The sequence below is a fragment of the Streptomyces sp. NPDC020747 genome (assembly GCF_044334695.1).
Classification (GTDB): domain Bacteria; phylum Actinomycetota; class Actinomycetes; order Streptomycetales; family Streptomycetaceae; genus Streptomyces.
Window position 1 is genome coordinate 161,024 of record NZ_JBIRTJ010000018.1, and the last position, 98,704, is coordinate 259,727.

93 protein-coding genes and 3 pseudogenes (1 of these 96 only partly in view) are annotated in these 98,704 nt (G+C 71.4%); 49 read left to right on the forward strand and 47 right to left on the reverse strand.

Going from position 1 to position 98,704, the window contains the following annotated elements; all coding sequences use genetic code 11:
- Positions 1 to 1,607 carry the 5' portion of an FUSC family protein gene (locus ACH4YP_RS38440; protein WP_398495626.1) on the reverse strand. It extends 70 nt beyond the left edge of the window, so only the first 1,607 of its 1,677 coding nucleotides appear in the window; it begins with the start codon at positions 1,605 to 1,607; the stop codon falls past the left edge of the window.
- A gap of 168 nt (positions 1,608 to 1,775) precedes the next feature.
- Between ACH4YP_RS38440 and ACH4YP_RS38445 the strand changes: the two genes are divergently transcribed.
- The 3 genes from ACH4YP_RS38445 (at position 1,776) to ACH4YP_RS38455 (ending at position 4,237) form a co-directional block, all read left to right on the forward strand.
- On the forward strand, positions 1,776 to 2,315 hold the full coding sequence (locus tag ACH4YP_RS38445) for a DUF5134 domain-containing protein (RefSeq protein WP_398495628.1): 540 nt from the start codon (positions 1,776 to 1,778) through the stop codon (positions 2,313 to 2,315).
- A gap of 236 nt (positions 2,316 to 2,551) precedes the next feature.
- Positions 2,552 to 3,484, forward strand: a complete 933-nt coding sequence (locus ACH4YP_RS38450; RefSeq protein WP_398495630.1) for a M56 family metallopeptidase — start codon at positions 2,552 to 2,554, stop codon at positions 3,482 to 3,484.
- A 66-nt stretch (positions 3,485 to 3,550) separates the two neighbouring features.
- A complete protein-coding gene (locus ACH4YP_RS38455) occupies positions 3,551 to 4,237 on the forward strand; it encodes a phosphatase PAP2 family protein (protein ID WP_361063146.1) in 687 nt (228 codons plus the stop codon).
- 179 nt (positions 4,238 to 4,416) lie between these two features.
- Here the strand turns inward: ACH4YP_RS38455 and ACH4YP_RS38460 are convergent, their stop codons facing one another.
- Together ACH4YP_RS38460 and ACH4YP_RS38465 are read right to left on the reverse strand one after the other, a co-directional pair.
- Positions 4,417 to 4,899 carry a hypothetical protein gene (locus ACH4YP_RS38460; protein ID WP_361063143.1) on the reverse strand — a complete coding sequence of 161 codons (483 nt, stop codon included), beginning with the start codon at positions 4,897 to 4,899 and terminating at the stop codon, positions 4,417 to 4,419.
- A gap of 73 nt (positions 4,900 to 4,972) precedes the next feature.
- Positions 4,973 to 5,878, reverse strand: a complete 906-nt coding sequence (locus ACH4YP_RS38465; protein ID WP_361063140.1) for a hypothetical protein — start codon at positions 5,876 to 5,878, stop codon at positions 4,973 to 4,975.
- A 368-nt stretch (positions 5,879 to 6,246) separates the two neighbouring features.
- On the opposite strand from ACH4YP_RS38465, the gene ACH4YP_RS38470 reads away from it, so the two are divergent.
- From ACH4YP_RS38470 to ACH4YP_RS38485, 4 genes are all read left to right on the forward strand, one after another.
- Positions 6,247 to 8,736 (forward strand): WD40 repeat domain-containing protein, encoded by a 2,490-nt coding sequence (locus tag ACH4YP_RS38470; protein ID WP_398495633.1) that lies wholly within the window; start codon positions 6,247 to 6,249, stop codon positions 8,734 to 8,736.
- Between the two features lie 124 nt (positions 8,737 to 8,860).
- Positions 8,861 to 9,460, forward strand: coding sequence for a YdcF family protein (locus ACH4YP_RS38475; protein ID WP_361063134.1), 600 nt, complete (start codon positions 8,861 to 8,863; stop codon positions 9,458 to 9,460).
- A 26-nt stretch (positions 9,461 to 9,486) separates the two neighbouring features.
- Complete coding sequence (locus ACH4YP_RS38480) at positions 9,487 to 9,717, forward strand: hypothetical protein (protein ID WP_361063131.1); 231 nt, start codon at positions 9,487 to 9,489, stop codon at positions 9,715 to 9,717.
- Positions 9,714 to 10,406, forward strand: coding sequence for an HAD-IA family hydrolase (locus ACH4YP_RS38485; protein ID WP_361063128.1), 693 nt, complete (start codon positions 9,714 to 9,716; stop codon positions 10,404 to 10,406). The genes ACH4YP_RS38480 and ACH4YP_RS38485 overlap by 4 nt, the downstream gene beginning before the upstream one ends.
- A gap of 33 nt (positions 10,407 to 10,439) precedes the next feature.
- On the opposite strand, the gene ACH4YP_RS38490 is transcribed toward ACH4YP_RS38485, so the two are convergent.
- Entirely contained in the window at positions 10,440 to 10,685 is a 246-nt protein-coding gene (locus tag ACH4YP_RS38490) for a DUF2630 family protein (RefSeq protein ID WP_361063125.1), read from the reverse strand.
- 243 nt (positions 10,686 to 10,928) lie between these two features.
- Here ACH4YP_RS38490 and ACH4YP_RS38495 point away from each other — a divergent pair, with 243 nt between their 5' ends.
- Positions 10,929 to 11,669 (forward strand): helix-turn-helix domain-containing protein, encoded by a 741-nt coding sequence (locus tag ACH4YP_RS38495; RefSeq protein ID WP_361063122.1) that lies wholly within the window; start codon positions 10,929 to 10,931, stop codon positions 11,667 to 11,669.
- Here the strand turns inward: ACH4YP_RS38495 and ACH4YP_RS38500 are convergent.
- Positions 11,657 to 13,159 (reverse strand): hypothetical protein, encoded by a 1,503-nt coding sequence (locus ACH4YP_RS38500; RefSeq protein WP_361063119.1) that lies wholly within the window; start codon positions 13,157 to 13,159, stop codon positions 11,657 to 11,659. The two genes, ACH4YP_RS38495 and ACH4YP_RS38500, sit on opposite strands and share 13 nt — an antisense overlap.
- A gap of 193 nt (positions 13,160 to 13,352) precedes the next feature.
- Here ACH4YP_RS38500 and ACH4YP_RS38505 point away from each other — a divergent pair, with 193 nt between their 5' ends.
- Positions 13,353 to 14,006 (forward strand): DUF305 domain-containing protein, encoded by a 654-nt coding sequence (locus tag ACH4YP_RS38505; RefSeq protein WP_361063116.1) that lies wholly within the window; start codon positions 13,353 to 13,355, stop codon positions 14,004 to 14,006.
- A 76-nt stretch (positions 14,007 to 14,082) separates the two neighbouring features.
- On the opposite strand, the gene ACH4YP_RS38510 is transcribed toward ACH4YP_RS38505, so the two are convergent.
- Positions 14,083 to 14,568: a DUF6214 family protein gene (locus ACH4YP_RS38510; protein WP_361063113.1), complete on the reverse strand. Its 486-nt coding sequence runs from the start codon at positions 14,566 to 14,568 to the stop codon at positions 14,083 to 14,085.
- A gap of 225 nt (positions 14,569 to 14,793) precedes the next feature.
- On the opposite strand from ACH4YP_RS38510, the gene ACH4YP_RS38515 reads away from it, so the two are divergent.
- The gene (locus ACH4YP_RS38515) at positions 14,794 to 16,146 is read left to right on the forward strand and encodes an FAD-dependent oxidoreductase (protein WP_398495637.1); all 1,353 of its coding nucleotides are present in this window, start codon (positions 14,794 to 14,796) and stop codon (positions 16,144 to 16,146) included.
- A 192-nt stretch (positions 16,147 to 16,338) separates the two neighbouring features.
- A complete protein-coding gene (locus tag ACH4YP_RS38520) occupies positions 16,339 to 17,742 on the forward strand; it encodes a nucleobase:cation symporter-2 family protein (protein WP_398495639.1) in 1,404 nt (467 codons plus the stop codon).
- On the opposite strand, the gene ACH4YP_RS38525 is transcribed toward ACH4YP_RS38520, so the two are convergent.
- Positions 17,662 to 18,021, reverse strand: a complete 360-nt coding sequence (locus tag ACH4YP_RS38525; protein WP_398495641.1) for an ArsR/SmtB family transcription factor — start codon at positions 18,019 to 18,021, stop codon at positions 17,662 to 17,664. The two genes, ACH4YP_RS38520 and ACH4YP_RS38525, sit on opposite strands and share 81 nt — an antisense overlap.
- A 150-nt stretch (positions 18,022 to 18,171) precedes the next feature.
- Here ACH4YP_RS38525 and ACH4YP_RS38530 point away from each other — a divergent pair, with 150 nt between their 5' ends.
- The gene (locus tag ACH4YP_RS38530; RefSeq protein WP_398495643.1) at positions 18,172 to 19,251 is read left to right on the forward strand and encodes an NADH:flavin oxidoreductase/NADH oxidase; all 1,080 of its coding nucleotides are present in this window, start codon (positions 18,172 to 18,174) and stop codon (positions 19,249 to 19,251) included.
- A gap of 52 nt (positions 19,252 to 19,303) precedes the next feature.
- Here the strand turns inward: ACH4YP_RS38530 and ACH4YP_RS38535 are convergent, their stop codons facing one another.
- The 3 genes from ACH4YP_RS38535 to ACH4YP_RS38545 all read right to left on the reverse strand — a co-directional run bounded on the left by ACH4YP_RS38535 (position 19,304) and on the right by ACH4YP_RS38545 (position 21,848).
- Positions 19,304 to 20,050: an SDR family oxidoreductase gene (locus ACH4YP_RS38535; RefSeq protein ID WP_398495645.1), complete on the reverse strand. Its 747-nt coding sequence runs from the start codon at positions 20,048 to 20,050 to the stop codon at positions 19,304 to 19,306.
- A 128-nt stretch (positions 20,051 to 20,178) separates the two neighbouring features.
- Positions 20,179 to 21,162: an RNA polymerase sigma-70 factor gene (locus tag ACH4YP_RS38540; RefSeq protein ID WP_398495647.1), complete on the reverse strand. Its 984-nt coding sequence runs from the start codon at positions 21,160 to 21,162 to the stop codon at positions 20,179 to 20,181.
- 113 nt (positions 21,163 to 21,275) lie between these two features.
- Positions 21,276 to 21,848 carry a hypothetical protein gene (locus ACH4YP_RS38545; RefSeq protein WP_398495649.1) on the reverse strand — a complete coding sequence of 191 codons (573 nt, stop codon included), beginning with the start codon at positions 21,846 to 21,848 and terminating at the stop codon, positions 21,276 to 21,278.
- Between the two features lie 201 nt (positions 21,849 to 22,049).
- On the opposite strand from ACH4YP_RS38545, the gene ACH4YP_RS38550 reads away from it, so the two are divergent.
- From ACH4YP_RS38550 to ACH4YP_RS38565, 4 genes are all read left to right on the forward strand, one after another.
- A complete protein-coding gene (locus ACH4YP_RS38550) occupies positions 22,050 to 23,135 on the forward strand; it encodes a WD40/YVTN/BNR-like repeat-containing protein (RefSeq protein WP_398495651.1) in 1,086 nt (361 codons plus the stop codon).
- Between the two features lie 132 nt (positions 23,136 to 23,267).
- Complete coding sequence (locus ACH4YP_RS38555) at positions 23,268 to 23,945, forward strand: uracil-DNA glycosylase (RefSeq protein ID WP_398495653.1); 678 nt, start codon at positions 23,268 to 23,270, stop codon at positions 23,943 to 23,945.
- 23 nt (positions 23,946 to 23,968) lie between these two features.
- Positions 23,969 to 24,985 (forward strand): N-acetylglucosamine kinase, encoded by a 1,017-nt coding sequence (locus ACH4YP_RS38560; protein ID WP_398495655.1) that lies wholly within the window; start codon positions 23,969 to 23,971, stop codon positions 24,983 to 24,985.
- 134 nt (positions 24,986 to 25,119) lie between these two features.
- Entirely contained in the window at positions 25,120 to 26,043 is a 924-nt protein-coding gene (locus ACH4YP_RS38565) for a hypothetical protein (protein WP_361063083.1), read from the forward strand.
- Positions 26,044 to 26,163: 120 nt separating this feature from the next.
- Here the strand turns inward: ACH4YP_RS38565 and ACH4YP_RS38570 are convergent, their stop codons facing one another.
- The gene (locus tag ACH4YP_RS38570) at positions 26,164 to 27,207 is read right to left on the reverse strand and encodes a lactonase family protein (RefSeq protein ID WP_361063080.1); all 1,044 of its coding nucleotides are present in this window, start codon (positions 27,205 to 27,207) and stop codon (positions 26,164 to 26,166) included.
- A 314-nt stretch (positions 27,208 to 27,521) separates the two neighbouring features.
- Positions 27,522 to 29,027, reverse strand: coding sequence for an FUSC family protein (locus tag ACH4YP_RS38575; RefSeq protein ID WP_398495780.1), 1,506 nt, complete (start codon positions 29,025 to 29,027; stop codon positions 27,522 to 27,524).
- 281 nt (positions 29,028 to 29,308) lie between these two features.
- Here ACH4YP_RS38575 and ACH4YP_RS38580 point away from each other — a divergent pair, with 281 nt between their 5' ends.
- Together ACH4YP_RS38580 and ACH4YP_RS38585 are read left to right on the forward strand one after the other, a co-directional pair.
- The gene (locus ACH4YP_RS38580; RefSeq protein WP_361064026.1) at positions 29,309 to 29,785 is read left to right on the forward strand and encodes an Lrp/AsnC family transcriptional regulator; all 477 of its coding nucleotides are present in this window, start codon (positions 29,309 to 29,311) and stop codon (positions 29,783 to 29,785) included.
- A gap of 56 nt (positions 29,786 to 29,841) precedes the next feature.
- Positions 29,842 to 30,537 carry an HAD family hydrolase gene (locus tag ACH4YP_RS38585; RefSeq protein WP_398495657.1) on the forward strand — a complete coding sequence of 232 codons (696 nt, stop codon included), beginning with the start codon at positions 29,842 to 29,844 and terminating at the stop codon, positions 30,535 to 30,537.
- Between the two features lie 185 nt (positions 30,538 to 30,722).
- Here the strand turns inward: ACH4YP_RS38585 and ACH4YP_RS38590 are convergent, their stop codons facing one another.
- From ACH4YP_RS38590 to paaA, 8 genes are all read right to left on the reverse strand, one after another.
- Positions 30,723 to 31,292 (reverse strand): TetR/AcrR family transcriptional regulator, encoded by a 570-nt coding sequence (locus ACH4YP_RS38590; RefSeq protein ID WP_398495659.1) that lies wholly within the window; start codon positions 31,290 to 31,292, stop codon positions 30,723 to 30,725.
- A 71-nt stretch (positions 31,293 to 31,363) separates the two neighbouring features.
- The gene (locus ACH4YP_RS38595; protein WP_398495663.1) at positions 31,364 to 32,065 is read right to left on the reverse strand and encodes an SDR family oxidoreductase; all 702 of its coding nucleotides are present in this window, start codon (positions 32,063 to 32,065) and stop codon (positions 31,364 to 31,366) included.
- Between the two features lie 197 nt (positions 32,066 to 32,262).
- The gene (locus ACH4YP_RS38600) at positions 32,263 to 33,627 is read right to left on the reverse strand and encodes an FAD-dependent oxidoreductase (RefSeq protein ID WP_398495665.1); all 1,365 of its coding nucleotides are present in this window, start codon (positions 33,625 to 33,627) and stop codon (positions 32,263 to 32,265) included.
- A gap of 205 nt (positions 33,628 to 33,832) precedes the next feature.
- Complete coding sequence (gene paaE, locus ACH4YP_RS38605) at positions 33,833 to 34,963, reverse strand: 1,2-phenylacetyl-CoA epoxidase subunit PaaE (protein WP_398495667.1); 1,131 nt, start codon at positions 34,961 to 34,963, stop codon at positions 33,833 to 33,835.
- Positions 34,963 to 35,478 carry a 1,2-phenylacetyl-CoA epoxidase subunit PaaD gene (gene paaD / locus ACH4YP_RS38610; protein WP_361064038.1) on the reverse strand — a complete coding sequence of 172 codons (516 nt, stop codon included), beginning with the start codon at positions 35,476 to 35,478 and terminating at the stop codon, positions 34,963 to 34,965. Before paaD ends, paaE begins: the two co-directional genes overlap by 1 nt.
- Positions 35,472 to 36,299, reverse strand: a complete 828-nt coding sequence (gene paaC / locus ACH4YP_RS38615; protein WP_398495669.1) for a 1,2-phenylacetyl-CoA epoxidase subunit PaaC — start codon at positions 36,297 to 36,299, stop codon at positions 35,472 to 35,474. The genes paaD and paaC overlap by 7 nt, the downstream gene beginning before the upstream one ends.
- A gap of 10 nt (positions 36,300 to 36,309) precedes the next feature.
- Entirely contained in the window at positions 36,310 to 36,630 is a 321-nt protein-coding gene (gene paaB, locus ACH4YP_RS38620; protein ID WP_361064044.1) for a 1,2-phenylacetyl-CoA epoxidase subunit PaaB, read from the reverse strand.
- Positions 36,627 to 37,601: a 1,2-phenylacetyl-CoA epoxidase subunit PaaA gene (paaA, locus tag ACH4YP_RS38625; protein WP_361064047.1), complete on the reverse strand. Its 975-nt coding sequence runs from the start codon at positions 37,599 to 37,601 to the stop codon at positions 36,627 to 36,629. Before paaA ends, paaB begins: the two co-directional genes overlap by 4 nt.
- Positions 37,602 to 37,805: 204 nt before the next feature.
- On the opposite strand from paaA, the gene ACH4YP_RS38630 reads away from it, so the two are divergent.
- Genes ACH4YP_RS38630 through ACH4YP_RS38640 form a run of 3 tightly spaced genes read left to right on the forward strand, consistent with a single transcriptional unit; the run spans position 37,806 to position 41,001 of the window.
- Positions 37,806 to 38,477 (forward strand): class I SAM-dependent methyltransferase, encoded by a 672-nt coding sequence (locus ACH4YP_RS38630; RefSeq protein ID WP_361064050.1) that lies wholly within the window; start codon positions 37,806 to 37,808, stop codon positions 38,475 to 38,477.
- Between the two features lie 52 nt (positions 38,478 to 38,529).
- Positions 38,530 to 40,395: a SpoIIE family protein phosphatase gene (locus ACH4YP_RS38635; protein WP_398495671.1), complete on the forward strand. Its 1,866-nt coding sequence runs from the start codon at positions 38,530 to 38,532 to the stop codon at positions 40,393 to 40,395.
- A gap of 42 nt (positions 40,396 to 40,437) precedes the next feature.
- The gene (locus ACH4YP_RS38640; RefSeq protein WP_398495673.1) at positions 40,438 to 41,001 is read left to right on the forward strand and encodes a CGNR zinc finger domain-containing protein; all 564 of its coding nucleotides are present in this window, start codon (positions 40,438 to 40,440) and stop codon (positions 40,999 to 41,001) included.
- Between the two features lie 127 nt (positions 41,002 to 41,128).
- Here ACH4YP_RS38640 and ACH4YP_RS38645 read toward each other — a convergent pair whose 3' ends face one another.
- Positions 41,129 to 41,782, reverse strand: coding sequence for a GPP34 family phosphoprotein (locus ACH4YP_RS38645; RefSeq protein WP_398495675.1), 654 nt, complete (start codon positions 41,780 to 41,782; stop codon positions 41,129 to 41,131).
- Positions 41,783 to 41,891: 109 nt separating this feature from the next.
- Entirely contained in the window at positions 41,892 to 42,068 is a 177-nt protein-coding gene (locus ACH4YP_RS38650; RefSeq protein WP_361064058.1) for a hypothetical protein, read from the reverse strand.
- 286 nt (positions 42,069 to 42,354) lie between these two features.
- On the opposite strand from ACH4YP_RS38650, the gene ACH4YP_RS38655 reads away from it, so the two are divergent.
- Entirely contained in the window at positions 42,355 to 42,792 is a 438-nt protein-coding gene (locus tag ACH4YP_RS38655) for a Fur family transcriptional regulator (protein WP_361064061.1), read from the forward strand.
- A 33-nt stretch (positions 42,793 to 42,825) separates the two neighbouring features.
- On the forward strand, positions 42,826 to 45,048 hold the full coding sequence (gene katG / locus ACH4YP_RS38660; protein ID WP_398495677.1) for a catalase/peroxidase HPI: 2,223 nt from the start codon (positions 42,826 to 42,828) through the stop codon (positions 45,046 to 45,048).
- Between the two features lie 1,017 nt (positions 45,049 to 46,065).
- Here katG and ACH4YP_RS38665 read toward each other — a convergent pair.
- The 3 genes from ACH4YP_RS38665 to ACH4YP_RS38675 all read right to left on the reverse strand — a co-directional run bounded on the left by ACH4YP_RS38665 (position 46,066) and on the right by ACH4YP_RS38675 (position 49,410).
- Positions 46,066 to 47,505 (reverse strand): tol-pal system YbgF family protein, encoded by a 1,440-nt coding sequence (locus tag ACH4YP_RS38665; protein WP_398495678.1) that lies wholly within the window; start codon positions 47,503 to 47,505, stop codon positions 46,066 to 46,068.
- A gap of 84 nt (positions 47,506 to 47,589) precedes the next feature.
- A complete protein-coding gene (locus ACH4YP_RS38670; protein WP_398495680.1) occupies positions 47,590 to 48,585 on the reverse strand; it encodes a hypothetical protein in 996 nt (331 codons plus the stop codon).
- Between the two features lie 114 nt (positions 48,586 to 48,699).
- Entirely contained in the window at positions 48,700 to 49,410 is a 711-nt protein-coding gene (locus ACH4YP_RS38675; RefSeq protein ID WP_398495682.1) for a GntR family transcriptional regulator, read from the reverse strand.
- A gap of 90 nt (positions 49,411 to 49,500) precedes the next feature.
- Between ACH4YP_RS38675 and manD the strand changes: the two genes are divergently transcribed.
- The 6 genes from manD (at position 49,501) to ACH4YP_RS38705 (ending at position 56,545) form a co-directional block, all read left to right on the forward strand.
- On the forward strand, positions 49,501 to 50,709 hold the full coding sequence (gene manD, locus ACH4YP_RS38680; protein ID WP_398495684.1) for a D-mannonate dehydratase ManD: 1,209 nt from the start codon (positions 49,501 to 49,503) through the stop codon (positions 50,707 to 50,709).
- Positions 50,706 to 52,151: a mannitol dehydrogenase family protein gene (locus tag ACH4YP_RS38685; RefSeq protein WP_398495686.1), complete on the forward strand. Its 1,446-nt coding sequence runs from the start codon at positions 50,706 to 50,708 to the stop codon at positions 52,149 to 52,151. The genes manD and ACH4YP_RS38685 overlap by 4 nt, the downstream gene beginning before the upstream one ends.
- 83 nt (positions 52,152 to 52,234) lie before the next feature.
- Positions 52,235 to 53,629 (forward strand): MFS transporter, encoded by a 1,395-nt coding sequence (locus ACH4YP_RS38690; RefSeq protein ID WP_398495688.1) that lies wholly within the window; start codon positions 52,235 to 52,237, stop codon positions 53,627 to 53,629.
- Entirely contained in the window at positions 53,626 to 54,669 is a 1,044-nt protein-coding gene (locus tag ACH4YP_RS38695) for an L-idonate 5-dehydrogenase (protein ID WP_398495690.1), read from the forward strand. The genes ACH4YP_RS38690 and ACH4YP_RS38695 overlap by 4 nt, the downstream gene beginning before the upstream one ends.
- 165 nt (positions 54,670 to 54,834) lie before the next feature.
- Positions 54,835 to 55,851 carry a sugar kinase gene (locus ACH4YP_RS38700; protein ID WP_398495692.1) on the forward strand — a complete coding sequence of 339 codons (1,017 nt, stop codon included), beginning with the start codon at positions 54,835 to 54,837 and terminating at the stop codon, positions 55,849 to 55,851.
- 70 nt (positions 55,852 to 55,921) lie between these two features.
- On the forward strand, positions 55,922 to 56,545 hold the full coding sequence (locus ACH4YP_RS38705) for a bifunctional 4-hydroxy-2-oxoglutarate aldolase/2-dehydro-3-deoxy-phosphogluconate aldolase (RefSeq protein WP_398495694.1): 624 nt from the start codon (positions 55,922 to 55,924) through the stop codon (positions 56,543 to 56,545).
- A gap of 23 nt (positions 56,546 to 56,568) precedes the next feature.
- Here the strand turns inward: ACH4YP_RS38705 and ACH4YP_RS38710 are convergent, their stop codons facing one another.
- The 3 genes and pseudogenes from ACH4YP_RS38710 to ACH4YP_RS38720 all read right to left on the reverse strand — a co-directional run bounded on the left by ACH4YP_RS38710 (position 56,569) and on the right by ACH4YP_RS38720 (position 61,542).
- Entirely contained in the window at positions 56,569 to 57,759 is a 1,191-nt protein-coding gene (locus ACH4YP_RS38710) for a cytochrome P450 (protein WP_398495696.1), read from the reverse strand.
- Positions 57,760 to 58,175: 416 nt separating this feature from the next.
- Positions 58,176 to 58,301: pseudogene (locus ACH4YP_RS38715) on the reverse strand (peptidoglycan-binding protein); the annotation flags it as partial.
- A 253-nt stretch (positions 58,302 to 58,554) separates the two neighbouring features.
- A complete protein-coding gene (locus tag ACH4YP_RS38720) occupies positions 58,555 to 61,542 on the reverse strand; it encodes an AAA family ATPase (RefSeq protein WP_398495698.1) in 2,988 nt (995 codons plus the stop codon).
- 230 nt (positions 61,543 to 61,772) lie between these two features.
- On the opposite strand from ACH4YP_RS38720, the gene ACH4YP_RS38725 reads away from it, so the two are divergent.
- Complete coding sequence (locus tag ACH4YP_RS38725; protein ID WP_361064098.1) at positions 61,773 to 64,670, forward strand: LuxR family transcriptional regulator; 2,898 nt, start codon at positions 61,773 to 61,775, stop codon at positions 64,668 to 64,670.
- A 76-nt stretch (positions 64,671 to 64,746) separates the two neighbouring features.
- Here ACH4YP_RS38725 and ACH4YP_RS38730 read toward each other — a convergent pair whose 3' ends face one another.
- Entirely contained in the window at positions 64,747 to 65,688 is a 942-nt protein-coding gene (locus ACH4YP_RS38730; protein ID WP_398495700.1) for a hypothetical protein, read from the reverse strand.
- 454 nt (positions 65,689 to 66,142) lie between these two features.
- Between ACH4YP_RS38730 and ACH4YP_RS38735 the strand changes: the two genes are divergently transcribed.
- On the forward strand, positions 66,143 to 66,757 hold the full coding sequence (locus tag ACH4YP_RS38735; protein ID WP_398495702.1) for a LuxR C-terminal-related transcriptional regulator: 615 nt from the start codon (positions 66,143 to 66,145) through the stop codon (positions 66,755 to 66,757).
- 7 nt (positions 66,758 to 66,764) lie between these two features.
- Here ACH4YP_RS38735 and ACH4YP_RS38740 read toward each other — a convergent pair whose 3' ends face one another.
- Genes ACH4YP_RS38740 through pqqA form a run of 6 tightly spaced genes read right to left on the reverse strand, consistent with a single transcriptional unit; the run spans position 66,765 to position 71,197 of the window.
- A complete protein-coding gene (locus tag ACH4YP_RS38740) occupies positions 66,765 to 67,892 on the reverse strand; it encodes a PQQ-dependent sugar dehydrogenase (protein WP_398495704.1) in 1,128 nt (375 codons plus the stop codon).
- Between the two features lie 40 nt (positions 67,893 to 67,932).
- Positions 67,933 to 69,063: a pyrroloquinoline quinone biosynthesis protein PqqE gene (gene pqqE / locus ACH4YP_RS38745; protein WP_398495706.1), complete on the reverse strand. Its 1,131-nt coding sequence runs from the start codon at positions 69,061 to 69,063 to the stop codon at positions 67,933 to 67,935.
- Positions 69,060 to 69,437 carry a pyrroloquinoline quinone biosynthesis peptide chaperone PqqD gene (gene pqqD / locus ACH4YP_RS38750; protein ID WP_398495708.1) on the reverse strand — a complete coding sequence of 126 codons (378 nt, stop codon included), beginning with the start codon at positions 69,435 to 69,437 and terminating at the stop codon, positions 69,060 to 69,062. The genes pqqE and pqqD overlap by 4 nt, the downstream gene beginning before the upstream one ends.
- Positions 69,434 to 70,168: a pyrroloquinoline-quinone synthase PqqC gene (pqqC, locus tag ACH4YP_RS38755; RefSeq protein WP_361064111.1), complete on the reverse strand. Its 735-nt coding sequence runs from the start codon at positions 70,166 to 70,168 to the stop codon at positions 69,434 to 69,436. Before pqqC ends, pqqD begins: the two co-directional genes overlap by 4 nt.
- Positions 70,165 to 71,055, reverse strand: a complete 891-nt coding sequence (pqqB, locus tag ACH4YP_RS38760) for a pyrroloquinoline quinone biosynthesis protein PqqB (RefSeq protein ID WP_361064114.1) — start codon at positions 71,053 to 71,055, stop codon at positions 70,165 to 70,167. The genes pqqC and pqqB overlap by 4 nt, the downstream gene beginning before the upstream one ends.
- A 10-nt stretch (positions 71,056 to 71,065) precedes the next feature.
- Positions 71,066 to 71,197 carry a pyrroloquinoline quinone precursor peptide PqqA gene (gene pqqA / locus ACH4YP_RS38765; RefSeq protein WP_398495782.1) on the reverse strand — a complete coding sequence of 44 codons (132 nt, stop codon included), beginning with the start codon at positions 71,195 to 71,197 and terminating at the stop codon, positions 71,066 to 71,068.
- Between the two features lie 291 nt (positions 71,198 to 71,488).
- Here pqqA and ACH4YP_RS38770 point away from each other — a divergent pair, with 291 nt between their 5' ends.
- The 3 genes from ACH4YP_RS38770 (at position 71,489) to pgm (ending at position 75,545) form a co-directional block, all read left to right on the forward strand.
- On the forward strand, positions 71,489 to 72,232 hold the full coding sequence (locus ACH4YP_RS38770; protein WP_398495711.1) for a class I SAM-dependent DNA methyltransferase: 744 nt from the start codon (positions 71,489 to 71,491) through the stop codon (positions 72,230 to 72,232).
- Positions 72,233 to 72,419: 187 nt separating this feature from the next.
- On the forward strand, positions 72,420 to 73,442 hold the full coding sequence (locus tag ACH4YP_RS38775; RefSeq protein WP_200400102.1) for a DNA-directed RNA polymerase subunit alpha: 1,023 nt from the start codon (positions 72,420 to 72,422) through the stop codon (positions 73,440 to 73,442).
- Between the two features lie 462 nt (positions 73,443 to 73,904).
- Complete coding sequence (pgm, locus tag ACH4YP_RS38780; protein ID WP_398495713.1) at positions 73,905 to 75,545, forward strand: phosphoglucomutase (alpha-D-glucose-1,6-bisphosphate-dependent); 1,641 nt, start codon at positions 73,905 to 73,907, stop codon at positions 75,543 to 75,545.
- A 160-nt stretch (positions 75,546 to 75,705) separates the two neighbouring features.
- On the opposite strand, the gene ACH4YP_RS38785 is transcribed toward pgm, so the two are convergent.
- On the reverse strand, positions 75,706 to 76,230 hold the full coding sequence (locus ACH4YP_RS38785; RefSeq protein WP_398495784.1) for a TetR/AcrR family transcriptional regulator C-terminal ligand-binding domain-containing protein: 525 nt from the start codon (positions 76,228 to 76,230) through the stop codon (positions 75,706 to 75,708).
- Here ACH4YP_RS38785 and ACH4YP_RS38790 point away from each other — a divergent pair.
- From ACH4YP_RS38790 to ACH4YP_RS38800, 3 genes are all read left to right on the forward strand, one after another.
- Positions 76,144 to 76,653: an FAD-dependent monooxygenase gene (locus tag ACH4YP_RS38790; protein WP_398495715.1), complete on the forward strand. Its 510-nt coding sequence runs from the start codon at positions 76,144 to 76,146 to the stop codon at positions 76,651 to 76,653. The two genes, ACH4YP_RS38785 and ACH4YP_RS38790, sit on opposite strands and share 87 nt — an antisense overlap.
- Positions 76,654 to 76,835: 182 nt before the next feature.
- Entirely contained in the window at positions 76,836 to 77,420 is a 585-nt protein-coding gene (gene sigK / locus ACH4YP_RS38795) for an ECF RNA polymerase sigma factor SigK (RefSeq protein WP_398495717.1), read from the forward strand.
- Positions 77,417 to 78,169, forward strand: coding sequence for an anti-sigma factor domain-containing protein (locus ACH4YP_RS38800; protein WP_398495719.1), 753 nt, complete (start codon positions 77,417 to 77,419; stop codon positions 78,167 to 78,169). Before sigK ends, ACH4YP_RS38800 begins: the two co-directional genes overlap by 4 nt.
- A gap of 152 nt (positions 78,170 to 78,321) precedes the next feature.
- On the opposite strand, the gene ACH4YP_RS38805 is transcribed toward ACH4YP_RS38800, so the two are convergent.
- Genes ACH4YP_RS38805 through ACH4YP_RS38815 form a run of 3 tightly spaced genes read right to left on the reverse strand, consistent with a single transcriptional unit; the run spans position 78,322 to position 79,909 of the window.
- Positions 78,322 to 78,675: a hypothetical protein gene (locus tag ACH4YP_RS38805; protein ID WP_398495721.1), complete on the reverse strand. Its 354-nt coding sequence runs from the start codon at positions 78,673 to 78,675 to the stop codon at positions 78,322 to 78,324.
- Complete coding sequence (locus tag ACH4YP_RS38810) at positions 78,672 to 79,319, reverse strand: Asp23/Gls24 family envelope stress response protein (protein ID WP_361070406.1); 648 nt, start codon at positions 79,317 to 79,319, stop codon at positions 78,672 to 78,674. Before ACH4YP_RS38810 ends, ACH4YP_RS38805 begins: the two co-directional genes overlap by 4 nt.
- On the reverse strand, positions 79,316 to 79,909 hold the full coding sequence (locus ACH4YP_RS38815) for an RNA polymerase sigma factor (protein ID WP_398495723.1): 594 nt from the start codon (positions 79,907 to 79,909) through the stop codon (positions 79,316 to 79,318). Before ACH4YP_RS38815 ends, ACH4YP_RS38810 begins: the two co-directional genes overlap by 4 nt.
- A gap of 330 nt (positions 79,910 to 80,239) precedes the next feature.
- On the opposite strand from ACH4YP_RS38815, the gene ACH4YP_RS38820 reads away from it, so the two are divergent.
- The 7 genes from ACH4YP_RS38820 to ACH4YP_RS38850 all read left to right on the forward strand — a co-directional run bounded on the left by ACH4YP_RS38820 (position 80,240) and on the right by ACH4YP_RS38850 (position 86,058).
- Complete coding sequence (locus ACH4YP_RS38820; protein WP_398495725.1) at positions 80,240 to 81,847, forward strand: sulfite oxidase; 1,608 nt, start codon at positions 80,240 to 80,242, stop codon at positions 81,845 to 81,847.
- A gap of 69 nt (positions 81,848 to 81,916) precedes the next feature.
- Entirely contained in the window at positions 81,917 to 82,585 is a 669-nt protein-coding gene (locus ACH4YP_RS38825; protein ID WP_398495727.1) for a fasciclin domain-containing protein, read from the forward strand.
- A 160-nt stretch (positions 82,586 to 82,745) separates the two neighbouring features.
- Positions 82,746 to 83,255, forward strand: a complete 510-nt coding sequence (locus ACH4YP_RS38830) for an Asp23/Gls24 family envelope stress response protein (RefSeq protein ID WP_398495728.1) — start codon at positions 82,746 to 82,748, stop codon at positions 83,253 to 83,255.
- 53 nt (positions 83,256 to 83,308) lie between these two features.
- Positions 83,309 to 83,494: a hypothetical protein gene (locus ACH4YP_RS38835; protein ID WP_361070421.1), complete on the forward strand. Its 186-nt coding sequence runs from the start codon at positions 83,309 to 83,311 to the stop codon at positions 83,492 to 83,494.
- Entirely contained in the window at positions 83,491 to 84,510 is a 1,020-nt protein-coding gene (locus ACH4YP_RS38840) for a DUF6286 domain-containing protein (RefSeq protein WP_398495730.1), read from the forward strand. The genes ACH4YP_RS38835 and ACH4YP_RS38840 overlap by 4 nt, the downstream gene beginning before the upstream one ends.
- Positions 84,510 to 85,094, forward strand: coding sequence for a hypothetical protein (locus ACH4YP_RS38845; RefSeq protein ID WP_361070427.1), 585 nt, complete (start codon positions 84,510 to 84,512; stop codon positions 85,092 to 85,094). Before ACH4YP_RS38840 ends, ACH4YP_RS38845 begins: the two co-directional genes overlap by 1 nt.
- Complete coding sequence (locus ACH4YP_RS38850) at positions 85,084 to 86,058, forward strand: YihY/virulence factor BrkB family protein (protein ID WP_398495732.1); 975 nt, start codon at positions 85,084 to 85,086, stop codon at positions 86,056 to 86,058. Before ACH4YP_RS38845 ends, ACH4YP_RS38850 begins: the two co-directional genes overlap by 11 nt.
- Here the strand turns inward: ACH4YP_RS38850 and ACH4YP_RS38855 are convergent.
- From ACH4YP_RS38855 to ACH4YP_RS38870, 4 genes and pseudogenes are all read right to left on the reverse strand, one after another.
- Positions 86,028 to 86,693, reverse strand: a complete 666-nt coding sequence (locus ACH4YP_RS38855) for an alpha/beta fold hydrolase (protein ID WP_398495734.1) — start codon at positions 86,691 to 86,693, stop codon at positions 86,028 to 86,030. The two genes, ACH4YP_RS38850 and ACH4YP_RS38855, sit on opposite strands and share 31 nt — an antisense overlap.
- A gap of 133 nt (positions 86,694 to 86,826) precedes the next feature.
- Positions 86,827 to 87,310: pseudogene (locus ACH4YP_RS38860) on the reverse strand (DUF1295 domain-containing protein); the annotation flags it as partial.
- Positions 87,311 to 87,383: 73 nt separating this feature from the next.
- A pseudogene (locus tag ACH4YP_RS38865) lies at positions 87,384 to 89,033 on the reverse strand (MFS transporter); the annotation flags it as partial.
- Positions 89,034 to 89,123: 90 nt separating this feature from the next.
- A complete protein-coding gene (locus tag ACH4YP_RS38870) occupies positions 89,124 to 89,372 on the reverse strand; it encodes a hypothetical protein (protein WP_361070439.1) in 249 nt (82 codons plus the stop codon).
- Positions 89,373 to 89,469: 97 nt separating this feature from the next.
- Between ACH4YP_RS38870 and ACH4YP_RS38875 the strand changes: the two genes are divergently transcribed.
- From ACH4YP_RS38875 to ACH4YP_RS38885, 3 genes are all read left to right on the forward strand, one after another.
- A complete protein-coding gene (locus ACH4YP_RS38875) occupies positions 89,470 to 90,198 on the forward strand; it encodes a TetR/AcrR family transcriptional regulator (RefSeq protein WP_398495735.1) in 729 nt (242 codons plus the stop codon).
- Between the two features lie 3 nt (positions 90,199 to 90,201).
- Positions 90,202 to 90,534, forward strand: coding sequence for a DUF6204 family protein (locus ACH4YP_RS38880; RefSeq protein WP_398495737.1), 333 nt, complete (start codon positions 90,202 to 90,204; stop codon positions 90,532 to 90,534).
- A 170-nt stretch (positions 90,535 to 90,704) separates the two neighbouring features.
- Positions 90,705 to 91,580: a PhzF family phenazine biosynthesis isomerase gene (locus ACH4YP_RS38885; protein WP_361070448.1), complete on the forward strand. Its 876-nt coding sequence runs from the start codon at positions 90,705 to 90,707 to the stop codon at positions 91,578 to 91,580.
- Positions 91,581 to 91,688: 108 nt separating this feature from the next.
- Here the strand turns inward: ACH4YP_RS38885 and ACH4YP_RS38890 are convergent, their stop codons facing one another.
- The 3 genes from ACH4YP_RS38890 to ACH4YP_RS38900 all read right to left on the reverse strand — a co-directional run bounded on the left by ACH4YP_RS38890 (position 91,689) and on the right by ACH4YP_RS38900 (position 94,345).
- Positions 91,689 to 92,219: a cupin domain-containing protein gene (locus ACH4YP_RS38890; RefSeq protein ID WP_361070451.1), complete on the reverse strand. Its 531-nt coding sequence runs from the start codon at positions 92,217 to 92,219 to the stop codon at positions 91,689 to 91,691.
- A 72-nt stretch (positions 92,220 to 92,291) separates the two neighbouring features.
- Positions 92,292 to 93,344 (reverse strand): phosphotransferase family protein, encoded by a 1,053-nt coding sequence (locus tag ACH4YP_RS38895; RefSeq protein ID WP_398495740.1) that lies wholly within the window; start codon positions 93,342 to 93,344, stop codon positions 92,292 to 92,294.
- Positions 93,341 to 94,345, reverse strand: a complete 1,005-nt coding sequence (locus ACH4YP_RS38900) for a C-terminal binding protein (RefSeq protein WP_361070457.1) — start codon at positions 94,343 to 94,345, stop codon at positions 93,341 to 93,343. Before ACH4YP_RS38900 ends, ACH4YP_RS38895 begins: the two co-directional genes overlap by 4 nt.
- A 745-nt stretch (positions 94,346 to 95,090) precedes the next feature.
- Between ACH4YP_RS38900 and ACH4YP_RS38905 the strand changes: the two genes are divergently transcribed.
- Complete coding sequence (locus ACH4YP_RS38905; protein ID WP_361070459.1) at positions 95,091 to 96,359, forward strand: MFS transporter; 1,269 nt, start codon at positions 95,091 to 95,093, stop codon at positions 96,357 to 96,359.
- A 144-nt stretch (positions 96,360 to 96,503) separates the two neighbouring features.
- Here the strand turns inward: ACH4YP_RS38905 and ACH4YP_RS38910 are convergent, their stop codons facing one another.
- Entirely contained in the window at positions 96,504 to 97,283 is a 780-nt protein-coding gene (locus ACH4YP_RS38910; RefSeq protein ID WP_398495742.1) for a fumarylacetoacetate hydrolase family protein, read from the reverse strand.
- Between the two features lie 183 nt (positions 97,284 to 97,466).
- Here ACH4YP_RS38910 and ACH4YP_RS38915 point away from each other — a divergent pair, with 183 nt between their 5' ends.
- A complete protein-coding gene (locus ACH4YP_RS38915; RefSeq protein ID WP_361073398.1) occupies positions 97,467 to 98,498 on the forward strand; it encodes a LacI family DNA-binding transcriptional regulator in 1,032 nt (343 codons plus the stop codon).
- Positions 98,499 to 98,704: the final 206 nt, after the last annotated feature.

A 98,704-nucleotide genomic window follows, 5' to 3' on the forward strand; every position in this document is an offset into this window, starting at 1 on the left:
GTCCGCTCGGCGAGCAGCACCCGCTCCTTGGGCACGGCGCGCTGCCACCACTCGCCCGCGGCGGCGTCGGCCGTGGCGCGCAGTTCGACGAGCGCCGTGGCCAGCCTGCGGCGGGCGGCCTCCAGGGCGCCTGGACCCGGCTGCTCGGCGGCGATCAGTCGCGCGGCGTGCTCGCGGGCCCGTTCCACCGTTTCGAGGGCGTTCTCGACGCGGTCTCCGGCACGTCGGTCGGTGACCGCGACCGCGGCGGCGAAGCCGACCACCGCGCCGACGACCGTGTCCACGATCCGATCCGTCATCAGTTCGCCGGGCTGCTGGAAACCCGTGAACTCGGTGATCAGCAGCGCCATCGGTGTCACGCAGATGCTGCCGAGCCAGTAGTTGCGGCTGATCAGGGCCTCCGCGCCGAAGTTGAAGGCGAGGCAGCACAGGACGAGGGCGGCGGGGCCGAGGTGGGCGAGCGGGGCGACGGCCGCGAAGAGGAGTACGCCGACGAGGTTGCCGACGACGCGCTGCACTCCGCGGCTCCAGGTCAGCGTGATGTTCGCCTGGTAGAGCGAGGCGGCGGTGACCAGGGCCCAGTACGGGCGGCCGACGCCGAGCGCCAGCGACACGTGACCGGCCAGGGCACAGCCGAGCGCGGTGCGCAGGGCGAGCGGCAGGAGCGGGCCGAGTCTGTCGGCCAACGGGCGCCTGTCTGCGGCCCGTTCGGCCTCCACGCCGAGAAGTTCGTCGGCAGCCGATGCCAGCTCCACGTACGGCACGGGGCCCGTTCCTCGCAGGTCGCGCGCCCAGGAGCGCAGCCGTCCGGGGTCCGTGTCGGCGGGTGCGGCGAGCGCGATCTCGGCCCGCACGACGAGCCGTTCGAGCGCCTGCCGGGGCTCCGAGCGTGCGCCGGTGGCGAGCAGCGACTGCCAGGCGGCGTGCACGGCGGACGCCGCGGCCGCTCCGGCGCGCTCGCGTCCGGGGGAGGCGGGGGCGGACGTCTCGGCGTACGCGGTGACGGACGTCTCGGCATACGTGGCGGCGGCATTCAGGGCTCGCGCCGTGGCCCGGCGCTCCGGCCCGTGCGGCCGTACGAGGCCGGGGGCCATGCCGACGAGCCACGCCCAGGCGCCCGCCGCGGCGACGAGGGCGAGATGGCCGGGGACCTGGCCGAGCGTCTGCGGGGTGAAAACGGAGGCCGAGCTGATGAATACGAAGATCACCGATCCGGGCGGGCCGATGCGCGTCGCGTCGCACACCGCCTTCTGGGCGGCGGCGAGCAGCGCGCCGACGGCGACGAGGACCAGGGCGGAGGCCGCGAGCGACGCCGTGACCAGGGCGACCGCGACCGAGGCGAGCATGCCGAGCACGACCCAGCAGAGGGCCCGGGCGCGGGCGGCGTACGGCAGGTTGTGGGCGTAGAGCGCGCAGAGCGACCCGGCCATCGTGTACATCGCGAGGTCCAGCCGGCCGAGCGCCAGCAGTGTCAGGTTCGGCACGCCGACCGCGACGACCACGCTCAGCGCGGGCTTGAACCAGATGTCGGAGGGCCGGCCGACGCGCAGGACGCCGGCGAGAGGCAGTCGGCGTGCGGGGGTGGGGCTGGGTGCGGCGCTGCTCATGGCGATAAGGTTAGCAGGTGTTTTACTAGTGAAAGATATTACTCGTGAAAGATAAATCGCACCCCCGCGCGCTCCCCCGTGTACACCCTTGCGCTCGCTTGCGCTCCGCCCGGTCCGGGCATCTCTTCGAGCGGACTGTTCGACACCGTCGAGCGGGGGAGGTGCGCGGTGCACGGTCCTGCGTCACCCGGCTGGCTGCTCGTCGCGCTGTGCGCGGCGACCGGGGCCTACTGCCTGCTGCGGATGCGCAGCAGGGTCGAGGAGCAGCGCCGCACCGCGGGCGGTGAGGCTCTGATGGGGTTCGGGATGGCCGCGATGGCCGTGCCCGCGGCGGCACTCGCGCCTCCGCGCTGGGCCTGGGTCGCCTACGCGGCGGTGTTCGGGGCGGCAGCGCTGCGCGCCCTGTGGGCCGCGCGGAGCAGCGCTCACCATCTGCACCATCTGGTGGGCGCGTTCGCGATGGTCTACATGGCGGCGGTGATGGCGAGCGGGGCGCACGCCGGGGTTCCCGCGCTGACGGGGGTGCTCCTCTCCTACTTCACCGCGTACGTGCTGTGGACCGGCACACGGCTGATGCCGGTCACCGTCGCAGGGGGTGGCCCCGGAGAGAGTGTCCGTGCCGCCGGGTGGGGCGACCGGCTGGAGCTGGCGCGGGCCTGCCGTCTCTCGATGGGCATCGGGATGCTGGCCATGCTTCTCACACTCTGAACCGGCGCTTCTCACGTTCCGAACCGGCACTTCCCGCGTTCCGCGCCAATGCATCTCATGTCCTGGGCCGATACTTCTCACGTTCTGGGCCAACACTTCCCACGTTCTGGGCCGACGCGTCTCACGCTCCGAAGGGCATCTCCCGGGCCCCGGGCTCGCTTTACGAAACCGTGGTGTACGTCACTTGCCTCGGCGGGCCGTATCCGCGGGCGGTGCCCCGCTCATAGGCTGCAGCCATGATGGTCCCCGCGGCACTGCTGCTGCTCGGCGCCCTGGCCGCCGTCCTCGCTCCGCGGCTGCTCGCCCGAACGGACTGGCAGGACCGTGAACCGGTGGTCGCCCTGTGGGTGTGGCAGTGCGTGGTGATGGCCGTTCTGCTGTGCTGCGCGCTGTCGATGACGCTCAGTGCGGCGGCCGCCTGGCAGGCCGTCCGCGGCCAGGTCTTCGCCCCCGCCCCGCATGCCGTCGTGGAGAGCTACGCGCTCGCCGGGGGCCCTTGGGCCGCGGCGACCGCGGTCGCACTCGCGCTCGGCGGTGTCTGGAGCGCCGCGATGCTGGCCCGCGAGATCACCCGGGCCAGGACCCGGCGCCGTCGTCGGCGGGCCGAACTCCTCGTACGCGCCCCGGTGTTGCCCGGTGAGGAGCCCGGCAGCGATCGTCTGGTCGTCCTTGAGGGCGAGCGTCCCGACGCCTGGTGGCTGCCGGGGGCGGCACCCCAACTCGTCATCACCACGGCCGCGTTGCGCCGCCTCAAGGGGCGGCAGCTGGACTCGGTGCTCGCCCACGAGCAGGGGCACGCGCAGGCCCGGCACGACTGGCTGCTGCACTCCTCGGCCGCGCTGGCCAACGGCTTTCCGCAGGTCCCGGTGTTCGCGGCGTTCCGCGACGAGATGCACCGGCTGGTCGAACTCGCCGCGGACGACATGGCCTCGCGCCGCTTCGGCCGGCTGACGACCGCGCTCGCGCTGGTCGAACTCAACGAGGACCGGGGCGTGTTCGGCCCCTGCCCCACACCGCAGGCCCATGTTCCGCAGCGCGTGCACCGGCTGCTCACTCCCCCGGACCGCCTCCCGCCCGCCCGTCGGCTGCGGCTCACGGCGGCCGCCGCGCTGGTGCCGGTGGTGCCGGTCCTGGTGACCTTCGTGCCGGGTCTGCGGGCGCTCGGTTAGCCGGCTCGCAGCACGCGGGACACCCCGGGTTCGCGTTCGACCCCACCGGTCGGCGAGGATCGGTGCATGCACTCCCCACCCGTCGACTCGCCGCCCCACGCTCCTGGTCCCGGGATCGCCGTACGTGTCGCGGCGGCTGTCGCCCTTCCGTCCATCCTGTTGCTCGTCCTGGTCGCGGTGTCCTGGGACCCGCTCATCGCCCTCGACGGCGACATCGCCCGCACCACCCACCGCTGGGCGGTCGACGATCCCGACACGACGCAGACGTTCCGCATCCTCACGGACTGGGTGTGGGACCCCTGGACGATGCGTGCCGTGTGCGCCGTCGCCGTGCTCTGGCTGGTCCTGCACCACTCGGCATGGTGGCTCGCGCTGTGGCTGACGGCCACATGTGTGCTCGGCACACTGCTCCAGCAGGGGCTCAAGGCGGCGGTCGGCCGGGAGCGTCCGGTCTGGCGCGACCCCGTGGACTCCGCCCACTTCGCGGCCTACCCCTCCGGCCACGCCATGACGGCCACGGTCGTGTGCGGCCTGATGCTGTGGCTCCTGCACCTGTACGGCGCCGGGCGCGTCGTGTGGCGTGTCGCGCTCACCCTCTCCGTCGTGTCCGTCCTCGGTGTCGGACTCACCCGCATCTGGCTGGGCGTGCACTGGTCGTCGGACGTGCTCGGCGGCTGGCTGCTCGGCGTGCTGGCGGTGGCGCTCGCGGTGGCGTCGTACACGAGGTTCCAGGGCACCGCCGAGCTGCGCTGACGGCACCGTCGTCCCGTCCTGGCGCCTCCAGTCGCGGACGAACGTGTTCAGCCCCTCCCGCCCCGTGCATGCGAATGCCTCCAGGACAGGAGTCCTGGAGGCTTCACCGGCACACCACGGGGAGGACGAGTCCGACTTCACGCAGACGAGCCCTGTACGGGATCCGGTGCCGCTTCCGGTCAGGTGAGCCAGCTGCCCGCCGCGCATTCGGAGGCGGTGACCCACCGGTGGGACCCGATGCGGTCGTTCACGACCTGCCCCGACCTGTTGTAGAAGTAGTTGTCCGTGAGGTTGTCGGCGTACAGCTCTCCCGGAGCCAGGCAGACGTAGCCGTTCTGATACTGGTAGTCCTTGTCGTAGTAGAAGGCGACGACGTCCCTGCCCCCGATGAACCCGCTGTTCATCACGGAGGACGCCACGACGTTGGCGGGTGCCGTGAACGCGCCGCTGCCGTCGCCCCAGCTGCGATCGTCTCCCGGTGTCACGCCGAGGAGGCTCCCGTCACAGCCGTAGTCCGTCCAGGCCCTCACGTTGCCGTCACGGCCCGGCCATTCCTGCTGACAGCGGTACTCCTGTGTCGCCGCCGCGGCGGAGGTGGTCGGTGCCACGAGTCCGAGGGCGGTCAGGGCGATGACGATGAAGGCTGTACCTGGTCTGCGCATGGCGTACTCCTTGGTGTCCGCCTCTGGGATGAGGCATGCGGTTCCACGGATGTGCCGTGGAGATGACGGGCGGTCAGGCCCGCGGGCCGACGATCTTCCTGGCGCGGTCGAGCGCCTGGTGCTGCAACCGGGTGTACGTGTCGAGGGCTTCGCCGTAGCGGTCGCGGAGCTGGGCGACGTAGTGGCTCTCGCGTTCCTCACCGATGGGCCGAAGGTCGGTGTCCCGGGCGCAGGTGGCGTCGGCCACGGCCAGCTTCCGCTCGGCCTCGAAGGCCTTGGGCTCAGCCGTCCGGTATGCCTGCGCGACCGCAGACTGACGGGACTCACCCGGGTCCTTGTAGACGTACCCCGCTCGCTTCATGCACCGCGACCAGGTGTTCCGCGCAGCTGAGAACCTCTGATCGGCGAGCACCTTGGGAACGTAGAGCGACCGGAGATGCCCGGCGGCCTTCTCGGCGCGGAACCAAGCCCGGGGGTCCCCGTACAGCTTCTTCTCGGCCTCGGCCACGCAGCCGCCGATGCGTTTGCGCAAGGTGCCGCCGCCGGGGATCTCGACGGCGATCACCGGCGCGTCGATCCCCTCGTCCAGCGCCTCGTCGTAGGCCTGCCGCCGCTGCTCGGACAGGCGCTTGCGGTAAGCGAGGTTGGGGTTGGCAGCCCGGGCGGCCGATTCCTTGGCCTGGATGCGGCTGCCGTAGCCGTGTTTGCGGGCCCAGCCGACATCGTCCAGCACATAGCCGAGCGTGCGGCTCTCCTCCAGGCTGAGCCGCTGGGCCTCCCAGAACTCGAAACCCTGTCGCCTCATGCACGTGCCGATCAGCCGTTGCTGTGCGTCCGAGATCCGCGACTGCTCGGCATCGTTCAGTTGCCGGGCTCCTCCGGCCGACGGAGACGCGGTGCTCTGCGGAGTGCGCTGGGTGCCGCCGCAGCCGGTGATGACGGCCGACACAAGGAGCAGGCTGATCACGGCCTTGCGCATGACGTCCTCTCGCGTTGGGTGTGAACGGAACTGCTGTGCGGGCCAGAGCCGCTACCGGCCGCCCTCGAAACCGATGCGAAGCGCTCTCGGCAAGGACGAGGAAGGGGGTGTGCTTGCGCTTCGAAAGGCTAGAAGGGGGCCGACCGCAGCGGTCCTGACAGATGTCAGGTGTCGCGTCCCGGAATCCATCCGCTTTCCGAGCGTGATCGAAGCCGCGTGGAATCTGGCCGGGTGATCGTGTAGCCCGATTTCATCTACGTACTTGGGGAGCGGCGGCTTGAACGCCGACGCGGGCGTGCCCTCGACACCGTGCTGAACAGCCCGCACTCCGAGGGGCGTTGTCAGTGCGACCCCATAGCTTTGAGGCCATGACGGAAAGATCTGATCGCGTGTCCCGGGAAGTGGCTTCCTCGCATGGGCCGGCCTCTTGGCGGGCGGACTGGACGTGCGGTTCCGCGTCCGACCCTCGGCTGCTCCGCTCCTTCAAGGGTCACGACGCCCCCGTGGTCGCGGTGGCGACGGCGGTCGTCGACGGGCGTCCGGTGGTCGTCTCGGCGAGCCGTGACTCGACGGTGTGCGTCTGGGACCTGGCGACGGGGGAACGGCTGCATACGCTGACGGCGGCTCCCGCCGACCCCATGTCGTCGTTGTCGCCCGAGTTGGTGGCCCTGGCCACGGTGGTGGTCGACGGGCAACCCCTGGTCCTCACATGTCACATCGACGGGACCGCGAGGCTGTGGGATCCGGCGACGGGGTGTTCTGCGGGCGAACTGGCCCTGGGACTGGCGCAGTTGGTCCTGGACGGCCGGCATGTGGTGCTGGCCGTCCAGTCGGACCGGACGCTGGGTGTGTGGGACCGGGCAACCGGCGGTCGGCTCGGCGTGTTCCCGTGGATGGTGGACATAGGGGTGCTGGATGGACGCGAGGTCGTCGTGACGTGTCCGCCCGACCACCGAGCGCAGGTGTGGGACCTGGCCACCGGTCGCGAGGTCGGCGAGTGCCTGCCGGCCGAGGGACCGTGGACACTCGAAGGGCGGGACATCGCCGTAACCGAGGAAGAGGGCCGGGCAGGCCGCGTGTGGGATCTGGACCGCCACGTGCTTCTGGCAGCCGGCCTACGGGAGTTGCTGGCGGATGCCGAGTACGAACACGCCGTGTCAGCCCTGGCGGGCGTCGACACAGTCTCAACCCTGACGGTCGTCGACGGCCGGGTCGTGGTCCTCGACACCCACTACGAGGGTCCACCGGAGCTCGTCGGCGACCTCGTCCCCATGTTCATTCCCTACGGCCCGTCCCCGACACTGACCCTGGAAGGTCGCGGTGTCGCGCTCGCCGTGAGCGTGGACGTGGACCACACACTGCGCTTCTGGGAGCTGCCGACGCGCCCCATGGACACCACGGGCCCTGACGGTTCGCGGAGGATTCGCGGCATCCCCTTGGAAACGACCGCAGGCAAGGAGCTGATCAAGAGCAAGAGCGATCCGGGAGACCTCGTCGACCTGTCGAGCCTGCTCTCCGCCCGGACGAACGGCCTGCTCGTCGCCGAGTCCAGCTGGGAAATCCAGGTGCGGGACGCGTCCCGGAGCCTGGTGCTGGGAGACACGCCCGTCTCCCTCGTCCCCGGTCCGGACGGCACGGTCACGCCTCTGCACACGCTCGACCGGTCGCCCGCGGGCAGTGCGCTGACCGGTCACACCGACCGGGTGTGGGCCATCGACAGCGCCCCGGCCGGGCCGCGCACCCTGGCGGTCACGACATCCCGCGACCGCACCGTACGGGTCTGGGATCTCGCCACCGGCGAACAGGAGGGTGAGCCCCTCACCGGGCACACCGGCCAGGTGTGGGACGTCGCCACCACCGTGGTGGACGGACGTCCCGTCGCCGTCACCGCGGGGGAGGACCACACGGTGCGCACCTGGGACCTCACCGCTGCCCGAGGGGACGGCAGCCGACTGCGCGCCGGACACACCGAGGCCGTCCTGGCGGTCGCCACAGCGGTCTTTGACGGTGTCCCCGTGGTCGTCACCGCGGGCGCCGACCACACCGTGCGCACCTGGGACCTGACCACCGGCTCGCGGATCTCCGACCCCCTGAGCGCGGAGGTGTCCGCCATGACCACGGCGGTGGTGGGCGGACACCCGGTCGTCGTCACGGCCACTCCGGACGCCACCCTGCACATTGCGGAGCTCGCCACGGGCCGAGCCGTCCACCGTCCGTTCCCCAGCGGCCACGGGAGAGTCCTGGCCATCGCCTCGGAGACCCTGGACGGCTTGCCCGTCGCGCTCACCGCAGGCAGCGATCGCGTCGTGGGCGTCTGGGACCTCACCACCGGACAGCCCCTGGTCGCACCTCTCACCGGCCACTCCAGCCGTGTCACCGCCGTCGCCACCGCGGTTCTCGACGGACGGCCGGTGGCAGTGACGGGCAGTTGGGACAAGACCGTGCGGCTGTGGGACCTCGCCACCGGCCGACAGCTCGGCGAACCCCTGACCGGCCACACCGACTGGGTGACCGCCGTGGCCACCGCCACTCTGGGCGGAGCTCCCATCGCGATCAGCAAGGGCCGGGACCGGGTGATACGCCTGTGGAACCTGTCCACGGGGCAGCAGATCAGCGACGCCCAGGCCGCCGAGTCGGGCTCCGGCAACACACTGGCGGTCTCGGCGACGGCCGACGGACGGCTCGTCGCGGCCCTCGGCGATGACCGCACCGTCCGCTTCCGCGATCTCACCGCAGGGTGCCCGGCCGGTACCGACCACCTGCTCCCGTTCCCCGTGCACTCACTCGCGGCGGCACCGGGCGGGCACTTCGCGGTCGGGTTCGGTTGCGAGGTCGGAGTGCTGTCGAGCACGTCCTGACCAACCAGGGGCCGCGGCAGGGTGACGACGGTCTTCGCCCTGCGCCGGACAGCCCGCGCTCGGCCACTTTCGCAGCACGACCGGTTCGATCGCGGCTGACGCCGAGGTGTCCTAGAGTCGCCGGATGCGGCGAAGAACAGGACTGGCGATGGCTGGAGTTGCGGCCCTGGCCTGGGGCGAGTGGTTGAACTGGCGCTGGTCCCGGACTCTCGTGGGGAACAGCGGGGGCGCTGCCGAGGCCGTCGTCGTGTTGGGCTACCGGAATCCCCGAGCGACGGCGAACCTCGTCAACCGCTGGCGAGTCCGAGCCGGAATTCGCTCCATCGCCGCCGACAGTGCGCAAGGCACCCGCGTGATCCTCAGTGGCGGTGCGACCAGCGGTGGCGCTTCCGAGGCCCAGTTGATGGCCGACTACGCGAAGTCGGTCCTTGAGTTCGACGGCACGCTGCTCCTCGAAGAACAAAGCGCGACGACATGGGAGAACATCACGAACGTGATCCCACTGCTTGAGGACGTCGACCACATCAAGATCGCCTCGCAGCCGGCTCACGCACTCAAGGCCCGCGCGTACCTGCGACGGCAGCGCCCTGATCTTGCGGAGAGACTCGTGCGTGCGGACGACTACCGCCCCGGCGAGTGGATGGTCGTCAAACCACTGCTGGCCTTGTACGGACTCTGGACACTCCGCGGTCTCAAGGCCGACGAACGGAAGATCTCGCTGTAGACAGCCACTCTCGCTTCAGCGGCACCGTGAGCGTGCCGCCCGCCGGGGCCGTCCCGCTCAGGCTCGGCTTCGGCGCGAGCCGCACCGTCGACAGCGGCGGCCTGGCAGTCCGGTCCGACGCCGGCCGGGCCGAGGTGAACGTCCACGCCCCTGCCACCTTCGTGCTGATGGAGGTGTCGTCGGCGGAACGGCTCGCCTCGACCGTCAGGCGGTACGCGGCGGAGGCGGCGAGGTGGTCGGTAAAGTCCGGCGCATGACTGCCGTGTTGTTCGACTTCTCCGGAACCCTCTTCCGAATCGAGTCCACCGAGTCCTGGCTGCGCGCGGTCCTGGCCGACTCCGAAGTGTCCCTGCCCGAACCGGAGTTGCTCCGGGCGACGAAGGAACTGGAGGCCGTGGGCGCGCTGCCGGGCGGGGCCCTCCCGTCGGAGCCGGTGCCGGACGACGTGGCCCACGTGTGGGGCATCCGCGACCGGAGCTCCGAGTTGCACCGGGCGGCGTACACCGGTGTCTCCCGTCAGGTGACGCTCCCCGATCCGGGCCTGCACGACAGGCTGTACGACCGCCATATGGCTCCGGCCGCCTGGCGCCCTTACCCCGACACCGCCGAGGTGCTGGGCGCGCTGCGCGAGCGCGGTGTCGCCGTCGGCGTGGTCAGCAACATCGGCTGGGACCTGCGGCCGGTGTTCAGGGAGCACGGCCTCGACCCGTACATCGACGCGTACGTCCTGTCGTACGAGCACGGCATCCAGAAGCCCGACCCCAGGCTGTTCGCGACCGCCTGCGACGCGCTCGGGGCCGATCCGCGGGACACCCTGATGGTCGGCGACGACCGGCGCGCGGACGGCGGAGCCGCGGCCCTGGGCTGCGCGGTGCACTTCGTCGACCATCTGCCGGTCACCGAGCGCCCGGACGGGCTGCGGCCCGTACTGGACCTGGCGGGGTGAGGAGCCGTCGGCGCTGAAGGCTCCTCGGCCCGGTCAGCCCAGGTAGCCCTCGACCTGCGACGACGGCCGGACGTGCGCGTCGTCCGGGTTCTCGCCGAACTCGGACTTCGCGCGCCGTCGGCGCAGCAGGTCCCAGCACTGGTCGAGCTCGCGCTCCAGCTGTCCGAGCCGTTCGTGTTCGGTCGTGCTGTCGATCCGCCCGGACGCGACGGCGTCGCGGAGCCTGCGTTCGTCGTCGACCATCGCCGTGATCCTGGCCAGGATCTGCTCTTGATCCATGTCCCACGCCTCCTCGGCACTCCACCCCACTGTAAGGAGCGGGCGGCGGCGCGGCGACAGCTGCCGGCCGGGCCCGGACGGCCGTGCGGGACGACATGAAGGCGGCCGTACTTCCCGTCCGCCCGAGACGATCCCCCGCGTCGCCCCGAGCGGACGGCAGCCCGGAGAAGATCCCTGGAGGGGGTCGCTCCGGACACCCTGAGTATAGTTGGCTGGCAGCCAGTCAACGCAGGAGTACATAGGATGTCCCCTCGCAGCCCCTCGGTCAATGAAGAGTTGCGGCGGCGTTCCCGCGAGAGGCTTCTGCAGGCGGCCCTGGAGCTCGTCAGCGAGCGTGGGTACGAGGCCACGACCTTGGGCGACATAGCGGACCGGGCCGGTTCTGCCCGCGGCCTCGTCTCGTACTACTTCCCGGGCAAACGCCAGCTCGTCCAGTCGGCGGTGCACCGGCTGATGCACCGCACGCTGGACGAGGCGCTGGAGCGCGAGCCGCGCACGGAGGACGGTCGGGAGCGCATGGCGCGGGCCATCGACGCCATCCTGGGCCTGGCCCGCGATCACCCCGTAGTGATGCGCCAGCACATGGCGGGCATCCTCCAGGCCGAGGGGTTCGTGCAGTGCGCGGAGCAGCAGCGTCTGGCGGAGCTGCTCGGCGACACCATGGCCCGCTACGGCTCACCGGACGCCGCCACCGACTACCCGATGCTGCGCGCGCTCCTGATGGGTTCGGTGTACGCGGCACTGGTGCCCGGGGTTCCGATGCCGCTCCGGACGCTGCGGGCCGAGCTGTTCCGGCGCTACCGGCTCGACTGGGAGCGGGGTGCCCCGCCGGGCGCCGAGGCACCCGGCGGGACCTGCCATGAGGACCTCTCACGGTTCTTCGCTCCCGAGAACCGCGAGCAGGGCCGTGAGCACAACCGCGAGGCGGCCGAGGCCGACCGAACCGGGTCCGGTCGGCCGAAGGAGTCCGGTCAGTCGAAGTAGTCCGGCTGCGTCTGGACGTTCAGCTCACGCAGACGCTGCTTCTTCGCCGGGTCCGTACGACGGTCGTTGATCTTCAGAACGTCGAAGCCCTTGGCCATGTCGTTCGAGTAGATGTAACCGTTGTAGTAGTACGCCGACCACGAGCCGCCGGTGACCATGCTCGTGGTGCTCAGCGGACCGCGCTCGAAGAACGCGATCTCCTTGGGCTTCGAGGAGTTGGTGAAGTCCCAGACGGAGATGCCGCCCTGGTACCAGGCCTGGACCATGATGTCCTTGCCCTTGACCGGGATCAGCGAGCCGTTGTGGGCCACGCAGTTCTCGGTGTCCGCCTGGTGGCGCGGGATCTTGAAGTAGCTCTTGAAGACGAGCTTGCGCTTGTCGCCCTTGCCAACGATGTCGTAGATGCCGTCGGCGCCGCGGTTCGGACCGGTGGCCGCGTTGCAGGTGGCCGCGCCGCCGCCGCCCAACTCGTCGGTGAAGACGACCTTGTCGGCCTTCTGGTTGAAGCTCGCCGAGTGCCAGAACGCGAAGTTCACGTTGTCCTGGACCTGGTCGATGACCTTCGGGTTCTCCGGGTCCTTGATGGAGAACAGGATGCCGTCGCCCATGCAGGCGCCCGCCGCGAGGTCCTTGGAGGGCAGCACGGTGATGTCGTGGCAGCCGGTGGTCTTGGAGACGCCCGGGTTGGTGGGCCCGCCCGGGTTGCCACCGCCGTCAGGTCCCGAACCGGGGAACAGGACGGGGAAGTTGACGATCTTCGCCTTCTGCGGGGCCTTGCGCGGCACCTTGATGACCGAGATGCCGTCGTGCGGCGGCTGGCAGTCGGGGAAGGCGGCGCTGGGCGAGTACGAGGAGACGTAGACGTAGACGTTCTTGCGCTCCGGCACCAGCGTGTGGGTGTGCGAACCGCAGGCGGTCTCGACGGCCGCGACGTACTTCGGGTTCCGCTTGTCGCTGATGTCGAAGACCTTCATGCCCTCCCAGGACGCCTTCTCCGTCGCGGGCTGCGTGGTGCTGTTGCAGGAGTTGTCGCTGCGCGAGGAGTCGGTGGAGAGGAAGAGCAGGTCGCCGGAGACGGAGATGTCGTTCTGCGAGCCCGGGCAGAGCACCTGGGAGACCGTCTTCGGGGACTTCGGGTTGCTGATGTCGAAGATGCGGAAGCCGTCGTAGTTGCCGGCGAACGCGTACTTGCCCTGGAAGGCCAGGTCCGAATTGGTGCCCGCCAGCGTGTCCTTGGGGATGTTGGCGAGGTGCTGGATGTTCTCCGAGTGGACGATCTCGTCCTGCCCGGGTATCTCGCCGTTCGCTATCGCGGCCCTGGCCTCGGCCGCCTCGCTCTTGGAGACCTTCTGCGACGCGGCCGGCGAGTCCCCGGGGTCTGGGGTGGCGACCGCCGGACCGGCCGTGAGCAGCGCGGCCAGGAGGCCCGCCGCGGTGGCGGCAACTCCCAGACGTCTGCGCCGCGTTCGGTGGTTGTTCAACAGGGTCACTGCGTCCTCCCTTGTAGCCGTTCGCAGTCGAACGGTTCAGGTTCACCCGAAGTATCGTCTTCATCATGCACAGATCAACAGGCGGCAACGCATTCGTAATGAATGTTTTTGATCAATCACGTTCAGCAGCGTGCTAAGACGGTCATCAACACTCACGAGGTGGCTGTTGTCCCGGGTGACTCAGGAGGTCGCTGTGCCCTTTGGCCGTACGTCCCTGTTCCGCGTCGCGATCGCGGCGTCCGCCGTCCTCGCGCTCGGGGGCTGCACGGGTTCGGACGACGAGACCCCGTCCAAGTCCGCGGCGGGTACGGGCCCTTCGGTCATCGCCCCCGGCAAGCCGGGCGAGGCGGCCCAGACGCTCTCCGCCGAGGACGCCGCGAAGCACCGGGCCGAGGACGACTCCCCCAACACCGCCGACCGCGACTACGCGCGCATGATGATCGAGCATCACACGCAGGCGTTGGAGATGACGCAACTCGCCGCGAAGCACGCCGAGTCGACCCGGGTGAAGGGGCTGGCCGACCGGATCGCGGCCGCGCAGCGACCCGAGATCAACACCATGAAGGGCTGGTTGAAGAACCACGGCGGTACCGGAAAGAGCGAGTCCCACGACCACGAGCCGATGCCGGGCATGGCGACCGAGGCGCAGCTGAAGAAGCTGCGGGCGGCGCAGGGCAAGGCGTTCGACGAGCTCTTCCTGAAGCTGATGATCACCCATCACGACGGCGCCGTCACCATGGCGACCGACGTCAAGGCCCAGGGCAACAACCTCCAGATCGAGGAGATGGCCGACGACGTGATCGCCCAGCAGACGGCCGAGATCAGCCGGATGCGCGAGATGTCCTGACGGCGCCCGCCCCGCCCGGCGCCCTACCCGATCAACACCGGGCCCGCCCAGCGCCCTGCGCAATCACCCGACCCGCTCAGCGACGCACGTGGCGCGGCGTGAGCAGGCCCGCGTCCCGCGCTCCCGCGATCAGTCTGAGTGCGCGTCGACGACTGTGTCCGGTCGCGGACATCACCGCGAGCACCGGGTCCCGGCCCGCCTCCTGAGCCGCCAGATACTCCCCGGCGACGAAGCGCCGGCCCTCGACGCCGCGCGGCCGGGCGGGGCGTGCGTGCCGCTTCTCCGGAGACTCGTCGGTGGACGCGGCACCCACCGGTTCCGCCGCTCCCCCGCACGCCTCCAGGAGCGGGCCCTCGATCCAGTCCGGAAGAACCGCCAGGTCGTCGAGCGAGAGCGCCGGCCGGGCCCGTACGTCCTCGACGGAGACGCAGCCGTCGCACACCACGGCGAGCATGTCGACCTGGGCACCGTCGTCGAAGCACAGTCGGACGTTGCACCACGTCGTGGCGGAGTCGCGCTCCCCCTCGCGCTCCCGCACTTCCCAGGCAGGCCATACGGACACGACACCGTCCGGCGCATATCGATCAAACAGATCAAGAAAGGATGCTTCCAGCACATACGCAACGTAACCGCATGATCACATTCTCTGCGAATAGGCACGCATACGTTCCCGGCCGGGCACCCCGTCGGCGCAGCACCGTGTTCCGCCCCTCCCCGGGCGTGCCGTGCGGTGCGATGCTGGAAGCACCAGCGGTCTCCTCGTTCTGCTCGGGGAAGGGGCTCATCCGTGCTGCAGGTCGCCGTCGTCGGCTCGGGGCCGAGTGGGGTGTACACCGCGCAGGGGCTCGTCCAGCAGGGCCAGGTGCCGGAAGTCAGGGTGGATGTCCTGGACCGGCTGCCGTGCCCGTACGGACTGGTGCGCTACGGCGTGGCACCCGACCACGAGAAGATCAAGTCGCTGCAGAACAATCTGCGTACGGTCCTGGAGCACGAGCGGGTGCGGTTCCTCGGCGGTGTCCGGGTCGGCCCGGACGGGCTGCCGGCCGCCCGGTTGCGGGAGCTGTACCACGCGGTCGTGTACTGCGTGGGCGCCGCCACCGACCGGCATCTCGGGGTGCCCGGCGAGGAGCTGCCCGGCAGTTGGTCGGCGACCGAGTTCGTGTCCTGGTACAGCGCGCATCCGGACTCCCTGGCCGATGGTTTCGTGATCGGCGCGCGGGCGGCGGTCGTCATCGGCGTCGGCAATGTGGCGGTGGACGTGACCCGGATACTGGCCCGCGGCGCCGCGGAGCTGAGCCCCACCGACATACCCCAGGCGGCGCTCGCCGCACTGGCCGACAGCCGGGTGCGGGAGATCCAGATGGTGGGGCGGCGCGGCCCGTCGCAGGCCCGCTTCACCACCAAGGAACTGCGCGAACTGGGCAGCCTGCCGGACACCGAAGTGGTCGTGGATCCGGCGGAGTTGGCGCTCGATCCGGCGTACGCCGATCCCTCCGCGCTGCCTGCCGCGCAGCGCCGCAACGTCGAGGTGCTGCGCGGCTGGGCCGAACAGCCACGCCCGGCCGGCAGCCGACGGATCCGGCTCCGCTTCTTCCTCCGCCCGGTCGAACTGCTCCCGGACTCAGGGCGCGTGGGCGCCGTCCGCTTCGAACGGACACTCCCGGACGGCCGGGGCGGCGTGACGGGAACGGGCCGGTTCGAGGACATCGAGGCCCAGTTGGTCCTGCGCTCGGTCGGCTATCGCGGAGTGCCGCTGGAGGGCCTCCCCTTCGACACGGGCCTCGGTACCGTGCCCCACCTCGCGGGCCGCGTCCTGCGCGACGGCTCGGTCTCCCCCGGCGAGTACGTGGCCGGCTGGATCAAACGCGGCCCCACCGGCGTCATCGGCACCAACCGCCCCTGCGCGAAGGAAACGGTGGCTTCACTCCTGGAGGACGCGCCGGCGCTCGCGGAGCGCGATGTGCTGCCCGATCCGCTGGCCGCACTGAGGGCCGAGGGCCTGCGCCCGGTCGAGTGGGAGGGCTGGCAGGCGATCGAGCGGGCGGAGGCGGAACTGGGCGCCTCACTGGGCAGGCACGTGGTCAAACTCCCCGACTGGCAGTCACTGCTGGAAGCGGCCCGGGCGCAGGGCACCCCGTAGGGGGCGCGGGACTGTGACATTCGCGGCTCCGCCGCGAGGGCGCGAAGGCGTGACCAGCCACACACGACCCACGGATAGCCACCCGCCTCTCCGGGCATGACACCTGGCGGCAACAGGCCAGAAATCAACAAACTGTTCAACCCGCTTACGGTCTCAGGCAGTCCCCACCTCCCCGCCGCTCCTGGAGTGCCCATGGCAGCCCCGACCCCCACACCCGCACGTCAAGTGCACCCCGTGGACCAGGTCCCACCCGTCCGCCACCTCGCCGCCTTCGGTCTGCAGCACGTCCTCGCGATGTACGCGGGCGCGGTCGCCGTCCCCCTGATCGTCGGCAGCGCGATGAAGCTGTCGCCGGCGGACCTGGCGTACCTGATCACGGCCGACCTGCTGGTGTGCGGCATCGCGACGCTCATCCAGTGCGTCGGCTTCTGGCGCTTCGGCGTGCGGCTGCCGATCATGCAGGGGTGCACCTTCGCGGCCGTGTCGCCGATGGTGCTGATCGGTACGGGCGGCGGCGGACTGCCCGCGATCTACGGGTCGGTGATCGTCGCCGGGCTGGCGATCATCCTGCTGGCGCCGGTCTTCGGAAAGCTGCTGCGGTTCTTCCCACCGCTCGTCACGGGCACGGTGATCCTGATCATCGGGCTCTCGCTGCTGCCGGTGGCGGGCAACTGGGCGGCCGGCGGGGTGGGTTCACCGGACTTCGGCGAACCGAAGAACCTGGCACTCGCGGCCTTCGTACTGGCGGTCGTGCTCGCCGTGCAGCGGTTCGCGCCGGTCTTCCTGAGCCGGATCGCCGTGCTGCTCGGCATCGCGGTGGGGCTCGCGGTCGCCGTGCCGTTCGGCTTCACGGACTTCGACGGGGTCGGGAACGCGGACTGGCTCGGCATCAGCACGCCGTTCCACTTCGGCGCCCCCACGTTCGAGGCGTCGGCGATCGCTTCGATGCTCGTGGTGGCGTTGGTGACGATGACGGAGACGACCGGTGACTTCATCGCGGTCGGCGAGATGACCGACCGGAGGATCGAGCCCCGGACGCTCTCCGACGGCCTGCGCGCGGACGGCCTGTCCACGGTCCTCGGCGGCGTCTTCAACACCTTCCCGTACACGGCGTACGCGCAGAACGTGGGCCTCGTCGGTATGACCCGGGTCCGCAGCCGCTGGGTGGTCGCCACCGCCGGCGGCATCCTCGTCCTGCTCGGCCTGCTGCCCAAGCTGGGCGCGGTGGTCGCGGCCATACCGGCTCCGGTGCTCGGGGGTGCGGGCCTGGTCATGTTCGGCACGGTCGCCGCCAGCGGACTGCGGACGCTGACGCAGGTCGACTTCAAGGGCAACAACAACCTGACGGTGGTGGCCGTTTCGGTCGCCGTGGGCATGCTGCCGGTCGGGGTGCCGACGGTGTACGCGAAGTTCCCCGACTGGTTCCAGACGGTGATGAACAGCGGTATCAGCGCGGGCTGTCTCACCGCGATCGTGCTGAACCTGCTCTTCAACCACCTTCCCTCGAAGGGCGGTTCAGCCGCCCCCGAGGCGAACGGCCTGGCGAGCGGCGGCGGCGAGGACACTGTCGAGAAGCCCCGGGAAGAGATCGTCTAGGTCGTCGCGCCGCAGCCCGTTCATCTTGGCGGTGCCCCGGTAGACCTGCCGGATCACACCCGCCTCGCGCAGCACCCGGAAGTGGTGTGTGGTCGTGGACTTGGTGACGGGCAGGTCGAAGTGCGAACAGGAGAGCTCGTCGCCGTCGGCGGCGAGCTCTCGCACGACCAGCAGCCGCATCGGATCGGAGAGCGCGTGCAGCACGGCCTCCAGCCGGAGCTCCGCGCGCTCGGGGTGCGGGAGGTCGCGGCTGCTGCTGGCGGGGGCGGCGGTCGTCACGGCGGCTCCAGTCCGTCGGGGCCGGAGATCTGAGGTCCGAGGTCTCCGGAGAACCTCATTGTACGAGAGGTCTCGTAGTTTGACATCTCCCGTACTACGATGCCTATCGTACGAGTCGTAACCGGCCCCCGTCACGAATTGGAGTCCGCCGTGAGCGCGCTCTTCGAGCCCTACACCCTGCGCGATCTGACCGTCCCGAACCGGGTCTGGATGCCGCCGATGTGCCAGTACTCGGCCGCGCCGGAGGGCCCCGCGACGGGCGCCCCGAACGACTGGCACTTCGCGCACTACGCGGCGCGGGCCGCCGGCGGGACGGGCCTGATCATCGTCGAGGCCACCGCCGTCAGCCCCGAGGGCCGGATCTCCCCGTACGACCTGGGCATCTGGAACGACACCCAGGTCGAGGCGTTCCGGCGGATCACGCGGTTCCTGGTGTCCCAGGGCACGGTTCCCGCGATCCAGCTCGGGCACGGCGGCCGCAAGGCCTCGACCGACCGCCCCTGGAAGGGCGGCGCGCCCGTCGGCCCGGACGCGTACGGCTGGCAGCCGCTCGGGCCGAGCCCGGTCGCCTTCGACGAGAACCACCCCGTGCCGACCGAGCTGACGGTGGACGGGATCAAGGAGATCGTCGGCCAGTTCGCGGACGCCGCGCGGCGGGCGCTGGACGCCGGCTTCGAGATCGCCGAGATCCACGGCGCGCACGGCTATCTGATCGGTGAGTTCCTCTCCCCGCACTCCAACCGGCGCACGGACGCGTACGGCGGCTCGTACGAGAACCGCGTGCGCTTCGCCCTCGAAGTCGTGGACGCCGTGCGCGAGGTGTGGCCCGACGACAAGCCACTGTTCTTCCGCGTCTCGGCCACCGACTGGCTGGAGGAGAACGGCTGGACGGCCGACGACACGGTCCGCTTCGCCGCCGAACTGACCGCCCACGGCGTAGACCTGCTCGACGTCTCCACGGGCGGCAACGCGTCCGGCGTACGCATCCCCGTCGGGCCCGGCTACCAGGTGCCCTTCGCCGCGCGAGTCAAGGGCGAGACGTCGATGGCCGTCGCCGCCGTCGGTCTCATCACCGATGCCGAGCAGGCCGAGAAGATCGTCGCCAACGGTGAGGCCGACGCCGTTCTGCTGGGCCGGGAGCTGCTGCGCAACCCTTCGTGGGCCCGGCATGCGGCCCGCGAACTCGGCGGCGATGTGCACGTGCCGGACCAGTACCACCGCTCGGTCTGACGGCACCTGCCGCTGACACGGTCCACTCCGGACGCGGCTCACTTCGCGCCACCTACTTCTGGCGGTCGAGCCAGTCCGTGAAGCTGGTCCGGGCGAGGTGGGCGTCGGGGCCGGGCAGGAGCTCTCGCCCCTGGGGGTGAGCGCCGAAGTAGCCGACGGACTCGTCGGTGACGACCTCGCGCGGGTCCTTCTCGGCCGCCAGGCCCGTGCGGACGAACTCGTCGAGGTGGAGCTCCTCGGGGCCCGCCACCTCGGTGGTCCCGTTCAGCGGAGCCGCCTCGGCGGCCAGGGCGACCGCCGCGACCACGTCGTCGGACGCGAGCGGCTGGAGGAGCGAGGAGGGCAGCCGGACCGTGTCGCCGTCGGTGGATCCGGCCGCGATGCCCTTCGCGAACTCGAAGAACTGGGTGGCTCGGACGATCGTGTACGGGATCCCGGAGCCCTTGATCAGCTCCTCCTGGCCGACCTTGGCGCGCAGGTAGCCCGAGTCGGGCAGCTGTTCGCTCCCCACGACCGACAGGGCGACATGGTGTCCCACGCCCGCCGCGCTCTCGGCCGCGACGAGGTTGCCCGTGGACGTACGGAAGAACTCCAGTACCGCGCTGTCCTCGAAGGAGGGCGAGTTGGACACGTCGACGACGACCGAGGCGCCCTTGAGCGCGTCGTCGAGGCCCTCGCCCGTGATGCTGTTGACGCCGGTGCTCGGGGAGGCGGGCAGAACCTCGTGGCCGTCCGCCCTGAGCCGTTCCACCAGCTTCGACCCGATGAGCCCAGTGCCGCCGATGACTACGATCTTCATGGTGCAACCCTTCCGGTTTCGTCCGACGGGATCGGACCTGCTGACCATGTAGACCGGACAGGGTGCGGGTTTGTGACAGCCTCGGTCTTCTCCGGGCGCCGCCCGGCTCTCCTCCTGGCGCCCGCCTCCTACGGAGTACCGCGAGGACCCGACAGCGACTGGACGTACGGGTCGAGCTTGGCCGGGTTCATCACCCACATGATCCGCTCGATGCCCTGCGCGGAGGCGTCGACGGCCAGCAGGGCGACGGCTCTGCCCTCGTGGGAGACGAGCACGGCCGGGCAGCCGTTCGCCTCGACCCACTCGGTCCCGGCACCGGGCCAGAACCTCGGCGCGAAGGCCGCCAGGTACTTGGCGACGCGGACACTGCCGAGCACCGGGATCCTCGACGCGCCACGCACTCCCCCGCCGTCCGAGTAGCTGACGACGTCCTCGGCGAGCAGCTCTTCCAGTGCCGCGAGGTCACCCGTCTGCGCCGCCGCCAGGAAGACTTCCAACAGCCGCCGGTGCTCGCCCGCGTCCACCGGCTCCCGCCGCTCGGCGGCCAGGCGTCTGCGCCCCCGGCTGACCAGCTGACGGGCGTTGGCCTGCCCCGTTTCCAGGATGGCCGCGATCTGCTCGTACGGGTAGTCGAACGCCTCGCGGAGGACATAGGCCGCCCGTTCCGTCGGCGTCAGCTTCTCCAGGAGGAGAAGCACCGCCAGCTCCACCGCCTCGCCGCGTTCGGCCCCGAGCTGCGGGTCGAGGCTCGTGTCCACCGGTTCGGGGAGCCACGGGCCGACGTACGTCTCGCGGCGTACGCGCGCGGACTGGGCGACGTTGATAGCCAGGCGGGTGGTCACGGTGGTGAGATAGGCGGGCGGGTCCAGGACGACCGTACGGTCCGTCGACTGCCAGCGCAGCCAGGCCTCCTGGACGACGTCCTCGGCCTCCGCCGCGCTCCCGAGCATGCGATAGGCGATGCCGAAGAGCTGCCGCCGCACGCCGACGAACGCCGCCGCGGCCTCGTCCAGCGGACTCTTCTCGGGATGCTCCGAATGCGTCGCCTCTGCGGCTCCCTCCGGATGGTCCGAACCCGTCGCCTCGGCCCTCTCCGGGTGTTCCGAACGCATCGCCGCTGCTGCCTCCGCCTCCGTGAGCCGCTCCGTGGACGTGCGGATTCTTTCACGGGGCGCACGACGTGAAGCAGGAGGTCCCGGTGTTCAGGCCGTCGCGGCCCGCCTCCTCAGCCGGTCTTCCATCCCCACTGGGGACCGACCCGCTCCCACTCCGTGTCCCACTGGTCCATCCGCCTCCGCTCCAGGCGCCCGCGGACCACCCGCCCGCCTGCGAAGGGCACGACAGAGGCGCTCACTCCGAACAGAATGCCGATCATCGCCGCCCGCAGTCCGGCCTGGGCCTCCGTCGCGGGCCTGGTGACGAGCAGGCCGTCGGGGTCGGTCCACACGGTGACCGAGGTGCCGGCCGTGCTGCCGGGGTCGACCCGGGTCTGGCCCTCGTGGGCCGAACCGTCGGGCGCGGTCCAGCGGACCTTCGCCCACACCCGCTCCGCACCGGCCGCCCTGGTGCCGGGCGCCCGCTCGGTGAGCGCCGCGGGTACGGGCCGCCACTCGACGCGCTCCCTGGCGAGGGTGCGCTCGACCGACTGCGCGGTCGCCAGGCCGGCGACGATCCCCGCAAGCAGGACCAGAAGCCAGGTGGCGAGCACGGTCCAGGCCTCCAGCCTGTCGCTGCGGCGCCGCAGCGGATTGGGCCACCACCGCCACAGCAACGCCCTCGGACCTCGTAACGCCGCCATCGCGGGTCCTCCTCATCACCGGCACACCGACGCCCTCCCATACGAACGCCGCCGCCCTGTTGCTCAGGAGACGTACCCCACATCGTCGGCGCCACCAAAGAAACGTTCTGACCTGCATGAATGCCGCGTCCGGGGGTGACTGTCAGTGCCGGGGTGCAGACTGGCCGATATCTGAGACAACGACGTCCGGAGGTGGCCGGCATGGCCGAGGTACTGCTCACGTTAGGCACACGCAAGGGACTGTTCATCGGGCGGCGACGCGGCGGCGCCTGGGAGTTCGACGACAGTCCGTACTTCAACGCCCAGGCGGTCTATTCGGTCGCGATCGACACCCGTGGTGACGTGCCGCGGCTCCTCGTCGGCGGCGACAGCGCGCACTGGGGCCCGTCCGTGTTCCACTCCGACGACCTGGGCCGCACCTGGACCGAGCCGGCCAAGGCCGCCGTCAAGTTCCCCCAGGACACCGGGGCTTCGCTGGAGCGCGTGTGGCAGCTGCACCCGGCGGCGGCCGAACCGGACGTGGTGTACGCGGGCACGGAACCGGCGGCGCTGTACCGCTCGACGGACCGCGGCGAGTCCTTCGAACTCGTCCGTCCCCTCTGGGAGCACCCCACCCGCTCGAAGTGGGTGCCCGGCGGCGGCGGAGAGGGCCTGCACACCGTCCTCACCGACGCGCGCGACCCGCGCGCGGTGACGGTCGCCGTCTCCACGGCCGGTGTGTTCCGCACGAAGGACGGCGGGGAGAGCTGGGAGCCGTCCAACTCCGGTGTCTCGGCGGTGTTCCTGCCGGATCCGAACCCGGAGTTCGGCCAGTGCGTGCACAAGATCGCGCAGGACCCGACGACGCCTGACCGCCTGTATCTCCAGAACCACTGGGGCGTCTACCGCAGCGACGACGCCGGGGCGCACTGGACGGACATCGGCGAGGGACTGCCGTCCACGTTCGGCTTCGCCGCGGCCGCCCATCCGCATCGCGGTGACACCGCCTACGTCTTTCCCATCAACGCCGACGCGGACCGGGTTCCCGCGGACCACCGCTGCCGTGTCTTCCGCACGGCGGACGCGGGCAAGAGCTGGGAGCCGCTCTCGGCGGGGCTGCCGCAGGAGGACCACTACGGCACGGTGCTGCGCGACGCCATGTGCACGGACGACGCGGACCCGGCGGGCGTGTACTTCGGCAATCGCAACGGCGAGGTGTTCGCGTCGGCGGACGACGGGGACAGCTGGCAGCAGCTGGCGTCCCACCTGCCGGACGTCCTCTGCGTACGGGCCTCGGTGATCGGTTGAGCCCCGGGACCGAGCCGGGCCGCGTCACCCTCCCGGGCTCCAACACCCGCCGCTGTCACCGCACATACCACCACGGGCCGTGCGGCGACCTCCGGTTGATCAACCATGCGCGTACGGCAGTAGGGTGACGCCGTGGCACCACGACCGTTGCATGAAATCGTTGAACAGGGCTGGGCGAAAGCCCTCGAACCCGTGGCCGGACGGATCGCCGAGATGGGGGACTTCCTGCGCGCGGAGATCGCCGCGGGACGCACCTATCTACCGGCGGGCCCGAACGTGCTCCGCGCCTTCCAGCAACCCTTCGACGACGTCCGGGTCCTCATCGTCGGCCAGGACCCCTATCCGACCCCGGGGCACGCGGTGGGGCTGTCGTTCTCGGTCGCGCCCGAGGTGCGTCCGCTGCCCGGCAGCCTCATCAACATCTACCGGGAGCTGACCACCGACCTGGGCCTGCCTCCGCCGACGAACGGCGATCTGACCCCCTGGACCCAGCAGGGCGTGCTGTTGCTCAACAAGGCGCTGACCACGTCCCCGCGCAAGCCGGCCGCCCACCGCGGCAAGGGCTGGGAAGAGGTCACCGAGCAGGCGATACGGGCCCTGGCCGCGCGGGGACGTCCGCTGGTGTCGATCCTGTGGGGGCGCGACGCCCGCAATCTCCGGCCCCTGCTGGGCGATCTGCCGTCGGTTGAGTCCTCGCATCCGTCACCGATGTCGGCGGACCGCGGCTTCTTCGGTTCGCGTCCGTTCAGCCGGGCCAACGACCTGCTGACCCGCCAGGGCGGCGCCCCCGTGGACTGGCGGCTGCCGTGACCCGTCCCGGCGGAACGTCGGGGATGTCGGAGGCGTCGGGCGTACTGGGAGTGGATTCCGGGGGTTCGGGGCTGCGTGTCGTCCTGGCCGTCGACGGCGGCCGGGCCACGGCTCCGCTGGCCTCCAGGGAGCCGGTGCGCACCGGCCCTCGCGGTATCGACGCCGGGCATCTCCTCGAACAACTGGTGCCGATGGCCCGGCGGTTGACGGCCGAGACCGGGGTCGACAGGCTCCGGGCGATCACGATCGGCGCCGCCGGTCTGACCACCCTGGGCGATTCGCTGCGCGCCGATCTGCCGTCGGCGCTGGCCCGCGAGCTCGGCGTACGGAGGCTCGCGTTGGTCGCCGACGCCGTCACGGCGTACACGGGTGCGCTGGGACAGCGGGTGGGCGCGGTCGTCGCCGCCGGCACGGGGATGATCGCGATCGGCACGGATCTGAAGAGCTGGCGCAGAGCGGACGGCTGGGGCCATCTGCTCGGCGACAGCGGCAGCGGCGCGTGGATCGGGCGGGCCGGACTCGAAGCGGCCCTGCGCGCCGACGACGGACGGCCTGGCGGCTCGGCCGCGCTCCTCACCCGCGTCGAACAGCTCTTCGGGTCGGTCTCGGATCTGCCGGGACGGCTCTACCCGCGCTCGGACCGCCCCGCGGTGCTGGCGTCCTTCGCACCCGAGGTGGCCGCCTGCGCGGGCGACGACCCGGTGGCGGCCGACATCCTGGCCGCCGCCGCCCGGCACATCGCCGACTCGGCGGCCGCGGTGTGCCCGGACGAGGCGTCGGGCGAGGTCCAGGTCGCCCTCACGGGTGGTCTCCTCAAGATGGGCGACCCCCTCCTCGTACCGTTGCGGGCCGCCCTGGCGGAGCGGCTGCCGTACGCCCGGCAGGTCCCGGCGGCGGGCGACCCGCTCGACGGTGCCGTACGCATCGCCGTCGACCTGGCCGAAGACCGGCTGACGCTGCCGCGCGACGAGAGCATGCTGTACGTCGTGACGGACGCCTCGGAGCCCCCGGACTCCCGTCGGCCGGCGCACTCCGCTTGATCCGTGGACAGCTGATCCATAGACAGCCAGTGAGATCGATCCGTACGTAACTCATCAGACAAAACCGGACGGATACCGCTCACCTGCACCCTCCCCGAACAGGGGAGCCCAGGAAACCAGTAACATTCGGCGCCATGAGCTCCCCCACTGGGCCCGCGTCCGGCCTGCCAGTACGAATGCCGCGACCCCGCCAGCCCGGCCGGCACCGCCGACCGGAACCGTTGGCGGCTCCCGAGGGCGCGCCCGCGCTCGTCCTCGCGGTGCCGGGCCTGCCCAGCGCCGCCACCCGCAGCCTCGCCGAGGAGGTCGTGAGCATCGCGCGCTCCGAGCTTCCCGGTCTCGACGGCCGGATCGGGTACCTCGACGGGGACGACTCGGAGTTCCCCACGCTCCAGTCCGTGCTCGCGCACGCCTCCGAGGAGCGCGTGGCGCGCTTCGAGCAGGCCCGCGCCGCCGGTGTGGACGTGGTGGAGCCCGACGGCCCGGTCGCCGTGGTCGTACCGCTGCTCGCGGGCCCCGACGGGGCGCTGCTGCGCCGGGTCCGCCAGGCCGTCATGGACAGCCGCGTGGCGGCCGAGCTGACCGATGTGCTCGGCCCGCACCCGCTGCTCGCCGAGGGGCTGCACGTGCGGCTCTCCGAAGCCGGTCTGGCCCGCGCCGACCGCGCCCGGCTGTTCACCGTGGCGACGGCCGCGGACGGCATCATCCTGGCCTCCGTGGGCGGCGACGAGGCCGTGCAGGCCGCCGGGATCACCGGCATGCTGCTCGCCGCGCGGCTCGCCGTGCCCGTGATGGCGGCGGCGCTCGACGTGGACGGCGCGATCGCGGCCACCGCCGAGCAGCTGCGCAACTCGGGCTCGCAGCAGCTGGCGCTCGCCCCGTACCTGATCGGTCCCGAGCTCGACGCGGGTCTGCTCGACGCCGCCGCGAAGGAGGCGGGCTGCTCCGCCGCCGAGGCGCTGGGCCCGTACCCGGCGATCGGCAAGCTGGCGCTCGCGAAGTACACCTCGGCGCTGGGCATCGCGCCCCCGCAGCCGCAGGGCGCGCCGGTCCGCTGACGCGGACCGCAGGCGCACAGGCACGAACCCCGAAGGGCCCGCTCCGCTGTCCGGAGCCGGGCCCTTCGGGGTTTCGGCGTTCTTCCCGCGGATGCACCGGCGGTGATCCGCGCCGGCGTCCTAGTCGAGCACCACGCAGGACGCCGCGGGTGCCTTGACCGAACCGCCGCGCTTCGGCACGCCCGTGACCTGGTCCACCTCGAACCAGGTGACGTTTCCGGAGCGCTCGTTCGCCACGTACAGGAAGCGCCCCGTCGGGTCGAGGGCGAGCGCCCGCGGCCAGGCGCCTCCGCAGGGCACCGTGGTGACCAGGCGGGGCCCCTCGCCGGGCGGGCCGGGCACGAGCACGGAGAGGACGTCCTGGCCGCGCGTGGCGGTCCACAGGAAGCGGCCGTCGGGCGAGACGACGATGCCGGACGGGTAGGCGTCTCCGTCGGGGAGGTCCGGCAGCACGGATGTCTCCCCGACCGGCCGGAGCGCTCCCTCGACGGCGTCCCACCGGCAGGCCGTGACGGTCGGAGCCAGCTCGTTGAGGACGTAGGCGCGCTCGCCGTCCGGGTGGAACGCCAGGTGGCGGGGCCCCGAGCCGGGCCGCAGCGCGAACTCGCGGTGCAGGGCGAGCGCCCCGTCCCGCAGCGCGCACACGCGTACCGAGTCCGTTCCGAGGTCGACGCTCACGGCCCACCGGCGGCTCGGGTCGGGCTGCACGTGGTGGGCGTGCGGGCCCTGCTGGCGCTGCCCGTGCGGACCCGATCCCTTGTGCCGCAGCACACCGGAGGCGGTGGCGAGACTCCCGTCATGGCGGATCGGCACGGCGCTGACGCTGCCGGAGCCGTAGTTGGCCGTCAGGACGTGCCCGTCGAAGAGGCTCAGGTGGGTGGGTCCGCTGCCGCCGACCGGCACCAACGGGCCTGCCAGGGACGGTTCGTCGCCCTTCAACCGGTAGGCGGCGACCGCGCCGTCGGCCGTCTCGCTCACCGCGTAGAGCATGTCCCCGCCGGGCGACAGGGCGAGATACGAGGGGTCGGCGACGCTGTTCACCGCGCTCAGCAGCGTCAGTGCGCCGCTCTCCTCGTCCACGGCCGCGGTGAGGACACCGAGGCCTCCTGCCGCCGTGAAGGAGCCGATGTAGGCCCGTTGCCGCCGTCCGTCGCCGTCCGCCACTGCCGTCCCCTCTCGGTGCCCAAGCCGTTCGGGGCGACGGTAGCAGCCAATGGCCTAGACCAGATGCGAGGCCTCGGCCGTCGGCCCGCCCGGTCCCGTCGCCGGCAAGGCGTTGGCCGGTTCCGGGCGGGGCATTCCGCATGGCGCGCCCTCGGGTGGCCGTGCCCGCGGACCACTCCCGCGCGGTCCACGGACTCCGTGCGGGCGACAGCCGCGGAGTTGCCCGTCCGACCGCCTGGTCCACTCGCTGTGTGGTCGGTGAAACTGCCTCGTCCATGAGCGATGGGTCCAACCGCCCTGCGTACGGAGGGGGTTCAGGCGCTCACGGCCGACGAGCCGCGCAGGGGTGTGGCCAGTGCGGCGAGCGCTCGTTCCAGGCCATGGAGGTGGACCAGCGCCTGCTCGGTGCCGGCGTGGTGCCTGGCCGCGGAGTGGCGGCCCGGCGTGCCCTCGACGGCCGCCACGGCACGTTCCGGCACCGCGCCGACCAGGACCTCCACCGCCGTCTCGACACGCCCGCAGGCGGCCGTCAGACGTGCGTCGTACGAGGCGTCCGGGTCGGCGGCGACGGCTGCGAGACCACGCACCTCCCGGGCGCAGTCGTCGAGGAGTGCGAGCACCTGGCGGGCCCGGGCCTTGCGGGCACGCATCGGGTTGAGGGGGTGCACGAGCGGCGCGAGGGCGAACCGGACCCGGCCCAGCATCGCCTCCAGCTCCGCCGCCAGCGGCGCGGGGTCGGCGTCACCGTCACACGCGAGGCGTCGGGCCGCCGCCGCGGTGCAACCGTGCACGGCGCGTACGGCCTGGCCCACCCAGCGGTCGGTGACCGCGTGCGTGGTGACGGGCAGGATCAGCGCGACGGCGAGCGCGGCACCGAGCGCGCCGGCAGCGGTCTCCGCGAGCCGCAGCCCCAGCAGGCCCGGGTGCAGCACGCCCAGCAGCCCGTAGAGCAGGCCGGCCATGACGGTGACGAAGAACATCATCCAGCTGTACGAGAGAGCCGCCGTGTAGAAGATCCCCCAGACGCAGACCGCCACGATCGCCGCGGTGGGTGCGGGGGCGCCGTCCAGCGGTACGGCGATCAGCAGGCCGGCCACGATGCCGGTGACCGTGCCGACGACGCGCCTGAAGCCGCGTACGAGGGTCTCGCCGCGCGAGGACGTGTTGACGAAGATCCACCAGGCGGTGCCGACGGCCCAGTACCAGCGCTCGTGGGACAGGACCTGGCCCGCGGCGATCGCGAAGGCACAGGCGGCCGTCGCCTGGAAGGCCTGGCGGGTCGTCGGCCGGGAGAGCCCTCGGCCGGCCGGAGCGGCGGGCGTGACGGGCGGCGCCGTGCGCCGCTCGATGCACCACACGCCGAAACGCACCACCGAGGACGCCGCGAGCGCCAGCGCCATCGCGGCGTACAACTGCGGGAGCTGGCCGGGCACGGCGTGCAGGAACTGCGTGATGAAGAAGGTCATGAACGCGAAGATGCCGAGCGCGTGGCCGCGCGGCCCCCACCGGCGGGCGTACACCCCGCAGAAGATCACGGCGAGCCAGATCGCGTCGCGCACGGTCGGCACCGCGTGGAGGGTGGCCGCTAGGGCGAGCACGGGGAAGCCGACGACGGGCAGCAGGGCGGTGGTGACCGCCTGGCCGCGCACGGTCGGATCGCCGACCGTGAACAGCGCGAGGAGCGCGGCGAGACCGCCGGTGATCGAGGCGGGCAGCGAGAGTCCGGCCAGCTCCGACGCGGCCACCGCGAGACCGATGCCGAGCACCGCCCGCAGCGAGATCCGCAGCCGTGCCAGGCCCGGATCCGGAGCCATGAACATCTTCTTCACCGTCGGCAGCCCGCCCCCACTTCGCATCGACCCCACCGTCAGGACGTGCCTTGTTCAGGACGTGCCCTCAGGACATGGCAATGGCGCCGCAGCTCCGGATCCGGCTTCCTTGCCGGTCCGGGTCTTCGCGGCGCCATGAATGACGCGAGTCCGCGCCATGGATACCCACAAGGTACGCAGTGCGGGAGCAGTGGCTCAACCGGCTCCTGGTCTACTGGGCCATTGGTACAGTCGGGAACGATCAGTCAAGACCACAGGGAGACCAACGGACCATGGCCGTGGACGAGCTCGACACCCGCATCCTGCGGCTGCTCATGGAGCAGCCGCGCACCAGCGTGCGCGAGTACGCGCGCGTCCTCGGCATCGCCCGCGGCACATTGCAGGCGCGGCTCGACCGGCTGGAGCGGGACGGCGTGATCACCGGTACGGGCCCCTCGCTCTCCCCCGCCGCGCTCGGGCACCCGGTGCTCGCGTTCGTGCACATCGAGGTCACCCAGGGCCATCTCGACGACGTGGGCGACGCGTTGGCGGCCGTGCCGGAGATCATCGAGGCGTTCTCGATCACCGGCGGCGGGGACCTGCTGACGCGGGTCGTCGCGCGGGACAACGGACACCTGGAGGACGTGATCCAGGCGCTGATCAGCCTGCCGGGCGTCGTCCGCACCCGGACCGAGGTCGCGCTGCGCGAGCGCGTGCCGCAGCGGATGCTGCCGTTGGTGGAGTCGATCGGGCGTACGGCCCGGGGGTGATCGCTCACATCCTCATGGGTGATCAATCGCATCCGGGACCCGGCATCCTGGATCACATGAGCAATCTCGGCGGCACTTCGGTCATCTTCGATCTCGACGGAACGCTTGTGGACAGCGAGCCGAACTACTACGAGGCGGGACGGCAGACGCTCGCCGGGCAGGGCATCGCGGACTTCACCTGGGCGGACCACGAGCGGTACGTCGGTATCAGCACGCGGGAGACGATCGCGCTCTGGAAGGAGCGGTACGCCCTGGACGCCCCGCTCGACGCGCTCCTCGCGGACAAGAACCGGCGCTATCTGGAGCTGGCCCGCGCCTCCACCCCGGTCTACCCGGAGATGCGGAAGTTCGTGGAGCTGCTGGCCGGGGAGGGTGTGCCGATGGCTGTGGCCTCGGGGTCCTCCCGCGAGGCCATCGAGGCGATCCTGACGGGCACGGGGCTGTCCGCGTATCTGCGGACGGTCGTCTCGGCGGAGGAGGTCGCCTCCGGCAAGCCGGCTCCCGATGTCTTCCTGGAGGCGGCGCGGCGGCTCGGGGCGGCTCCCGGGGACTGCGTGGTCCTGGAGGACGCCGCGCCGGGGGCGGCCGCGGCGCACGCGGCCGGGATGCGGTGCATCGCGGTCCCGTACGTCGCGGGGCAGGCCGACGATCCGGCGTTCGCCACGGTGGAGCTGCTGTTGCGGGGCGGGCAGGACGAGTTCACGGCCCGGGCCGCGTACGAGTGGCTCCGCCGGTGGGGCGGGGAGGCGTAGGTGGGTTGTCGGCATCGGGTTTGCTGTGGCCGGTCGCGCAGTTCTTCGCGCCCCTGGGGGTGAGGCAAGTCCTGCGGCTGCGGGTGGACTGTGGTTGAGCGCGCCTCCCCGCGCCCCTGAAGGGCGTGCCTGGCCCGGGCGAGTTTCCCAGCTCAGCCCCGTCGGGCCCGTGCGTGGCCCTTGCCCTATGCGACGCCCGCCGCGTCGAGCAGGGCCGTCGCCATGGTGGTGGTCAGGCCCTCCAGGGTTTCTGCCTTTGCGCCGGCGCGGGCGCTCGCTCCGTCGAAGACGAGGGTGAGCTGGCGGGCGAGGAGCTGGGGGTCGCGGGCGCCGCCCCGCTCGGCCTCGACGTGGAAGGCCTCGGTCAGGGCGCCCTTGACCCGCAGGGCGACGACGCTCGCCGGATGCTCGGGGTTCTTCAGCTCGACCAGGGCGGACAGGTACGGGCAGCCGCGGTAGTCGTCCTTCGTCGAGGCCTGCTCCAGCAACTCGAAGATGTGCAGGATCCGGGCACGGGGCGGCCTGGCGTCCTCGGCGTCGAAGTCCAACTGCCGCGCGTACTCCGGCGCACGCCGCTCCAGGCTCGCCGCGAGCACCTCGTCCTTGCTCGCGTAGAGCTGGTACATCGAGCGCTTGGACACCCCGGCGGCCCGGCACAGCGCCTCGACGCCGATGGAGACGCCCTCGCGGTAGAAGAGCTCCATGGCCGCGTCGAGCAGCCGGTCCCTCGTGGATGTCTTGTCCGTACTGGCCATGAGCGGAGGGTACCTCCGTCGGGGAACGCCCCCAAAACCGATCGGTCTACCGCCTACGCGGTCGCTGAAGGCTAGGCGACGAGCTGCGGATACAGCACCGACAGGTCCGCGGACAGCCCCGACTTCACCTGGCGGGACAGGTCGTCGGCCAGCACCTCGAACGCCCCGGTGTCGATGCCGTCGAGCGCCTGGGCGGCCACGTCCTCGGGCGAGACCTTGGGGACGTCGATCTTCGCCGTCATGTCCGTGTCGACGTATCCGACGTGGAGCCCGGTGACACCGATCCCACGCGGCTTGAGGTCGAGCCGCAGGGAGTTGGTCTGGGACCAGACAGCGGCCTTGGACGCGCTGTACGAGCCGGCGAGACCGATCCACGACAGCACGGAGTGGACGTTCAGGATGTGGCCGCCGCCGTTGCGCTCGATGACCGGGACGAACGCCCGCGCGGTGAGCAGCGGTCCGTAGAAGTTCGTCTCGAAGTCCCGGCGCACGTCCTCGACCGGCGCCTCCAGGAAGGACGCGTTCACGGAGACCCCGGCGTTGTTGATCAGGATGGTGACGTCGCCGGCCAGCTCGGCCGCCGCCGCGACGGACGCGGGGTCGGTGACCTCCAGCGCCAGCGGGACCGCCCGGGGATGCGTGACCGTCCGCGGATCACGGGCCGTGGCGTACACCTTCTTCGCCCCTCGCTCGAAAAGCCCTTCCACCAGCGCCTTGCCGATCCCCCTGCTGCCGCCGGTCACCAGGACGACGGAACCCTCGATCGCAGTCATGTCACTCTCCGAACTCAGCACACGAACACTCGGAAACCGATCGGTTTCCCTCTGCCGGGAACGGTAAACCGATCGGTTTCAGAAAGCAAGGCCGCCGAACCGCGGGCGAACGCGAGTGGGGCCCCGTCGTAGTGACGGGGCCCCACATGGCTGCTGAGCCGGTGCCGGCCGGTTGAACCGGTGGCGGTCGGTCGGCGTTACGCGCCGCTCGCCCTGAGCATGTCCTCGCGCTCGACGAGCTTCACGCGCTCGCGGCCCTGGGGCTCACCCAGCGCCTTCTCCGCGGCGTCCAGGCGGTACCACCCGTCCCACGTGGTGAAGCGGACGTCCCGCTCGGCGAGGAACGCGTCCACAGCCTCCGGACCGGGCGAAACAGGCGTGTGCAAACGGCCGTTGGCGTGGTCGTCCAGCAGGCTGGCGACCGTCTCGTTGGCGTCACCCTTGGTGTGACCGATCAGACCGACGGGCCCGCGCCGGATCCAGCCGGTGACATACGCCGACTGGAGGTGCTCGCCGGTCTCCTCCATCACCCGGCCGGCCTTGTCCGGGACGGTGCCCGTCTCGACGTCCCAGGGCAGCTTGGGCAGCTTGTCGGAGAGGTAGCCGACGGCCCGGTACACCGCGCCGAGGTCCCAGTCCTTGAACTCGCCGGTGCCCTTGACGTTCCCGGTGCCGTCGAGGGCGGTGCGCTCGGTGCGCAGGCCCACGACCTGGCCGTCCTCGCCGAGGATCTCGGTCGGCGACTCGAAGAAGTGCAGGAACAGCTTGTGCGGCCGGTCGCCGACGTCGCGGATGGCCCAGTTCTCCAGGGTCTTGGCGACCATGTCGGCCTGCTTGTTGCCCCGCCGGGTGGCGATCGAGCCGTCGTCGTAGTCGATGTCCTCGGGGTCGACGATGACCTCGATGTTCGGGGAGTGGTCCAGTTCCCGCAGCTCCATCGGGCTGAACTTCGCCTGCGCCGGGCCACGGCGGCCGAACACGTGGACCTCAAGGGCCTTGTTGGCCTTGATGCCGTCGTACACGTTCGCCGGGATCTCGGTCGGCAGCAGTTCGTCGGCGGTCTTGGCGAGGATCCGCGCCACGTCGAGCGCCACGTTGCCGACGCCGAGGACGGCGACCTTCTCCGCCTCCAGGGGCCAGGTGCGCGGCACGTCCGGGTGCCCGTCGTACCAGGAGACGAAGTCGGCCGCGCCGTACGAGCCTTCGAGGTCGATGCCGGCTATGTCGAGGGCCCGGTCGGCCGTGGCGCCCGTGGAGAAGATCACCGCGTCGTAGAAGGCACGCAGGTCGTCCAGGTTGATGTCGCCCGGGTAGTCGACGTTGCCGAAGAGGCGGATCTGCGGCTTGTCGAGCACCTGGTGCAGGGCGTTGATGATGCCCTTGATGCGCGGGTGGTCGGGGGCGACGCCGTAGCGGATCAGGCCGAACGGGGCCGGCATCCGCTCGAAGAGATCGATGGACACGCCGGGCTCGACGGCCACTGCGGACTTCAACAGCGCGTCGGCGGCGTAGATCCCGGCGGGGCCGGCTCCGACTATGGCTACCCGCAGGGGGCGAGGCATGTTCAGGTTCCCTTCGAGCGATGATCGATCAGGAGTACTCACCCGGAGCCTAAACTAAGGCATGCCTAAGTCAGTAGTCGGGCCCGATCTATGACCCCATAAGGCCGGTTTATGGGGTCCGCGCGCATGAAGGGACGGGAGGCGACTCCCCTGCCGGGTCGGTCGACTCCCGTGTCAGCTCGGTCGAGTCGGCGCCCGTGCCGGGTCAGCTGTCGTAGTCGACGGTCAGCGTCTCGGAGACCGGATACGACTGGCACGTGAGGACGTACCCCGCGTCCACCTCGTCGGCTTCGAGGGCGAAGTTGCGGCGCATGTCGGCCTTGCCGTCGGTGACCAGTGCCCGGCAGGTGCCGCAGACGCCGCCCTTGCAGGCGAAGGGCAGGTCGGGGCGGGTCTTCTGAGCGCCGTCGAGAACGCTCCGGTCCCGGGCGAGGGCTGCGGTGGTGGAGCGCCCGTCGAGGGTGATGGTCACCTGGCTGACGGCCCCCTCGATGGCGGCCTCCTCGTGACGCACTTCCCGTACGGGCTCGTCGTCGGCGTAGAACAGCTCCTGGTGGACGCGGTCGCCGGGCACGCCGAGACCGGCGAGTACCCCCTGGGCGTCACGGACCATGCCGTGCGGGCCGCACAGCCACCAGTGGTCGGCCGACTTCACGTCGACCAGGGCGCCGACGAGCGCCGAGAGCCGCTCGGCGTCGAGGCGGCCGGAGAGCACCTCTGCCTCCCGGGGCTCGCGCGACAGCACATGGGCGAGCTGGAAACGGGCCGGGTACAGGTCCTTCAGGTCCGCCAGCTCGTCGGCGAACATCACGGTGCCGGTGCGCCGGTTGCCGTAGAAGAGGGTGACGGTGGAGCGGGGGTCCCCGGCCAGGACGGACTCGGCGATGGACACCATGGGTGTGATGCCGGAGCCCGCCGCGATCAGCACGTGATGACCGTGCGTGGTGAGGTCGGGGGTGAAGAAGCCGGTGGGGGCCATCACCTCGACGGTGTCGCCGGGGCGTACGTCCCGCACGAGCCAGGCAGAGAACAGGCCGCCCGGCACCACCCGCACCCCGATGCGCGGCACCGAACCGGCCGGAGAGCAGATCGAGTACGAGCGCCGCTCGTCCCGTCCGTCGATCTCGCGCCGCAGCGTGAGCGACTGCCCGGGCGCGAAGGCGAACTCCTCGGCCAGTTCCTCCGGGATCTCGAAGCTGACGGCCACCGCGTCCTCGCACAACGGCTGCACGGAGGCGACGCGGAGGGTGTGGAAGACCGGGCGGCGGGTGCGTACACGCGGACGCACCGCCGGGCCCTTCAGGTCTCCCATCGGCTCTTCCCTCAGGCCTTCCATCAGATCTCCTTGACGTACTCGAACGGCTCGCGGCAGGCGAGGCAGCGCCACAGCGCCTTGCAGGACGTGGCGGCGAAGCGGGAGATCTCCTCGGTGTCCGCCGAACCGCAGCGCGGGCAGTCCACCGTGCGCCGGGTGGGCGACAGCACGAGCGGAACGGGACCGGCGGCGCGGCGGGGTGCGGCGCCGGGCGGCGCGATGCCGTGCTCGGCGAGCTTGCGCCGGCCCTCCGGAGTGATCCAGTCGCTCGTCCACGGCGGGTCGAGGACCGTACGGATCTCCACGCGCGCGTAGCCCGCGCCGCGCAGCCGTGCCGCCACGTCCGCGCGCATCTCGGCCATCGCCGGGCAGCCGGAGTAGGTCGGCGTCAGACTCGCTACCACGGTCCCGTCACCGGTCACCTCGACTGCGCGCAGGACGCCGAGGTCGGCCAGGGTCAGCATGGGCAGTTCGGGGTCCGGCACCTGCTCGGCGATCTGCCGGGCGTGCCGCGCGTCCGTCAGTACGGTCACCATGTCGCCCCCGGATGTGCGCGGGCCACGCTCTGCAACTCGGCCAGCAGCGGCGTGAGATGCTCGGTGTGCTCCCCGCCACGGCCGACGCCGGGCAGCGGCCGGTACACGGGCATCGGCAGCCCGGCCGCCTCGGTGACCTGCCGCAGCACGGCGACCACTTCGCCCCGCACGTCGTAGGCCGTGAACAACTCGCCGAAGTACGGGGCGACCCGCTCCATCGCCGTACGCGTCCGGCGGCGCGACTCGTCCGTGCCGTCACCGAGGCGCACGGCCCACTCGGCCGCGTACTGCCGGTGGTAGGTCAGCTCTTTGACGCCCTTGGCGGCGATGGCCGAGAGGACGGGGTCGGGGTACGACGAGAGTTCCGCGAAGTGCGCGAGGCGCCAGCTGGACAGGACCAGCAGCCGCACGATCGAGAACGCGAAGTCCCCGCCCGGGAGTTCGGCCAGGCGGACGTTCCTGAAGTCCTCCGCGTCCCGGAAGTAGGCGTACGCGTCCTCGTCGCGCCCGGTGCCGTCGACCTGGCCGGCGCGTGCGTACAGCAGGCGGGCCTGGCCGAGGAGGTCGAGGCCGATGTTGGCCAGCGCGACCTCCTCCTCCAGCTCCGGGGCGCGCGTGGTCCACTCGGCCAGCCGCTGCGCGGAGACCAGGGCGTCGTCGGCGAGTGCCACGCAGTCGGCGGCCAGCCGGCCGGTGTCGACGCCCTCGGGCACGGTGGTGTCCACCCCGTGCAGCGGGTCCTCGAAGCCGGTGCCGTACGCCCAGCGGGCGTCGTCCTCGTGTCCCTCGGCGAGGGTCATGTAGACGTGGTCGTCACTCATGCCCTGCTCCTCAGATGTGCGGGACGTCGTCGGGGATGTCGTAGAAGGTCGGGTGGCGGTAGACCTTGTCGGCGCTCGGCGCGAAGAACGGGTCCTTCTCGTCGCGCGTGGACGCCGCGATGTGCTCCGAGCGCACCACCCAGATCGAGACGCCCTCGTTGCGCCGGGTGTACAGGTCGCGGGCGTGGGTGAGCGCCATGGCGTCGTCGGCGGCGTGCAGTGAGCCCACATGGACGTGGTTCAGCCCGCGCTTGCCGCGCACGAACACCTCGTACAGCGGCCAGTCGCCCTTGCCGGTGCCCGGTGTGGAGCCCGGGGTGATGTCGCTCATGCCGTCGCTCCTTCGCGCGCGCGGGCCGCCTGCTTGGCCGCGTGGGCCGTGGCCGCCTCCCGCACCCAGGCGCCCTCCTCATGGGCGCTGCGGCGCCGCTCCACCCGCTCGGCGTTGCACGGTCCGCCGCCGGAAATGACGCGCTTGAGCTCCGCCCAGTCGGGGGTGCCGAAGTCGTGGCTGCCACGCTCCTCGTTCCAGCGCAGCTCCGGGTCCGGCAACGTGACGCCGATCTTCTCGGCCTGCGGGACCGTCATGTCGACGAACCGCTGACGCAGCTCGTCGTTGCTGTGCCGCTTGATCTTCCAGGCCATCGACGCCGCCGAGTTGGGCGAGTCGCCGTCGGGCGGGCCGAACATCATGAGCGACGGCCACCACCAGCGGTTCACCGAGTCCTGGACCATGGCCCGCTGGGCCTCGGTGCCACGCATCATCGTCATCAGCAGCTCGTAGCCCTGCCGCTGGTGGAACGACTCCTCCTTGCAGATCCGCACCATCGCGCGTGCATAGGGCCCGTACGAACTCCTGCACAGCGGGACCTGGTTGCAGATCGCCGCGCCGTCCACGAACCAGCCGATGACGCCGACGTCGGCGAAGGTCGGGGTGGGGTAGTTGAAGATCGACGAGTACTTCTGGCGCCCCTCGATGAGCCGCTCGGTGAGGTCCGCGCGGTCGGCGCCCAGGGTCTCCGCCGCCGAGTACAGATACAGCCCGTGGCCGGCCTCGTCCTGGACCTTCGCGAACAGGATGGCCTTGCGGCGCAGCGAGGGCGCACGCGTGATCCACTCGCCCTCCGGCTGCATGCCGATGATCTCCGAGTGCGCGTGCTGCGCGATCTGCCGCACCAGCGTCCTGCGGTAGCCGTCCGGCATCCAGTCGCGCGGCTCGACCCGCTGGTCCCGCGCGATCGTCGCGTCGAACTGCTGCTGCAACTCCTGGAGCGGCACCTCGGCGGAGTGTGTCGTGGTCATCGATACCAGCTTCCCAACCGACCATTCGTTCGGTATCAGTGTGACGTGTTTCCGCCGACCGGGCAAGCCCCTGGCACGATGAGCGGCGGTTCAGCGGCGGCGCGGCTCCGGGCCCGTGAACGCCTGCGTGCATGCCACGGCCGCCGGTCATGTGATTGTGGAATAATTCAACATGAGCTACGAAAGGCCACTTTCGTGACCGAGATGAGCAATGGGGCCGACTACGAGAGCATTCGGTTCGACCGCAGCGGTCAGGCCGAAGCCTTTGACGCCATCGGCGACCGCTATGACGAGGCCTTCCCGCACAAGGAGGGCCAGCTCTCCGCCGGAGCGTGGCTGATCGACTCGCTGCCGGCTGGTGCGCGTGTGCTCGACCTCGGCTGCGGCACCGGAGTGCCGACCACGCGCCAGATGACGGACGCCGGCTTCGAGGTGGTGGGCGTCGACCTGTCGGGCAGGATGGTGCGGCTCGCCCGCGAGTACGTTCCCACGGCGACGTTCCACCAGCTGGACATCGCCGACCTGCGCCCCGGCGGCCCGCACGACCTCGGCCGCTTCGACGCCGTCGCGGCCTTCTTCTCCTTGCTGATGCTGCCCCGCGTGGAGATTCCCCTCGCCCTGCGGACGGTCCGCCACCTGCTCGTTCCCGGTGGTCTGTTCGTCCTCTCGATGGTGGAGGCCGATGTGGACAACTACGCGATCCCGTTCCTCGGAAACACCATCCGGGTCTCCGGCTACGTGCTGGAGGACCTGCACAAGGTCATCGAGACCGGTGGTTTCGAGATCGTCAAGGAGGCCTCCTACACCTACGCCCCGGCGGTCGCCGACGTCCCGCCCGAGGAACAGGTCTTCCTCTGCTGCCGACGGCAAGACTGAACGGGCACGACCCCTCACCGCGGACCGCGGTCCCACCGACGGGACGAAACGCGTGACGGAGCACCCCACCCCCAAGGGCCCGCGGGTCACCCGGACCCCCCAGCCGCCCCCGCCGCACGGCCCCCGTGCCGGAGGCAGGGGTTCCCCCGCCCCGGGGGCGGACAGCTCCACGGAACCGGGTCCCGGCAGGGGAGGCTCGCAGACCGACCGGCTTCAGTACCTGGACGTGGCGACCCGCCGGATCGCCCGCGGTATGGACCTGGACGAGACGCTCCGCGAACTGCGCCGGGCGGCCGTCCCCGCCTTCGCGGACGCGATCATCGTCCATCTGCACGATCCGCTTCCGGTCGGGGACGAACAGTCGGCCGCGCCCGTCGTCCTGCAGCTGCACAGCGTCAGCAGGAAGCCACAGGTCCCTGCCACTTCCCGGTCGCCCCTGCTCAAGACCCATCCCCTGCACTCGGACATCGCCGAGCGCGTACGGCCGGACATCGCCGGCCGGCTCTCCAAGCTGCTGCTGGCAGGGCGGCCCGCCTTCGGTGACGCGCCCGGGATCGCGCCCGCGGTGGCCGAACTGCTCGGACCCCTGGCCGGCGTGCCGGAGGCGATCCCGCCGGGACGCCGGCTGATCATCGCCCCGCTGCACGGCCGCCGGCACGTCATGGGGACGGTCGTCCTCCTGCGCCGGCCCGACCGGTCCCCCTTCACCCGCGACGACCTGCTAGTCGCCTCACAGCTCGCGACGCACACCGCCATCGGCGTACAGAAGGCGGTGATGTACGGACACGAGGCCTCCGTGGCGGACACGTTGCAGCACACCATGCTCCCGTCGTCTCTGCCCGAGCCCACCGGGATCCGGCTGGCCAGTCGCTATCTGCCCGCCTCGAAGACCGCCCAGGTCGGAGGCGACTGGTACGACGCGATCCCGTTGCCCGGCAACCGCGTCGCGCTGATCGTCGGGGACGTCATGGGACATTCCATGACCTCCGCCGCGATCATGGGCCAGCTGCGCACCATCGTGCAGACCCTCGCCGGGCTCGACCTGCCGCCGGACGAGGTCCTGCACCACCTGGACGAGCAGGCCCAGCGCCTCGGCAGCGACCACATCGCGACCTGCCTCTACGCGATCTACGACCCGATCTCGCACCGACTGCTCATGGCGAACGCCGGCCACCCGCCCGCGGTGCTCCTGCACCCGGACGGCCACGGCGAGGTGCTGCGCGTCCCACCCGCCGCCCCCATCGGCGTCGGCGGGGTCGACTTCGAGTCCGTGGAGCTGCACGCGCCCACCGGATCGACCCTTCTCCTCTACACCGACGGCCTCGTCGAATCGCGCCAGACGGACGTGGGAACAGGCGTCGAGGCCCTGCGCACCAGCCTCCGAGCCGTCGCGGGCGGACGCACCGCACCCTCGCTCGAACTGCTCTGTGACCACATCCTGGGTGCCATGGTCCCGGGCTCCCGGGACGACGACATCGCGCTGCTCACCGCCCGGTTCGAGGGCTTCCCTCCGGACAGCGTGGGGTACTGGCACCTGGACCCCCACCCGCTGACCGCCGGACAGGCCCGCCGCCTGACCCGCAGGGCACTTCGCCGCTGGGACCTGGAATCGCTGCTCGACTCGACGGAACTCATGGTCAGCGAGGTCGTGACGAACGCCGTCCGTTTCGCCTCACGGCCCATCGCCCTGCGGCTGCTGCGCACCGACGTCCTGCGCTGCGAGGTGACCGACGACTCGTCCCAGGTGCCCCGGATGCGACAGGCCCAGCCGGGCGACGAGGGCGGCCGAGGCCTCTTCCTCGTCGACCAGTTCTCGCAGCGCTGGGGAGCGACGAGGCTGAGCACCGGCAAGGTCGTCTGGTTCGAGCAGCGGATCCCGAAGAAGCAGCCACCCGGCCATCACCGGCCTGATCGGTGACGGTCCTTGCAGACTCGTACTGTCACCCGTCAAAATGGTGACGTGAATCTGGATCACGCCTTCTTCTGCGGGAACCCCGCGCTCGACTTCGCGGCCACGCTCCGCGCCCGCCGCACGCTCCGGTTCGAGACGCTCGTGTCGCCGGACCGACTGGACGCCTGGTACGTCGAGTCCGGAGTCGTGGACGCCGTCTCGCCCAGCCGCGAGGCCGACGTCGAGCGGGCGATCGCCGTACGGGAGGCCGTCTACGCCCTGATCACCGCCCGGCGGCTCGGCGAGGTCTACGACGAGGATGCGCTCGCCGCGGTGAACGGCGCGGCCCGCAAGCCCTCCGCGACGCCTCAGCTCACCGCGACGGGGCGATGGACGGCCGCGACTCCCGAAGAGGCCCTGGCCACCGTGGCACGCCACGCCGTCGAGGTCATCGGCGGACCCGACGTTCCGCTGCTGAAGGAATGCGGCAATCCCGAATGCACCCGCGTCTACGTCGACCGGTCGCGCGGTGTGCGCCGGCAGTGGTGCGGCATGGAGTCGTGCGGAAACAAGGTGAAGGCCGCGGCCTACCGCGCCCGCAAGAAGCAGGTACGGACAACCGCGGTTCGCTGAGGCACAGGGCTCCCAAGGTTCACGGGATCCCAAGGTTCTCGTACCGCAGGAAGCACGGCAATATACGACCGATCGACTTTTTACTCCGCGGACCGGTTGCCCAGAGGGCGCTCCCTCCGGGCTCGTGTCACACGCCGCGCCAGATGTTGTCGAAAGCGGCGTCCTCGATGGATCGCCGCTGCCGAACGGCTTCCAGCTCCATCACCGCGTCGTTGACCGCGGCGAGTACCGTCGCCACCTCGTCGTCAGCGATGTCCGGCGCGTTCGAGGAGTCCGGCGTGTTCGGGGAGTCCTCGTCGGTCTCGGCGGCCTCGTCGAGGGGCTCGCCGTACAGCCCGGCGGCCGTAGCGAGGGCGACCAGAACGGGCTCGTGCGACTCCCAGCGATCGACGGCCCCGCGGCGGGCGGGGGAATCGACGAGCGCCACGTCACCGGCCCGGAAGGACACCAGACGGCGGCGCTGGCGGGTGAGCTGGCCTTCGGTCTCGAAGGCGGTCAGGTAGGCCGAGGACAGATCACGGCCTCGCCGCCACAGCCAGTCCTCCACGGACTCGTACGGCTCCTGACGGGTGAGCGCCGACTCGGCCGCACGCAGCAGGGGGTCGTCCAGGGCGGGCGGGCCGCCGGGCACGATGCGATCACCGTCCAACTCGACGGCTCGGGCACCGAGGAGGTCGATGACCTCGGCCCCGGCGAGCGCAAGGGACAGGCTGCCCCGGTCCGCAGGGCGGCCGGATTCCCCATCCATGGCGACGATCAGCAAGTCCCGCGGTGTGGTCATGATCCGCTTCCCCTCGGAGGTATGAGCAAGCGTACGTCGCCGACGCCGAGGCCCGCCGTGCGGTCGACCGGCCCCACAGACAGGTACGGACCCACAGACGGGTACGGGCTCACAGGCACGTACGGACGAGCCACTCGTCGGAGTTGTACGTGTCCCTCGCCGGGTCGGGCACGGTCGCCGGCTTTTCCTCGACCATGTCCGCCAGGCCGATGCGCTCCGGCAACGCGCCGAATCGCGTACGGCGTGCGGCCTGGGCGGCGTCCGGAGCGTTCTCCTGATGCACCATCTCGTCCTCCTGGCTTCGATCCGGGTTCGGTCGCGGCGATCCGTCGCGGCGAAGACGGCGTCACCCGGCCCGCTCGCGTCACCTGCCGAACAGGTGATGATGGTCGCAGGAATTTTCGTCACCTGTCAAGGAGGTGACGGGCCTGACGATCCCCACCAGAAGCCCCACCACGGCCGGAAGCGGCACCCCAGGACGCCGACGGCGACGATCCGTTCGGCAGGACTTACCAAACTTGGAACCTTCGCTTTCTTGAACTGTTCGTGTTTAGGGCGCTAGGTTTGGCGTCATGACCACACCCCGTACTCCGACCACCGCCGAGGAGCTGCGCGGTGTCGGCCTGCGGGTTACGGCCGCCCGCGTCGCACTGCTCGAGACCGTCCGCCGCGGCGACCACCTCGGAGTCGAGGCGATCGCCTCCGGGGTACGCGACCGCGTGGGCCACATCTCCCTCCAGGCCGTGTACGAGGCCCTCCACGCGCTCACCGCGGCGGGACTCATACGCCGCCTCGAACCGCCCGGCAGCCCGGCCCGGTTCGAGGGACGTGTCGGAGACAACCACCACCACCTCGTGTGCCGGACGTGCGGCGTCGTCGCCGACGTCGACTGCGCGGTCGGCCACGCCCCCTGCCTCACCGCGTCCGACGACCGCGGCTTCGCGATCGACGAGGCCGAGGTCATCTACTGGGGCCTGTGCCCCGCCTGTTCCACCAGCCGCAGTTCCTGAGCACCGTGATACACCCAGTTCGGAAGGACTCTCATGACTGAGAACCATGATGCGATCGTCACTGACCCGAAGCCCGCGGAGGCGGGAGGCTGCCCGGTCGCGCACGAGCGCGCCCCGCACCCGACTCAGGGCGGCGGAAACCGCCAGTGGTGGCCGGAGCGGCTCAACCTGAAGATCCTTGCCAAGAACCCCGCCGTGGCCAACCCCCTCGGTGAGGACTTCGACTACTCCGAGGCGTTCAAGAACCTCGACCTCGCGGCCGTTAAACAGGACATCACCGAGGTACTGACCACCTCGCAGGACTGGTGGCCGGCCGACTTCGGCAACTACGGCCCGTTCATGATCCGTATGGCGTGGCACAGCGCGGGCACCTACCGCATCAGCGACGGCCGCGGCGGCGCCGGTGCCGGTCAGCAGCGCTTCGCTCCCCTGAACAGCTGGCCGGACAACGGCAACCTGGACAAGGCCCGCCGTCTGCTGTGGCCGGTGAAGAAGAAGTACGGCCAGAGCCTCTCCTGGGCCGACCTGATGATCCTCACCGGCAACGTCGCCCTTGAGCAGATGGGCTTCGAGACCTTCGGCTTCGCCGGCGGCCGTGCGGACGTCTGGGAGTCCGAGGAGGACGTGTACTGGGGTCCCGAGACCACCTGGCTCGACGACCAGCGCTACACCGGCGACCGCGAGCTGGAGAGCCCGCTCGGCGCCGTCCAGATGGGCCTCATCTACGTCAACCCCGAGGGCCCGAACGGCAACCCGGACCCGATCGCCGCGGCCCGCGACATCCGTGAGACCTTCCGCCGGATGGCGATGAACGACGAGGAGACCGTCGCCCTCATCGCCGGTGGTCACACCTTCGGCAAGACCCACGGCGCGGGCCCGGCGGAGAGCGTCGGCGACGACCCCGAGGCTGCCCCGATCGAGGCGCAGGGCCTGGGCTGGAAGAACTCCTTCGGCACCGGCAAGGGCGCGGACGCCATCACCTCCGGCCTGGAGGTCACCTGGACCACCACGCCCACCCAGTGGAGCAACGGCTTCTTCGACAACCTCTTCGGCTACGAGTGGGAGCTCACCCAGAGCCCCGCAGGCGCCAACCAGTGGAAGCCGAAGGACGGCGCGGGCGAGGGCACCGTCCCGGCCGCCCACGACGCCTCGAAGAAGATCGCCCCCTCGATGCTCACGACGGACCTGTCGCTGCGCTTCGACCCGATCTACGAGCCCATCTCCCGCCGCTTCCACGAGAACCCGGCGGAGTTCGCGGACGCGTTCGCCCGCGCCTGGTACAAGCTGACCCACCGTGACATGGGCCCGAAGTCGCTCTACCTCGGCCCGGAGGTTCCGGCGGAGACCCTGCTGTGGCAGGACCCGCTGCCCGCCGCGGAGGGCGAGGCCATCGCCGCCGAGGACGTCACCGCCCTCAAGGCGAAGATCCTCGGCTCGGACCTGACCGTCTCGCAGCTCGTCTCCGCCGCCTGGGCCTCGGCCTCGACGTTCCGCGGCAGCGACAAGCGCGGTGGCGCCAACGGCGCGCGCGTCCGTCTGGAGCCGCAGCGCGGCTGGGACGCCAACGACCCCGACCAGCTGGCCCAGGTGCTGCGTGTCCTCGAGGGCATCCAGGCGGAGTTCAACTCCGGTGCCAAGAAGGTCTCGCTGGCCGACCTGATCGTTCTCGGTGGCAGCGCGGCCGTCGAGAAGGCCGCCAAGGACGCCGGTCACGACGTCACGGTGCCCTTCACCCCGGGCCGTGTCGACGCCACGGAGGAGCACACCGACGCGGAGTCCTTCGCCGCCCTCGAGCCGGCCGCCGACGGGTTCCGCAACTACCTCGGCAAGGGCAACCGGCTGCCGGCCGAGTACCTGCTGCTCGACCGTGCGAACCTGCTGACCCTCAGCGGCCCCGAGCTGACGGTCCTCGTCGGTGGCCTGCGTGTCCTGGGCGCCAACCACCAGCAGTCGTCGCTCGGTGTCCTCACCGCGACCCCCGGCAAGCTGACGAACGACTTCTACGTCAACCTGCTGGACCTGGGCACGACGTGGACGCCGACGTCCGAGGACGCGACCACCTTCGAGGCCCGCGACGACGCCACGGGCGACGTCAAGTGGACCGGCACCCGTGCCGACCTCGTCTTCGGCTCGAACTCCGAGCTGCGCGCGCTCGCCGAGGTCTACGCGGCCGACGACGCGAAGGAGAAGTTCGTGAACGACTTCGTCGCGGCGTGGACCAAGGTCATGGACCTCGACCGGTTCGACCTCGTCTGATCGGTTCGTTCTGATCGGTTCATCGTGACGTCCGGGCCGGCCCCCACAGGCCGGCCCGGACGTTCTCGTTTCCGGGACTTCTCCACCCGCCCCACAAGCTGCGACCGCGGTACGGCCACTGCGACGTCAAGCCCGCCAACATCGGCCTCACCCGACGCGGTATCGCGAAGCTGCTGGACTTCGGTGCCGCGTACCGGATCGGCGGCACCGAGACCATCACGGCCAACGGCCCCTTCAGCGTGTGTACTCATCAGGGTCCGCGCCCGCTCCGGGACCCCTCCCCGAAGCGGGTCCGTATAAGTAGGGGCGGATGCCACCTCGCCCGGAGCACGGAGCGCTGAGCGCTGAGCGCGGAGCCCAGGGCTCAACGGCGGTGGCGTGCGCACGAGTTGACACGCGTTGAAAGGTGATCGGATGAGCACGCGCAGGGGCCGGGTCGGCGTCGCGGGAGCGCTGGCCCTGATGGTGGTCCTCACCGGCTGCGGAGGGAACGGCGGCGGAGGCCGGGACGACGGCTCCGGGGAGGGGGCGGAGCCGTCTTCGACTCGTACGCCGTCGAGGGCGAGCGGCGCGAGCACGCCGCCGGAGTCGGCGCGACCGTCCTCGCGGTCGGCGTCGCCGTCCGCCTCCCCGTCACCGAGCGGACCGGCCACGTCGACCGCACCCGCCGACGGCACCGATGTCGACGCCTGCTTCGACGGACGGTGTGAGATCACCGTGTCGAAGCCCATGACCATCAAGGTCGACAGCCGGTTCGGCGTCAGCAACCTCCGGGTCACCAAGGTCACGGAGGATGCCGTGATGCTCCAGTCCTCCGGCTCCGGCGTGTTCCTGAGCACGTCGGTCGGCGAGGGCGGCACCGGCGGACTGAAACAGCCTCGGCTTCCGCGTGAAGTCCCTGAAGGGCGGCAGGGCGGTCCTGGAGTTCTTCCCCAAGAACTGACTCCCGCCCTGCCTCTACTCCGGCCCTGCCTCCACTCGGCCCTCGCCCCGGCCGCGTTACTGCTCAGCGGACAATCAGCGAACGACCAGCGGCCGGAACGCGGAGCGCACGTCGGACTTCGACTCGCTGACGTACGTGGTCGACGGCGGGCCCGAGTCGGAGTCGTTGGAGGAGAAGTACGTGATGCTCGCGGGGCAACTCGACCCGTTGATCTGGATCTTGCGCTTGGCGACGAGTTTGCCGGTGCGCACCTCGTAGACCCTCACCGGGACCGCGATCTTGCGGAAGGTCACATACGTGGTGGACCCGGAGGACCGCCCCTGGTACGGGCAGGTCCGGACGGAGGTGCCGTAGGTGTCCTCGCCCATGCAGACCACCAGGACGGCGTCGGCCGCGTCGGCCGCCTTCCAGGAACCGGGGAGTTTGTCGGCGTAGTCCTGGCCGTATGTGTTGCCGGTGTAGAACAACGCGCGGTTGGTGCCCTTGCCCATCGACTTGGCGCCGCTGTACTTCGCCGGGTGGGAGCAGTACTCGGGCTGGGTTCCGGAGCCGGGTGCGAGCAGGCTGCGGACGTTGGCCAACTCGATGCTCTGGGTGGCCTTCCGGGCTCCCTTCCTGGCCTTGTCCGCGAGGTCGTCGCCGGGGTAGCGGTCCAGCAGCCGCTCGTAGTGCGCCAGGGCTTCCTGCCAACTGCTGTCCGTCATCAGCTCGTCACCGCAGCCGACCAGCGCGGCCGGTGCTGTCCGCTTGGCCGTGGTGGCGGACCGGTCCAGTACGTCGTGGCTGCGCTTCCGGTCGCGGAGCCAGTCCGTGACGGTGACGGTGGTGCAGGGGTCCTTGGCGGGCAGGCTGCCGAGGAATCCGGTCAGGGTCGTCTCGACCGTCTTCTCGTTGCCGGGGTCGGCGAGGACGGAGGCGAGTGTGCCGAAGCCCTCGTCCAGGGCATCGGTGTTCCCGGTCAGCGCGGTGTTCAGTTCCGTCCGGGCAGACCGCAGCCGGTCGCATGCCTTGACGGTCTCGTCACCGCGGGCGGCCAGCGGGGCGCCGGCGACGCGATGCCCGAACCACACCCTGTCCTGGGCGCTCGACACCCCGGCGCAGTCGCCGCTTTCGCGGGCCTCCGTGACGCTTTCCTCGATCCTGGACGCGTCGAATCGCAGCAGTGCCACGGCCAGCAGCACCGACAGTGTGATGCAGAGTGCGACCACTCGCTGACCTCGCAACGCAACGCCACCGCCGCCCCTGCTGGCCAGGAACCACCCGTGGGCGGAGACCGCGACCCACCACACGAGCACGGCGATCTCGTACGCCGGCCGGGCGGTCGAGACGAGCCGGGAGACGAGCACGACGGTGATGACCGCGGCGGCGACGGCCAGTCTGCGCCGCCGCAGCATCAGGTAACCGACGCCGAGAAGGGACGCGTTGCCGAGGGCGACGGCCAGTGGATCGTGCGGCCGGTTCTCAAGAGGCGTGGGCTCCGGCACCTCGGGCATGGCATGCGTCGGTTCGTTCATCCTGGTCTCCCCCGGTCGCAGAACGAGTCTCGATGTCCGCATGGTGCGGCCCCGCCCCCGGGACCCCTCCCAGGGGCTGCACCCTCAGCGCATGAGCGCGCCGCGCAGTGTGAGGCCGTAGTTGGTGCGTAGGCGGCGCAGTTCCCAGAGGCACACCGCGGTCACCGACAGCGGTGCGCCGAGCACGACAACGATCCGGACAGGCCCCGGCAGAGTTGCGTAGGCCCCTGTAAACATGTCCACCAATGCCATCTCCCACACGAGCGTGATGGCCAGCAGCGGCGGCACCGTCTCATGGATGTCGGCCGTGCGGAAGACATGGACGAGTGACATACCGATGCCGTAGAAGACGAACGGGAGGACCCAGACGATCGTGAGCAGGATGACGACCACCGTGACCACCGTCATCGCGGGATTGGTGGCGAACCGCCCGCCGGCGAAACCCGTGAGCACGCCCGCGGGGAACACGAACATGGCGCCCATAATGGCCAGGATCGAGCCGAAGGGCTTCGCGGTGCGGCGCAGCAACTCCTGACGGGCCGGTGGCCGGGCCACGGCGATCAACAGGCCGACGGCCACCGGGAAGGTCGCCGCGAGCACGAGTACGTTGATCCAGGCCTGGCTTCCGCGGTCGCTCGCGATGTCCCCCGCGGACTCGGCGAGTTTGTAGGAGATCGTCACCCACACAACGGCACACAGGCCGACGATGGTGCGGATCTTCTGGATGCGGGCGACCACCTCGTCGTCCACCCGGCCCGGCCGCGACGGCGTGAAGACCTTGCGCCCGATCGCGATGGGACCCGCGGTGCGCCACAGCCGCCCGAGCGGACCCACCCGGCGCTGGGGCAGCGGCCCCGGGTACGGCGGGCCGGGCTGCGGAGGATAGGGATGCGGCCCGTTGGGATACGGGGCATTGGGATACGGGGCGTTGGGATACGGGGCATTGGGATACGGGGCGTTGGGCGGGTAACCGCCGGGCGGCGGTGCGGTGTTGTACGGGTACGGACCCTGGGGCTGCGGAGGCACATTGCCACCGTGCGGGTCGAACGGCGGCGGCCCCTGCGGGTTCCAGGCGTTCATCTCTGCGGCTCCCCCGATTCGCGGCTGAAGTGACGGACGCGTCGCCGCAGTGTATTGGTTGCAGACGGGAAGCATTTTCCGAGGCCGGGGCGAGGGGCGAGGGACTCGGCGGGGTCACTCCCAGACGACGACGTTGCGTCGCACGGGCACTGTCGAGGCGTCGGTGGCGAACAGTTCCGGCGAGTGCGCGCGGATGCGTTCGATGTCGCTGAAGACGGCCCGCAGGTGCGTACGCATGGCCGTGCGGGCGAGCGGGACGTTCCCGCCGACGATCGCCTCGAAGATCTCGTGGTGCTGGGCGGCGAAGACGGCCGGGGACACGTTCTCGTGCAGCCCGAGGCGCCGGGCCCGGTCCAGGTGACCCTTTGCCGCGGCGACGGTGGTCCACACGTTGCCGTGACCGCTCAGACGCATCAGGCCCTGGTGGAACGCCTCGTCCAGGTCGAAGAACTCCTCAAGGTCGAGGTCCGCGCGCCGCTGGCGGTTCAGATTGCCCCGCAGTTCCTCGACGACCGCGGGGTCGAGCCGCTCGGGAAGACCGTCGAGCGATGCGAGCTCCACCGCCTCCCGGAGGAACTGCGCGTCGGCCACCTGCGCCGGATCAACCCGCGAGACGAACGACCCGATCTTCGGGAAGACCTGCACCAGGCCCTCCTGGGCCAGCAGGATCAGGCTCTCCCGCACGGGCGTGCGACTGACGCCCAGCGACGCGGCGAGTTCGTTCTCCGAAAGGGCCGCGCCCGGGGGAAGTTCGAGGGTCAGGACCAACTGACGCAATTTCAGATAGATATCGCGCCGACTCGTCCGCCCGTTCGTTTGAGCCATGTGCACATCGTACGTAGGACGGCGAGACAAGTATTGCCATGCTGCGAGACAGATGCTTGTATACAAGTACTTCGCGACCAAGGAGTACCTGTGAGCAAGATCGAACGCGTCGAGGTGTTCGTCGCCTCCCCCGGCCGGACCTTCGTCACGCTGCGCATCACCACGACGGACGGGGTGACCGGGCTCGGTGACGCCACGCTCAACGGTCGTGAGCTGTCCGTGGCGAGCTATCTGCGCGATCACGTGGTTCCCCTGCTGATCGGCAAGGACCCCGCCCGTATCGAGGACATGTGGCAGTACCTCTACAGGGGTGCCTACTGGCGACGCGGGCCGGTCACCATGACCGCGATCGCCGCCGTCGACACCGCCCTGTGGGACATCAAGGGCAAGACGGCGGGACTGCCCGTCTACCAGCTCCTCGGCGGCCGGTCCCGCGACGGCGTGCTGGTCTACTCGCACGCCAGCGGCACCGACACACCCTCGCTGCTGGACGACGTCCAGCGCTATCTGGAGCTGGGCTACAAGGCAGTACGGGCGCAGGCCGCCGTGCCCGAGGTCGGCGGCACGTACGGGGTGCGCAAGGGCAAGGTCTACGAGCCGGCCGCGACCGAGCTGCCCGACGAGCAGCCCTGGGACACCGAGGCCTACCTCGGCTTCGCGCCCACTTATCTGGAGGCGGTTCGGGAGCGCTTCGGCTTCGGCTTCCACCTGCTGCACGACGTGCACCACCGGCTGACCCCGATCGAGGCGGCCCGGTTCGGCAAGAGCGTCGAGGGCTGCCGGCTGTTCTGGATGGAGGACCCGACCCCCGCCGAGAACCAGGAGGCGTTCCGGCTCATCCGGCAGCACACCACGACGCCGATCGCGGTCGGCGAGGTGATGAACTCGATCTGGGACGTCCAGCACCTGATCACCGAGCAGCTCATCGACTACGTACGCACCACGGTCGTCCACGCGGGCGGGATCACCCATCTGCGGCGGATCTTCGACCTGGCCGCGCTCTACCAGGTCCGGACCGGGTCCCACGGGGCGACCGACCTCTCCCCCGTCAGCATGGCGGCCGCCGTGCACGTCGACATCACCGTGCCGAACTTCGGCATCCAGGAGCACATGGGCCACCCCGACGAGACCGCCGAGGTGTTCCGTACGGGGGTGACCTTCGCCGACGGCATGCTGCACCCCTCCGAGGAGCCGGGTCTCGGCGTCGAGTACGACGAGAAAGCCGCCGAGCACTTCCCCTACCAGCGGCGCTACCTCCCGGTCGCCCGCCGTCTCGACGGGTCGGTGCACGACTGGTGAGCGCCGACGACCTGTTGAACCGTGACGCCCTCCTCCGGCTCCCACCCGAGCTGCGGCCCGCCGTCGATCCGGCCGAACTGCGCACCCGTGTCGTCCACTTCGGTCTCGGCGCCTTCCACCGGGCGCACCAGGCGGTGTTCACCGAGCAGGCCGCCGCGCGCTCCGGTGAGCCCTGGGGCATCACCGCGGTCGCGCCCCGGTCGGCCGCGACCGTACGCGCCCTGCGGGACCAGGACTGTCTGTACTCGCTCACCGAACGCCGTCCGGACGGGCACCGCACGCGTGTCGTGGGCTCGGTCGTCGGTGCGCTGGCCATGGGCCCCGATGCCAAGACCGTCGACGCCCTGCTCGCCGACCCCGAGGTGACGGTGGTGACCCTGACCGTGACGGAGAAGGGTTATCACCGTTCGCCAATGACCGGCGGGCTCGACACCGCGGCCGGGCCCGTCGCCGCCGATCTCGCCGCGGGCCCCGACGGGCCCCTCACCACGGTGGTCGGGCGGCTGGCCGCCGGGCTGGCCGCGCGGATGCGGGCGGACGCGCCCCCGATCAATGTCGTGTCATGCGACAACATGGCGGACAACGGCGCAGCGCTGAGCCGTGTGATCCACGACTACATCCGTGCCTCGGCCTGGCCTGACCGCGCGGAGATCCTGGACCGGCTGGCCGAGGCCGTCGCCTTCCCCGCGACGGTCGTGGACCGGATCGTGCCCGCGACGAGCGAGGCCGACCGGGCGGCCGCCGTCGCCGCGCTCGGGGTGCGCGACGCCCTCCCCGTGACGGGCGAGCCGTACCGGCAGTGGGTGCTGGAGGACTCCTTCGCCGCGCCCCGGCCGCCCTGGGAGCTCGACGGCGCCCTGTTCGTGCCGGACGTCGCGCCCTACCAGCTCACCAAGCTGCGGCTGCTCAACGGCTCCCACTCCGCCCTGGCCTACCTCGGTAGGGCCGCCGGGCTCGCCACGATCGCCGAGACCATGGCGGCGGACTGGGGCGAGCGCCTCGTACGGTCGCTGTGCGCGGAGGTCGCCCCCACCCTCCCGGCCGACGGCCCCGATCCGGTCGCGTACGCCGACGATCTCGTCGTACGCTTCCGCAATCCCGCCATGCACCACCTGCTGCGGCAGATCGGCTCCGACGGATCAGTGAAGATCACGGAGCGCTGGCTGCCGGCCCTGCGCGAACTACGGGCCCGCGGAGCGAGCACCCCGATCCTCGAACTCGCCCTCGCCGCATGGGCGGACGGCACCCGACGGGCCGACGCTCCCGCCGATCCGGCCGCCGAGGCGCTCGCCGCCTGCTGGGGGCCCGCGACCCGCCCCGCCGAGACCGTACGCGCACTGCTGCGCGTGCTCGGTGCGGCGGACCTGGCGGACGACGCGGCGCTCACCGCCACCGTCGCGGACCGGCTACCCGCCCTGCGTGCCGGACGAATCGAGATCTGAGCCCCGCTCAATGCCCGCTTTCGAACCCCTCTCGGTCCCCCACATCTGAGGCTCACTTCAGTCCCCGAACAACGGAGTTCACGATGAAGGACAGCGTCATAGCCGCTCAGCAGACGCCATCCGCCCAGCGCAGCACCCGAGATCTGACCCGGGCCGCCGTCTCGGGCTGGCTCGGCACGGCCATGGAGTTCATGGACTTCCAGCTCTACTCGCTGGCCGCCGCGATCGTCTTCAACAAGATCTTCTTCCCCGACGTCAGCCCTGCCATCGGACTGATCGCCGCCATGGCCACCTACGGCGTCGGATACGTCGCCCGGCTCGCCGGGGCCGTCTACTTCGGGCGGATGGGCGACCGGATCGGCCGCAAGAAGGTCCTGTTCCTCACGATCCTGCTGATGGGCGCCTCCACCACGCTGATCGGCACCCTGCCCACGTACGCCACCATCGGCATCCTCGCGCCGATCCTGCTCGTCGTACTGCGCCTGGTGCAGGGTTTCGGCGCGGGTGCCGAGATCGCCGGGGCGACCGTGATGCTGGCCGAGTACGCGCCCGTGAAGAAGCGCGGGCTGATCTCCTCGCTGGTGTCGCTGGGCACGAACTCCGGGACGCTCGCCGCCTCCGGTCTGTGGGCCATCCTGCTCGCCGTGCTCAGCGAGGAGCAACTGCTCTCCTGGGGCTGGCGGTTGCCCTTCCTGCTGAGCTTCGGGCTGATGATCTTCGCGGTCTGGATCCGCCGCAGTCTCAAGGAGAGCCCGGTCTTCGAGGAGCGCCCCGACGTGGTCGACGGTGTGGCGCTGGCCCGTGACGAGGTCGAGTCCGCGATCGCCACGGCGGACGAGCACAAGGGCAGCGTCCTGGCGGCGGGCATCCGCCAGCGCAAGGGCAAGGCGTTCTTCCTCGCGCTCGGGCTGCGCTTCGGCCAGGCGGGCAACTCCGGGCTGATGCAGACGTTCCTGGTCGGCTACATCGCCACCAACCTGGCGGTCGGCCGGTCCGTCCCGACGGACGCGATCGTGTACGGCTCGCTGATGGGCTTCGCCACCGTGCCGGTGGTCGGTCTGCTGGGCGACCGCTTCGGACGCCGCCCGGTCTACCTCGCGCTCTCGGCTCTGACCGTCGTCCTCGCCTTCCCGGTGATGCTCCTCATCACCTCCGGCTCCACCCCGGGCGTGATGCTCGGCATGGTCCTCGGTCTGAACGTCGGCGTCCTCGGGCTGTTCTCGCTGGAGAGCGTCACGATGGCCGAACTCTTCGGCTCCCGCACCCGGTTCACCCAGCTCGCGCTCGCCAAGGAGATCGGCGGCATCCTCGCCACGGCGATCGGACCGGTCCTCGCGGCCACGCTCACGGCCGTCACCGGCAGTTGGTGGCCCATCGCGGCGATGCTCGTCGTCTACTCACTCATCACCTTCGTCAGTGCGTACCTCGCGCCCGAGACACGCGGACGCGACCTGGTCCGGCTGGAGGACGCCGTATGAGGGCGGTTGTGGTGCACGGTCCCGGCGACGTACGCGTCGACGAGCGAGCCCAACCGGTGCCGGGCGCGGGCGAGGTGCTGCTGGCCCTGGAGTGGGGCGGGATCTGCGGATCCGACATCGCGTACTGGAAGAAGGGCGCGTCCGGCACCGCCGCGCTCACGCACCCGCTGGTGCTCGGGCACGAGTTCGCGGGCCGGGTCGCCGCGCTCGGCAACGGAGTCACCGGCCTCCGGGAAGGGCAGCCGGTCACCGTGCACCCGGCCCAACTGGTCGGCGACGGCGTCCTTCCCGAGCGGATCGCCGGACGGACCAACCTCTACCCGCGCGTCCGCTACTTCGGCTCGGCGGCCTTCGACCCGCACACCGACGGCGGGTTCAGCGAGTACCGGGCGGTCCCCGCCGCCCAGATCCGGCCGCTGCCGGACGGCGTCGGCACCGAACAGGGCGCCCTCGCCGAGCCGTTGGCCGTCGCCCTGCACGCCGTCGGCCGGGCCCCCGACCTGCGCGGCCGTACGGTCCTGGTCAACGGCTGTGGACCGATCGGCTCCCTGGTCGTCGCCGCCGCGCGGTACCGGGGAGCGGGCCGGGTCGTCGCCGCCGATCTGGCGTCGACCTCCCTCGCCGTCGCCCGGGCCATGGGCGCCGACGAGACGTGCGACCTCTCCGCCGGCGACCGGCTGCCCGAGGACGTGGACGTGGTCTTCGAGGCGTCCGGCGCCCCGGCCGCGCTCGGTCCTGTACTGCGGGCCACGGCTCGCGGAGGCACCCTCGTACAGGTGGGCAACCTGCCCGGTACGGCCGTGGCCGCCGCGCTCGGAGACCTGGTGACCCGGGAGATCACCTGGATCGGCTCGTACCGGTTCGTCGAGGAGATCGACGAGGCGCTGCTCGCGCTCCGGGACGGCCTGGACGTGACCCCGCTGATCACCCACCGCTTCCCGCTGGAACGGGCCGAGGAGGCGCTCGCCGTCGCCGCCGACCCGGGGAGCGGGAGCAGCAAGGTGATGCTGCGCCTTGCCACCGAGGGCACCGTGTTGTGACGCACGGCGGGGCCTGGTCCAGGGCCCGCCCGCATGGGCCCGCCCGTCGCACCGGGCGCCTGCGGGCCGCTCCTTCGCAGCACCATGCCACCCCGGCGCACCCCCGCCCGCCACGCCATCGAGTCCGCAGTTCCGCCATCCCGCACCGTCCGCCAGGAGAATCCCGTGGCCCTGCCGTCCCCTCCTCCCCCAGCCGCCGACAGTCAGGAGCCGGTGGCCGACGTCGTGTGTGTCGGCGAGACGATGGCCGTGCTCAGCCCGCCGGACGCCCGCCCGCTCGCCGAGCAGCCCTCGCTCAGCATGGCCATCGGCGGCGCCGAGTCCAACGTCGCCTGCGGACTGGCCGGACTCGGGCACCGCGCGGCCTGGCTGAGCCGGCTCGGTGACGATCCGTTCGCCCGTCGCATCCTGGCCGAACTCACCGCGCGGGGCGTGGACGTGAGCGCCGTCGAGACCGATCCGGAACGGCCGACCGGCGTCTACTTCAAGGACCCGGGTCCGGAGCGTACGCGTACGCACTACTACCGCGGCGGATCGGCCGCGTCCCGGATGGGACCCGAGCTGGCCCGGAAGCCCGCACTCCGCCGGGCCCGCATCGTGCACCTGTCGGGCGTGGCCGCGGCCGTCTCCGACAGCTGTGCCCGCCTGCTGGAGGCGCTGCTCCTCGGCAGGGAGGGCCGCGCCACGCGTGGTCCGCTCGTCTCCTTCGACGTGAACCACCGTCCCGCGCTCTGGCGCGGGGGCGATGCGGACGCGGCGCGGAGTCTGCTGGCGCTCGCCCGCGCCGCGGACATCGTGTTCGTCGGGCGGGACGAGGCCGAGGAGTTGTGGGGCACCGGCCGTCCGGACGACATCGCGGCCCTGCTCGCTCCCGCGCCCGTCGTGGTCGTCAAGGACGCCGAACACGGAGCGACCTCGTACGCCGACGGGGTGCGGACGTTCGTGCCCTCGCTGCCCACCAAGGTCGTCGAACCGGTCGGCGCGGGCGACGCGTTCGCGGCCGGCTACCTGGCCGGCGTCCTGGAGGACCGCGACGAACGCTCACGGCTGCGCCTCGGCCATCTGGCTGCCGCCGCCGCGCTGCGGACCCGGGACGACGTGCCCGTCATGCCGCCGCGCACGGAGACCGACCTGTGCCTCGCCCTGGACGACGACGCGTGGGCCGCCACGGCGCCGAGCTGAGGAAACCGCCGTGCAAGTGCCCGAGCCGAGCCCCGCCGAGCAGGGCCCCATCGAAGGAGAACTCCCGCCCATGACCGCCGACTTCCTCTCCCAGCTGTCGAAGGACCGCGTGATCGCCGTCGTCCGCGCACCGGAGATACCCGACGCGGCGGCGTTGTGCGCGGCCCTGCGCGCCGGCGGCATCCGCTGGATCGAGTTCACCCGCACCACCCCCGGGCTCGCCGCGCACCTGCGACGGGCGGTGGCCGACGACGGGGACGGCATCGGCGCGGGCACGGTGATGACCGGCGAGCAGGCCGAGGAACTGATCGACGCGGGAGCCCGGTACCTCGTCACCCCCGGCTGCCGCCCGGAGGTCGCGAAGGCGGCGTCGGCGGCCGGAGTGCCCGTCGTCCTCGGCGCCCTCTCCCCGACGGAGGTCGGCCTGGCGCTCGACCTCGGCGCCGACGCGGTGAAGATCTTCCCCGCCCGCGCCTTCGGCCCCGGCTACCTCCGGGATCTGGCCGGCCCGTTCCCGGACGTACCACTGGTGGCCTCGGGTGGCGTCAACGAGGACAACGCGGCCGCCTTCCTCGCCGCCGGGGCGCGTGCGGTGTGCGCCGGTTCGAACGTCGTGCCGCCCGCCCTGGTGGCCGCCGGGGACTGGCCGGAGATCACCCGACGGGCCCGTGCCTTCATGGACTCCTGTCGATGAGTCGATGACGGCCGGGGGCAGCTTCAGGCGGGCCTGTCCCACAGCACATGCAGAGTGAGCGGCTTGCGGAAGACCAGACCGTACGGAGCGGTGGGGTGCTCCGGGTCCAGGCGCAGGGCCGGGAGGCGTTCGAGCAGTCGCTGGAGCGCGATCCGGGTCTCCAGGCGGGCGAGGTGTGCGGCGAGGCAGTAGTGCGGGCCGTGGGCGAAGGCCAGTTGGAGGCGTGCGTTCTCGCGGCCGACGTCGAAGCGGTCGGGGTCGGGGAAGACGGCCGGGTCGCGGTTGGCGCCGGTCAGGGAGACGGTGACCAGGTCGCCCTTGCGTATGGTGGCCGGGCCGAGGACGGTGTCGCAGGTGGCGTAGCGGTCCACGACCGCCGCCCCGGGTTCGAGGCGCAGCGATTCCTCGATCGCGCCGTCCAGGAGGCCGAAGTCGGCCAGGACCAGGGCGAGTTGGTCGGGGTGGCGCAGCAGATGCAGCAGCGCGTTGGTGATCATTCCCTCCGTGGTCTCGATGCCGCCGAACATCAGGACCGCGGCGTTGGAGGCCACTTCGGGCACCGACAGTCGCCCGGCGGCGGAGACGAGAAGCGACGACGTGTCCCGGTCGGCGACGGTGGCCTCCACGGCGGCCCGTAGCCGCGCGTACGCCGCGGCGCCGGCGGGTGCCGCCTCATGTCCGGCGGTGATGTCGGAGACCGACCGCACGATGGTGTCGTACCAGGCGAGCACCGTGTCCGCGTCGGTGCCCACCAGCCCGAGTGCCTCGGTCACGACGGCGACCGCCAGCGGGCCGGCGAAGGCGCGTCGCAGGTCGACGGCGCCGGTCGGTTCCAGGTCGGTGATGAGCCGCTCGGTCTCCAGCTCGATGAACGAGGCGAAGCCGTCACGGACCTCGCGCGGGCGGAAGGGCTGATTGAAGGGCTCGCGGTGGCGGGTGTGTTCGTCGCCGTCCAGCGACAGCATGCTCGGCCCGACGACCTGCGCGGTGGAGAACCGGGGGTCGTCGACGGTGAAGGTCGCCGCGTCCCGCATCACGCTCAGCGCGAGGTCGCGCCGGGTCACCAGCCAGCCGTCCAGTTCGGGAAGCCACGACACGGGCTCCCGCGCACGCAGTTGCGCCAGGCGCGGATGCGGATCCCGGGCGAGTTCGGCGAGCGTGGTCGCGGCCCCGAGCGGGAAGGAGCCGGCGAGGCTCATCGCGGAGTCCGGCATGGCGCACTCCGGCCGCGTGCAGAGAAACCGATCATATCCAAGGCTAACCGCTGAGCGCGGGGGCCGGGATCGGCCCCCGCACACCGTTCGCGAGGCCTCAGGTGGCGTCCATGGAGACCGGAATCGAACGTGCTCCGCGGTGCCCCCGACCGTGATCGTCGCGGTCACCGGCGTGTAGACGGCGCTGACGCCCTGGCCCTGTGCAGTCCCTGGCCTGACTGAAGCCGACCGTCGCGGCCAAGCTCGCCGAAGCCCCCGGTCAGGACGCGTCGCCATCCAGTTGTGGCAACCACCACTGACAGCGAGAAGCGGCCTGTCCCCTCCCCCGTGAGAGGACAGACCGCGGTCCTCACCTCAAAGGGCGACGATCCGGCTCGCCGTCGGCTTCGGCGACGGTTCTGGCTTCGGCTTCGGCGTCAGCAGGGGAAGAAGACGCCGTTGTCGTTGGCGAACCGCTTGAACGCGGCCTTGGTCCCCGATCCGGCGATCCCGTCGATGGTGCCCGTGTAGCCCCAGTACTCCTTGAACCAGCGCTGGTACGCCATCCGCCCGCGGCGGCACCGTCGACAGTTCCGGAACCGGTCCCGTCCGAGGCGTCCGCTCCGGCCGCGCAGGACGACGCGCTGGAAGCGGCCACCGCCGACGAGCTGTTCGACGTCCTGGACGAGGAACTGAGGGACCACGGCTGGGGATTCGCCGCCCGTCCGTTCCGGCAATGGGCGGACGGCGAGGCAGCGGTCGCCACGGCCGTGGGAAAGCAGGTGTCACGGCCGTGGGACAGCGGCCGTCAGGAACCTACGTTTCCCCGGCGAACCGGCGGACATGGTCGCCGGTGAGTACAGCCGTGACCACTTCCGTGCGGGACCGCAGCCCGGTGCGTGCGAACAGCCTGGACAGGCGGTTGGCGACCGCGTCCTCGCTGAGCCGCAGCACCGTGGCGATCTGACGGTTGGCCAGCCCTTCGGCGATCAGGGTCGCGAGCAGCTGCTCGTTCTCGGTGGAGGCCCGCTTGCGCCCGGGGACGGTGATTCCGGCCTCTCGCATGGCGGCCCTGGTGTGGAAGCGCGGCAGCGCGGCGCCGCTCTCCCCGAACAGTTCGTAGGCCTCGTGCAGCAGCGCGGGCGGACCCGCGCCCCCGTCGGCCGCGGCGACGAAGGTCACCGCCGTCTCGAACGGCTGGCTGCGCGAGCGGGCCAGGTCCACCGCTTCCCGCAGGTTCTTCCGGGAGTGGTCGGGGCTGTCCTGCCGCAGGACCCGGGCCGACGCGAGCAGGTACCTGAGACGTGTCCTGCCGCTGCCCATCCGGTCGGAGATCCGTTCCAGTCGTTCCACACAGGTCACCGCCTCACCGGTGCGTCCCGCCTCCGCGAGCAACTCGGCGAGGGAGGCCCACAGTTCGTCGATACCGGCGACGCGTCCATGGGCGTCCGCAGCGGCCAGGCCGCGGCGCAGTGTCTCCTCGGCCCCGGCCGGATCGCCGAGGACCCGCAGCACCTCTGCCTCGCAGACGTCCAGTGAGAACTCCAGCGAGCCCTCCTCCCGGCGGCGCACGCTGTCGATGAGGCGGCGGGCGCTGGTGGTTCGGCCACGGGCGAGGAGGATGGCCGCGGTCCGCGCGGGGATCAGAAAGCCGTCCGCCGCGGGCGTGTGGATCTGGTTGTTCGCGAGCATCCACCGGGCCGGTTCCAGTGCCTCGTCCCACCGGCCCCTGAGGTGGTGCCGGAGGAACTGGCTGCGCGGGGGCAGCACGTCGGACGTCAGGCCCTGTGCGGCCAGCAGAGCTTCCGCCGCGTGCAGGTCGTAGCCGCTGAGCAGTTCGTCGAACATGGCGGTGGCCAACGCGTAGACGTGGTCGGCGCCGATGTACGACGCCTCCGTCAGGGCCAGTGCCTGTCTGAACCGCTCCGGGCGGCCCAGCACCAGTTCGGCCACGGCGCGGAAGTAGGCGGGCTTCACACCGGCGCGGACGTCGGTGTTCCATACCGGTTCCGTCCGCGCCAGCAGATCCCGTGCTTCCCGCCACCGTTCCAGCCCGCACAGGGCCAGTGCCCGGCCGGTCACGGTGACGAGGTCGGGCAGCCGCAGTTCGTCCCACCACCGCGTCGTGGCCAGCCGGGACAGCGCACGCCAGTCCTTGTCGTTGGCCGTCGCCGCCGTGAGGACGTTGGCGGTGTCCTGCAGCGCGAGCGGACTGAGTACATCCGCCAGGTTGCGCAGAATCGACTCGGCGATGGTCCGCGCGGCCAGGTAGTCCCCCGCGTGGTAGGCGGCCTTGATGTACCGCAGCAGGGCCGGGACACGGTCGACGGGCCGCTCGACGAGGTTGCCGGCGGCACGGCACCACCGGAGCACTCCCCTGCCCTCGGGGTCGGATTGCAGCGCTTTGGCGGCGGCCGTCAGGTCGGTGACCGCCCGGTCGCGGTCGATGAGGAGCCCGGCCTCCGCGATCCGGTCCGCCAGGTAGGCCACCGCGTCCGCCCCGCCGAGCAGGGCCACCACCGGTGGTCCGTCCGCGTACCTGGTGCCCGCCGCGTCCCGGTCCGCCCACAGTGCCTCCACCGCGGCGGCGGACAGCCGGCCGCGTTCCAGCGGCCCCAGCCGCTCCCGGACGGCATGTGCCGTCAGCGGAATGCCGAGCGTCCATCCTCGTGCCGCGACGCCGTCAGGACCGGGCAGCTCTTCGACGATCTCCGCGTCGACCAGTCGGCGGATCTCGTCCCCGACAACGTTGCCAGAGAGCCCGGTCGATGTCGCGATCAGCTCCGCGGCCCGCCCGCCGAGCGGCCACAGGATGCTCAGGGCCCCGGCCACCGCGCGAGACGGCTCGCTCAGCGCGTCCAGCGCTCTCATGAACCGGTCGTTGTCCCGCAGTACCGGTGTCGGTGTTCGCGCACCGACGAAGGCGTGGTTGTCGGCCACCCTGACCGCCCGCTGCCGCGTCCACCCGGCGAGCAGGGCGTCGACGGCCGCGGGGACTCCGCATGTCAGCTCCCACACCCGCCGGGCCATACCGGTGTCGGGTGTCGCCCGTAATCGCCGTGCCACGAGGGCAGTTGTGCCGTCCGGCCCGAGACGGGACAGCAGGATCGGACGCGCCCACCCGGCATCCGTCAGTTGCTCCAACGGTCCCCCGGCACGGGGGTGCCGTGACGTCCGCCCCTCCTCGACAGCGGCAGCCGTCCGGGCCCGGGAGGTTCCCGCGCTCGCGCCGCCCGCGCTCCGCCCGCCACGCCCCACCGCCGAGGCCAGCAGCCGGACACCGGACGGCACCCGCGCGAAGTCGGTCCCGCGGAGCACGGCCAGCGAGGCCGCGTCGGCGTCCTGGACGTCGTCCATCACCACGACCACGGGCCCGGACCGCGCCAGAGCGGTGCGCAGCGCGACGGCCATGGCCGTGCCGTCCTGCGACTCGGCCGCCCGCAGGGCTTCGGCGGCCGGTTTTGCCGGTCTCTGGTGTGCCGGGACGGAACGGTGCCGCTCCAGCGCCATGACCAGCCGCAGCGCCAGCAGGAGCGGCCGCGCGCCGTCGCCCGGAACGCAGTCCACCGTGAGCACGGCCGTTCCTTCCGCCCGAAGCCGTTCGCCGACCGCGTGCACGAACACGGTGCGCCCGGCTCCTCGTTCACCCCGGACGAGCACCAGGCGCGGCCCGCCCGGATCCCTCAGGTGGCCGAGGGCCTCGTCCAGCTCCCGCTCGCGGCCGACCAGGCAGTCGCTCGTGCGGTCCAGACTCGCGGCCGTACCGCCATGGACCAGCCAGGGGTTTCCGGACGGAGAAGTCATGGTCCACCGTGCTCTCTTCGACTACATGTGCCAGGTGGACGGCGACGGACCCGGTGCGCCGGGCGTCTCCGTCCGGCCGTACGTCCGGGCCCTCGACCGGTGCCGGCCATTATGGTCGTCTCCGTATGGTCATACATGTCGGGCAGCGGGCTCCGGGAGCACCGGGCCCGCGAACTCCCCTGCTCCTGCCGGAAGTTCACCCGCGGAACATCGGATCAGGAGGGGTGGGCGTGCGGGAGTACGGGCCGGTCATCGGCAGGGACGGCGAGATCCGCGAGGTGACGGAGACGCTGCTGTCCACCGGTCCCTCGGCGCGCACCCTGCTGGTCGTCGGCGGAGCCGGGACAGGCAAGACCGCTGTCGTCGAACGAGCCCGGCGAGCGGCGGTCGAAGGGGGTGCCCGGGTCCTGCGCCTGCGCTGGCCCGAGGGCGAGAGCGCGCCCGGTGCGACCGCCCTGGCCGATGGCGTCCATCACGTGCTCACCAGGATCCACGACCGTCAGAGCCCCGCCCGCACCAGTGCCGTACGCCGGATCCGGTTGCAGACCACCGGCCAGGACGGCGAGTTGACGCTGTTGTCCGTCCTGAGCGAGATCCTCGCGGAGGCGGCCTCCCGTATCCCGTTCGCGGTGGTGGTCGACGACGTGGAGCGGATGCCGTCGGCGACGGCGTCCGCTCTCGGCCTGCTGTTGCGCGTCTTCCGCCCGGCCGGTGTGCCGATGGTGATGGCCGGTCGGCCGGTGCACCCGGGGGACGGCGGCGTCTCCCAGCTGACGGCGGCGGTCGACCGGCTGCTCGAACTGCGGCCGCTGCGGCCCGCCGACGTCGAGGCGCTGGTCGTGCGGCGGCTCGGCCGGCCGGTCGAACCGGCGCTGGTGACGGCGGTGCTGCGCGCGCTGGGCCCCTTGGCGGGCGTCCCCGAGGCCGTCCTGTCGGTGCTCGACTCGATGGATGAGCGCGGCGACTTCCTGGAACTCGACGGCCATGTGTGCCTGACCGAACCGGAGGGAGCACTGCGGCTCACCCCGGAGGTGGCGCGGCTGAGCCGGCTCTGCCTGTCGAGCACCCCACCGGACGCCGTCGGTCTGGACGCGAGGGCCGCGGTGGCCCGCATCCTGGAGCACACCGAGATACGGCTCGACGATCTGCACCGGCTGAAGCCGGGCGGCCCGTCACGGGCCGGCGTCATCGACCGTACGCTGACCCCGCTGGTCAGGGACGGGACGCTGACCGTGGACGAGCACGGCCGGATCGGGTTCGCCGTTCCGGCTCTCGCGGCGGCGCTGCGCGCTCTGCCCACCCGTCAGCACGTGTCGTCGCTGCACGCCCTGATCACCCGGTCGTTGACCGACCGGCTGGGCGCGCAGACCGCGGGAGGCGGCTATCCCCGCCTGGCCGAGCATGTGACGGCCGCCGGGGCCGAGTTGGACGACGCCCTCGCGGTGGAGGTGCTGCTGGCGGCGGCGCGTACCGACGCCAGGTCGGACTGGCCCCGATCCGTTCGCGCCTACGCCTCGGCGCTCGGGCGCCTGGCACCGCACGACCGCCGGACGCCCGGCGTACTGCGCGAGTCCGCCGAACTGAGCCTGCGCCACGCCGACCACCCCGGTGCACTGGCGCTGGGCGAACCGCTGGTCGCCTGTCTGGAGGTGCCGGGCGCCGAGCGAGACCGTGACGTGCTGGGGTACGTCGCCGGGGTGTGGGCGCTGGCGGCGCTGTACGAGCACCGGTTGCCGTACGTCCATGACGCGGGTCCGCGCAGCCGCGAGGTTCTGGAGCGTGCGCCCGCCGTGGCCGGACTGGCCGCACTGGCCGGTCCGTACGGGCTCGCCGGAGCGACGCGGCGGCCGGGCGACGCGGTGGACCATGGGCCGGCCGCCGACCGTCGGCCCGGGTCCGGGCCGGTGCCCTCGCCCGCGGAACTGCGGCTGCTGGCCGCCGCCGCGGGCAGCAGCGCCGACCTGCTGGACGCACTCCGCGTCCTGCCGCCCGACGCGAACGGCACGAGCAACGTGCACGACACGCAGACCCTGGACCGGTTGCGGAACGCGGCCTCGCACGCGGACCTGTCCGACGCCATGGCCGCCGTGCTCGGTGACCGTTGCACGGGGGCCGGGAACAGCACCGCCGCGCTCTACCACGCCATGCTGCGCGACTACTTGGAGGGGGACTGGGACCAGGCCCTGGCAGCCGCCCGCCGGATCGAGGCTCGCAGCCGGACCCGTGGGACGGCGGCCGCCGCCGCCCAGCCGGCCCGGGCGCTGGCAGCCGAGATCCACTGCGCACGCGGCGAGTTGGGGCACGCCCGGGCGTGGGTGGAGCTGATTCCCAGCGCCGTGGCCCACCCGCTCGTCGCCTGGGTGAGGCTCAGCGTGCGGTACTGGTCGGGGCAGGTGGAGGAGGCACTGGAGGGAGCCCGCGCGGACGTACGACGGGCCCGCCGGAGCGGCCTGCTCGCGGGCGTCGAGAAGGTGCTGCTGCGGTATCTGACCTACTCCCTGCTGGAGGGCATGCCCGGGGCCATGCGCGAGGCGCTGGACGAACTGGAGGCGCTGCACGAGGAGGTGGGCTCCCCCATGACGAGCGAGGCGGTGCTCTTCGGCCGGGGCCTGGTGCACGGCGACGTGGACGGCGCGCTGGCCGCCCTCCGGTCGGTCCACCGACGAGGCGATGTGTACCTGGGCCTGCTCTGCCGTCTGAGTCTGGCGGAGATCGGCGACGACTCCGAACAGCGGCTGGCCGAGGCCTCGCGTACCGCACAGGCGTTGGGAATCGGGCGCGCCATCCGTACGACACTCGGCCGTGTGGCGCGGCGGAGCGCGGTACTGCCGAAGCTGCGTCCCGCCAAGGCGGAGTTGAGCGCGGAGGACGTCAGGCTGACCACCATGGTCAGCGACGGGGCAACCAACCGGCAGATCGCGGCACTGCTCGCGCGCAGCGAGAAGACCGTGGAGCGGCGGCTGACGCAGTTGTTCCAGCGCACCGGCTGCCGCTCCCGGGCGGAGCTGGCGGCGGCCTGGCTGGACGGCAGGCTCGCGGGCCGCGACCTGGCGCCGGACGGCGTGCCCGGTACGGCCGGGGGATCGTTCCCCGACCCGGGCCGGGCGACGCCCCCGGGCCGGCGGTGACGTGGCGTGTTCCGTGCCCGGCGGGTGGCAGGAAGGCCGTCTCCACCGCGCCCGGGAGCCCTGCTGGACCAGCGGGTCAGGAGAGGCGGGCGGTGTGGGTGTCGACGGGCAGACCGACACGGCCGGTGTCCAGGGAGCCGTCGGGATTCACCTTGATGTGCCAGTCCGCGTCGGGGATGTAGCCCAGCACCAGAAGCGCGTCCGTTCCGCGCAACGGGCTGTCCCCCCATCTCTCGTTGCGGAACTGGGCCGCGGTCACCACGAAGAGGCGGCGGGCGTGGTTCCGCTGGGTCGCCGCGCCGCTGTCCCTGTGCATGTGCAGGGTCCGGAAGGCCGGCGAGGCCGGGGCGGTTCCGGACGACTTGCCGCCTCCGCGGGTCAGTGCCTCGGTACGGGTGGCCGCGGTGTACAGGCGGGCCGAGCTCCGGCCCAGCCCGTCGGTCACCGAGGGGGTCGCCGCCGTACCCACCAGGACGACCGTGGCGAGGGTCCCGACCGGTCCCGAGACGAGTTCGCGGATGATGGCCTGTGCCAGGTCCAGGACATCGTTGTCGTCACCGGTCAGGGCGATCGCCCCGGGCAGCCGAGAGAGGTCGACCATGACCCTGTCTCCCCGGTGGAGGCCGAGGGTGACGGTCAGGGAGTACGGATGCGTGGCCCCGGTGCCGCCCTTGTCGGTCCCGCGCAGACTCGTCGGTACCACCGACCACTCCTTGCCGGAGACGTCCGCGGTCCATGGCGCGGGCGCGGACTCGTCGGCGCCCGCGAGCCGTAACGTCAGTCGCTGTCCCGAGTGGATGACGGCGTGCACGTCGGGCAGTGGGCGGGTGCTGTGCGCGCACCCCTCCGCCACGGCCCGCAGGCCCAGGGCGACCGTTTCGAGTGCCTTCCGGTCCGCGCGCGACCTCGCGGTACGGGCCTGTCCGAAGGTGGAGTTGCCGCTACCCAGGATGAGTACGGCGGCGACGCCGAGCAGCACCAGGCCGCCCACCACGGACAGGACAATGGACGCGATCATGCGGCCACCCTTGTCTTTCTTAGAAGTTGCCAGAAATGAGAAAGGCTCCGCGGCCGGCTCAGGCCGCCCGGCACGCGGAGAACGTCAGGGAGCGCTTCGCGCGCCGGCACCATCGTTGTGCGCCCCGCGCCCGCGGTGATAGCGGAAACCATGAACATTGCCGATCCGTACAGGGAGTTTGCACGGCCTTCCTCCTGAGATGGCCGCGGACTTTCGCACCGAGAACGGCCGGCGGCAACCGGGCAGGGACCTACTGACGGGTACTCGGATCGCGGGCATGTAACGCCTCGTCCGCCGCTCGCGCCAGATTTCCCTCGCTTGGAGGACGGCAGGCGCGTGGCACGGATGTTCGGTCCGCGCGGGTGGCAGCATCGGCGTCCTGAACCTGATGGACGATTTCAGTCGGGAGTTGAAGGGGCGCATGCCTCGGCAAGTACTCATCGAGCCAGTGCGCGTGGCGATTCACGCACCCGCCCCCTTGATCCACGCCGGACTGACCAGCTTCGTGGCAAGGGACCCGCGCCTGCACGAACTGCCGCCGGACAGGATCAGGGAAGCCGACGCGATCGTGGTCGCCGTGGACGTCGCCGACACCTCCGCCCTGAACCTGCTCCCCGACCTGTGCGACAAGCCCGACGCACGGTTTCTCGTGGTGGTGGGCAAACAGTGGCAGGCCGACGTGTCGGCGGCGCAGCGGCGGGGCGTCCGGGCCGTCGTGTGGTGGGACTTCTGCAGCCCGGACGTCTTCGCCCGCTCCGTACGCGCGGTGGCCGGCGGCGACGAGAGTGCGCCTTCGCCCGAGGGCGCTCCTACGTGGCCGGAGCGGCACCCCGAGCGGACGGAGCAGGACCTCGTCGCCGCCCGGGGCCCTGCCGTCTCCGAACTGAGCTCTCGTGAGGTGGACGTGCTGCGCCTGATCGCCGAAGGAAAGCAGTGCGACGAGATCGCGACGGAACTCTCCTACTCCGAACGCATGGTGAGGTACATCCTGTACGGCGCGATGAAGCGCATGGGGACACGCAACCGCGCCCACGCCGTCTCCTACGCCATACGGACCGGACTGATCTGAACAGCCGTCAGCCCAGGGTCACCCGCAGGACTCGGTCCGCGCCGTCCGGCTCGCCTCCGTTGGCGTCGGCGTTGGTGGTCGTCAGCCACAGCTGTTCGCGCCCGGGCACCTTGGCCACCGTACGGAGCCGGCCGTACGTACCGACGTAGTACGCCGTCGCCGTGCCCACGTTCTCGGTGTCGCCGTCGATGGGGACGCGCCAGAGGCGTTCGCCGCGCAGCGCGGCCATGTAGACGACGTTGTCGGCGATGGCGATGGCGCTGGGCGAGGCCTCGCCGGTGGTCCAGGTCTTCTTCGGGTTGGTCATCCCGGCGGTCGAACAGGTGCCCTCGCAGGTGGGCCAGCCGTAGTTGGCGCCGGGCTTGATCAGGTTCAGTTCGTCGAACCGGCTGTTGCCGAACTCGGCCTCCCACAGCCGCCCGTTGCGGTCGAAGGCGAGTCCCTGCGGATTGCGGTGGCCGAGACTGTAGACGTAGTTCCCGAAGGGATTGCCGGGGGCCGGCTGCCCGGAGGTGGTCAGGCGCAGGATCTTGCCGTTGAGGGAGTTGCGGTCCTGGGCGAGGGCGGAGTTCTGGGCGTCGCCGGTCGTGGCGTACAGATAGCCGTCGGGGCCGAAGGCGAGCCGTCCGCCGTTGTGGTACCGGGACTTGCTGATGCCCTGGAGGATCACCGTGTAGCCGCTGAGCGACGTGCCGTTGTACGTCATGCGGGCGATGCGGTTGCCTTCGGCGGCGGTGTGCATGAAGTACACGTAGCGGTTGGTGGCCCAGCCGGGGTCGACGGCCACTCCCATGAGTCCGCCCTCGCCGTTGGTGGTCTGGCTGTTGGGCACGGTCCCGACCTGGGTCTTGGCGCCGTCGGGGGTGACCTTCCAGACCCGGAAGTCGTCGCGCTCGGTGACCAGGGAGTGGGAGCCGTCGGGCAGCCAGCCGACGCCCCAGGGAACGGTCAGCCCCGTGGTGATGGGGGTGACGCCTGTCGGTACGCCCTCGGGTGCCGCGGCGGCGTCGGAGTCGGCGGTGTCGGCCCGCGCGGTTTCGAGTCCGGGGACTCCCGTGAGCAACAGCCCGGTCAGGGACAGGGCCGCGCCCGTGGTCAGCGCTCTACGAATCGTGCGCTTGCTGGTCGTTCGCATCGGTCCTCCAAGTGGGGGTTGGAAGGGATCTGTTGGTGGGTCACACCCTCCGAGGGCCCTGCGGGGCGCCGCGCGGTGGATGGGAACGGGGGACGGTCGGCAGGGCGGTACGCGATACGGGCGCGTCGACGAGCGTCCGTACCAGACCGTGGTCGGGGGCCAGTCGGCAGGCGGGATCGGTGCGGGAGGCGTCACCGGTGAGCGCGTACGCCTGGCAGCGGCAGCCGCCGAGATCGGTTTCCCGCTCGGGGCAGGAGCTGCAGGGTGCGGGCATCCAGTCGGTGCCCCGGTAGCGGTGGAACGCGGGCGAGTGGCGCCAAGTCCACTCCAGGGAACGGTCTTTGACGTTCGGGGCGTCGAGCCCCGGCAGGGTGGCGGCGGCCGGGCAGGGCAGTACCGTGCCGTCGGGGGCCACGGTCATCGAGACGGCACCCCAGCCGCCCATACAGGGCTTGGCGATTCCTTCGACGTAGTCGGGCACCACCCACACCACGTCCACCCGTCCGGCGAGTTGCTCCCGCCGGGCCTCGACGACGGTCCGCGCCCGGTCGATCTGCTCGCGGCCGGGCAGCAGTTGGTCCCGGTTGACCAGCGCCCAGCCGTAGAACTGGGTGTTCGCCAGCTCGATCCGCTCGGCGCCCCAGTCCAGCGCCAGATCGAGGAGGGCGCCGATCGCGTCCAGGTTGTCCCGGTGGAGGACGACGTTCAGGCCCAACGGCAGTCCCGCCTCCCGGACCAGGGCCGCCGCCTTCCGCTTGGCGGCGAAGGAGCGGGTCCCGGCGATCCGGTCGGAGGCGTCGGATTCGGCGTGCTGCACGGAGAGTTGGACACTGCGCAGCCCGCGGTCGGTGAGGGCGGTCAGCCGCTCCCGGGTCAGGCCGACGCCGCTGGTGACCAGCTGGGTGTAGATGCCCGCCGAGTCGGCCGCCCCGACGATCTCGGGCAGGTCGCGCCGCAGCAGCGGTTCACCGCCGGAGAGGTGGGTGTGGACGACTCCGAGCTCCCCGGCCTGGCGCATCACGTCGGCCCATTCGTCGGTACGGAGTTCGGCGGATCTGCTGATCAGCTCCAAGGGGTTGGAACAGTAGGCGCAGTGCAGCGGGCAGCCGTGCGTGAGTTCCGCGAGCAGCGCCCAGGGCGGGGCGATGGACGCGGCGGAGGTTCCGATCATCGAATCCAGCCCTCCTCGCGCAGCCGCCCGAGGAACTCCGGAACCTCCGTGGCGACGGACGCGCCGGACGCGCCGGGAAAGCGCTCGGCCAACTCTGCGACGATCGCCGCGACTTCGCGCCGGCCGTCGCAGAGCCTCAGGACGGCACCCGCGCCGCCCCGCAGCACGACCACCCGTTCCGGCATGAGCAACAGGTCGGTGCCGCGCACCCGGTCGTACCGGAGCATGACGGACCGGCTCAGCGCGGGACGCCAGTCCCCGGCGTCCGCGACGGCACCGACGCCCGTGCTCACGTCCTTGTTCACGTCCTTGTTCACGTCCTTGTTCGCGGCCGAGACGCGGCCACCGGGAGGTGCCTCCCTCAGAGACTTCACGGCCGCTCCCCCGCCCCGTCCACGGCGTCGAGCAGCGACCACAGCACCTCGCACTTGAAGGCGAGTGCGGCGACCGCCCGTTCCTGTTCCTCGCGGGTGAGCGCCCACCGTTCGACGAGTGCGAGCGCCTCGGCACTGTCCCGGCTGCCCTGCTCGACGCGGGTACGGAAGTAGGTGAGCCCCTCGGCCTCGATCCACGGGTAGTGGTGTTCGAAGGCGGCGATGCGAGTGCGCATGATTCCGGGCGCGGACAACTCGGTGAGGGACGCGGCGACGGCCTCCAGCGGGGACCTGAGCCGGCAGAAGTTGACGTATCCGTCGACCGCCAGCCGCACCCCGGGCAGTACGTCCTCGGCCGACCACAGCCGTTCCCGGTCGAGCCCGGCCGCCTCGCCGAGCCGCAGCCAGCGCTCGATGCCGCCCTCCCCCTCCCGTACGCCGTCGTGGTCGACGATCCTGCGCAGCCACATGCGGCGCAGGGCCGGGTCCTCGAACTTGGCGAGGATCAGGGCGTCCTTGACGGGGATGTGCCGCTGGTAGTGGAAGCGGTTGGCGATCCAACGGCGCAGCTCGGCCGGGGTCAGAGCACCTTCGTGCATCCGTACGTTGAAGGTGTGGCGGTCGTGGTAGCGGGTGGTGGCGATGTCGCGCAGGCGCTCCTCGAACTCCGGGCGGCTCCAGGGGTTCTGCCGTTCCTGGGCGGTCGTGTCCCGTACTGGTGTTGTCGTCACAGCTCGATGACCATTCCGTCGGCGGCGACCTCTAGTCCCCGGTCGGCCAGTTGTTTGTGCCGGTCGTCGTCCGGGTCGGTCAGGGGGTTGGTGTTGTTGAGATGCGTGTAGAGACAGCGGGCGCGCAGCCCGGTCATCCGGTGCGCGGTGCCGGCCGAGCCGTCGATCGGCAGATGTCCCATGCCGGTCGCGGTCCTGGTGGAGATCCCGGTGCGCACAGGCTCGTCCTCGTCCCAGAAGGTCCCGTCGACGATGACGCAGTCGGCGGCCTCGGCGGCTTCCTGCAGCGCCTGGGGCCAGGCGGCGAGGGCGGGGCCGTAGACGAGGGTCTTCCCCGTGGCCGGTTCGCGGAGCACGAGGGCGACCACCCAGCGCGGGTCGTCGTCGCCCGTTCCCGCCGCGTACCGGGGGCGTTTGGCGGCGACAGGCACGGCGACGGCCTCCAGTTCCGGGCCGAGTGGCAGCGGGGCCGTGCCCAACTCCCGCCAGTGCAGCTCTGTGTACGGTCCGAGCACGGCTCCGAGGCGCGGTCCGGTGAGCAGTGCCTCGCGCACCGGGGCGGTGGCGATCAGTTCCACGCCGTCCGCCTCGCGCAGCCGCGCGACGCCGAGGGTGTGGTCGAGTTCGGCGTCGGTGAGGACGACGCCCGCGACCGGTGTCTGCCGGGCGCCGGGACCGGGGTGCAGCGCGGGGGTGTCCTCGATCTGGTCCCCGAGGTCGGGGGTGGCGTTGACGACGTACCAGCGACCGGCGTCCGCTCGCACGGCGAGGGACGCGTGACGGCGGCGGCGCTCCGGATGGGCGCGTGCCCCGGCACAGCCGGGACACGCGCAGTTCCACTGGGGCAGCCCGCCGCCCGCCGCGGTGCCGAGCACCTGCAGCAGCACAGCGGCGGGATTACCGCGTGACCAGTGCGTACGCCGTCACTTCGAGCGCGGTGTCGACGACCTCGTACTCGGGTGACTGCCAGCCCGTTCCACCGGTGACGGTGGCTCCTGACCGGTCCTGCGTCTCCTGCGTCCTGCGGATCTCCTGAAGTTCCTGGATCTCCTGCATGTCTGTTCCTGCCTTCCTGCGTGGGGTTCAGGATCGAACAGATCACTACTGGTGTACCTGGACAGACTGGACACGGCGTTCATAAGAGTGCTTCGCGTTCAGTCTTCTGGTCCAGCATCACCATCTGACGGAACACGGTCAATCACTCGAACAGAACCGAATCAGATCCGGCCCGATCTCGATCGATCCGGTCCGAATCGATCCGGTCCGAATCGAAGGAAAATGCTTCGACACCGGCTCCCCCGCCCGGCAGAGTGACCGGCCGTGACTAGCAGTGAGCTGTGGACCCGTGCGACCGCCGACCGCTACGACGCCGAGGAGAGCGAGACGTCCTCGGCCGCCTCTCTGGGACCGGCTCTCGCCTTCCTCGCCGATCTCGCCGGAGACGGCCGGGCGCTGGAGTTCGCGATCGGAACGGGACGGGTGGGCGTCCCACTCCGGGAACGCGGCGTGCCGGTGGCGGGCATCGAGCTGTCCGAACACATGGCGGCGGTCCTGCGTCGCAAGATCGACGAGGACACGCTCCCGGTCACCATCGGGGACATGGCCACGACCGGGGTGCCCGGCGGGTTCACGCTGGTCTACCTCGTCTACAACACCATCACGAACCTGCTCACGCAGGACGAGCAGGTCGAGTGCTTCCGCAACGCCGCACGTCATCTGACGCCCGGCGGCCGATTCGTCATCGAACTGGGCGTGCCGCCGCTGCGATTCCTGCCGCCGGGGCAGGTGGCGGTGCCCTTCGACGTGTCCGAGCGGCATGTCGGCTTCGACACCTTCGACCTGGTCCAGCAGATCCTCGTCTCGCATCACTTCACCCGCGACGGCGACGACGGCCGCTACCGCCGCGGCAGTTCACGGCACCGGTACGCGTGGCCGGCGGAGCTCGACCTGATGGCCCGGCTCGCGGGGCTCGAACTGGAACGGCGGGTCGCGGACTGGTCCGGGGAACCGTTCACCGAGGACTCCGCGAAGCACATCTCGGTATGGCGCAAACCGTCGCCGTAGAATCGAGTCCGCTCCCGAAGGGCGTGCGATTCCTGCTTGGCGGCGGAAGGGCGGCCGGAAGGCCTCCTCGCCGGGTCGGAGACGGCGGTTCGGCCTCCGGTGAGACCGGAACGCCCGGATCGCCCGTACCCTTCGAGGTGTCTACGGCGTCACATAGCGGTCGCCAAACTACTGGAGGCAACACCTCGTGCTCATTGCTCAGCGTCCGTCCCTGACCGAAGAGGTCGTCGACGAGTTCCGCTCCCGGTTCGTGATCGAGCCGCTGGAGCCGGGCTTCGGCTACACCCTCGGCAACTCGCTCCGCCGCACGCTCCTCTCGTCGATCCCCGGCGCTGCTGTCACCAGCCTCCGCATCGACGGTGTCCTGCACGAGTTCACCACCGTGCCGGGCGTCAAGGAGGACGTCACCGACCTCATCCTCAACATCAAGCAGCTGGTCGTCTCCTCGGAGCACGACGAGCCGGTCGTGATGTACCTGCGCAAGCAGGGCCCGGGTCTGGTCACCGCCGCCGACATCGCGCCCCCGGCCGGTGTCGAGGTCCACAACCCCGACCTCGTCCTCGCCACGCTCAACGGCAAGGGCAAGCTGGAGATGGAGCTGACCGTCGAGCGCGGCCGCGGCTACGTCTCCGCGGTGCAGAACAAGCAGGTCGGTCAGGAGATCGGGCGCATCCCGGTCGACTCGATCTACTCGCCGGTCCTCAAGGTCACGTACAAGGTCGAGGCGACTCGTGTCGAGCAGCGCACCGACTTCGACAAGCTGATCGTCGACGTCGAGACCAAGCAGGCCATGCTGCCGCGTGACGCCATGGCGTCGGCCGGCAAGACCCTGGTCGAGCTGTTCGGTCTGGCCCGTGAGCTCAACATCGACGCCGAGGGCATCGATATGGGCCCGTCCCCGACGGACGCCGCGCTCGCCGCCGATCTGGTGCTGCCGATCGAGGAGCTCGACCTCACGGTCCGTTCGTACAACTGCCTGAAGCGCGAGGGCGTCCACTCCGTGGGCGAGCTCGTCGCCCGCTCCGAGGCCGACCTCCTGGACATCCGCAACTTCGGTGCGAAGTCCATCGACGAGGTCAAGGCGAAGCTCGCCGGCATGGGCCTGGGCCTCAAGGACAGCCCGCCCGGATTCGACCCGACCGCCGCCGCCGACGCCTTCGGCGCGGACGACGACGCGGACGCGGGCTTCGTGGAGACCGAGCAGTACTGAGCCCTGCGCCATGACCGGATCACGGGGGATCCGGGAAAACAGTGGAGCCGGTGAAGACGAGACGGCATGCCAGAGGGCGTCCGCCGCGGCGGACGCCCTCTGGCGGCTCACTCACGATGAGCCGCCCGGCACCTCACCCGCCCTGTCCGCGACGCCGACCTCCATCAGTGCCGCGTCGGTCGTTCCGAGGTGGACGAGGCTGAACGGGTCGAAGACCCGGGCGTAACCCTTTGGGGCGCCCTAGAACGTAAGACCGACTCCCTCCCGTCCGGCGGCGTCCTGAGGTACTCCACGACGCGAACCGGAACCTCTCACAGCCCCTCAGGCAGGCTTGTCGCGGACCTGCGTCGTCGTCCCCGCAGGACGCATGCCACCACGGCAGCCCGGTGCGCGTCACCGCGGGCCGGGCAGGGGAGAATGAGGGCCGTACCCAACGGTCGACTCTTGCGGAGGAGCGGGCAGATGCAGAACGCGCGAGCAGGGCAGGTCGCCGGGCCCGAGGACCTCATCGACGTGGCCCGCCTGGTCACGGCGTACTACGCGCTGCACCCCGACCCGGCCGACCCCGGGCAGCGGGTGGCCTTCGGCACCTCGGGGCACCGCGGCTCGTCGCTGGCGGCGGCGTTCAACGAGGACCACATCGCGGCCACCAGCCAGGCCATCTGCGAGTACCGCACCGCCCAGGGCACCGACGGCCCCCTCTTCCTCGGCGCCGACACCCACGCCCTGTCGGAACCCGCCCGGATCACGGCACTTGAGGTCTTCGCCGCCAACGATGTGACCGTCCTCGTCGACCAGACCGACGGCTACACGCCCACCCCGGCCGTCTCGCACGCCATCCTCACCCACAACCGGTCACGCACCTCCGGCCTCGCCGACGGCGTGGTCGTCACCCCCTCGCACAACCCGCCCGCCGACGGCGGCTTCAAGTACAACCCGCCGAGCGGCGGCCCCGCCGGTTCCGAGGCGACCTCCTGGATCCAGGACCGCGCCAACGAGATCATCACCGGCGGCCTGAAGGACGTACGGCGCATCCCCTACAGCCGCGCCCTGGCCGCGCCCGGCACCGGCCGTCACGACTTCCTCGGCACCTATGTGGCCGACCTGCCGAACGTGCTGGACCTGGACGCGATCCGGTCCGCCGGAGTGCGCATCGGCGCCGATCCGCTGGGTGGCGCCTCGGTCGCCTACTGGGGCCGGATCGCCGAACAGCACGAGCTCGACCTGACAGTGGTCAATCCGCTCACCGACCCGACCTGGCGCTTCATGACGCTGGACTGGGACGGCAAGATTCGCATGGACTGCTCCTCGCCGTACGCCATGGCCTCGCTCATCGAGCGCCGCGACCGGTTCGACATCGCCACCGGCAACGACGCGGACGCCGACCGGCACGGCATCGTCACGCCGGACGGGGGCCTGATGAACCCCAACCACTATCTGGCCGTGGCGATCTCGTACCTCTTCTCGCACCGGGAGCAGTGGCCCGCGGGCGCCGGCATCGGCAAGACCCTGGTGTCGTCCAGCATGATCGACCGGGTCGCGGCGGACGTCGGCCGCCCGCTGGTCGAAGTCCCGGTCGGATTCAAGTGGTTCGTGGACGGCCTGTCCGACGGAACGCTCGGCTTCGGCGGCGAGGAGTCGGCCGGCGCGTCCTTCCTGCGCCGCGACGGCTCGGTGTGGACCACCGACAAGGACGGCATCATCCTGGCCCTGCTCGCCTCCGAGATCACGGCGGTCACGGGCAAGACGCCTTCCGAGCACTACGCGCGGCTCACCGACCGCTTCGGCGCCCCCGCCTACGCGCGCGTCGACGCCCCGGCCTCCCGCGAGGACAAGGCCCTGCTCGCCAAGCTGTCCCCGCGCCAGGTCACCGCCGACACCCTCGCCGGCGAGCCGGTCACCACGGTCCTCACCGAGGCCCCCGGGAACGGCGCCGCCCTCGGCGGCATCAAGGTCGCCACCGCCAACGCCTGGTTCGCGGCCCGCCCTTCGGGCACCGAGGACGTCTACAAGATCTACGGGGAGTCCTTCCTCGGCCCGGACCATCTGCGCCAGGTCCAGGAGGAGGCCAGGTCAGTGGTGCTGGCGGCGCTGGGCGCCTGACCGGCGGGTCCGCGAGGAGACCGACTCGCTCTCCGGGACAAGGCCACGAGCCCGGACCAGGCCCTACGAGGAAGGCGGTGGGCAGTTCCGGGCGGGCCTGGTGGAGCGGGCGTACTCGGTGGCGGTCCGGCCGTAGTGCCAGTGCCGTCGGCGGCGGAAGCTACCCGGCTGTGTGCCGCAGTCCGGCCAGGACCACGTCCGTGACCCTTTCCGCCTCGGTGGTGAAGGGGTGCAGGCCGCGGCTGACGTACAGGTGAACCGGGCCGGTCAGCATCTCGGCGAGGAAGTAGCCGTCGACCGGAGGCAGTTCACCGCGTGCCACGGCATGGTCCACGACCTGCTGGAGGCGGGCCACACGCTGCTCGAAGATCCGATTGACGGGCAGGGCTACTTCGAGGTTCTCCCGCGCCGACTGGATGGCGCGCTGCATGGCACGGCCGGTCGTGGTGAACAACAGGTCGGCCAGCGCCACCAGGTAGTCGACCAGATCGTGGCGTAGGTCCCCGGTGTCCTCCAGCTCCACCGAGCCCGAGTACCGGAGCAGTGCCGCGGTCACGAGCTCCTCGCGGTCGGGCCAGTTGCGGTAGACGCTCGTCTTGTGGACTCCGGCCAGCTCGGCGACTTCCTCGTAGCGCAGGCCGGCGATGCCGTCCCGTGCGACGAGGCGCAGCGTGGCCTCCAGGATCCGGGCACGAGTGCGGGCCGTGCGGCCCCCTGGCCGCCGCGCGGTCACCGGTCGAGGCGCGTCGTCTGTGTCCTGCTTTCGGGTCGCCGTCACATCCTGTTCTACTTCGACTCGGTCAGCCAGATCCACCTGGCCACCTGGCACCGAGGACGTATCGCCCTGGTCGGCGACGCCGCGCACTGCGCGGCACTGCTCTCCGGCCGCGGCACCTCACTGGCCCTCAGCGGCGCGCACTTCCTGGCCGAGGAACTCGAAGGCGCGGGAGGCGATCACAGGGTGGCGTTCGAGCGTTACGAGCGACGCCAGCGCCCCTACGTCGAGTTCGCCCAGAACAGCGTCACGGACGGCGGCGAACTCATCGTGCCCTCCACGCAGGAAGCGATCGACGCCCGCAACGCGAGGCTCCAGGCCATCGCCACCTGAAGGCGGCACCGGGCCACGGTCGCACCGAGCGCCGGTCACACGAGCGGGTGAGTGGAACGTCCCCCCGCTTCATCGTGCGCGCCGTCGCACGTCACCTGCGATTTTCATCGTCACCGCGACCAATCCAAGGCCTCGGCGGGAACGGATTACGCCCGGACATGTCCCGACCGTGGAGGCCCTCGGTGAAAGAAGTAGTGCATATCAGAAGAAATCCCTCGACGGGGCCTGACTTGCAGGAGTTGGTGGGCCGCGTGGCTCTGGGCGACGAGGACGCGTTCACCGGCGTCTACGACGCCGTGGTGAGTCCTGTGATGGGTGTGGTGCGCGCCGTGCTGCGCGATCAGGCGCAGTCGGAGGAAGTGGCGCAGGAGGTTCTCGTGGAGGTGTGGCGGACCTCTCCCCGCTACCGGCCCGACGTCGGCACGGCCATCAACTGGATCCTCACCCTGGCGCACCGCAGGGCGGTGGACCGGGTGCGCTCGGCGGACGCCGCGGCCGCCCGGGACCACAAGGCCGCGCTGCTGGAGCAGCTGCCCGAGTACGACGAGGTGGCCGAGTACGTAGAGGCACGGCTGGAGCGGGAACAGGTACGGCGCTGTCTGCGCACGCTGACCGAGCTCCAGCACCAGGCCGTCACCCTGGCGTACTACCGGGGGCTGACCTACCGCGAGGTGGCGGAGGCGCTGGCGGTTCCGCTGGGGACCGTCAAGACGCGACTGCGCGACGGGCTCATCCGGCTGCGCGACTGCCTGGGGGTGACCGCGTGACCACCACCGATCCGCACCGGCTGACGGGCGCCTACGCACTGCACGCGCTGTCCGACGAGGAGCGTGCCGCGTTCGAACGCCACCTGCCGGGCTGCGACGCGTGCGCGCAGGAGACGGCCGAACTGGGCGCGACCGCGGCCCGCCTGGGACTCGCCGTCGCCACGACACCCCGCCCGGTGCTGCGCGAACAGGTGCTGCGCCGGATCACCGCGGTCCGGCAGGAGACTCCCGGCAGGCACGCCCAGGCCATCCCCCTCCGGGCCCGTCCGCGAGCCCGGGTGCTGTCCCGGTGGGCGCTCGCCGCCTGCCTCGCGGCGGCCACGGCGCTCGGCGGGACGGCCGTGTGGCAGCACCAGCGGGCCGAGGACGCCCGCGACCAGGCACGCCGCACCGAGCGGGCGGCGGACGAGGTCGCCGCCGTACTGGCCGCGCCGGACGCCAGGACCCGGGCCGCAGGGCTGACCGGCGGCGCCACCGGTACCATCGTCGTCTCCCGCGGCCGGGACAAGGCCGTGTTCGTCGTCTCCGGGATGGCCCGTCCTCCCGGCGGGAAGGTCTACCAGCTCTGGTTCGACGACGGCGGGACCATGCGGTCGGCCGGCCTGATGGACCCCGGCCGCAGTGACCAGGCCGTCCTGATGCGGGGCACCGTCGGCAAGGCTTCGGGCATGGGCATCACCGTCGAACCCGGCGGCGGCTCGAAGCAGCCCACGTCCGCCCCGCTCGCCCTGATGACCTTCCCTGGCTGAACGGCCGCCGGGCGGCGGCGGGGCCCTGCGGTCCACGGCCCTGTCCTGGGTGACGGGCGGCCGAGGGCGGGGCCGTACCGCGCCCGCCGCACGGCCGTCCCGGCACAGCGTGCGCCGGGACGGCCGTCGGAGGGGCCGGGCCCGATCCGGCGTCAGACGAGGCCCGTGACCGTCACGGTGACCCTCGGCGTCGGCTGCGCGGGCACCAGGGAGTCCAGGCAGTGCTCGACGGTGCGCCGGACGGCACGGGCCACGTCCAGCGTCCTGGCCCGCCGAAGCGCGACGACGTGGATCTCGACGTGCCACGGGCCCGCGCCGTCCGGCAGGGTCATGCGCACTCCGGCCTGAGGCACCCCGCCGATGCCTGGCCTGGGCCGTGCCGACGCGGAGCGCAGCCGGTCGGCCAGCCCCGGTCTGAGGAAGGCCACCCCCGAGACGCCCTCCACGGCCGCGGCGACTTCCTCGACGAGCTTCGGGTGTGCGGTGATCCCGTGGTGTGCGGTCATGGCGTACGACCTTCCTGGCCGTCGTCGGCCGTGCCGGCGACGAGGTCGGTGACAGTGATGTCCACTGACGCGAGAACCATGCCCAGTTCGCGGTCCGCGGCCTCCCGCACCCGGGCGCGTACCCGCTCGGTGAGTTCCGGCAGTGGGACACCGACCGGGGCGTGGATGTCGAGGCGGACCCCGACGGAACCGTCGGTGCCGTCGGCGCGGGCGGTGCCGTCGGCGCGGGCCTCGACGAGCCGGCAGGAACCCGCCCGGACGCCCGCGACCGTCTCGGCCGCCGCGCGCAGCGTGCGGGCCGCGACGGCCTCCATGATCCACAGATCCTCGGCGGGTTCACCGAGGGGCAGCGGGCGGCCCGGCCGAAGTTCGAGGCGTACGACGTCCATGATCCGCCGGGTCAGCGGCTCGGCGTCGTAGGCGGAGGTGTCCGCCGACTCCGCTCGCAGGCCGCGCACCACGGACTCCAGGCCGTCCAGCCCACGCACGGCCTCACGGCAGTGCGGGCAGGACCGCAGATGGGCGTCGTCGGTCTGCTGTTCCCAGTCGTCCCAGGTCCGCGACACCAGCCGTCCGCACGGCAGGAGTTCGTCGTCGACACCGTGGGTGGACGCGCTGTTCGGCGGGTCGGTGCGGTCGGTCATCGCCAGGCCCCCAGTGCTTGGGTGAGACAACGGCGGGCGCGGAAGACACGGGCGCGGACGGCCTCCTGGCTGATGCCGACCGCGTCCGCGACGAACTCGTAGGAGCGGCCGTCCAGTTCGCGCAGTACCCAGCAGGCCCGTTGTTCGGCCGAGAGCAGGTCGAGGGCCTCCCTCAGCTCGCGGACCGCGTCGCGGCCCTCGGTGATCCGGGCCGGGGAGGTGGTGTGCTCGGCCGCGGGCACGTCACCGGCCGCCTCCAGCGATGCCACGGGCTTGCGGGCCCGCAGCACGTTCAGGCAGCGGTTGGTGACGATCCGGTACATCCAGGTGCCGAAGGAGGAGCGCCCCTGGAACTCCGGCAGCCGCCGCCAGGCGCTGAGGAAGGCGTCCTGTACGGCGTCCTCCGCCTCGGCGCCGGTCCCGAGCAGACGCGTGGCGAGGCGGATCAGCGCCGCCGCGTGGCGCTGCACGAGCACGGCGAAGGCGTCCTCGTCCCCCTCCGCGGCACGGACCGCCAGCAGGGCGTCGTCCGGGGCCGTCGTGTCGGCCCGGGTGTCCGGTGGTGCGCTCTGCGTGCGGGCCCCCGCCACTGGGCGGCTCCTCTCGTCCGGTCTTCTGAAGGTTGGACACCGCGGCGCCGTCCCCGTTACGGAGAACTTCGGGAGACAGGCACCGTACGGATGCGGGGCGGGCCGGCACGGGGCAGAAAGGCGCCGCCGCACGACGGCGCAATGCGTCTCCACTCGACGGCCTGACGGCCTGACGGCCTGACGGCGAGGAACCTCTCTGGTCACCTCTTCAATTCGCATTCCGCAGCCGAAGCATCCGTAGGTGAAGCCGGCGCGGATTGGTCGGAGAAAGAAATTCATCCGATCGTGGGAGCGACCAATCCACCCGGCTTTCGGAACCGGATTCCCCCCGTGACCGACAACGAGCAAGAACGACCCAGCCGACGCCGCCGCCGCGGCCGCCCGACCCGGCCGCTGCTGGGCGCGCTCAGCGGCGCGTTGGCGGGTTTCTCCGCTCTCGCCGTCGCCGAGCTGGTGGCGGGCGGAGTTCGTCCGCAGGCCGGTCCGGTCGTCGCGGTCGGCGGCGCGGCAATCGACCGTACGCCCGCCGCCGTGAAGGACTGGGCGATCCGTAATTTCGGCAGCGACGACAAGCTGGTTCTGCAGTTGGGAATTCTCGCGGTACTGGCGGTTTTCGCGCCGGCGCTGGGAATTGCCGCGCTGCGGTTCCGGCGCACCGGGGCGGCCGGCGTGCTGCTGTTCGGAGCCGTCGGCGCGGTCGCCGCGACCGGCAGGCCCGACTCGACCGGTGTCACCGACGCGCTGCCGTCCGTGACAGGCGCCGCCGTCGGAGCCGTACTGCTGTACGTCCTGGTGGGCCGCCTCGCGCCCCCGCGACCCGCGCCCGGCACACCGGCGTCCGACCGGGGACGGGACCGTCGCGGCTTCGTGATCGCGGCGAGCGCCGCGGCGGTCGCGTCCGCCGGGGCCGGGCTGCTCGGCCGCTCCCTCAGCGGTTCGAGCGGCCGGGACGCGGTCGCCTCCCGCAGGAACCTGGTGCTGCCCACGCCCGGCTCCCCCGCCCGGGCCGTGCCCAAGGGTGCCCAGCTGCGGATCCCCGGTGTCAGCCCCTTCGTCACACCCAACGGTGACTTCTACCGCGTCGACACCGCCCTGGTGGTGCCCAAGGTCGACGCGACGCAATGGCGGCTGCGCATCCACGGCGAGGGAGTCACCCGGCCGGTCACCCTCACCTTCGACGACCTGCTGCGGCGCGAGCTGATCGAGCGCGACATCACGCTGACCTGTGTGTCGAACGAGGTCGGCGGCCCGTACGTCGGCAACGCCCGCTGGATCGGCATACGACTGGCGGACCTGCTGGCCGAGTGCGGCGTGAGGCCGCCCTCGAAGGGAGGCCCGGCGGACCAGTTGGTGGCCCGCTCGGTGGACGGCATGACGATCGGCAGCCCGGTCGAGGACGTGATGGACGGCCGCGACGCCCTCCTCGCCCTGGGCATGAACGGCGAACCGCTGCCCTTCCAACACGGCTTCCCCGTCCGCATGATCGTGCCCGGGCTGTACGGCTACGTCTCCGCCTGCAAGTGGATCGAGGACATCGAGCTCACCACGTTCGACAACTACGACCCGTACTGGGTCAAGCGCGACTGGGCCCGCAAGGCGCCGATCAAGACTCAGTCCCGCATCGACACCCCCAAGCCCTTCGCCCGTCCCAAGGCCGGCACGGTCATGGTCGCCGGGGTCGCCTGGGCCCAGCACCGGGGCATCGACAAGGTCGAGATCCGCGTCGACGACGGTCCCTGGCAGGAGGCCCGGCTGGCGGCGGAGGACTCGCGCGACACCTGGCGGCAGTGGTCCTTCGCCTGGCGGGCCGCCAAGGGCGGTCACACCCTCACCGTGCGCGCCACCGACCGCGACGGCCGGGTGCAGACCGAGAAACGCGCGCGGACCATCCCCGACGGCGCCAGTGGATGGCACTCCGTCGTCGTCACCGCCGAGTGACACCCCGAACCACTTTTCCCACCCCGTACGTGCGCGGCCACAGCCGCGCCGACCAACAGGAGAAACATCATGAACACCCGTATCCGCCGTGTCGCCATGGCCGTGGCCGCCGCCGCAGTGCTCCCGCTGGCCCTGAGCGCCTGCGCGGACGACAGCGGCGACTCCGCCGAGTCGGACTCCGCCAGGTCCGACTCTTCCGCCAAGGCGTCGGCTCCGGCGGCCGACGACGGCATGGGCAGCTCCGGCGATGCCGCCACGGCCGACCAGCCTTTCGGTACAGGTTGTTCCGCGGTCCCGAAGGACGGCGCCGGTTCCTTCGACGGCATGGCACAGGACCCGGTGGCCACCGCCGCGTCCAACAATCCCGCCCTGTCCACGCTGGTCACGGCGGTGAAGAAGGCCGGGCTCGTCGACACCCTCAACAACGCGCGGAACATCACCGTGTTCGCGCCGACCAACGACGCCTTCGCGAAGATCCCCAAGGCGACCCTGGACAAGGTCCTCAACGACAAGGCCCAGCTGACGAAGATCCTCACCTACCACGTGGTGGGCCGGAAACTCGCCCCGAAGGACCTGGAGAACGGCTCCTTCGGCACGCTGGAGAAGTCGAAGCTCACCACCGCCGGCTCCGGCGAGTCCTACACCGTCAACGACTCCGCCAAGGTGGTCTGCGGCAACGTCAGGACCGCCAACGCCAACGTCTACATCATCGACACCGTCCTGATGCCCACCGCCTGACGGACCGTCACCCCTGGGGGCGCCACTTCGGTGGCGCCCCGAGGTTTTTCCGGGTACCCGCGTCACAGACGCGGCCGGGCCGGGTCCGAAGGAGTGAGAGCGCGTCAAGGAGTGAGAGCACATCAGCGACGAGGCACGACAAGGCAGAAAGGGACATGCCATGACCACGCAGACCGCACCAGTCACCAACGAACTGTCCACCCCGCAGACCGGCCGGTCGACCCAGACCCAGGCCACGACGGCCGTGTCCGGCGGCACGGCCGGGGCGGACCAGCCGGCCGCGAACCGTGGCCGGACGTCGATCGCCGACGTCGTCGTCGTGAAGGTGGCGGGCATCGCCGCCCGGGAGATCCCCGGCGTGTACGACATGGGCGGCGGCCTCTCGCGCACCATCGGCGCCGTACGCGACCGCGTGCCCGGTGGCCGGCCGAACGTGGGGCGGGGAGTGAAGGTCGAGGTGGGCGAGCGGCAGACGGCCATCGACCTCGACCTGGTCGTCGAGTACGGGGTGTCCGTCATGGACGTCGCCCAGGACGTGCGGGAGAACGTCATCTCCGCCGTGGAGCGCATCACCGGGCTTGAGGTCGTCGAGGTGAACGTCACGGTCAACGACGTGCACCTGCCCGACGAGGACGAGCCCGCGAGCGCGGCGGAGGCCCGCGTGGAGTAACACACCCGGTCAGGGGCAAAGGCAGGAGTGGATCGGGTGAGAGGTGGACGGGCATGAGCACACCGTTCGTGGGGATGGTCGCGGGCATGGCCCTGGCGTTCGCCGGGTTCTTCGGCGGGTTCGGAGCGTTCCTGCTCGTGGCCGCTCTCGGCGGCCTGGGCTGGGCGGTGGGCCGGTGGGCCGAGTCAGGCGGCAGTGTCCAGGACATACGGGACGCGTTCGAGCGGAGCCGTCGATGACCGCCGCCGCGCGGCGGGGCACCATCACCGTCTCGGAGCGGGCGGTGCGCCGGATCGCCGAGCGGGCCACCACCGAGGCGCTGCCCGCACCGGGCGGCGCCCGCGCGGCCCAGGCTGCGGCGTCCGTACGCGGCAGGAGGGCGAAGGTGTCCCTCGGGGTGACGCTGCCCTATCCGGCTCCGCTCGCCGACACCGTGCGGGACGTCCAGCGGCACGTGGTGGAACGCACCCGGGAACTGACGGGGCTGGAGGTGCCGACCGCGCGTGTCAACGTCGTCGCGCTCGCCCCGCCGCCGCCCTCACAGCCCCTGGTCTCCCCCGCCCAGGAGGCCGACCCGGATGTCGGCGACAGTCGTTCGCCCCGGCGCTGGTGGTCCCGGCGCCGGATTCCGGTCGCCGTGCTCGCCTCGGTGGCCGCCCTGGGCTGCGGTGCGCTCGCCCTCGACCTCGTCCGGGTGCACACCGCCCACCGGGCAGCCGCCACCTGGCGCACCTCCGCCGTGCACTGGCTGGCCGGGCACGGGCCCGGCGACCCGGCCGTCGTCGTCGCGGGCGGGCTGACGGCCCTGGTCGGCATCTGGATGGTCGTCCTCGCCCTCACCCCAGGCCGCCGTCACCAGTCCACCGTCCGCACCGAGGCGGGCCATGTGGACGCGGCGGTGGACCGCTCGGCGGTTCAGTCCCTGGTCCGCGACGCGGTGGGAGACGTGGAGGGCATCGGAGCGGTACGGGTTCGGGTACGACGCCGACGAGTCACCGTGCGGGCCGGGCTCGCCTTCGGCGACCGGGCAGACGCCTACACCGCCGCCACGGCCGCGGCCCGCACCGCCCTGACCGCCTGCCGGCTGCGCCGCGGCCCCCGGTTGCGGGTGGTCGTCGCTCCGGAACCGGTCTGGCAGCCACCCGCCACGACAGCGGCCTCGACGGCGGACGCGACCGGGGCGGCACCGGGAGACGGTCACGACCGATCCGCACCCGCCTCCACCCTCGTATCCGCCCCGGGAGGTGACCGGTGATGCCCCGCACCGGTACCGCCGTCAACCGGACCGTCCTCGGCGCCGTAGGGCTCTCGTTCCTCCTTTCGGGCTCATGGCTCGCCGCCACCGACCGCGCCTTCGCGGGCCGGCTGCCGTCGTGGTGGCCCACCGCCGGTACGGGCACGGTCCTTCTGGACCGCGACCGGCTCGCGCAGTTGCGCGGCGAGGGCTGGTGGACGCCCACCGTCATGGCCGCGTCGATCGGCCTGGCCGTGCTGTTCGCGCTCTGGTCCCTCGGGCAGTCGCGTTCGGGCAGGGCCCGGCGGCTCGCCCTGCCCTCCCCCGGCTGCACGGTGCGCCCTCGGGCCCTGGCCGAGGCGCTGGCCGCACGCGTGGCGGCCCTCCCCGGCATCGCCCGCAGCCGCGCCCGGGTGCTTCCCCGTCGCGGCCGGCGGCTGGAGGTGCGTCTGCGCGTCTGGCTGGAACCGGACACGCCCCCGGACGCCGTCCTGTCCGCCCTCCGCGCGGCGACGGCGGAGGCCGAGGGGGCGGTGACGCCGTACACGGCTCACACGCGGATCCGCCTGAGCGCCGTCTCACACCGAACGCGCCATGTCCGCTGAGCCGTACACCGACGTGCCCGGCGGGGCCCGCCCGGCGCGTCGGCCCGGACGGCCGCAGTGGCTACGGCTGGCGACGACCTGGTGGCCCGCGCTGCGGCGCACACCGGCGTCCCTGTGGAACGACGACATCACGGACTACGCGGCGGCACTGACGTACTACGCGATCCTGGCCGTGCTCCCAGCGATGCTGGCCACCGTTCTGGCGTTCGGCATGATCAGCCCGGACACGGCCGAGGAGTTCGTCACCCACGTCACCGCGTACGCCCCGGCCCAGTCCGGTGCCGAGCTGCACGCCGTCCTGACCCGCGCGCTGGGCACGGACGGGACGGTCTGGCCGCTGCTGGTGGCGGGTGCGGCCAGCGCGCTGTGGTCGGCCTCCAGTTACCTCGCCGTCTTCCGCCGCGCCCTGCACCACATGCACCGTGTCGAGGACCGTCGTTCGCCCTGGCGCAAGGCGCCCCGCATCGTGCTGACCGCGCTCGCGCTGCTCGGCCTGCTTCTCATCGGCTCGCTCACCCTGCTGGTGACCGGCCCGCTCGCGGAGGCCGTCGGCCGGACCCTCGGCGTGGACACCACCGCCGCCTGGGCGTGGAGCCTGCTGCGCTGGCCCGTGCTGCTGTGTCTGGTCGCCCTGCTGGTCGTGGTCGTCTTCCACACAGGCCCGACCGGGGCACGTCGGCGCGGGCACAGCCTGCCCGGCGGCGCACTGGCCGCCGCGCTGTGGCTGACCGTGTCCGCGGGCTTCTCGTCGTACGCCTCGACTCTCGGCGCCTACAGCAGGCTGTACGGCTCGCTGTCCGGCATCGTCGTCTTCCTGATCTGGCTGTGGCTGTCGAACCTCGCGCTGCTGAGCGGCGCGCAGTTCGCCGCGGAACTCGCCAAGGGCGCGGCTGTCCGCGCGGGCGGGACCGGGACCGGTCAGAGCGGGACCGGTCAGAGCACGGGGAAGGGCCCTGTCCCGTAACACGCCTCGGGCAGCGGGTCGGGGGCGCCGGACGGGTCGAGCAGGTGGGCGACGACGGCACCGGTGGTGTGATGCCAGAAGCGGTGTCGGCGCAGCATCGCGTGGTCGCCGCCGGCGATGACCGCCATCCCCGCCGGCCCCGCCTTGTTCCGTGCCCGGCGCACGCCGTCGGCCGACTCGGTGGGCGAGGTCACGCGGTCCCGTTCGCCGTGCAGGACGACGACGTGCCGGTCCGCCGTCTGCTCCACCGGCTCGCCCGGCGGCCACCACGGCGCGAGGGCGACCACACCTTGCACCAGCGGGTGACCGGCGGCACGCAGGGCGGCCCGCCCGCCCATGGAGTGGCCGAGCAGCACGGTCGGCACGGGGCCGACGAGTTCGGCGAGGCCGTCCAGCGCGCGCAGGGTGTCGTGTGCCGGGTCGGCGCGCTCCCCGTTCCAGCCGCGGAGGCGGTAGCGGACCTGGGCGACCAGGACGTCCTGGTGCGGCAGTGCGCCGATCACCGCGCGCACGACGGGGCCCATGCGCAACGCGGCGAGCTGCCAGGGCCGGGCGGGGCGCTCGCTCGCCGCCTCGCCGCCGTGCAGCACCAGGACGGCCGCCCTCGGGCGCGGCGGACGCCGTCGCACCGTCAACGGGACGTGTCCGGTGTGGCCTTGTGGCTCGATGAGGCACTCCTCAGGTCTCCGTGCAACCCCCGCACGGGCGGTTCTGTGGTCCCGTGGTGCTGTGGTCCTCGGGCAGCCGTATCCTTCCCGGTCCGGTCCGTCACGCCGGCCCCGGCCCCCTCGGTCGCGGCGGGCGTGGCAGGAGGCCGCTGGTGCGGGCCCGGTACTCGGCGTACCCGGGCCGGTCGGCCATGTGCCGTTCCATCAGCCGCTTCCCGCTGCCCCGGGGTCAGCGACAGGCTCATCACCACCGGGGACACGACGGACACGACGGCCGCGCCCAGGGAATCGCAGGCGAGCGGGAACAGGCCTCACCACACGCAGAAGTCCCCGAAGCAGTTGGGGTGCCGGGTCCACGTCCACAGCCCCCGGTCCATGATCCGGCCCCGGTTGGCGAGATCGCTCCGGAACCGGGCCGGTCGGGCGTCCCCGACCGCCTCGAAGCCGATCCCGACCGCCCACAGCGCCGTACCCGCCCAGGCGACGGCGGACAGCGGGCCGGGGACGTACTGCGCGGCCCGCACGGGCAGGGACACCAGCCAGACCAGCGCGCCCCGGAGGAGGTGGACCATGCGCAGCGCGAACGCGCTCCACGGGAAGCCGTTCACGGTCGGCCCACGCCCTCGGCGGGGTTCCGCTCGGTGAAGAGGTACTGCTCTACGTCGAGGTAGCCGGCCCGGAACCCGGCCTCGGAGCAGGCAAGCGGGCAGGGGCACGGTCACTCCTGCGGCAGGGGTCCTCCGCGGGAGGCCCAGGCCACCAGTGTGCGCGCGTCGCACCTGGCCGCCTGCGCCAGGGACCGGTCGTACTCCTGCCTCCCCAGACCTCGTACGAGCCGGCCCTGGGACTTCGAGATCCCGAAGTCCGCCAGACGCCCGGCGATCCGCCGGTGGGACCAGGTCGGCTCCGTACGGCGGCGTGCTGGTGGCGGTGGCCACGAGCTGGACGCGCGCCTGGGGCCGTGGAGTTTCGGGTGCCCCGGGCGGTCGGCGTCGTCCGACCCGGGGAGCGCGGGCAGCCCGGGGAGCGCGAAGCGGCCACGCCGTTTGCGCACCGTGTCCACGCCGGTGGCGCAGGCAGCGGCGATCTGGCTGTTCGTCGGTTCGTCCGCCGTGCCCGGCACGATCCCGGCCCGTAGTACCTGCCGGCCTGGCCCGATGTCGAGCCGAGGAGGACGGCCACGAGCACAGCCGCGGCGGCCATGGCCGCGCCGCCGCAGCGCAGTGCCAGATGCAGCCCTTCGATGAAGGCGCTGTTCACGGCGTCATGGACGGGTGCGGGCAGGAGCTGGGTTCTGTCTGTTCCCGTGCCGGCGACCGAGTCCGCGATGCCGTGGCGGATCTCTGGGGGAACGTCGAGCCGATCGAGCGATCCGGTCAGCGTGGCGGTCAGGCGGCTGGAGAGGACGGCTCCCAGGGCGGCGACGCCGACGACGCCACCGATCTCGCGCAGCATGTTGAGGGTCGCAGAGGCCATACCGGCCTGGGCGAGGGGGACGCGCTGCATGACCATGATGGACACCGGTGTGAAGGTCATCCCCATGCCGATTCCCATGGCGAGCAACACCCACAGATACTCCAGGTAGCGGGCGTGCTCACCGTAGAACGAGAGGCCGCCGAGAGCCGCGGCGCACAGGGTCAGGCCGGTCACCAGAGGAATCCGGGGGCCGCATTTCGCGGTGAACGTGCCGGACAGCGGTGCGGCGATGACGATCATCGCGGTCATGGGCAGCCCCGCCAGGCCCGCGCTCGACGGCGACCAGCCCATCACGTCCTGCATGAGCAACGGCAGGAAGAACGACGCACCGAACATGCCGAAGCTGATCATGAATCCGCTCACCGCGGCTCCGCTGAGCACCGGGTCCCGGAAGAAGTGCAGGTCGAGCATGGGGTCGGTGGTGCGGAGTTCGACCACCACGAAGGCCGACAGGGCTACTGCCACCGCCGCCGCGAGGTTCAGGACACGGGTGTCGGTCCAGCCGCGGGCCGGTCCTTCGATGAGTACGTAGACCAGGGCGCCGGAGCCCAGCACCGAGAGCAACTGGCCCGGAAGGTCCACCCGTTTGGCCCGGCCCGCGAACTCCGGGAGCACTCGGGCGGCGAGCAGCAGCCCTGCCGCTCCGATCGGGACGTTGATCCAGAACACGCTGGCCCATCCGAACGCGTCCACCATCGGCCCGCCCAGGACCGGGCCGGTCGCCAGGCCCAGGGCGGAGACACCGGACCAGAGCCCGACAGCCCGGGCCCGCTCCTTCTCGTCGGTGAAAACGTGCCGCAGAATCGACAGGCTGCCCGGCGTGAGCAGTGCCGCACCGAGTCCTTTGCAGCATCCGTGCGGCGATCAGCGGGCCGATCGCCCCGGACAGGGCCGCCGCCGCTGATCCTGCCGTGAACAGCGTCAGTCCGGTGAGGAAGATCCGTCTGCGGCCGTACCGGTCGCCGAGTGTGCCGCCGGTGAGCAGGAGGGCGGCGTAGACCAGGCGTAGCCCTCGACCACCCACTGCAGTCCGCTGACACCGGCGTGCAGCTGCTGCCCGATGCGGGGCAGGGCGTTGTTGACGATGACGTTGTCGAGCATCGCCATGAACATCGTGGCGCACAAGGCGGCAAGCACGAGCCTCTTGCGCCGGGAGGTGAACTCCTCCATCGCATTCCCTAACAATGTTAGTCGGTCATCCGGAGCCGCCAGATTGCCTCTAACAGTGTTAGATTGCCAACTGGTTTTCTTTCGACGGAGGTGACCGGTGGCACGAGACAGCACAGCCGAGGGCGCCGCACAGCCAGGACTGACCCGCGAGACGCTCGTGGCGGCGGCCCTGGTGGTGCTGGAACGTGAAGGCATCGGCGGGCTGTCGATGCGTAAGGTCGCCGCCGAACTGGGAGTGAAGGCGGCCTCCCTGTACTGGCACGTCCGCAACAAGGAACAGCTGCTGGACCTGCTCACCGACGCGCTCATGGCCGATGCCGAGCCGCCACCCAGGCAGGGCGACTGGCGGGAGCAGCTCCGCGAGTACTCGCTGCGCCACCGACGGCACCTGCTGGCCAAACGCGACTCCGCCAAGGTCGTCGCGGGGCGGCTCGCACTCGGCCCGAACCTGCTGCGTCTCATGGAGGAGCAGTTGGACCGGCTACGGGAAGCCGGATTCTCCGACGCCGACGCCGCCCTGGCCAACTACCTTCTCGGTGCCTTCGTCCAGGGCTTCGTCCTCCAGGAACAGGCGCCCATCTCCGCGTCCGAGACCGAGGGCGCCAGCCGGTCCGAAGTCGCCCGGACAGCAGCCGACCGACTGCGCGGACTGCCCGAAACGACCTTCCCGAACCTCGTGGCCCTGGCCGACGACCTCACCGCCCCGTCCATGGAGGACCGCTTCGCCTTCGGCCTCGACCGTCTCCTGGACGGACTGGCGGCCCTGCTCACCGAGAACCCCGCACATCCGACAGCCGAACCCGTCCCCCTCGAAGGGCAGCCCTGACCAATGAGCGACCGCACCTACCGCGTCATCGTCCGCGGCACCTTTGCCGACCTCGACGAGGCCCAGCGTGCCGCACTCATCGAGACCGCCGCCGAACACGACCTCCTCAACGCCACGTTGACAGACGAGGGAACGCTCACCTACGAGGTCCCGCCACGCACTTTCACGTTCCGCTGCGTCGTCCGGCAACCCGCCGACGCCGATGACGCAGCCGCGGTCCGACGGGCCTGCGACAGGGCAGCCGCCGACCTGGCCCGCCGCGGGATCCGCCACAGCGCGCTGCGCGGCACCGCCACCAGCCTCGACGACATGAAGATCCGGCGCCCTCGACGCTGACCGGTCCCTGCCGCGTTCTCTTGCGGCACCAGCTGCGTAACACATTGACGCGGCGCCGTACCAGGTAGTTCGAACTGTCCCGCCGGGACAGTTCGTTCGTGTTCGTTCACCAGGTCCGGTGGTGACGAGTTCGAGGAATAGCGACGGGCCGGCCCCGCGTTGGCACGACCGTGACGACCAATGCGCCGCGCCCCGAAGTGTTGCGATACACCGCCTTCTCCAGCGATCCCGACGGCGGAAACCCCGCCGGCGTCGTGCTGGACGCCACCGACCTGGACGACAGCGGAATGCTGGCCGTCGCCACCGACCTCGGATACTCGGAATCCGCGTTCCTGACCGCGCCCCCGGCGGGCCTCGGCGGCCAGGAGGGGCGGGCGTACAGCATCCGCTACTTCAGCCCCAAGGCCGAGGTGCCGTTCTGCGGGCACGCCACCGTCGCGACCGCCGTCGCGCTCGCCGAGCGGATCGGCCCCGGGGAGCTGCTGTTCGCGACGCGCGCCGGCACCGTGCCCGTGGAGGTGACCGAGGAGGGCGGGACGGTCAGGGCCACGCTCACCAGCGTCGAGCCGCACATCGCGCGGATCGCCGACGCCGATCTCGCGGAAGCGCTCGCCTCGCTGGGCTGGCCGGCCGCCGATCTCGACCCGGCCTTTCCGCCCCGTATCGCGTTCGCCGGTGCCCGCCATCTCGTTCTCGGGGCGGCGACGCGCGCTCGCCTCGCGGATCTCACCTACGACTTCGCGCGCCTCGAAGCCCTGATGCACCGCTTGGACCTGACCACGGTCCAGTTGGTGTGGCGGGCGTCGGCCACCGTCTTCCATGTCCGTGACCCGTTCCCCGTCGGTGGCGTCGTCGAGGACCCGGCGACCGGCGCCGCGGCCGCCGCGTTCGGTGCGTACGCCCGGGAGTTCGGCCTGGTCCCCGAGGACGCCGTCCTCACCCTGCACCAGGGCGAGGATCTGGGCCGCCCTGGCGAACTCACCGTGACGCTGCGCGCGGGTGACTCGCGCGTCCGTGTCGGCGGCGCGGGAACTCGCATCAGCTAGAGCGTCATCCATGACGGCGGAGCGGGCACAGGTCAGGACCGATGACGAAAGGGCGGCTGCGCACGGACAGCGACAGCGACAGCGACAGCGACAGCGACAGCCGGAACGTCAGCCGTCGCGTTCCGCGCCGACGAGGACGAAGGCCATCGTGACCGGTCGGCCGCTGCGGTTGCGCCAGCCGTGGCGGGTGCCGTTCTGGATCACGATGTCACCTGCCGCGAGGCGGGTGCACCTGCCGTCGTCGAGTTCGAGGACGACCTCGCCCTCCAGCACGATGCCGTAGTCCACGGTCGGCGTCGCGTGCATGCCGTCGGGCTCGATGAGGTCCGCGATGCCGGGCGAATCCTCCCGCTGCTCGCGGTCGAAGGCGACGGGGTCGAACGCCGGGTCGGCCATCGCGGTGTCCGGCGGGAAGGTCAGGACGACGAACCGCGTGCCGCCGGGTGCCGGAAGCAGGCTGGTGACCTTCGGTGTGGGGTCCTCTCCGGTCCCGCCGACCCGCCCGCCGGGTTCGGTGGCCCACGGCAGGCGGGACACCCAGCCCGGCAGGCTGGTGAACTCCCGGCTGCGCGGGACGGGGCCGTCGCTGACGACCACCGACCTGCCGTTCTCGTCGTGGCCGGTGACGACTCTTCGCATACGTCTCTCCTCGGTCGGTCGCGTCGGATTCGCCGGGCCAGGCCCACCGGACCCGTCGAATCGCTTGGGCCGTCAGTCGGGCCGGCCGCTGCCGGGCTCGGTCGGCGCCCCGAGCGCGGTCGCCCAGGCGTCCAGGACGTCGGCCACCGTGGGAGCGGGCGCCCGCAGCAGGGCCGAGGCCACCGTGCGTACGAACAGCCGGTGCCGGTCGTCCGTGAGGTACTCCACCGGGGACTTGCCGTCCACCCGCGCGAGCAGCAGCGCGGGCAGCAGTGACGCGGCGCGCGCATCGAGGGCCGGCCGGGGCTCCCAGTCGACACACCGGACGTACTCCTCGGTCAACACCCGGGCGGACCGCAGGAGTTCGACGCGGCGCCCGGGCACCACCAGGCTCTTGAGCAGCAGATGGTTGACGCAGAAGGCGAGGTCGAAGGCCGGATCGCCGTACCAGGCGCACTCGGCGTCCAGCAGTACCGGCCCGGACGGTCCGACGAGGATGTTCTTGGGGCTGATGTCGCCGTGCACCAGGGCCAGACGTGTCGTGGCCGTACGATCGGCGAGGCCCTGGAGGATCTCGCCCAGACCGGGGTGCGCTGCAGCGGTGGCCAGCAGATACGGCTCGACGCGCAGGGCGTGGAAGTTGTCGTCGGTGGCGAACTCCGCGGCGAGGGCGGCGTCGCCCGCGCTCGCCGCGTGCAGGGTGCCGAGCAGCTCTCCAACGGCCGCCGCGGTCGCCACCCGCACCTCGCCGTCCAGCAACCGCGCCTTCCACATGGGGTATCGGTCGGGTGGCAGGTACGCCATCGCGAAGACGCCGGCTTCGGGGTCGTGGGCGAGCAGTTCGGGCACGCTGTCCGGGCGGTGCCGGGACGCGAACCGCATCCAGGCCCATTCGTAGGCGTTGCGCGACACCGGCGCCTGCCAGTCGGCGGCGACCTTCAACCTGGCCAGGGCGCGTTTGACGCAGAGAGATCGTCCCGGCAGGTCCACTCGCCACAGGTCCGACGAGACACCGCCGGCCAGCGGCGTCCAGCGGGCGGCTTCGCCGGGTGCGGCGAGCTTGTGGGCGGTCAGGAAGTCGGCCAGCGCGGGATCCGGGATCGCCCGCGCAGGGGGCCGGGTCATCGCCCGTCCCCCTGCCCGGCAGGCAGACCACGGGGAGCGTTGCAGGCGTGGGCCGGCGCCTCGCCCGCCAGGATCCGTACGACCTCCTCTGCGGCGCGGCGGCGCAGTTCCGTGACCGAGGCGTCGGAGGAGAAGGCGATGTGCGGGGTGAGGAGTGCGCCCGGCTGGTCCAACAGTGCGGCGGGGACGTGCGGTTCGGTCTCCAGCACGTCGAAGGCGGCTCCGTCCAGGTGCCCACTGTCCAGCGCCTTGATCACCGCGTCGGTGTCCACGAGGCCTCCTCGGCTGACGTTGACCAGCAGGCCGCCCGGTGGCATCAGTGCCAGCTGCTCGGCGCCGATGATGTGGTGCGTGCCAGGTGTGAGCGGCACGTGGAGGATGACCACGTCGCTGCGGCGCAGCAGTTCCTCCAGGCCGGCCATCTCCACTCCAGGGGCGTCCTTCGGCGGGTACGGGTCGTGGGCCAGGATGCGGCAGCCGAACGCGCCGAGCTTGCGTACGGTGGCACGCCCGATGCGTCCGTATCCGACGACACCGCAGGTCAGCGTCGACAGGCGGCGCAGTCGGGCGCCGGCGGGGTTCCATCGGCCCGCGCGGACCTCCCGGTCGGAGACTGCCAGGCCCCGTGTCCAGGCCAGCACCATGCCGACGGCGTGGTCGGAGACCTCCTCGACGCAGTAGTCCGGCACGTTGGTGACCCACACCCCGCGCTCGGTGGCGGTGTCCACGGCGATGTTGTCGAGGCCGACGCCGAGCCTGGCCACGATCCGCAGCTCCGGCGAGGTGCCGATCGCGGTGGCGGAGACAGGGGCCCAGCAGGTCAGGATCCCGGCCGGCCGGTGCTCGGCCACCAGTTCCTCGATCGCCTCGGCGGAGGCGGGATCGGCGGGGCCGGTCACCAGGGTGTGGCCCGCCTCCTCGACGACCGATCGTTCGACGGCGTCGTCGGGCCAGGCATGGTCGGTGAGCAGCACGGTGCCGGGGCGGCTCGGTGGTTTCATGGCAGGTCGTCCTCGCAGAATCGTGCGGCCGCCGCGGACTGCCGGGCGTCGTGCCCGGTCGCGTCCGGTGAGCGGGTCTGATCGCCACCGGGAGGGCGGCCGTCGGCATGTCCGTTTGACCGTCGGCCACCCGGGGCGGGTGGAGGGGGTTGCTGGGCTCGGGTCCGGGGTGTCGCCGGCGCTCGCCGACTTGTGGTCGGTGCGGGCGCCGCGGTACGCCCCTGGAACGGGTCACGAGATACCGGGGCACGTCGAATCACTTTGTCACAGCCACGCGATGCTAACGATAGCACTGGGGGTCTTCAACACGTCAAGAGTGCGGCGCACACCCGGTCCCCGGCCCGCCCGCGGCGACATCCGTTCGGAGCGAGGAACCCGCTCATCACGGGAAAACGAGGAACGCGGAAGAAATCCGGTGTTCACATCTTGACGCGCCGGAGACTTCCCCTTCATGGTTCTGCCAGCGCCGACCGTGCGACCGATAAGAGTCCGCACGGGGTCCGGCTGTCGAAGACGCCATAGCCACGGACGTCCCCGACGGGCGATATACGGCTGAATTCCGCATGCGGTGTCCGACCGTGCGGCAGCGAATCGTCCCCATTCCGTCAGCCGACGACGGCATCGCCGTCGCCGTCCCAAGTCCGTGCTCAGCTCACCGCTTCTCGCCAATCGTCCGTACGCCCCCGCCGTACGGACGGTGGATCCGCCGCGGCCTGCCGTGGCCCATTCCTCCTCAGGAGCCGCTATGACTCACGCAGCGCAAGTCGACACCGGTGTGACGCCCGCCGTGGGCACACAGGAAAACAACCGTGCCCCCATTTCCCGCCTCATGATCGGGGTGGGCTTCCTGCTGATCGTCCTCTCCTACATGGTCAACGCGATGGACCGCCAGGTCTTTCCCCCGCTGCTGCCCAGCATCCGCGCGGACTACGGGTTCTCGCTGGAGCAGGGCGGGCTGCTGGCGACGAACTTCACCCTCGGCATGGCGCTGGCCGGTCTGCCGGCGGGCTATCTCCTGGACCGCTTCCGCCGCAAGACCGTGCTGCTGGTCAGCATCGTGATCTACTCTCTGGGCACGATGGCCACACCGCTGGCGACCGGTTTCGCGGACATGACGGTGTACCGGGTCGTCTCGGGCTTCGGTGAGGGCATGCAGTCCGCCGCCATCTTCGCGGCGCTCGGCGCCTTCTTCGCCCACCGGCGGGGCCTCGCCTTCGGCGTCATCGGCGTGGGCTACTCCGTCGGCGTGTTCATCGCCCCGCTCATCGGCGTCCGCCTGATGAGCGCGCACGGCACCTGGCACTCGCCCTTCTACCTGTTCGGCGCGGCCGGGCTGCTGATCGCCACCGCCTGCCTGTTCCTGGTGAAGACCGGTCTGACCGAGCACTCCGTCGAGAAGGTCGCCTCGACCAGGACCTACGAGTACATGCCGGCCTCCACCTACAACCGGAACACCATCGCCCTGGCCGTCCACTCGGTCGTCAGCGGTGTGGCCATCTACGGGTTCCTCGGCCTCTACCCGACGTACCTCATCACCTCCCTCCACTACACCACCGGGCAGGCCGCACTGGCCATGAGCCTCCTCGGCTTCGGCGGCATGTCCGCTGTTCTCGGCGGCTGGCTCGGCGACCGTGTGAACCAGCGCAACCTGCTGATCGGGAGCATGCTGGCCGTCTCCGCCATCAGCGTGTGCATCTACCAGACACACCCCGGAGTCGGCCTGCAGTACGCGCTCGCCTTCCTCATGGGCGCCTTCGGTCTGGGCTTCATCTATCCCAACACCAACAGCGCGATGCAGCGGTCCGTCCGTCCCGAGCAGATCGGGCGGGCCTCCGGTCTCTTCGTCACCAGCTACTACGGGACGGCGGCGTTCTCGGGCCTGCTCTTCGCAGCCCTGGTGGACACCTTCGACTGGAGCAGGGCCGGGTTGCTGCAGGTCACGGTCCTGCCGCTGCTCGGGGCACTGGCGCTGACCTTCGTCCGCCCCTCCCAGTTCAACAACGCGGTCCGGTAGGGCGCCGCCGGCGGCAATCCTCCGACAGGACACGGGAGCCGCAGGACAAGGAAGCCGCCATCGACACACCACCGGGGCCCGCCCACCGCCGAGCGGTGGGCGGGCCCCGGTGCGAGGACCTCTGGAAAGTGCCGCCGTCCGGCGTCAGAGGCTCTCTGCCACGACCGGATTGCGCAGGACGCCGATGCCCTCGATCTCCACCTCGATCTCGTCGCCGGGGAGGATCGGCCCGACGCCCGAAGGCGTGCCGGTCATGATCGCGTCCCCGGGCAGCAGGGTCAGGTGGCGGCTGAGGTAGCTGACGATGTCGGGAACGGCGAGCAGCAGGTCCGCCGTACTCGCCGACTGCTTGACGGTGCCGTTCACACGGGTCGTCAGCGACAGTCCCGAGGGGTCGAGTCCGGTCGCGATGACCGGTCCGAGGGGGGCGAAGGTGTCCTGTCCTTTACCGATCAGGAGCGTTCCGAACGCGCTTTCCTTGCGCTGGACGATGCGGTCGCTGACGTCATTGCCGCACGTATAGCCAAGGATGTACTCCCGAGCCTCGGAAGGTTTCACATGGCGGGCTTCCTTTCCGATGACGACGACCAACTCGCCCTCGAAATGGATCAGTTCACCATCGGTCGGATAGACGATGGCCTCACCCGGTCCGATCACCGCGGTGCTCGGCTTCATGAAGCACACGGGAACCTCCGGGACGTCGCGGTCGGTCTCGTCGACGTGCGAGGCGTAGTTGTAGGCGAATCCGAAGACCCGGGGCCGCTCGAGCGGCGGGAGAATGACGACGTCACCGACTTCGTCGACGTGCCCGGTAGGGGCCAGTCCGGTGAAAAGGTCACCCTCGCATCTCACGATCCTGGCGTCACCGGCTTCGAATTCTCCGTAGTGACGCACACCGCCGACGGCATACCTGACGATCCGCACGGAAACCTCCGCAACTAGGCAGCCACGAGCGGCTGCACGGCCCATTCAGCAATGCTAACGTTAGCACGAGACGATGATCCGCTCCGGCGCCCAACGTCTCCGACCGTGGTGCGCGACGACAGCACTATCGTTGGCATCCGGAAAGCAGCGGCGCGGGACCAGTCACCCGAGGGGGCCCCTTACGTGATCACGACCAGGGACATCGCCGAACGTCTGGGGGTTTCCGTCTCGACGGTCGGCCGGGCTCTCGCCGACGATCCCCGCATCAGCGAGGAGACCAAGTTCCGGGTCCGCCAGGCCGCCTCCGAGATGGGGTACGTCGGCAACCGCGCGGCGCGGATGATGCGCGGAGCGTCGAGCAACGTGGTCGGGCTGGTGATCCCGGACATCCGCAACAGCTTCTACTCGACCATCGCGCACGAGATGTCCAAGAACATGGAGGCCGAGGGCTTCCAGCTGATGCTCTCGGAGACGGACGACGACCGGATGGTGGAGCTGCGCCATCTGCGGGAACTGTCCGCGAACCGTGTGGCGGGCATCATCATCGTGCCCACCGCGCGCCCGCACGGCGACTCCGTCAAGCTCCTGCGCACACTGCCGCACCTGCAACTGCTGCGCCGCCACCCCTCGCTCGGCGCCCAGTGGTTCGGCGTGGACGACCACGAGTCGCTGCGCCAGGGAACGGCCCATCTGGTGACTCAGGGACACACCCGCATCGCGTACGTGGGCGGCCCCACGGAGCTGCCCACGGGCGCGGAACGTCTGCGCGGTTTTCGCAGCGCCCTGAGCGAGGGCGGCCTGCCGGACGACGCGGGGCGCACGGAACTGGGGCCGCCGGCGTCGGTGGCCCACGGCCGCCAGGCCGTACGCCGACTGCTGCAGGGCCCGGACACGCCCACCGCGCTCGTACTGGGGTCGATCCAGCTTACCCTGGGGGTCCTGGAGGAGTTGTCCGAGCAGGGCGTGAAGGTGCCCGGGGAACTGTCCGTGGTCGGGTTCGGGGACGAGCCGGGGTTTTCCTGGTGGGGTCCCGGTCTCACCACGATCGGTCTGCCGATCCAGGAGATGGCCACCGGCTGTGCGCTGTGGCTGATCCGCCGGCTCAAGACCAAGCCGGGCAACGACGGCCCGTACACGTCGGTCTCCCCCGGATCGCTGGTCCTGCGCGGCAGCACGGCACCCCCTGACGGAAAGGCACCGTCCAGGTCCGTCTGAGCCGGGGCGCACTCACCCGCGAACACCGAAGACGCCCGAAGCGCATCGGATGCTGTTGACCCATCCGCCGGGCGGCCGACAAGTGGTGGGGGGGGGGGGGGGGGGGGGGGCCCCGGGGGCCGGCCGGGGGGGGGGGGGGGCCCCGGCAGGCGAGCCCCGCGGCGGGGCGTGGCGAAGGGCCCCGCCCAACCCCCCACAACCCCAGC

What these genes read in the sequence shown, in the direction of transcription:
- ACH4YP_RS38450 (WP_398495630.1), top strand. Translation starts at nt 2,552, where the DNA reads ATGATGGTCCCCGCGGCACTGCTGCTGCTCGGCGCCCTGGCCGCCGTC.
- ACH4YP_RS38455 (WP_361063146.1), top strand. Translation starts at nt 3,551, where the DNA reads ATGCACTCCCCACCCGTCGACTCGCCGCCCCACGCTCCTGGTCCCGGG.
- ACH4YP_RS38460 (WP_361063143.1), bottom strand. Translation starts at nt 4,899, where the DNA reads ATGCGCAGACCAGGTACAGCCTTCATCGTCATCGCCCTGACCGCCCTC.
- ACH4YP_RS38465 (WP_361063140.1), bottom strand. Translation starts at nt 5,878, where the DNA reads ATGCGCAAGGCCGTGATCAGCCTGCTCCTTGTGTCGGCCGTCATCACC.
- ACH4YP_RS38470 (WP_398495633.1), top strand. Translation starts at nt 6,247, where the DNA reads ATGACGGAAAGATCTGATCGCGTGTCCCGGGAAGTGGCTTCCTCGCAT.
- ACH4YP_RS38475 (WP_361063134.1), top strand. Translation starts at nt 8,861, where the DNA reads ATGCGGCGAAGAACAGGACTGGCGATGGCTGGAGTTGCGGCCCTGGCC.
- ACH4YP_RS38485 (WP_361063128.1), top strand. Translation starts at nt 9,714, where the DNA reads ATGACTGCCGTGTTGTTCGACTTCTCCGGAACCCTCTTCCGAATCGAG.
- ACH4YP_RS38490 (WP_361063125.1), bottom strand. Translation starts at nt 10,685, where the DNA reads ATGGATCAAGAGCAGATCCTGGCCAGGATCACGGCGATGGTCGACGAC.
- ACH4YP_RS38495 (WP_361063122.1), top strand. Translation starts at nt 10,929, where the DNA reads ATGTCCCCTCGCAGCCCCTCGGTCAATGAAGAGTTGCGGCGGCGTTCC.
- ACH4YP_RS38520 (WP_398495639.1), top strand. Translation starts at nt 16,339, where the DNA reads ATGGCAGCCCCGACCCCCACACCCGCACGTCAAGTGCACCCCGTGGAC.
- ACH4YP_RS38535 (WP_398495645.1), bottom strand. Translation starts at nt 20,050, where the DNA reads ATGAAGATCGTAGTCATCGGCGGCACTGGGCTCATCGGGTCGAAGCTG.
- ACH4YP_RS38540 (WP_398495647.1), bottom strand. Translation starts at nt 21,162, where the DNA reads ATGCGTTCGGAACACCCGGAGAGGGCCGAGGCGACGGGTTCGGACCAT.
- ACH4YP_RS38545 (WP_398495649.1), bottom strand. Translation starts at nt 21,848, where the DNA reads ATGGCGGCGTTACGAGGTCCGAGGGCGTTGCTGTGGCGGTGGTGGCCC.
- ACH4YP_RS38550 (WP_398495651.1), top strand. Translation starts at nt 22,050, where the DNA reads ATGGCCGAGGTACTGCTCACGTTAGGCACACGCAAGGGACTGTTCATC.
- ACH4YP_RS38560 (WP_398495655.1), top strand. Translation starts at nt 23,969, where the DNA reads ATGTCGGAGGCGTCGGGCGTACTGGGAGTGGATTCCGGGGGTTCGGGG.
- ACH4YP_RS38565 (WP_361063083.1), top strand. Translation starts at nt 25,120, where the DNA reads ATGAGCTCCCCCACTGGGCCCGCGTCCGGCCTGCCAGTACGAATGCCG.
- ACH4YP_RS38575 (WP_398495780.1), bottom strand. Translation starts at nt 29,027, where the DNA reads ATGTTCATGGCTCCGGATCCGGGCCTGGCACGGCTGCGGATCTCGCTG.
- ACH4YP_RS38580 (WP_361064026.1), top strand. Translation starts at nt 29,309, where the DNA reads ATGGCCGTGGACGAGCTCGACACCCGCATCCTGCGGCTGCTCATGGAG.
- ACH4YP_RS38585 (WP_398495657.1), top strand. Translation starts at nt 29,842, where the DNA reads ATGAGCAATCTCGGCGGCACTTCGGTCATCTTCGATCTCGACGGAACG.
- ACH4YP_RS38590 (WP_398495659.1), bottom strand. Translation starts at nt 31,292, where the DNA reads ATGGCCAGTACGGACAAGACATCCACGAGGGACCGGCTGCTCGACGCG.
- ACH4YP_RS38595 (WP_398495663.1), bottom strand. Translation starts at nt 32,065, where the DNA reads ATGACTGCGATCGAGGGTTCCGTCGTCCTGGTGACCGGCGGCAGCAGG.
- ACH4YP_RS38600 (WP_398495665.1), bottom strand. Translation starts at nt 33,627, where the DNA reads ATGCCTCGCCCCCTGCGGGTAGCCATAGTCGGAGCCGGCCCCGCCGGG.
- paaE (WP_398495667.1), bottom strand. Translation starts at nt 34,963, where the DNA reads ATGGAAGGCCTGAGGGAAGAGCCGATGGGAGACCTGAAGGGCCCGGCG.
- paaD (WP_361064038.1), bottom strand. Translation starts at nt 35,478, where the DNA reads ATGGTGACCGTACTGACGGACGCGCGGCACGCCCGGCAGATCGCCGAG.
- paaC (WP_398495669.1), bottom strand. Translation starts at nt 36,299, where the DNA reads ATGAGTGACGACCACGTCTACATGACCCTCGCCGAGGGACACGAGGAC.
- paaB (WP_361064044.1), bottom strand. Translation starts at nt 36,630, where the DNA reads ATGAGCGACATCACCCCGGGCTCCACACCGGGCACCGGCAAGGGCGAC.
- paaA (WP_361064047.1), bottom strand. Translation starts at nt 37,601, where the DNA reads ATGACCACGACACACTCCGCCGAGGTGCCGCTCCAGGAGTTGCAGCAG.
- ACH4YP_RS38630 (WP_361064050.1), top strand. Translation starts at nt 37,806, where the DNA reads ATGAGCAATGGGGCCGACTACGAGAGCATTCGGTTCGACCGCAGCGGT.
- ACH4YP_RS38645 (WP_398495675.1), bottom strand. Translation starts at nt 41,782, where the DNA reads ATGACCACACCGCGGGACTTGCTGATCGTCGCCATGGATGGGGAATCC.
- ACH4YP_RS38650 (WP_361064058.1), bottom strand. Translation starts at nt 42,068, where the DNA reads ATGGTGCATCAGGAGAACGCTCCGGACGCCGCCCAGGCCGCACGCCGT.
- ACH4YP_RS38655 (WP_361064061.1), top strand. Translation starts at nt 42,355, where the DNA reads ATGACCACACCCCGTACTCCGACCACCGCCGAGGAGCTGCGCGGTGTC.
- katG (WP_398495677.1), top strand. Translation starts at nt 42,826, where the DNA reads ATGACTGAGAACCATGATGCGATCGTCACTGACCCGAAGCCCGCGGAG.
- ACH4YP_RS38665 (WP_398495678.1), bottom strand. Translation starts at nt 47,505, where the DNA reads ATGAACGAACCGACGCATGCCATGCCCGAGGTGCCGGAGCCCACGCCT.
- ACH4YP_RS38670 (WP_398495680.1), bottom strand. Translation starts at nt 48,585, where the DNA reads ATGAACGCCTGGAACCCGCAGGGGCCGCCGCCGTTCGACCCGCACGGT.
- ACH4YP_RS38675 (WP_398495682.1), bottom strand. Translation starts at nt 49,410, where the DNA reads ATGGCTCAAACGAACGGGCGGACGAGTCGGCGCGATATCTATCTGAAA.
- ACH4YP_RS38690 (WP_398495688.1), top strand. Translation starts at nt 52,235, where the DNA reads ATGAAGGACAGCGTCATAGCCGCTCAGCAGACGCCATCCGCCCAGCGC.
- ACH4YP_RS38695 (WP_398495690.1), top strand. Translation starts at nt 53,626, where the DNA reads ATGAGGGCGGTTGTGGTGCACGGTCCCGGCGACGTACGCGTCGACGAG.
- ACH4YP_RS38705 (WP_398495694.1), top strand. Translation starts at nt 55,922, where the DNA reads ATGACCGCCGACTTCCTCTCCCAGCTGTCGAAGGACCGCGTGATCGCC.
- ACH4YP_RS38710 (WP_398495696.1), bottom strand. Translation starts at nt 57,759, where the DNA reads ATGCCGGACTCCGCGATGAGCCTCGCCGGCTCCTTCCCGCTCGGGGCC.
- ACH4YP_RS38720 (WP_398495698.1), bottom strand. Translation starts at nt 61,542, where the DNA reads ATGACTTCTCCGTCCGGAAACCCCTGGCTGGTCCATGGCGGTACGGCC.
- ACH4YP_RS38730 (WP_398495700.1), bottom strand. Translation starts at nt 65,688, where the DNA reads ATGATCGCGTCCATTGTCCTGTCCGTGGTGGGCGGCCTGGTGCTGCTC.
- ACH4YP_RS38740 (WP_398495704.1), bottom strand. Translation starts at nt 67,892, where the DNA reads ATGCGAACGACCAGCAAGCGCACGATTCGTAGAGCGCTGACCACGGGC.
- pqqE (WP_398495706.1), bottom strand. Translation starts at nt 69,063, where the DNA reads ATGATCGGAACCTCCGCCGCGTCCATCGCCCCGCCCTGGGCGCTGCTC.
- pgm (WP_398495713.1), top strand. Translation starts at nt 73,905, where the DNA reads ATGCAGAACGCGCGAGCAGGGCAGGTCGCCGGGCCCGAGGACCTCATC.
- ACH4YP_RS38805 (WP_398495721.1), bottom strand. Translation starts at nt 78,675, where the DNA reads ATGACCGCACACCACGGGATCACCGCACACCCGAAGCTCGTCGAGGAA.
- ACH4YP_RS38810 (WP_361070406.1), bottom strand. Translation starts at nt 79,319, where the DNA reads ATGACCGACCGCACCGACCCGCCGAACAGCGCGTCCACCCACGGTGTC.
- ACH4YP_RS38825 (WP_398495727.1), top strand. Translation starts at nt 81,917, where the DNA reads ATGAACACCCGTATCCGCCGTGTCGCCATGGCCGTGGCCGCCGCCGCA.
- ACH4YP_RS38830 (WP_398495728.1), top strand. Translation starts at nt 82,746, where the DNA reads ATGACCACGCAGACCGCACCAGTCACCAACGAACTGTCCACCCCGCAG.
- ACH4YP_RS38835 (WP_361070421.1), top strand. Translation starts at nt 83,309, where the DNA reads ATGAGCACACCGTTCGTGGGGATGGTCGCGGGCATGGCCCTGGCGTTC.
- ACH4YP_RS38840 (WP_398495730.1), top strand. Translation starts at nt 83,491, where the DNA reads ATGACCGCCGCCGCGCGGCGGGGCACCATCACCGTCTCGGAGCGGGCG.
- ACH4YP_RS38845 (WP_361070427.1), top strand. Translation starts at nt 84,510, where the DNA reads ATGCCCCGCACCGGTACCGCCGTCAACCGGACCGTCCTCGGCGCCGTA.
- ACH4YP_RS38850 (WP_398495732.1), top strand. Translation starts at nt 85,084, where the DNA reads ATGTCCGCTGAGCCGTACACCGACGTGCCCGGCGGGGCCCGCCCGGCG.
- ACH4YP_RS38870 (WP_361070439.1), bottom strand. Translation starts at nt 89,372, where the DNA reads ATGGAGGAGTTCACCTCCCGGCGCAAGAGGCTCGTGCTTGCCGCCTTG.
- ACH4YP_RS38880 (WP_398495737.1), top strand. Translation starts at nt 90,202, where the DNA reads ATGAGCGACCGCACCTACCGCGTCATCGTCCGCGGCACCTTTGCCGAC.
- ACH4YP_RS38890 (WP_361070451.1), bottom strand. Translation starts at nt 92,219, where the DNA reads ATGCGAAGAGTCGTCACCGGCCACGACGAGAACGGCAGGTCGGTGGTC.
- ACH4YP_RS38895 (WP_398495740.1), bottom strand. Translation starts at nt 93,344, where the DNA reads ATGACCCGGCCCCCTGCGCGGGCGATCCCGGATCCCGCGCTGGCCGAC.
- ACH4YP_RS38900 (WP_361070457.1), bottom strand. Translation starts at nt 94,345, where the DNA reads ATGAAACCACCGAGCCGCCCCGGCACCGTGCTGCTCACCGACCATGCC.
- ACH4YP_RS38905 (WP_361070459.1), top strand. Translation starts at nt 95,091, where the DNA reads ATGACTCACGCAGCGCAAGTCGACACCGGTGTGACGCCCGCCGTGGGC.